This window comes from Rhodococcus sp. NPDC076796 (assembly GCF_040702765.1).
Taxonomy (GTDB): Bacteria; Actinomycetota; Actinomycetes; order Mycobacteriales; family Mycobacteriaceae; genus Rhodococcoides.
The window spans coordinates 170,369-285,711 of record NZ_JBFBMS010000001.1 but is presented as its reverse complement, the minus strand read 5'-3'; the positions used below and the strand labels follow the sequence as shown (position 1 = coordinate 285,711).

Below are 115,343 nucleotides of genomic sequence, written 5' to 3'. Positions count from 1 at the left end.
TTTCAGACTCGAAAGGAATCGGTGTGAGCGCCGAACAACTCAGGAGCAGGATCGAAACGGTCCTCACTCGCAGTCGTGCCCGCAGCGCAGCACTCACCGACTGCGTGGACGAGACCGAACTGATGGCGCAGCATTCGCCGTTGATGAGTCCGCTGGTCTGGGATCTCGCACACATCGGTAGCCAGGAAGAACTCTGGCTCGTGCGCGACGTCGGTGGCCGTGACCCCGTCCGTCCCGACATCGACGAGCTGTACGACGCGTTCAAGCACTCGCGTTCTTCACGTACGTCGCTTCCGCTGCTCACTCCGGACGAGGCGCGCGTCTACGTCCAGACCGTCCGCGACAAGGCCTGGGATGTGCTCGACCGCAGCACTTTCGAGGGTAGGCCGGTGGAGAAGCACGGTTTCGCGTTCGGCATGATCGCCCAGCACGAGCAGCAGCACGACGAGACCATGCTCGCCACTCATCAATTGCGTTCGGGGCCTGCGGTTCTGACGGCTCCTGCTCCGCCGGCCTCGGTGGTACCGGTGTCGGGTGAGGCCGTCATTGCGGGTGGCCCGTTCTCGATGGGGACCTCGCTCGACCCGTGGGCACTGGACAACGAGCGACCGGCTCATGCCGTGCACGTGCCCACCTTCGCCATAGACCGAGCCCCGATCACCAACGCGCAGTTCATGGACTTCATGGCCGACGGCGGTTACGAACGCCGTGAACTGTGGACCGAGAAGGGGTGGCAGCATCGCGTCGACGCGAACCTGACCGCACCGCAGTTCTGGGAGTCCGACTCCGATGGCACCTGGTGGCGCCGCAGCTTCGGCGCGAGTAAGCCGGTGCGCCCGCATCAGCCCGTGGTGCACGTGTGCTGGTTCGAGGCCGACGCCTACGCCCGCTGGGCAGGCAAGCGTCTGCCGACGGAGGCCGAGTGGGAGAAGGCCGCGCGCTTCGACGCCGACACTCGCACCAGCAACGCGTACCCGTGGGGCGACGCCGAACCCACTGCCGCACATGCCAATCTGAATCAGCGGCACCTCGAACCGGCGGACGTGGGCGCGTATCCCGACGGTGCCTCCTCGGCCGGTGTGCATCACCTGATCGGTGACGTGTGGGAGTGGACCTCCTCGGATTTCGAGCCGTACCCCGGGTTCGAGGCCTTCCCCTACGCCGAATACTCCGAGGTGTTCCTCCGCGGCGACTACAAAGTGTTGCGCGGCGGTTCGTTCGGCACCGACGAGGTGGCGTGTCGAGGCACGTTCCGCAACTGGGACCACCCGATCCGCCGCCAGATCTTCAGCGGATTCCGGTTGGCCCGCGACGTCGAGCCCAGCTGAATGTGCCGTCATCTGGGGTATCTGGGCGCAGCCACCTCTGTCGGATCGCTGCTGACGCAGGGTGATCATTCTCTGCGCACCCAGTCCTTCGCACCGAACGACATGCGCGGTGGAGGGACCATCAACGCCGACGGCTTCGGCGTCGCATGGTGGCAGGACGGTTCGGTGCGCAGCTACCGCAATCCGATGCCCATCTGGACCGACCCGGCGGTGGACGATGTTCTGCCGCAGGTGCGCTCGACATCGGTGATCGCGGCAGTGCGATCGGCAACTGTCGGCATGCCGGTGGAACGCAGTGCCTGCGCCCCGTTCACCGACGACCGATGGGCGTTCAGTCACAACGGTGTGGTGTTCGGCTGGCCGCAGTCGATGGTCGAATTATGGTCGGAGGTACCGCCGATCGACGCGCTCGCGTTGCCCGCGCCCACCGATGCCGCCGGCCTGTGGGTCGTACTGCGGAACCTGTTGCGCACCCACGATCCCGAGACGGCACTGTGCGTGCTGGTCCGTAGGGTCCTCGCCACCTCGCCCAAGGCTCGCCTGAATTTTCTGCTGTCGGACGGCGAGAGCATGTACGCCACGGCGGTGCATCATTCGCTTTCGGTTCTGCGGACCGAGGATTCGGTGACGATCGCCTCAGAACCCCTCGACGATCGACCCGACTGGATTTCCATCGACGACCGACGCATGGTCGTCGCCACGACAACCGATCTCACCATTTCCAGCCTGGAATCGTAAAGGAGCGTCATGAGCACAGTGGACGTACATCTGGCCGACACAGCATTGCTCGACGAGTTGCGCAAGGACGTGCGGGACGGTCTCACTGCCGACTCGAAGTGGCTCTCGCCCAAATACTTCTACGACGCTCTGGGCAGCGAGCTGTTCGAGCAGATCACCGCTCTGCCCGAGTACTACCCGACGCGGACCGAGCGCGCCCTCCTCGAGGAGCATGCTCTGGACATCGCGGAGACAACCGAATCCGCCATGTTGATCGAGCTCGGTTCGGGCTCGTCGGAGAAGACGAAGCTGCTGCTCTCCGCCGGAGTCAAGCACGGATCACTGAAAACATATGTGCCACAGGATGTATCCATCTCGGCGCTCGAAGGTGCCATCGGCCAGATCGCGCAGGAATTCCCCGCGCTCGAGGTGCACGGCATCGTCAGCGATTTCACCGACACTCTGCACAATCTGCCGGGCGGCGACGGCCGGACGATCGCATTTCTCGGCGGTACCCTGGGCAACCTCATTCCCGAGGAGCGCGAGGAATTTTTGAAAGCAGTAGCCGACGCGCTCGATCCGGGCGAGTATCTGTTGCTCGGTGTCGGTTTGGTCATCGACCCGGACGTGCTCGTTCCGGCGTACGACGACGCTGCCGGGGTGACTGCGAAGTTCAATCGAAACGTGTTGTCGGTGATCAACTCTCGCCTGGGTGGCAACTTCGATCCCGATGCGTTCGAGCATGTCGCGCTGTGGAATGCCGAGCAGGAGTGGATCGAGATGCGACTGCGGGCCACATCGTCGCAGGAGGTGTACCTCGCCGACCTCGATCTGCACGTGCATTTCGAGGCAGGCGAAGAACTCCGCACCGAGATCTCGGCGAAGTTCCGACCGGACGGCATCACCGAAGAACTGGCGGCAGCGGGATTCGGCGTCGAGCATCTGTGGTCCGACGCCGATTCCCGATTTGCGCTCATTCTTGCTCGGAAGGGCGAGTAGCGACCCACTCGGCCTTACAGAGTGGGCATCATCGGCGCCATTGCGGGGGTGTTCGATGCCAACGCTCGACCGATTTCGACGTCGGCCGTGACCGTCTCATTCTGACCGAAGAACGAGAAGAATTACGAGCAGGGCGACGAAGAGCACCAGGCCACCGCCTGCCAGGGCGAGCGTTCGCGCGTTGGTAACAGTGAAAACCCCCTCGCCCGCTGGGGTGGCGCTGTTTTCGGTGACGGTGAAGGTGACACCGAGCAGGACGAAGAACTGAATAACCCATGCCCACCAAGGCAGGTCGAGTCTTGCCATCGTCAACGCGGAACCCGAGGTGATGGCCAGCGACACTACTGCTGCATACACCCCTGACGGTAGGGTCAACCCCAGCGGAGTCCGGACGCTCTTCATTTCCCCATCCCAATCTTCAGGTCGATGCTCGAGCAATTGTGTGCTGCTCAGCCCGCTGCCGCTCATCGAACCGATAGCGAAGTTGGTCGCACAACCGGACCACACGGTCTTTCATTAGCGAGGGTATTAAGTCTTGGGCTCCCCAGTCAAGAGTTGCGTCTGCTGATCCAGACACAGCATCCACGTCGTCAACCCACGGCGATGGCGTCGATTTCGATCATCTGACCAGGAACTGCCAACCGGGTCACTTCCAGCATCGTGGTGGCCGGTGCAACTCCTGCTGCTCCCAGTCTCGCCATGAGTACGCCGTAGTGCTGGAACAGGAGGTCGACGTCGGTGGTGTACACGCCCAGCCTCACCACGTTCGAAAGCGACATCTCGGCCCCCGCCAGTACTGCGGCCAGATTGTCGAGACTCAGCCTCAGCTGCGCTTCCATGTCTCCCTCGTGCACGGGCGCGCCGTCGCTGTTCGTGGCGGTCTGCCCGGAGCAGTAGAGAGTCCTGGTGTGTCCGGTGACCAGTTCGCCCTGGTGAAAGCCCAGACCGACTGACCAGTTCACCGGGTCGACTGCAGTTCTTTCCATATTTCGTCTCCGTCTCGTTCGTTTGCCGTTCGGTACGAAGCAAGAGTGACAGCAATACACGACACCCTCTGTCGTGTATTTCGATACCGTCTTCGCATGCGTGCGGACAGGTTGGTCTCGCTGGTGCTTCTGTTGCGCCAGCGCGGCCGAATGACGGCCGACGCCCTCGCCGCCGAACTGGAAGTGTCGACCCGCACCGTGCTCCGCGACATCGACGCTCTCTCGACGGCGGGCGTGCCCGTCTACGCCGAACGGGGACGACTGGGAGGATTCGCGCTGCTGCCCGGCTTCAGAGCCGAGTTTCCTGGCCTCAACCACGACGAGGCCCTGGCACTGTTGGCCGCCGTCGGATCGAGCGGAGGAGACCATGCGCTCGGCCTCGGGTCCGCCGTCGCGTCGGCGCTTCGAAAGGTGATGGACGCGTTGCCGGATGGACATCACGACACCGCGCGTACTGCTGCTCGGCGGCTCCTCATCGAGCCCGAGGCGGATCTCCTGTCTCGACGCACCGCCGCCGAGCAGATTCCCACCGCTGTCATGGACCCCGTGCGCAGAGCTGTGCTCGACGGCAGGAAGCTGCGGATTCTCTACGCGCCGGTGGGCGGAGACGAACAGTGGCGCGTCGTGGATCCGGTCGGACTGGTCACGGTACGTCACCGCGGTTATCTTCTCGCCACCCGAGACGGCGAAGACCGCACCTACCGCCTTTCGAGGGTGGCTGAGGCAGTGGTGCTTTCCGACCCGGCGCAACGCTCGGACAACGTCAGTCTCGATCGGTTGTGGCACGAGCGCAGCACCCGATTCAGGAACGGAGACGCGCGGACGACAGTGTCGGCGTGCATACATCCGGCACGCCGGGAAGAACTCGCAGACACAGCGTTGACCGTCACCGACGAGAAACTCGACGGTGACGGTCGGTTGCACTTGGAACTTACGTTCCAGGATGCGCGGCATGCGGAGTGGGCACTGTGGCAACTCGGGACGGATGCGGAAGTGCTTGCACCGCAGTCGTTACGCGATGGTCTGTATCGCCGTGCTCTCGACATTGCGGAGCACTACCGACCTCGCGATCAGGCATCCGCCAACGCGACCACTGGCGAAATTTGATTCGCTCGTCGTGCCGGAGTCAGTGAGGCACCAAGCGCGAGGAGTCCGCCGCACAGCACGGTTCCGGCGATCACAGCCCACGGAAGAGTGGGGGCAGTGAGCCCGCGAGAATCCAGTGAGCCGAGCAGTGATTGTGCTGCGGCCCAGCCGTATCCGATGCCGAGAATCAGACCGAAGCCCATCGACGCGACCACCATCTGGCTGCTCTCCGAGACGATCATCGCCCGAATCTGCTTGCGGGTGAATCCGAGTGCCCGCAACAGGCCGATCTCTCGGGTGCGCTGCAGAATGCTCAGCAGGAGGTTGTTCACCATCCCGACCGCCGCGATCACAGCCGAGAACCCGATCAGTCCGGTCATGATTCCCACCGTCACGGTGAGTACTTGGTCGACGGAGGCTTCGTCGTACTCGTTGACGAGCATCGACCGGTAGCTGTACATCGCGACGGCGAACGTGGTCACCAACGTGACCCCGATCAGCAATCCCACCGCGGTGCGGGTACTGCGATCCGGATAGCGAATTGCGTTGGCCGAGGCCAATCTCGCCGCAGGTCCGCGGCCGAACAGTCTCCCGACCATCCTCAGCGTCGCGGGCAGAATTCGATAGGCACCGACCATGATGCCGGTGAACGATGCGACACCGCCGAGGAACGCGACCAGAACGCCGGTCGGGTTCACCATCCCGATCAGGATCCCGAGCCCGAGGAGCGCCACTCCGCCTGCGATCAGCACGATCGACAGCACCGTCCTGACACGACGCGACCGCGGAGCCTCCACGCCCGTGTCCACTGCGCCTCCCGTCGCCTGAACAGGCGTCACGTCCAACACCTTTCGAGACCCGACGTACGACGCGAGGGTCGTCGTCAACACCACGATGACGACCGGCAGGATCACCAGCGGTTGAACGGTCGTGTACGCCACATCCGGCAGTTGACCGGCCGAGACCGCGACCGCCCGCGCGAGGTGACTGGCGCCGATTCCGAGAACCGAACCGACTGCACCACCGAACAATCCGACGAGGAAGCCTTCCCTGGCCACCGATCGTCGTAGGTCACGCGCCCGGGCACCCAGTAGTCGAAGAAGGGCAATGGTGCGGGTGCGTCCGGCGACGATCGTCGCGAACGTGTTCGAGGTGACCACCGCCGCGACATACAGTGCGAGACCGATGAACACCAGGGCCACGCTGTACAAGGCAGTGATGGCAGCACCGCCCTCCCCGCCGCAGAAAATATCGACCAGGAACGCCGTCGCCTGAATCAACACCACACCGAAGAACGACGCCAACGAGGTCACCAGAATGCTGGCACCGTGCTCCTTCGACGCCTGAGCAGAAGTCAACGCACTCATCGGACGCTCTCCATTCCCAGCATGTAACTCGAAATCTGTTCTGCCGTCGAACGACCCAGTTCGTTGACGATGCGCCCGTCGGCGAGGAAGACGATGCGATCGGCGTAGCTGGCCGCAATGGGGTCGTGCGTAACCATCACGATCGACTGGCCGTACTCGCGCACCGCTGCGGCGAGTAGGCCGAGAACCTCACGGCCGGTGCGAGAATCGAGGTTGCCGGTGGGTTCGTCGGCAAAGATGAGATGCGGCCGCGTACCCAGTGCCCGGGCGATCGCGACACGCTGCTGCTGCCCACCCGAGAGCTGATGCGGGCGGTGGTTCACCCGTCCCTGCAATCCCAGAGTGTCGATCAGCTGCTCTATCCATGCCGCCTCCTCGGCGGTGGGTGCGCGGCCGTCGAGCTCGAACGGCAGCAGTATGTTGCCCCGAACATCGAGGGTGGGAACAAGATTGAACGACTGGAAGATGAAGCCGACCTGCGTGCGGCGCAGCGTTGTCAGTGCGTCGTCGTTGGCCGCTGTGATGTCGGCACCGGCCAGCATCAGATGCCCGGAGCTGGCGTTGTCCAGTCCGGCCATCACATGCATCAGGGTCGATTTGCCGGAGCCGGACGGTCCCATGATGGCGGTGAACTGGCCGCCGTGAATGTCGAGAGAGACGTTGTCGAGGGCGCTCACCGGATTGGACGAGTCGCCGAAATGTTTGCTGACCTGAAATGCCCGGGCAACGGGGCCTGCTGTGATCGTCATGCCCACAACGCTATGAATTCGGCGGATCGGAGTAATCAGGCGCGAGTCTTCGCCTCGTACATCTACAGGATGACTTCGGTGTCAGTCTCCGGTGAGTCCGTGCTCGAATGCATAGACCACCAGCTGCACCCGATCTCGCAGCGCAAGCTTGGCGAAGATGCGACTGATGTGCGTCTTCACGGTTGCCTCGCTCAAGAACTCGATGGCCGCAATCTCCGAGTTGCTCAAGCCCCGCGCGGTGAGCCGGAAGAGCTCCTTCTCCCGTGCGGTGAGGGTGGCGAACTCGGCAGGGACCTTCGGCACCACCGGCGTCGGCGTGAAGTGCGCCAGCAGCCCCGTCGTCGCCGACGCGGCAATCACCGAGTTGCCCGCATGAACCGTCCGGATCGCCGCGAGCAGAAATTCCGGGTCGGCGTCCTTGAGCACGAATCCACTCGCTCCCGAACGAATCGCTCGCGCCGCGCTCTCGTCGAGATCGAATGTCGTGAGCACCAGAATCCGCGGTGGAGTATCGGACGCGGCCACGATCTGCTCGGTCGCGGCGATACCGTCGAGCACCGGCATCCGGACGTCCATGAGCATCACGTCGGGCCCTGCCGACGCGGCGAGCTCCACGGCTTCCTTGCCGTTGCCCGCCTCGCCGACGAACTCCAGATCGGGCTGCGAGGAGATGAGCATGCGAATGCCCGCTCGGAACAGCTGCTGATCGTCGACCAGAGCCACCTTGATTCGATCGGCCATCAGTTGATTCCCTTCGTGGACGAGCCGGCAGCAGGAAGCCAGGCAGTCACGGTCCACGACGAGCCGTCGCCGGACGCGGTGCACATGCCACCGGTGAGGCTGGCGCGTTCCTTCATGCCGGCGATTCCGTGGCCGCCCGATTCCGATGTCGAACGCACCGAGGACACACTGTTGCGCACCGTCAGTTCGATGCCGGCGGAGTCGGATTCGATGGTGACGGTGACGGGCTTGTCGGGATCGCCGTGACGTAGGGCATTGGTCAGCGATTCCTGCGCAATCCGGTAGAGCGCCAGGTGCGCACCGGCACCCAACGACACCGATGTGGTGTCGATCGAGGAGTCGATGGTCAGTCCGGTCGCGCGCACTTGGTCGAACAGGCGCTCGAGATCGTCGGGTGTCGGGTTCGGCAGATCGCCCTGACTGTGCCGAAGCTGTCCGAGCAACACCCGAACGTCGGAGAGTGCCTCGCGCGCGGTGTCGGAGATGGTCGTCAGCGCAGTGTCGACGGCAGCGGGATCGACGGCGCGCACGTAGCGGGCACCGTCGGCTTGCGCGATCACCACGGCGAGCGAATGCGCCACGATGTCGTGCATGTCGCGAGCAATTCTGTTGCGCTCCTGCTCGATTGCCACTTCGTGTTCGGCGCGTGCCTGATGTACCTCGGCGAGCTCGCGCGCGTGTGCGGATTCGATGGCGGTGCGCCGGGCGTAGGCGAGGCGGCCCAGTGCCCAGGACAACCCGAGCATCGCCCACAGGCCGGCGAGGAGTAGGGCGAACTGCGCGAGTCGGGGTTCCTGGTAGCCCTCTTCCGTCGGCGGGCCGAACGGATTGCCGTCCACGTACGCCAGGTACAGCGCCGCGATCACTCCGCCGCCGACGGCCGACGCGAGCCCGAAGCGTCGAACGACGCTGTCGCCGTACGCGGCCGAGCAGTACAGAATCGCGAAGATTGCGGTGTCCGCCGACAGAGGGAGCACCCCGCCGACCATCTGTACGACGGCGAGCAGCCAGGCGAGAGCCAACGACCATCGTGGCGACCGGCGACGAACTGCCAGTGCGACGCCGAACCCGATCAGGACACCCACGCCGGCGGAACCGTAAGGACCGTTCAGCGTGGACGGCAGCAGAAGCAGAACGAAGACGACGGCGTAGGTGACATCGAGCACCTGCCGTGAGATCGAACGCTTGCGCAGCACTCGATCAGACTACGTGGATCAGTTGGTGCGGCGACGAGCCTTCTCGAGCGCGGCCAGAGTCGACAGGACGGTGGTGCGCTGCCGTTCGAGATCCTTCATGCGAGCACGTGCCGGCAGGCCCTGCACGCCGTCGAGCGCGCTGATTTGCTCGTCGACGGAGGTGAGCTGGCCGAGCAACTTCTGCACACGGGACTGCAGTTCGATCGCGTCGATCCCGGTGACACCGGCCTGCGACTTCTTCGTCGGTGCCTTCGCAGGCGCTCCGGATGTCGTCGGGGCCGGTGCGTTCCCCGCAGCAGCGGCCCTGGGACGCAACGCTTTGCGGACGGCGGCCGGATCGGGCAGCTTCTCGAGGCGAATACGGTTGAGTACCTCACGCGCGTCCCGAGCGGTGACGCGGTACTCGCGCTCCTCCTCGTCCTCGGACGCCAGCGTGCCGCCCAGGGGTCGCAGACCGTACATTCCGATGAAGTGCTTGGCCTCGTCGATGACGGCTTCCTTCTCGCGGCACAGACCGCAGCGCGGCTCGTTTCGGAAGTCCTCGACGCTGTCGGTGCTACCGCACCAGACGCACCCGCCCGGCGTCCATCGGGCAATTCTGACCGTAGTAGTTCCAGCCGGGCCGTGGGGAGAGTCTGCGTCGATCACGACGAGTCATCTTAGGTGACAACGAAACCCGCCCCGCACACCCCCGTCTCGCGAGCTGCATGTTCCGGTCACGGACGTGACGTAGTTCATGCGGCGCGGACGGAGAGTGGGCGGGGCGGGTGAAACAGACTGACTGTTATGCGCTGCCGTTGAAAAGGCTGGTGACGGAACCGTTTTCGAAGACCTCGCGGATGGTGCGAGCCAGCAGCGGTGCGATCGAGAGCTCGGTCAGCGTTGCGAAGCGCTTCTCGTCGCTGATCGGCAGGGTGTTGGTGACGACGACTTCCTTGGCACCGCAGTTCGCGAGACGCTCGGCGGCCGGGTTGGACAGAACGCCGTGGGTGGCGGCGATGACGACGTCACCGGCTCCGGCTTCCTTGAGCACCTTCACCGCTCCGGCGATGGTGCCGCCGGTGTCGATCATGTCGTCGATGAGGATGCAAGTGCGGCCTTCGACGTCACCGACGACGCGGTTGGACTTGACCTGGTTGGGCACCAACGGGTCACGCGTCTTGTGGATGAACGCCAGTGGTGCGCCGTCGAACGAGTCGGCCCACTTCTCGGCGACGCGCACGCGGCCGGAGTCGGGGGAGACGACGGTGATGTGCTCGAGGCTGTAGGTCGCCCGGATGTGATCGGCGAGCTGGCTGTGTGCGTGCATGTGATCGACGGGGCCGTCGAAGAAGCCCTGGATCTGATCGGTGTGCAGGTCGACGGTGATGATGCGGTCGGCACCGGCGGTCTTGAGCAGATCCGCGACCAGACGAGCGGAGATGGGCTCGCGGCCCCGGTGCTTCTTGTCCTGGCGGGCGTACGGGTAGAACGGCAGGATCGCAGTGATGCGCTTGGCCGATCCGCGCTTGAGCGCGTCGATCATGATGAGCTGTTCCATCAGCCACGTGTTGAGCGGGAACGGGTGCGACTGCAGCACGAAGGCGTCCGATCCGCGGACCGACTCCTCGAAGCGAACGAAGATCTCGCCGTTGGCGAAGTCACGCGCGGTCTGCGGGGTGACGTCGATCCCGAGCTCCTTGGCGACCTGCTCGGCCAACTCCGGATGTGCTCGACCAGAAAACAACATCAGGTTCTTCTGGTTGTCGATCCAATTAGGGGTGGTCACTGCTCTTCGCCGTCCTTTTGTTCTTGCCGATCACGATCTGCGAGCGCCGCTGCTTTCGCAGCTTCGGTTCCGGGCCTGTTGTTCATGACCCAGCCTTCGATATTGCGTTGCTTGCCACCGGAGACGGCCAGCGCGCCGGGAGGAACATCGTCCCGAACCACTGTTCCTGCACCGGTGTAAGCGCCGTCGCCCACATGTACGGGAGCGACGAACGTCGAGTCGGAACCGGTCCGTACGTGGGATCCGATTTCCGTGCGGCTCTTGTTGACGCCGTCGTAGTTGGCGAAGACGTTGGAGCAACCGATGTTGCTGTGGTCGCCGATCGTGGCATCGCCGACGTAGGTGAGGTGCGGGACCTTGGTGTGACGGCCGATCGTCGCGTTCTTGGTCTCGACGTAGGCGCCGAGTTTGCCGCCCTCGCCCAGCACTGTGCCGGGTCGCAGGTAGGTGAACGGTCCGACGGTGGCATCGGGTCCGATCACGGCCTGCTCGGCGTGGGTGCGCACGACCGACGCGCGCTCGCCGATCTCGACGTCACGCAGCGTCGAGTCGGGCCCCACGATCGCGTCGTCGGCGATGTGGGTCTTGCCGTGCAGCTGGACGCCGGGTTCGAGGCGGACGTCCGCGCCGAGGGTGACGTCGATGTCGATCCAGGTGGTCGACGGATCCACGACGGTGACGCCGGCCCGCATGTGTCGTTCGACGATGTGCCGGTTCAACACGGAGGTGACGTGCGCCAGCTGGACGCGGTCGTTGACGCCCACCACCAGATCGGGATCGGCGAGCTGGGTGCCGTAGACGGCTTTGCCGTCGGCCTTGCTGATCTTGACGACGTCGGTCAGATACAGCTCGTGCTGAGCGTTGGCGGTGCTGAGTTTGCCCAGAGCGGTACGCAGCGCAACGGCGTCGAATGCGTAGACGCCGGAGTTGACCTCACCGATCAGCACCTGAGCGGGGGTGGCGTCGGCGTGCTCGACGATCTCGGCCACCTCGCCGTCGTCGGTGCGGACGATGCGGCCGTAGCCGTTGGCATCGTCGGGGAGAAAGGTCAGCACTGTCGCGGCCGCGGGCCGGGGGGCGCTCAGATGCTCGTCGAGCAGGGCTTTGAGGGTGTGGCCGTCGAGCAGGGGAACGTCGGCTGCGGTGACGAGGATCGTGCCCTCGAAATCGTCGGGGAGGGCAGCCAGGCCGCACTGGACGGCGTGCCCGGTGCCGAGCTGGCGATCCTGGACGGCGGTGTGAATCGTGCGACCGAAGGTGGCCGCAAGGTCCTGGACGGCCTCGGTCACTCGTTCACGATCGTGTCCGACGACGGTCACGAGGTGGTCGGGGCCCAGGTCGGCGGCCGCGTGGAGGGCGTGCGCGAGCATGGTGCGTCCGGCCAGGGGATGCAGAACTTTCGGAGTCTTCGACCGCATTCGGGTACCTGCACCCGCAGCGAGAACGACCACGGCGGTCTGCACAGGCATTGAGCTCCTCAGGCGGTAACGCGAATGACGGCATGCGTGAATGATGTTGCTCGCTCCGCCGCCAGGACTCGAACCTGAACTATCTGAACCAAAATCAGAGGTGCTGCCATTACACCACGGCGGATAAACGGCCAGCGGTTTCACCAGTGGCCGACGAATCGAACGACTCATTCGTTTGCCGCTGCGCTCCCACTGAGCGCAACGATCCTCGCACGCGAGGTGGTGGTGAGTCGAACCGCGATGCAGATTGGCGAGTACAAACGGATGGATCGGACATCGCTAGTGTGGAGGAGGCGTCGATTCCGGCGTCGGGAAATGCAGGGTCGGTAACGGGAGCGGTTTTCCATGACAGGCGCAGCCTCCGAGCAGGAACGCTCACCTCGGGTCCGAATGACCGGGACGCAACGGCGTGAGCAGTTGATCGAGGTGGGCCGCACGCTGTTCGCCGAACGCGGGTACGAGGCCGCCTCGGTCGAGGAGATCGCCGGACGCGCGAACGTGTCCAAGCCGGTCGTCTACGAGCACTTCGGCGGCAAGGAAGGGCTCTACGCCGTCATCGTCGACCGGGAGATGTCGACGCTTCTCGGCATGATCACCAAGTCCCTCGACCTCAATCGCTCGCGGATTCGCGTCGAACGTGTCGCACTTGCACTGTTGACCTACATCGAGGACCGGACCGACGGATTCCGCATTCTCGTGCGCGATTCCCCAGCGGCTGCCGAGGACGGCAAGTACTCGTCGTTGCTCAACGAGGCCATCGGGCGCGTCGGCCACATGCTGGCCGGGGACTTCTCGCGTCGCGGACTCGATCCCGAGTTCGCGCCGATGTACGCCCAGGCCCTGGTCGGAATGGTGTCGATGACGGCGCAGTGGTGGCTCGACGTACGAACACCGTCGAAAGAAGTGGTTGCGGCGCACGTGGTCAACCTGTGCTGGAACGGACTGACGAATCTGGAGGCCGACCCTCGATTGACCGAGGAATGAAACTCGGTTTCGTCTCTTCGGGTCCAAAGAGGGGGTATCGTCCCCTTTGTCGGCCCTGAGACCTCCGTCACTCACGACGGGGTTCTCAACCGGACCGATGCATGTTGGCAGGAGACGTAAAGCCACTCAGTGGTACCGTTCGGGCGTAATTTGCGCAGTGGCAGTTCAGAATTGCGAAGGCGGATCCCATGGTCAGGCAGGCCCGCGCTGAAATTACTCGCGACACCGTGCTTGCTGGCGCAGCGAATGTATTTCTGCGCCTCGGGTACGCGAATGCGAGCCTCAGCGAAATCATCTCTCAGTCCCAGGTCACCAAGGGCGCTCTGTACTTCCATTTCGGTTCCAAGGAAGAACTCGCACGTGCGGTCATCGACGAGGGCAACACTCGGCTGACTACTGCATGCATGCAGTTCAACGACGGCCGTATCCCGGCGCTCGAAGCGGCGATCGGTATCTCCTACATCGTCGTCGACCTTTCGGTCAGCGACCCCATGGTCTCGGCCATGCTTCGGCTGAGCCATCAGATCGGCGATTACCGCGGCACCGAGGGCAATGTCATGGCCGGGTGGAGCGAGTCGTTCGACAAGCTCGCCGCCAAGGCCATCGCACAGGGCGACATCGACCCCAACTCCGATTCGCGCACCATCGGATCTCTCGTGCTCGAGATTCTCACGGGCGTGCACATGGTTGCGGTCGCCACCTCCACCACCGAGGAACTGCCGTCGCGCATGGAGCGCCTCTGGTACTACCTTCTCCCGGCTCTGGTTCCCGCCAACAAGCTCGACTACTTCCGCGAGTTCGCGGCGCGTCGAGTCATCCGCTTCGGCCCGTAACTACGGGTACTGCATCACGAAGCTTGCGATGTCCTCGCGCAGTCGTTCCGGGTACTCACCGTTGACGGCATGTGAGGCGTCCGGATAGAGCCGGACGGTCCCGTCGGGCAGTGTCTTCTCTGCCGTGGCGACGGCTTCCTGAGCGTCGTGCATCACCGACCTGCCCGCGATGATCGCCAGGACGGGCACGTCGAGCGTGGCGAGTCGCTCGTCGGTGATGCGCGTGGGCTGTGGCAGCTTCAGCGAATAGCCCTGCATCCCGGCTTCGATCATGTTCGCGACGGGAACGTCCTCGACCTCCGCGCCGCCTGCCGTGTAGGAGTTGAAGCTGTCTCGCCAGGATTTCGGAAGCCACGGCACGGCGGCAGGGAGGGCCCGAATCGCGGTGCCCCAGGGAATGTCGGCGAAGGTCTGGGCCGGGTCGATCAGCGTGAGCGTGGCGAGGTGCGTGCTGTCGTGCAGCGCCAGGTTCGCTGCGGTCCACCCACCGATCGACAGTCCGACGAGATGCACCTTGTCGGTCGGCAGAGCGTCGAGTGTCTGATCGAGCCACACGGCCTGGTCCTCGTCGCTGGTGATCGGCCGCTCCTGGATGCTGCGTCCCGGCTCGCCGAGCAGGTCGACCGTGTAGACGTCGCCGATCGTCAGCAAGCCGGGCAGGTTGGCCGCCCACACCGGCGTGGCCGAGGAACGGCCCGGCAGCAAGAGCAGAGGGTGCGCGGAGGTTCCGGTGCCCTCGAATCGATAGACGCGGACGACGCCGTAGTCGGTTCTGATGTCGAGCGTCTCCGCCGGATCGGGCAGATCCTCGAACGCGCGGTCGTAGGCGGCGAGAAAGCGGTCCTCGCTCGCCGCGCTGTTCCAATGGCCGACCGGTGAAGGAGTCCGGAGCGCGAACGCGAGGGCGAGCGCGCCGACGGTCATCGCCCCAGCGGCGATTTTCAGGTATCGACGCCGATTGTTCGGTGCGGGAACGTCCATCTCGAATCTCCTAACCGATCGGTAAGTAATTCAACCGTACGGTAGGCTGGCGATCGTGGCAACGAGAGAACCGAGTTTCGTCGAGCGCGCGCGACGCGCTCAGTTGATCGAGGTCACGATCGACTCGGTCGCCCAGCACGGGTACGCGAAGGTTTCGCTCGCACGCATCGCGGACAGTGCTGGGATCACCAAAGCTGCTGTGCTGTATCACTTCCGAACCAAGGATGCAGTGATCGACGCCGCGTATCGGTTCGTTCTCGCGGCGCTGGTGGAGGACGTGGCAGCCGCGGTCGAGGCCGTCGACGCTCGGGAAGGTCCCCGGGCGTACGTGCGTGCGATGGTCGGCCACCTCCGTGATCACCCGACACACACCCGCATGTTGGTCGAGGCGCTCGGCAACTCGGCTCTGGGGCACAGCCCGGAGGATCGATGGCGTCCGCTGGCCGACATCATCGACGCATCCGTCCGGACTCGCGGGACGGCCGGCGTCGATTCACGCACCCTGGCCATCATCGTCGGCGGTGGGATCGATGCGATCGTCACCGAACGCCTGCACGACCCGGAGTACGACTCGGCTGCTGCAGCCGAGGCTCTCGCAGCGATGCTCGATGCAGCTCTGACGTAGCCCGTCGTCGTCTCCCGCCTGCCGGGCTGTCGGTGTGCTCCCATAGACTCGCCCATGACTGTGCGTATGCAGCCGTCGCCTCGAATCGCTTGTAGGAGCATTGCTGTTGTCTTCCGATTCTCTGCCAGCCATTTCTCCATCCGGGCCGGCCCCGATCGTTCCCGACGCAGCGCTGCAACTCTCGGGTCTGGCCAGCGTCGCGCTGACCGATTCGTCCATGGTGGCCGTCGCCGACGCGATCGGAACCGCCGAGCACACGCTCATCGGACCGCACTCGGTTCGCCCGTTCGTCGCGGCCGCGATCGCACAGCACACCCAGCTGTTGATCGTCACCGCCACCGGGCGTGAAGCGGACGATCTCACCGACGAGCTCCGCCAGATCCTCGGCGGCGGCGTCGTGATGTTCCCGTCGTGGGAGACGCTGCCGCACGAGCGACTCTCGCCGAGCGCCGACACCGTCGGCAAGCGACTGGACGTACTCCGCCGGCTCGCTCGCCCCGGCGACACCGATTACGGCGATCCTCTGCGCGTCATCGTCACCACCGTCCGCTCGTTGGTGCAGCCCATGGCGCCCGGTCTCGGCGAGATCGAACCCGTGACCTTGAAGGTCGGTCTGGACATCGACTTCGACGGCTTGATCCACCGACTCGTCGAGTTCGGCTACCTGCGCGTGGACATGGTCGGCAAGCGTGGCGAGTTCGCCGTCCGCGGCGGCATCCTCGACCTCTTCTCGCCGACGGCAGATCACCCGGTCCGCGTGGAATTCTGGGGCGACGAGATCACCGAACTCCGCGCGTTCGCGGTCTCCGATCAGCGTTCGCTGCCCGATCACGAGGTCGATCTCGTCATCGCTCCACCGTGCCGCGAACTGCTTCTCACCCAGGACGTCCGCGACCGCGCCGCGGTTCTTGCAGCCGACAATGCCGGCGACACCGCGTTGGTCGAGATGCTCGACAAGCTGTCCGCCGGCGTCCCGGTGGAGGGCATGGAGGCGCTGCTGCCCTTGCTGCAGCCGGGTGAGTTGCAGTTGCTCGCCGATACCCTCCCCGCAGGAACACACGTGTTGCTCTGTGACCCCGAGCGAATCCGCACGCGCGCAACAGATCTGGTGCGTACGGGCCAGGAGTTCCTCGAAGCGTCCTGGACGGCGGCATCGATCGGTGGAGCTGCGCCGCTCGATACCTCCACCCTCGATACGTCCAGCCTCGAAGGTGCTTCTCTCGATCTCGGTGCTTCGGCGTACAGGTCGCTTCGACAGGTTCGCGAATCGGCCCAGGTGCACGGCCGTCCGTGGTGGACCATCAGTCCGCTCGCCTCCGGCAACGGCGAAGAAGTCGAACTCGCCGTCGATGCGGTCCCGGAGGTCAGGGGGTCCGAGGAAGCACTGACGGCCCTGTTCGCGACCTTGCGAGCGCATATCGCCACCGGTGGTCGTGCGGTCATCTCCGTCGCCGGTGCCGGTACCGCCACTCGCATCATCGAACGTCTTGCCGAGGCCGAAGTGCCTGCCGCACATCTCGATTCCGGTGCAGTCCCGGTCGCCGACGTCGTGAACGTCCTCTGCGGATCGTTGCACGACGGCCTGGTGTTTCCCGACGCGAAACTCGTGGTCGTCACCGAGAGCGATCTGACCGGCAACCGCGTCGCCGCAGCGGGCGAGGGACGCAAGCTCCCGGCGAAGCGTCGCAATCAGGTCGACCCACTCGCCCTCGTCGCCGGCGACAGCGTCGTGCACGATCAGCACGGCATCGGTCGATTCGTCGAGATGGTCGAACGCACCATCGGCGGTGCCCGACGCGAATACCTCGTCGTCGAGTACGCCCCCAGCAAGCGTGGCCATCCCGGAGACCGACTGTTCGTCCCGATGGACTCGCTCGATCAGCTCTCGCGCTACGTCGGTGGTGAGCTTCCGTCTCTGAGCAAGCTCGGCGGATCCGACTGGGCCAACACCAAACGCAAGGCGCGCAAGGCAGTTCGCGAGATCGCCGGCGAACTCGTGCAGCTGTACGCCGCTCGTCAGGCCGCTCCCGGGCACGCTTTCGGACCCGACACCCCGTGGCAGCTCGAAATGGAAGATGCGTTCGGCTTCACCGAGACAGTCGACCAGATGACGGCCATCACCGACGTCAAGGCCGACATGGAGAAGGCGGTTCCGATGGACCGCGTCATTCTCGGTGACGTCGGCTACGGCAAGACCGAGATCGCGGTTCGCGCCGCGTTCAAGGCGGTCCAGGACGGCAAGCAGGTCGCCGTGCTGGTTCCGACAACGCTTCTGGCGCAACAGCATCTGCAGACCTTCACCGCGCGGATGGCGTCGTTCCCGGTGACGGTCAGGGGGCTCTCCCGCTTCACTCACGGCTCCGAATCCAAGGAGGTCATGGCCGGGCTGGCCGACGGAACGGTCGACATCGTCGTCGGTACGCACCGCTTGCTGCAGACCGGCGTCGCCTGGAAGGACCTCGGGTTGGTCATCGTCGACGAGGAGCAGCGCTTCGGCGTCGAGCACAAGGAGCACATCAAGTCGCTCCGAACTCACGTCGACGTCCTGACGATGTCTGCGACTCCGATTCCGCGAACGCTCGAGATGAGCCTCGCCGGAATCCGTGAGATGTCGACCATCCTCACTCCGCCCGAGGAGCGGCACCCGGTGCTCACCTACGTGGGTGCGTACAACGACAAGCAGGTCGCCGCAGCCATCAGGCGTGAGTTGCTGCGCGACGGCCAGGTGTTCTTCGTGCACAACCGGGTCAGCTCGATCGACAAGGCCGCCAAGAAGATTCGCGATCTGGTCCCCGAGGCTCGGGTGGCGACGGCGCACGGTCAGATGAACGAGGAAACACTCGAACGCACCGTTCAAGGGTTCTGGCAACGTGAGACCGATGTGCTGGTGTGTACCACCATCATCGAGACCGGCCTCGACATCTCCAACGCCAACACGCTCATCGTGGAGCGGTCCGATTCGCTCGGCCTGTCGCAGTTGCACCAGCTCCGTGGCCGAGTGGGTCGCAGCCGCGAGCGTGGTTACGCGTACTTCCTGTACCCGCCGGAGAAGCCGCTCACCGAGACCGCCTACGACCGGCTGGCGACCATCTCGCAGAACTCCGACCTCGGTGCCGGTATGGCCGTGGCGATGAAGGACCTCGAAATCCGTGGTGCCGGAAACGTTCTGGGTGCAGAGCAGTCCGGCCACGTCGCAGGCGTCGGATTCGACCTGTACGTGCGGCTCGTCGGTGAAGCGGTCGAGGCGTACCGCGCGGCCGCCGACGGAAAGCCGATCACCACCGACGAGGCACCCAAGGAAGTCCGCATCGACCTCCCCGTCGACGCCAACATCCCACCCGATTACGTCACCAGTGATCGGTTGCGTCTCGAGGGCTATCGAAAGCTCGCTGCTGCAGCCGATTCCGAGGGAATCGACGCCGTCATCGAAGAACTCGTCGACCGGTACGGCCCGCTGCCCGAGGAGGTCGGCCGCCTGGTCTCGATCGCCAAGCTGCGCCTGATCGCCAAGGAATACGGCCTGACCGACGTCAACGTCGCCGGAACACAGGTGAAGCTGGCTCCCATGGATCTACCCGATTCCAAGCAGATCCGCCTCAAGCGGCTCTATCCGAGTGCTGCCTACCGGGCCACGACCGGGGTGGTGCAGTTGCCGCTGCCGCGCGTCGAAGGTGGCGGCGTGGGGGCGGCGCGCGTACGCGACGTCGAATTGGTCCAGTTCATCGCCGATCTCATCCTATCCTTGGACGGGAAGCCATCTCGGTCGGTGTTGCTGGAGCAAACAGTGGGGGTGTAGCGGTGACGGTAGTTCTGCTCGACCCTGTTCGACCCACACAAGTGCCGGTGGATGCTGTCGAATTTCTCGGCGGTGCAGTGCAATTCACCGAAGAAGTTCCGGTGCGAGTGCGGTGGCTGTTCTCGGGAACCGCTGCGCCCGACGCCGTCGACGCAGTGCTGGTGAGCACCGATCCCGCCAACCCCGAGGTTCAGGACCGGCTCGCGCGCGGCGAACGAGTCATCACTGCCGAGAAGCTTCCCGGTGACGACCTCATCGCGGCCGTCCGGTTGATGGATCGGCTGCGCACCCTCGGCGGATGGGAAGCACAGCAGACCCACGAGTCGTTGCGCGGGTACCTGCTGGAAGAAACGTACGAGCTGCTCGACGCCATCGCCGCAGGTAACCTGAACGATCTTCGCGAGGAACTCGGAGATCTGTTGCTGCAGGTACTTTTTCACTCCAGAATTGCGCAGGATGCCGCCGAGAACGCATTCGATGTCGACGACGTCGCCGCGGGACTCGTCGCCAAACTCACCCACCGCAGCCCGCACCTCGGTCGAACGGGCAACGGTCCCATCGACATCGCGGAACAAGAGCGAGCCTGGGAAGAGAAGAAGGCATCGGAGAAGGCACGCGGATCCTGCGTCGACGGAATTGCCCTGTCGCAGCCGTCACTCGCACTGGCGCAGAAAGTGATCGGACGGGCCACCAAGGCAGGTCTGCCCGACGAGCTGATTCCTGACGGCCTTCGCGTCATACACCTCGGGGTCGATCACTCGCACGGCGGAGACAGTGCCGAGGACCTGCTGAGGCGTCGGGTACTGGATTTCGCGTCCCTGATCCGCAACGCCGAGGCGTCCGCCCGCAATGCGGGCATCGCACCGGGGGAGATGTCTGCCCTCGACTGGATCGAGCACTGGGGTCTGCGGGGCTGACACACCCCCGCGAACGCGTCAATGGACCACTGCACCGCTCAGACGTATGCAGTGCGCCATCCACGCGGCGGGGGATTGCTCAGTTCCCTCGAGTAGCGCTACTCATGTGCGCGTGGTGTCCGGTCGGCCAGGCTATCGGTCATGACAGCGAACGCGCGCTTTCAGTGCGTGATTCGCGTGCCGAATTGTCCACCGAAGGTGGGAGAAACTGCGGCCCATCGCTCGTCGCCAAAGTTGTCCCTCGTCCCTCGGTTGGGATCAATGTGAGTTTCAGTCGCTCAGAATGCAACAAAGCCGCATTGATCCGGACCGGCTACCTGCGCCAGAACAGGTGATGAGTGACGCCGCTGCTGCTGGGGACTACCTCGTGCGCGAATCTGTCGTTCAGCTCGTCGGGGGAGTCCCACAGCTCTAGGCCCGAGCCGAATTCGATGGGCGCGACGGCGATGTGCATGGTGTCGACGAGATCGGCGTCGAGAAACTCCCGAATGCTGGTGACGCCACCGCCGAGTCGCACGTCCTTACCGTCGGCCGCCTCCTTTGCCTGCTTCAGTACCTCGGCGGGCTCGCCGTCGACGAAGTGAAACGTGGTGTCGGAGAGCGTGATCGATGGTCGTTCGTGGTGGGTGAGGACGAAGACGGGGGTGTGGAACGGCGGCTCGTCACCCCACCAGCCCTGCCATTCGTGGTCGGCCCACGGTCCGCGTTGAGGTCCGAACTTGTTTCGGCCCATGATCTCGGCACCGATGTTGTTGCTGAAGTCGCGGGCGAAGTAGTCGTCCAGACCACGGCTGCCGCCGGGATCGGTGCGGTTCGGCCAGCTTGCGGTGGCCGCACACCACTCCATCAGACTTGCATGGTCGAGACCGAACGGACTCTCGAAACTTTGGTCTGGCCCCGCAGCGATGCCATCGCGCGAGATGGTGAAATTCTGTACCCGAACCAGCTGTCCCATGTGTGCTCCCGAAGTCGATGACGAAGACGTACGACGTATGGACCGAACCAAACGTACGAACTCACCGCCCGACCGCGTCAATAGACCCTTGCAGCGGTCAGACGTATGCAGTGCGCCATCCACGCGGACCGGGTTCCTGCGTGAATGAACCCTTGCAGCGGTCAGACGTATGCAGTGAACCATTGACGCGGACGGGGGAGGTCTACTCGAACAGCGTCGAACCCCAGTATTCCGATTCTTCGACGCCGGGTGGGCAGGCGAATACCGCGGATCCCACGTGTTGGATGTATTCGTTCAATGCGTCCTTGCGGGAGAGTGCCAGTTGCATCGGGACGAATTGGGTCAGTGGATCGCGGCAGTAGGCGATGAAGAACAGTCCGGCGTCGAGGTGGCCGAAGCCGTCGGATCCGTCGGTGAAGTTGTATCCACGACGCAGGAGTTGGACGCCGCCGAGGTTCTCTTTCGACGCCAGACGCACGTGGGCGGCTTTGTCGATGAAGGTGCCCTCGGGGCCCTGGGACTCGAAGTCGAGTGCGTCGAATTCGTCCTTCTGGCCCAGCGGCGCACCGGTTCCCTTGCTGCGCCCGATCACTCGCTCTTGTTCCTTCAAAGTGGTGCGGTCCCAGGATTCGATGAGCATGCGGATTCGACGCGCCACGAGGTAGGAGCCGCCGGCCATCCATTCCTGATCGTCGTCGGCGGAGACCCACACGTTGTCGTTCAGCAGTGTCGGGTCCTCGGCTTTGAGGTTGGCCGTTCCGTCCTTGAACCCGAACAGGTTTCGCGGAGTCGCCTGCGTGGTCGAGGTGGACGAGGTGCGACCGAAGCCGAGTTGCGACCATTTGACCGACACGGTGCCGAAGCCGACGCGGGCGAGGTTGCGGATGGCGTGGACAGCAACCTGGGGGTCGTCGGCGCAGGCCTGGATGCACAGGTCTCCGCCCGAGCGTGCCGGGTCGAGGTTGTCGGCCGGAAAATGCTGCAGATCGGCAAGAGACGCAGGCCTTTTCGATGCCAGGTCGAAGCGATCGAACATGCTCGGACCGAACCCGATGGTCAACGTCAGCGACGACGCCGTCAGACCGAGCGCTTCGCCGGTATCGGACGGCACGTTGTACTCGCCACCGTCGACCGCGCCGCCGTCGAACGTCTCCTCACCCTTGGTGAGGCGTTCGGCCATCAGCGTCCACTTCTTCAGCAGCGCAACGAATTCGTCACGAGAATCGGTGGTGATGTCGAAGGCGACGAAGTGCATGCGATCTTGCGCCGGGGTTACGATTCCGGCCTGGTGGTCTCCGCGAAAGTCGACCACATCCGACGGCACCTCGGCTCCCGAGGCCGTCGCGTGTCCCGCGATGGCCCCGACTCCGACGAGCGCAGCACCGGTCCCGACGGCACCGAAGAGTCGCCGCCGGGAGAACTGCCCGGTCTTATTGTCCGGCAACGACACCCTGCACCTGGCTCACTTCGGCGGACAATGCGTCGATCTTGTTGGACAGTTCCTGGCGCTGCGGTTCGGTCACGGTGTCGTAGAAGACGAAGCCGTCGCCGCTGCGGTACTTGGCGAGTTCGGCATCGAGTTCGGCGAAGCGCGCGTCGATGGCAGTGCCCAGTTCGGCGTTGCGCTCGTCGAGGATCGGACGGACGGCGGCGATAGCGGCCTGCGAGCCGTCGACGTTGGCCTGGAAGTCCCACAGGTCGGTGTGCGAGAAGAAGTCCTCTTCGCCGCTGATCTTGGTCTTGGCGACCTCGTCGAGCAATCCCTGTGCGCCGCCGGCCACCTGGATCGGGTCGATGGTGAAGTCGTCGGCCTTGATCTTGTCTGCGAGCTCGGTGATGTCGGCCTCGAGCTGATCGGCCATCGCGTTCGTGTCGGGCTGCAGACCCTGCGTCCACAGGTCCTTCTCGATGCGGTGGAAGCCGGTCCATTCGGCTCCGGGCTCCACGTCGGGCTCACGCAGGTCGATGCGTGGGTCGAGGTCGTCGGGGAAGCTCTCGGCGACGGGCTCGATGCGCTCGTAATAGCTACGCGCAATGGGGAATTGAGCCTTGGCCGCGTCGACGTCTCCGCTCTTGACGGCGGCGACGAACGAGGACGTGGTGTCCTGCAGTGCGTCGATCTGGCTGACGACGTAGCGCTTGTAGCCGGATGCGGCCTCGGCGAGGAGTCCGTCCTCGTCGGCGGTGCGCACCGAGTCTCCGGTGACGACGTAATCGGCGCGGATGCCGTCGCCCACCATGCCTGCCTTGCAGGCGGTTTGGTACGTGCCGGGATCGGGCAGGGCGACGATGAGCTGACGCGTCAGGCCGGGTCCGATGTTCTCCACCTCACCCATGACGCGGTCGCCTTCGCCGTAGACGTAGAACTCGGTGACCTTGCTGCCGTTGTTGGTGATCTGGAATGTCGAGTTGCCGGTGGTGCCCTCGGACGCACTGACGTCGCAGGAGGAGTCGGTTGCGGTGACGGTGATATCGCCCGACGCGGCCTCGGTGGAGGACTTCTCGGTGCATCCGGCCAGAGCCATCGGCAGAACCGCGACGGCGGCCAGAGCGTAGGTGGTTCGACGCATTGTGGTGGTGCCTTTCAGGTGGATTGCAGAGCAGGCTCGGGAGTCGCGGGAACGCGGACCGGGCGGAGGAAGAGGTAGAGGACGATCACGATGTAGAGCACCCACGCGATCGCTTGGAACACAGTGGGTTCGGGCCGGAAGTTGAAGATGCCGGCGAGCACGGTGCCGTACCAGCTCGAGGCGTCGAAGTGTGCGGTGATGTCGAAGGCGACTGCGCTGCCGCCAGGCAGGATGCCGCCGATCTGCAGTGCGCGGATGCCGTAGGCGAGGATTCCGGCGGCGACCACGATGAGGAATATGCCGGTGTACTTGAAGAACACGGCGAAGTTGATGCGGACGGCACCGAAGTACAGGAACACCGTCAGCACGGCGGCAACGACGATGCCGAGCAGGAGTCCGAGCAGTGGCCACAGGCTGCCGTTGGTGTTCTCTGCGTAGCCGACCATGAGCAATGCGGTTTCGACGCCTTCGCGGCCGACGGCGAAGAACGCCAAAGCCAGTACTGCGGCCGGCCCGACGGTCAGCGCCCTCTCCATGTTCGCCCGCAGTTCGCCGGAGATGTTCTTCGCGGCGGTGCGCATCCAGAGCACCATGGCGGTCACGATGACGACGGCCACGAGCGATGCTGCTCCGGCGATGATTTCGGCGGTCAGTCCGGTGACGGTGGACGTGCCGTAGTGGATCACGAAGAAGATGGCGGCGACCATGGCGACGGCAATGCCGACTCCGAGCCAGACCCACTTGAGCGCGTCGCGTCGATCGGCTTTGACGAGGAACGCGACGAGGATCATCACGACGATGCCGGTCTCGAGCCCTTCGCGCAGGCCGATCAGGCCACTGCCGAACATCTGGGTGGCGATCGACGGCGCAGAACCGGCGGCGAGAACGACTGTGGACACGGGTGGTGCTCCTGTGGGGCGTCGAACATTGGTACGCCTGCCCTCGCAAAGGGTAGGCGACCCTCATGTGTGAAGGCTGACCAAAACATACACCCTGCAACCCGGCCCGAATACGCGTTGACCAGGGGTTATCTCGGTCTTTAGCTTTCTATTACCTTGCGTGTGCAGGATGGAGTGGTGATCTCCCGTATCTGCGTGCTCGCCACAGCGTCGGTCCTCCTCGCGTTGACGGCGTGCGGTACCGGCGAACCGAAGCGCGAGATTCCCGAGGGCATCCCGCCCGGGCCCGGCACCGAAGTGCCGGCCATCGACTTCAACGCGCCCGGACGGACAGCCGACCTGTTGCTCGCCTGGGCCGAACCGCAGACCGACGCGCTGGGCATATCGGTGACCGCCCTTGCGTCGTACGGGCACGCTGCGGCGATCATGACCGAGACGGATGCCGACTGCGGAATCGCATGGACAACCCTCGCCGGCATCGGATACATCGAGAGTCGCCACGGCACCTACCAGGGTTCGTCGGTGGCACCCGACGGTCTCGTTGCGCCGCCGATCCGCGGCATCCCACTCGACGGCGGACCGGGCGTCGCCGAGATTCCCGACACCGACGGCGGTGTCATGGACGGGGACACCGAGTTCGATCGGGCGATGGGCCCCATGCAGTTCATTCCCGAGACGTGGAAGAAATGGGGCGTCGACGCCAACGGCGATGGCGTCGCCGATCCCGACAACATCGACGACGCGGCGCTCACCGCGGCGCGATACCTGTGCGCGCGCGGCGGTGATCTGCGGACCGCGCAGGGCTGGGAGACGGCGTTGATGGCCTACAACTTGTCGGGTCAGTATCTGCGGGATGTGCGCGATCGTGCGGCCGCGTACTCGGTGGGCACCAGGCCGTAGGACCTCCATGCATCGCGGGCAGGACAGGGGAGCGGCTAGTCTTGCACCCGGCACAGTCCGTCGGTACCCGTTTATAGGAGAAGCATTCGTGGCCATCATTGAGCAGGTCGGAGCGCGCGAAATCCTCGATTCTCGTGGCAACCCCACGATCGAGGTCGAGGTCGCATTGGACGACGGGACGCTGAGTCGCGCCGCCGTTCCCTCCGGTGCATCCACCGGTGAGCACGAGGCCGTCGAGCTTCGTGACGGCGGAGACCGCTACGGCGGCAAGGGTGTCGAGAAGGCCGTCAATGCTGTGCTGGACGAGATCGCGCCTGCCGTCATCGGTCTGGACGCCATCGAGCAGCGCACCGTCGACCAGGCCCTGCTGGATCTGGACGGCACTCCGGACAAGTCTCGCCTCGGCGCGAACGCCCTGCTCGGTGTCTCGCTTGCCGTCGCCAAGTCCGCTGCCGAGTCCACTGGACTCGAACTCTTCCGTTACCTCGGTGGCCCCAACGCACACATCCTCCCCGTTCCGATGATGAACATCATCAACGGTGGCGCGCACGCCGACAGTGGCGTCGACGTGCAGGAATTCATGATCGCCCCCATCGGCGCACCCACGTTCAAGGAATCGCTGCGCTGGGGTGCGGAGGTCTACCACGCACTCAAGTCCGTGCTCAAGGCCAAGGGCCTGGGCACCGGCCTCGGCGACGAGGGCGGCTTCGCTCCCGACCTCGCCGGCACCAAGGCTGCCCTCGATCTCATCCTCGAGGCCATCGGCAAGACCGGCCTCAAGCCGGGGCAGGACGTGGCGCTCGCTCTCGACGTGGCGGCCACCGAGTTCTACACCGCGGGCACCGGCTACGCCTTCGAGCGTGAGACCAAGTCCGCCGAGCAGATGTCGGCGTTCTACGGCGAGCTCGTCGACGCCTACCCGCTGGTCTCCATCGAGGATCCGCTCGACGAGAACGACTGGGACGGCTGGGTTGCGCTCACCGAGGCCATCGGCGACAAGGTGCAGATCGTCGGCGACGACCTGTTCGTCACCAACCCCGAGCGTCTCGAAGACGGCATCGTCAAGGGTGCGGCCAACGCGCTGCTGGTCAAGGTCAACCAGATCGGCACGCTCACCGAGACCCTCGACGCCGTGGATCTGGCGCACCGCAACGGCTACAAGACGATGATGAGCCACCGGTCCGGCGAGACCGAGGACACCACCATCGCTGACCTGGCAGTTGCCGTCGGCAGCGGCCAGATCAAGACCGGTGCTCCGGCTCGAAGCGAGCGCGTGGCCAAGTACAACCAGTTGCTGCGTATCGAAGAAGCTCTCGGCGACGCGGCGCGTTACGCCGGCGAGTTGTCTTTCCCCCGGTTCAATTACGAGGGATAGCGAACAGGCTCGTATGACACGAAGTGGAGAGTGATGATGGCACGGCGCGGCAGGTCCGGGACCAGTCCAGGTGGACGTGATCCCCGACCCCGTGGCCGTTCCTCCTCTTCGAGTCGGTCCAAGGCCGGGGGCGTCTCTCGCGACGAGAACGCCTCCGGCCGGCAGGCCACCCCACCGGAACCCTCGGACCAGGTGCGCGACGCGGTGGTCGGCGGCAAGGCTGCGCCCCGGCGCGTCGGAGTTCGTCGACCCAAGATGCCCGAGCGGACGTTCTTCGGACTGTCCACCGGTCGAGCCGTCGTCCTCGGTGTCGTGGTGTGTGCGCTGGCGTTGACGCTGGCGGTGCCGCTGCGCACCTACTTCTCGCAACGCAGCGAGCTCGAGTCCGTGCTGGCCGAACGGCAGGCGCTGGAAGACGACGTAAGCCGCCTGCAGGTTCAGAAGTCTCAACTCGACGAGCCGTCCCGCATTGCGGCCGACGCTCGCGAACGACTGCGTTTCGTCATGCCGGGGGAGACGCCGTATCAGGTGCAGTTGCCCGGCGACTACTCGCCGAGCTCCGAGGACCTCGCGGTGGACGACACTCCGACGGGACCGTGGTTCACCGAATTGTGGAACACCGCGGTCCAGCCGCAGGGCTCGGATGAGCCCCCCGAGCCGACGTCCGCACCGATGCCTCTCGTACAGCCAGAACCCGCACCGGCCCCGCCGCCGGTGCCAGAACCAGAAGGAGGACCGGTCGGGTGAATTCCTCGGCAGTCTCGCAGGAAGATCTCGATGCGGTCGCATCGCAGCTCGGACGTGAACCGCGTGGCGTACTCGAGATCGCGTACCGATCTCCGGACGGCAGGCCGGGTGTGGTGAAAACCGCCCCGAAGCTGCCCGACGGCACGCCTTTTCCCACCCTGTTCTATCTGACGGATCCGCGGCTGACGGCCGAGGCCAGTCGCCAGGAATCGGCCGGGGTGATGCGGGAGATGACCGAGCGTCTCGGTACGGATCCCGAATTGGCTGCGGCATACCTGCGCGCCCATCAGTCGTATCTGGCCGAGCGTGACGAGATCGAATCTCTCGGAACGGATTTCACCGGCGGCGGTATGCCCGATCGCGTCAAGTGCCTGCACGTGCTCATCGCGCATTCGTTGGCCAAGGGGCCGGGAGTCAACCCGCTGGGTGACGAGTCGGTTGCGTTGGCAGCCGAGAACTCGTTGCGCGGCAAGGCAATTCCGGCCGATTGGCCGACCATCGAAGAACTACGTGCGGAGAAACAATGACCAGGGTTGCAGCAATAGATTGCGGCACCAACTCGATCCGCCTGCTCGTCGCCGACAACAACGGTAAGTCGCTCGCCGACGTCTCGCGCGAGATGCGAGTGGTGCGGCTCGGGCAAGGCGTCGACGCAACCGGAGCATTCGTGCCCGAGGCGATCGAGCGCACCCGGGTGGCATTGGTGGAGTACGCGGAGATCATTCGCAAGACCGGGGCCACCGCGGTGCGGATGGTCGCCACCTCGGCCACCCGAGATGCGTCCAATCGGGAGGACTTCTTCTCGATGGTGCGCGAGGTACTCGGTAAAGTCATCCCCGGTGCCGAGGCCGAGGTGATCACCGGTGACGAAGAGGCGCGGTTGTCCTTCGCTGGTGCCGTCGGTGAACTCGACGCTGCCGCAGGACCTTTCGTCGTCGTCGATCTGGGCGGCGGCTCCACCGAACTGGTACTGGGCGACGCCAAGGGCGTCAAGTCTGCGTTCTCGGCGAACATCGGCTGTGTGCGCCTGACCGAACGATTCCTGCATTCGGACCCGCCCACCGCCGACGAAATCAACGGTGCACGTGAGTACGCCCGCGAGAAGTTGGCCGAGGCATTCGAGGAAGTGTCGATCGGCGACGCGTCGAGCTGGGTGGGGGTGGCCGGCACGATGACCACCATCGCGGCTATTGCCAAGGAACTGCCCGAGTACGACGCCGACGAAGTGCACCTCTCGCGAGTGCCGTTCGATCAGCTCTTCGAGGTGTGCCAGCGACTGATCGGCATGACGCATACACAGCGAAGTGCGTTGGGCCCCATGCATCCCGGTCGGGTCGACGTCATCGGCGGCGGAGCAATTGTGTGCAGCGTGTTGGCCGAGGAATTCGAGCGACGCGGTGCCGTAAGCTCTTTGACCGTCAGTGAGCACGACATCCTCGACGGAATCGCGATGTCGATCAAGATCTGACTGCAGTACGGCCCCTATAGCCCAATTGGCAGAGGCAGCGGACTTAAAATCCGCACAGTGTCGGTTCGAGTCCGACTGGGGGCACCTTGTTTTCGCAGGTCAGAGTCGGAATTTTCAGGTTAGGTTCGCTTCCCAACTCTCGTAGGGCCGTGAAAAGGCCGTGAGGTGCGGGCTGATCGACCGAAACCGGGTTTGTGTCGGTGCCGGTCGGTATGGTTCCGGGATGGCATTTGACGCGCACGTACTTGAAGTAATGATCTCGACTCCCGGCGACACAGCCGAGGAGGTGGCTACCGTTAAGGACGCCTCGCACGGCTGGAATGCGAGCCGTGCTCCTGGTGCCCAAACCATTCTGCTGCCGAGATTCTGGAAGACGGATTCAGTCCCTCAGATCAGCGCGAGCGGTGGGCAAAGCGTCATCAACTCGCAGTTGGTTGACAAGGCCGACGTGGTGATTGCTTTATTTGACAGCCGCCTCGGGCAGGAGACCGACTCTGCAGTGTCGGGAACGGCAGAGGAAATCGAGCGGGCTGCCGATGCGGGCAAGCCGGTACACGTCTACTTCTCGGACGAACCGATCGATCGCAGCAAGTTTGACGCGACAGAGTTTGCGCGGCTCGAAAAGTTTCGAGCCGAAATGCAATCCAAGGGCTTGTTGGGCGTCTACACCGACCTAAATGACTTAGCTTTCAAAGTCCGAAACGCTCTTGAGGATGACGTAACCGAGATGGGGCTTGGCGCGCCGTCTGTCGTGAGGAAGGGAGAACATGCCGTTCCCCGCCTGACGATAGAGAAGAGACGCGAACAGACAGGCATCGACAAGAAGGGTGCGCCGAAGTTCACGACCCGTGCATCGGTTGTCGTCGAGAACAAGTCTCAGACAGTAACCGCGGAGGCGCTCACTATTGATTTTGGAGATGGTCTACGCGAACACGTCTATCGTCAGGACGACTCGCCAGTCGATCTGCCACCGCTTGCTTCCCTAAACTGGTTGATGGGATTGCGAATGGGCATGGCGGAACAGTCGATCGTTGTATTTACTTGGACAGAGAATGGTAAGGAGCACTCGGAGCGTCAGCCAGTCACCCTGTGACGGGTGACTCTCGTCAAAGGTTCTTGAATGCAGTCGAACCTGGCGGCTCCGATGAAGCTCAACCTAGTCGCGTCGGAGAAATATCGGTGTCGGTCGGTATGATTGCACTGTGAGTGACGACAACGGGGAACAGCCCCAAGCTGAGCGTATCCCGCGGTGGTCGATTCGCTTAGCGACGGTCATTACGTTGGCAGCGGTAGGAACCTTCGTAGCAGGATTGCTCTTGAGTTCTGGCGATGGACAGACTCCGAAAGAAAGCTACACGCTTACGGTCCTGCTGACGTTACTTTCCGTCGCTGCAGGTTGGATAATTTCGCTTCTCATGCAACAGCATCAGGCCGCTCGCCGCGCTGTAGATGAACGGCATAGGGAAGATATGACCGAGACTATCGCCAGATCGGCGGCTGTGCGTATCTTTAGGTCTCTGGATGGGCTAGGCCGCATCCAGGAGACAGCGATGGAGAGGGATGGGACCGCTGCGGATTTGCGTTCTCGGTTGCATCGGGTTCAGGAGACGGCGAAGTTGGTCTTCGACAACACTGGTGACTCAATCACGGACTGGCGTCGGTTCGCTCCAGTTGCCGTTGACGACGAGCTGAGCAAGGTGCATCAATCGGTCAGAAGCTATAACGACAGTAGGAATGCGGGTGCGTCTTGAGTGAAAAGATTGATTCACAAGGTCTGATTATTGGATCTGTGGCGAAAGTGACGTCAACGAGAAGTGTAGTGATCAACCGCGGACAAGACGATGACGTTGAGTTGGGAATGCGATTTCAGATCTTATCCAGAGAGGGAGAGGAGATTCTGGATCCAGAGACCGGCGAAGTGATCGAGGAAATTCCGTACGAGAAGACTCGCGTCGAAGTTGAAGAATTATATTCGCGAGCCGCAATAGCCAAGACATACGAGACTCACTTCGTCGGCGGTCAGGGTGGCTTTGGTTCGACCACACTCTCTGAGGTGTTCGGGCCGCGTCGAGAAATGTATGAGACGTTCCCAGCGGACCTTGACGACGATGGCTCTCAGCCGCGCGACATGACGGTTCGGGCCGGAGATCGTATTCGGCAGATACCTGAGAAATCAGACTAGCCCGACCTCTTGCCGAATAGCGGTACGTCGTTCGACGGCTGGGCATTGGGTTCCGTCGGGACGGTGGTTGGCTCGGGAAGGTGATGCCCGCGCCGCCGTCCTCCTCGGGGATCCAATCGCCGTACGTGTCGAGGGTCAGCGTGAATGTACTGTGTCCCAGCCACTTTGATACCTGCATGAAATGGGTCCCGGCCATCAACTGCATCGTGGCGAACGTGTGGCGGAGGTCGTGGAGTCGGACCCCGCGAGTGGCCGGGGTCGCGCCGTTTGCTGGGGCGCTCGCCGGTAGGCCGACGGCCACCAACGCCGGTCGGAAGATCGTGTCGTAGAACGCTCCCATCGCCAACGGCTGCGATCAGTCCAGCGGTACCGCGTAGCGTTCGCGGCGCGCGGTATCCACCCCCGTTCTTCCGCGACGGCCACAGCGGTGCGGTCGGTTCGTTGGCTCTCGGGTGGTGTTCCGTGAGGTACGCCCGCATCCGTTCCGCGAGCCAGGTCGGCAGCGGCACCGTACGTCGAGACTTTCGGGACTTAGGGGTGCTCGATACCCACTGCCCGTTCTTGCGGTCCTTGGTTCGGCGTATGTGGATCGTGCATCGCACGGCAGGGGAGCCGTCGGTTCTGGCGGGGCCGGTCGTGAAGCCAGGTCTCCGACCTCCAGCCCCGCGTTCTCGGCGGCGCGGATGCCGCTGTACGCGGACTACCTTCTCGCGGTCCCAATAGTTCTCGTCTGCGGGTTGAGGCTGCCGTAGATGACCCGGTTAATGGCAAGTTGCGGATCGAGTTTCGCCTTGTTTTCCGCCATGATCGCTTCGAATTCAGGGTTCGATGCCATGCCGCAAGACGCTACAGAAGTCATCCGTTCGATCGACACCCGCGAAGCCGGTCAATACACCAGCTTCGCGCCTTTCAGAATGGACGCTCCTCGCCGTCGACGTCAATCACGAGGGGCAGCTTCGGCGTCGCCGGCGGGAACGCCCTGTCGAACATCGACTCGAACTGATGCTTGTCGTCGGAGATACGCATCAGCGTGGTCACAGTCGAGATCTGTCGGTCGAGGTGGAGGTTTCCGGTCCCCTCCGTGAGGTACTGGTGGTGCTTGTGGGAGCGGTTGCCCTTGTCGTTGGAGGGGTTCATCCGCTGGATCTCTTCGAGCACACCTTCAGGCAACTGCTCATAGATGTACTTGTTGATCAGCATGCCGACATAGCCGGGGCGTTTAGAGTTCCCTTCTTTGAACTCCCATCCCTGCATTCGGTAGATCTGCTTGAAGAATTCGTCGGGAAAACGTTTCATCCACGGCCGTAGCTCTTCCGCGACATAGGCCCGAAGGATCTGCGCGAGTTCGTTTTTGGCGCGGGTCTCCTGGTAGCCGGTTGCTTCGTCTACGAGTGCGACGATGCCGACTCGGGCGAGGCCTCGCATCAGGATCTCTGCGGCCAGAGCCGCGGGCTCCTGATTTTTTTGCAGAATGCCCTCGTTTCGGGCGTCGAGATACACGTCGCAAATCTGAGGCAAAAGTTCAGCCGGATAGCCGAGGGCCCTGCTGCCAAATGCTCGGCCGCCGGTCGGTCGGGTACGGTACGCAACTGGATTCTGCATCTGGGCGTTTAGATCTGGCGAAATGAATGGCCTAAGGTTTGCGGCCAGCAGGACAGTCACACCTTGGTCGGACTTGGCGCTTCGGCTCCGGCCGAGAGCTTCCAGCAGTGTCGATTGACTGATCAGGCGCGTCCCGTTTTCGAGGACAGCGCACAGCAACTTGGTTTCGCCGATCACCAACTCGCCGACGTGTGGAGCCAGTGGTGTATCGGCATTCCATCTTGCCTGAGCAGCATCGCGTGCAATTTTGCTGCGCTCGGTCGACGTCAGCTTGGTAGCCCGGGCACGTCCGCCCTTGCTGCCCTTGTCTGCCATTTCTTCGTTCGTGGCCATTTCTTTCCCCTGCTTCTGTCTTGTGCTTAGCGGTAAGCATACAGGGAAAGTGTCAATCCTGAATGAGGTCGTCGGTCGGCCTTCTCTGGGTCTTATGCAGCGACGATGTGCCGACTGGGACGCCGAAATCCGCCACTCGTCGGAACGTGCTTACCGGGATGCATCGGCGACTACCCTACCGAGCCCGGACGTCTGAGCTGCTGTCGGTGCAGTCGGCAATCATCGGTGGCGTGTAGACCACCGCGTCGCAGCGTCGACGCGCATGAGTCCGGTGATGGTGCACCTCGCACGAGCAGACCGGCGACCCGACGAGCACGCGGCCTGCGCCTAATTCGTGCCCAACTGGGCAAGGACTAGGCTCTGGCTCGGCCCATCGGGTTCCGATTTGGTACAACTCCACGACGCTTCCCGAACGTAAGCGCGGGGCTTGATTCGGCTTCCTCCTGAACTTCGCCCCGCTGCCCTTAACCAACTCCCGGACGGCGACCTCGCCGCGGCGCATAGAGTATTCATCGCCATGATCGACGCGATGCAGTCCTATCACGCCGAACTCGGCGGGCGGGGAGCTAACCCGAACCGTTGATCGCGAATTGCTTCGCAGTCCATCGCAACACGAACGGAAGTCCAGTCATGGCACCGATGAAGTGGTCGCCAGCCACGGGCTCGTAGTGCACGTCGGCACCCTTGCTGCGCCACTGCTCGATCAGGGCAGTCACGCCGGCTTCGGGGATGAAGCGATCGCCGATCATCTTGCTCGCGGAACCGTGGAAGAACGCGACCGGTGCCGAGGGCGCGTCCGCACCCGGACGGTTCGCGGCGATCACCCGCCGCGCGATGTCGGAGTCGAACGGGTCGGGCTCGGACGCCAAGTCCTCGATTCGCATGCGTGCCAACCCGCCCAAGGCCAGGGGGAGGACGGACATGTCCTTCACCCAGGACGCCAACAGCAGCGCCTTCGGGCCGAACAATTCCACCATCTCGGGGTGCTCACGCGCGAGGCCCATGGTCGCCGCACCCAGCAGACCGGCCGCGATGGTGCCGTTCATGGTGTCCAGCAGCATCGAGAAGTCGGTGGGCGTTCCACCGGCGATGGCACCCGCCAACCTCACGTCCGGCGCGTACCTCGGCTGCAGCTGCGCCGTCCACGTGGTGGCGATCGCGCCGCCGCTGTAGCCGTAGGCCACCACTGGGCTGTCGGCGAGCTCCGGGACGACGACCGTCATTCCGCGTAGCGAGTCCAGGACGGCATGCCCGGCCATCGTGCCTTCGGAGTACGACATCCGCGGGCCTTGGTGATCGGCGACGAGGACGGCGTATCCGCGGGCGAGCCAGAGCGGCATCACCGGCGGGAGGTCGGCACCGACACCGTGCACGAGCCGGTACGACGGCGTGCTCTTGGCTCCGAGTGAATCGATGGCCACGTTGTGGGCGACGACGGGCCGCGGTCCGCGTCCGGTCCACGGCCGTTTCGGGATCAGCAGCGAGGCGGTGACGCCGGCGGGAAGACCCCGCGCGTCGGTCGATCGAACCATGAACTGATGCAGGGCGGTTCGCGGCCGGGGTACCAGACCGCGGTTCGTGCGCTGCCGGATCACCGAACCGGGTGCGAGGTCCTCGATGCCGGGAGGGGTGAGGAAGAATGCGTCGTTGTCGATCGGGGTCGGAAGGATCGCGGCATAGGGATCGTCCGGAGGCTCCAGGGGCAGTCGTTGAGTCAATACGCGATCGAGCACACCGAACAAAGTCATGATCCCCCGATATTCTTTTCGAGCCGCACCGATCCCCGCGGTCACCGTACCGCGCGAGGCGGTCGGTGAACGCAATAATGGAGACGTCTCCGCGGGCCACCCCGGCGGCCATTGTTTCCCATGTCGAGCAGGTTCTGTGACTGCGTCCTGTCGTCGAGAGCGCCCCGAACGCCTCCAGCCGAGTGATGTCGACAGGGGAGCGGAGGGGTGCGAACCGCGGCCCGGTCCGCGCGGTGATGAGAGGGGCGTAGGGGTCGAACGCGGCGACCGCCTCCGGACTCTGCAGCAGCGCAAGGATGTCGAGCTCGAGCACATCGGTCTCCCTCAGGACCGCCTCACTGTGTTTGCCGCACTTGGCTGGCAGTCTTCCGTCATGCCTTTGCGCGGCTTTCGGTCCTGCAGTACTCGACAATGGAGGATGCGGCCAGCTTGGCAGTCGAGATCAGTGCGTGCCGCGGCACCGCGTTTCGGGATTGGACAGAGAGCCCGTGCCAGACCGCTTGGACATATCCGACGATTGCGTGAGCCGATGTCTCGACTGGTAGTTCCCCCGCGTCGATGGCGTGTTCGATTCGCGTAAGTAGCGTGCGTTCGTTCCCGCGGTGCAGTTCGGAGATGTATTGCGCGGCGTCCAACGTGTCAGCGCTGTCGTTCGTGACCGCACTGCTCACGAAACACCCGGGATGAGTCTCGGACGGGGCGGTGAACTCGAGAACCGAGTCCGTCAGAATCGACTCGATCACCGCAGCGATCGAGTCGAGACCGACTGCACGGGTGTAGATGTCGCGATAGGGGGCGGTGTAAGTGCGGACGGTTTCCTCGAACAATCCTGCCTTGCTGCCGAAGGCTGCGTACAGGCTCGACGTCGATAGGCCGGTTGCATCGGTGAGTGCGCGTGTGGATGTACCGGAAAATCCGTGTCGCCAAAATAGCCGCGCAGCAGCCAGGAGTACGAGATCGCGGTCGAACGCCGAGGGCCTGCCACGTGACGGTGTTGCCATCGTTGCATTTTAGAGCGATTGCTTCATAATTGCCATATGGAGCGAACGATGCAGAAATCGGTGCCCGTGTCCGGCGGTAGCTGGGTCAATGTCGATGTCTACGGGAACCCGGACCTGCCAGGCCTTCTCATCCTCCCCGGGGTGATGAGCGATGCTCAATCCTGGTCCTCGGTGGCGCGATCGGTGAAGGCGTGGCCCTCAGTTTCCGTCGTCAATCGACGAGGCCGACGGCCTTCGGGGCCACTAACCGCTGACTACTCGATCGGCGTCGAGGTAGACGATCTTCTGCGGGTGCTGGGCACGATTCCCGAGCCGGTCAGCATCTTCGGGTGGAGTTACGGCGGACTGATCGCGTTGCTCGCCGCAGACGAACATCCGGTCGAGCACCTCATCGCATACGAACCTGTCATCCCGCCTTTTGCTCGACACGCATTGTCTGACTTGAAAGACGCAGCAGCACAGAGCAATCGGGGGAGGAGTGTCGAAATTGTCAACGTCGACATCTCCGGCTTCTCCGCCGAACACGTCGATGTCCTGCGGGCCGACAAGGGGCAGTGGAAGGCGCTGTGCGAGCTCGCTGAACCGCTGCACGCAGAGTTGAGTGCGCTCGACGCATCGCATCCGCCCGATGTTCTGGCCGGAAAAGTCGAGCGAGTCGACCTGATCATCGGCCAACACAACCGTTCGATCGAACCGTACGGCACATCATTCGATCGGATCAGTAGCCGAATCCCGACCGCGCGCATTCATCAGCTCGACGGCAACGGTCATCTCGCTCACATCGAAGCACCCCTCCAGCTCGGACGGGTCATCGACGCAACCGCGGCGTCGGTATGACGCGTCGATCATTGTGGTCGCAGTTGTTTGAGCCGGAAAGCTCTGCGCTGCTGGTGGTTTCGTCGGAAGAGCTGTCGTTGCGAGAAGTGACGATCACTACACCGCCGATCAACAGCGCCGCACACCACCAGAATCGACGACAGCACGAGGACGACGCCGAACACGCCACCGGTGTAGAGCTACGTATTCGCCGGCTACGAGTGCGAGAAGTCCGACACCGTCAAACGCGCAGGAGCGCAGTCGAACCGAGCATTCCGCCCCGATTGAGACGCGGTCCAGCCGTTGGTCCGTGTGGCTCTGCCCCTGTAGGCCGCGGTTCACGACCGTCCGCTCGGATCGGGTCAGGTGAAGTTCGGTGTCACGAAAGCATTGCAAGTCCGTACGATCGTGCGGGGACCGGAGTTCACATGAATCCAGTGTTGTAAACGAGAACAGCGGGTTCCCGCCTTCTCGATCACTGCTTCGGATACAGCTCGCGGCAATCAGACGATAGGTGTCAGCTCAGGGCACTCATCAGCACGGCATCGAGTTCTCCGGCCGGCAGCATCGGCAACATGTGGTGGCTGCAGCCTGTCAGGACGACGGTGTGTGCGTTCGGGAGAACCTTCCCGACAGCGTCGGCAACGCGAAAACTGTTGTGCACCTTACTCTCGCCGGCAAAAACGATGGTGACGTCCGCGGACAGCGTCGCCCATCGATTCCCTGTGGGGCGGCGTGGAACCACTGGTTTCGCAGACGGGAAGTCGGCGCCTCGCTCGGTGAGATCGAGCCAGTCGGCGTCGAGCGGCGCGTTCTGCGTTTCCCACCGGATCAGAGAACGCATTCGTTCGCGAGTCGGTCGCACCAGAATAGGCACCGCGTGCAGAAGATACGCCAGGCGCATGCCGGCGAAACGCGAAGGGGGATCCAGTAGGGCGAGTGTGCCGACTCGCTCCGGCCGTTGCAGCGCGTACTCAAGTGCCACCGTTGCCCCGTACCCATGTCCGACGACCGAGGTCCGCGTGACCTCGAGGGTTTCGAGAACCTGATCGAGCCAGCACATCAGGTCATCGACTGTGCGGATCGGTTTGCGACCGACCACGCTTCGCCCGGGCTCACCCATCGGGTCGATTGCGAAGACCCGGTTGCCGCGGGCCAGGGCCGCGACGTTGGCGAACCAGACGGTCGAGGTCGCTCCGCCGCCGGGCAGCAGTACCACCGGAGGTTCGTCGAGGGGGCCGGAGGCGTTGACTCGGGTTGTGCCGTAGTCGGATTCGACGTCGATGGTGTCGATGAGTAGCGGCCACTTCGCCAGCACACGGTCGTAGGCCGAAAAGAATTCCTCAGCTGCGGGGCTGTCACCGATCCGACTCACTGAACCTCCCAAGTATCTCGACAATCGAGATATTAGATGATCGTGATTGTTTTGGGCAACACTGCTCGGCCACCTCGAACACGACCACTACTGCTGTGGGCACAATCGATCATCCCGCTGTGCGGTCGCGGACGTGGCACCGCGAGAGCCGTAGACCCGACCTGGACACACGGGTATGACATATCGGGCATCGATTTGACCATGCCCCAGGGGCGCAGTTTCAAATGTGCTGAGAGGGACCAGCCAGTTGACGACCAACGCGGCAACCCGGCCTGCCCTCGACCGCCGCCGACGAGAGGATTTCGATGAACGCTACTGCCGCGTCAGGCCACGAGCTACGCCCGCTCGGTGCGTTCGAGCGAATCATCGATCTGTACATCCATCGAAACCCCGTGCAGTTCTCGCTCGCTGTCGAGTGCGGCCGCGTACTACGCGAGCGCGAGGTCGACGAGGCACTACGTCGTCTTCAGAAAGTGCATCCGTTGCTTGCGTCAATGATCGACCGGAGTGGATCGAGACCGCTCTTTCGGTTCTCGAACAACGCAATCCCGCTGCGTACAGCGTCCGCATCCACGTGGCACGCGCAGGCGGCCATCGAACAGACGCGGCCGATTCCGCCGTCGCCGGGGCCACTTGCGCGAGCGGTACTAGTTCCTGATGCTCCTTCGCCGGGACGTACCACCATCGTGCTCACGTTCTCGCACCAGATTGCAGACGGGCGTGGTGCTCTGGGCGCGGCGCATGATCTCCTTGCGATCCTGGATGGTCACGATATTCGTACGCGCGAGGTGCCGATCTGCCAAGAAGACCTGATGCAGCTGGTCGAACCGGAACCGATTCCTTCGGTCCAGGACGAGGTGCCCGGCAGCGAATACATGGTGCAGACAGCTCCAGCATCGCTTCGGCCGTTCGATGAGACTGCTCCGCCTGTCGTGGGACACGCCGAACTCGACGAGGTCAGCGTCGACCGGATCCGACGGAGCGCTCACTTGCATTCCTGCACTGTGCAATCGATGCTGTGCGCAGCCGCAGCGACGTCCCTGTTCGAGGCCTCGAACAGGGACAGAGTGCGAATCAATGTGCCGATCGATCTGCGCGGCGCAGCCGGACTCGAAGACGATGTAGTCATTCGCTTCACAGCGACCTCCGTCGTTCTCTCCCGTCCGTCACGAACAGCGTTCTGGGAACTCGCCCACGCCGCCACAACTCAGTTGGCGACTGCGCGGACGTTGGAGGCGACACGTAGGTCGGTCTTGGCGCTGGCCGCGCTGAATCCGGTTGATTCCGGGGGAGCCGAGCAGGCCATGCTCGCCGCCACGAACGCGGACATCGAGATCACAAACCTCGGTGTATCCAGCGGCATCGGCACTGACGCTTCGGCGCAGGCGATCTGGGGACCGGTGATGAGCACCCAGGTCGAGAACGAGTTGATCCTCGGGGTAGTCACTCACGGTGACAGGTTGCGCATGACCATGACCAGTCAGGGGTCGGTCAGCGGGCTGCTTTCAGGCATAGTTGCCCAACTCACCGCAGCCACCTCATGAAAAGCGGGGCGCGAATCTGGCAGCGACCAGGTCGATCGCCACGACTCGAGAACACATAGTGACGGTGGTCCAAGGTGCCACACCCTGCTGTCCGCCATTGTGTAGTCCCGTCTTTCGCGCCTCGGCATCGCAGGACCCCACGGCCGTCGGATCGCCGTTCTCGAGTCAGCACATCACTTTTACAACACTGAATATGACCGTTCCGGCTGGAGCGGTCATATTCCGAGGAAAGGACCACTGTGGATACCGCACGCGAACCGAATCTCGAAAACTTCGCCCGAGACGCCACCGGCTTCGCCGTACTCACGCCAGAGGACCCGGCCTACGACGGGTCGACTGAAATCTGGAACGGATCCGTCACCGCCCGTCCCCGTGTTCTCGTCAGAGCGACCCGAGCGGAGCACGTGCAGGAGGCCCTGAGGATTGCGGCGCAGAGCAACATGCCCGTCTCGGTGAAGAGCGGGGGGCACGACTGGGCCGGCCGGGCGCTCGCGGCCGGTGGACTGACTGTCGACCTGTCGGCCATGCGTGAGGTGCGGATCGACGTCGACCGCCGGCTGGCGCGACTGGGCGGTGGTGCCCGTCTCGCCGATGTCGTGGATGCGGCCGGTGCCCATGGACTGGCCGCCGCTACCGGTACCTACAGTGACGTGGGGTACACCGGATGGGCAATCGGAGGCGGCTATGGGCCTCTCGGTGGAATCGTGGGATTGGGCGCGGACACCATCGTCGAGGCGCAACTCGTGACGGCCGACGGATCGATCGTGACCGCCTCGCAGCAGCAGGATGCCGACCTGCTCTGGGCCATCAGGGGCGGAGGCGGCAACTTCGGTGTCGTCACCGAGCTCACCGTGCGCCTGCACCCATTGCCGGAGGTCGCCGTGGGTGCGGTCATGTTCGGGGCGGATCAGATGCAGGCGGCGCTCGCTCGGCTCGACTCGGTGCTGGATGCCGCCCCCGGCGAACTCTCCGTTCAGCCGGCGATCATGGCAGGCGACGACGGGTCGCCGTCGCTCACGCTGTCCCTGACCTGGGCGGGCACCTTCGGCGGCGAGGCCGATCACTGGTTCGGCCGGCTCGCCGGGCTCGGCACCCCTGCCACCCGCTTCGACGTCACGACACCGTCGGGGGCGCTGCATGCTCTCGACGGGCAATTCCCCAACGGACTGCACTACGTCATCCGTACAGCTGATGTGGCGGCGATCACCCCGGCCGTGGCTGCCGCGCTGACCACTGCGGCGCATTCGTCCTCCACGGGAGCCATCTCGCTACATCGCCTGCATGGAGCGGCCACCCGGGTGGCCGCGCACGACACGCCATTCGCACTCCGCGACAAGCACTACATGGTCGAGATCATCGGTATCGCCGAGTCCGCCGAAGGGCTCCAGGCGCAGAGAAGCTGGGCCGACTCCGTCCTGGATGATCTGCAACCACACATCCTCCCGGCCGGCTATGTCAATCTGTTGGCGCCCGAAGAGACCGCACGGGCCGCGGCGGCCTACGACGGCAACCTGGAACGTCTCCTCGCGGTGAAGCGACGGCTCGACCCAAACGGTCTCTTCCAGGCCACGCCGTTCCCCCTGCACCGATAGCGGCACCGGGCCCGGCGGTCGTGTGCACTTCGGTCGTCACCTTGTTGCCGGCCATTTCGAGCACGCGTCCGAGCGCTGTTGTGGCGGACTCATGACATTTGTCTCGGCCGATCGGTGACGGTGTAACTGCAATCGGTGTTCGTGTGCACTGTTTTCCGGCGTTCATCGCGACGACTCTGACGGCTGTGACAAACCGACGTGACCAAGGATCGAGCGAGGAGGACGTGATGACGACGTCGGTAGATCGAGACGCCGAAGACATCACCGATCTCGCGGCTCGATGCCGTCGAAGCACCCTTGCTGATTGCCCAGTGGGCCAACGACGCACGCGTCACCCGGGCCGAATCCGACAACGTCGTCGACACACTCCGGTCGCGAGGCGTCGACGTCGACTACCTCGTCTTCGACGACGAAGGATACTGATTCGTCAACCCCGAGAACAACATCACCTTCGCTACCACTGGCTTCTCGACGGCGCGGGCAACTGACATTACCTACGGAAGGAAAGCCTTGAGCTTCAGAGTGTTTCGTCCAACGATCATCGCGCTCGCGATGGCGGGCGTGCTCGTGACCGGATGCACCCAGTCCTCGACGCAGTCGAGTGACCAGCCTCAGCTCGAACCCCCGCTGCAGTGGACCGCCTGTCCCGAGGGCGTGGAGAACCCGGACGACGGACCGCCCCGATTGCAGTGCGCGACAGTGCCGGTACCGCTCGACTACGAAAATCCGGACGGCACCCGGATCGACGTCACGATCTCGCGATTGCCATCCGAGAACCCTGATACACGACGGGGAGTGCTTCTCCTGAACCCGGGTGGTCCGGGAGGAACCGGTCTGGACCAACCGAAGTTCCTCGAGTCGCTGGGAATGCCCAAGAGCGTCCTCGACACCTACGACCTGATCGGAATGGACACCCGCGGTGTCGGACACTCCTCGCCGATCAGTTGTGGTTTCACCGAGGATCTCGAGTACTACGGCGCCGTCCCTCCCTATGCAGTCGACGAGGCGGCGTTCGCCGAGCAGATGGCGACGTCGAAAGAGGTGGCCGAACGCTGTGCCGCCAGCGATGAGGACGGGACTCTGCGCCACGTGAGTACCGCGAACATGGCACGCGATCTGGACCGTATTCGGTTGGCGCTCGGCGAAGAACAGGCAAGCTTCCTCGGGTACTCGTACGGGACCGCGCTCGGTGCCGCCTACGCCTCGATGTTTCCCGACACGACCGATCGAATCGTGTTGGACAGCAACATAGGTGACACCCATCTCGATCGGGACGGTCTGCGCAGGTACGCGCAAGGAATGGAGGAGACGTTCCCCGACTTCGCCGAATGGGCCGCAAACGAGCATGATCGGTACGGCTTGGGCGCAACGGCTGAAGACGTCCGCGAAACCTACTTCAGGATTGCCGACGAACTCGACAAGGCTCCGGTGGACGGAATCAACGGCCGCCTGTTCCGGTTGTCGACCTTCGCAACGCTGTACAACCCGTTGTCGTACGAGGCTGCGGCGGAGAGCTGGAAGTACTTCACGGATCGAGCCGGCGGAGTGTCCTCGGGGGACTCTGCGGTCGGCGATCAGGCACCTGCAATGGACAACAACTGGTCGGTGTTCTTGGCCGTGACCTGCAACGACATCGAATGGCCGAATGACGTTGCAACATACCGGCAGGCGGTCGAAGACGACCGCACGACGTACCCGCTCTTCGGTGCAGCCGCCGCGAACATCATGCCGTGTGCATTCTGGAAAACTACACCGTCCGAACCCGCGGTGAGCATCGACGACGAAGGCGCGGCCGACATCCTCATCGCGCAGCACCAGCGGGACCCGGTTACCCCACTGGCCGGAGGGCAGCTGCTCGACGACAAGTTCGGTGATCGCTCCACCCTGCTGACCGTCGACGGAAGCGGTCACGGTGTCTTCGTCCTCGGCAAGAACGCATGCGCCCAGGATGTCGTGGCCGGATATCTGGTCGACGGCGTGATGCCGAGCGACGACCTCACCTGTCGGTAGTCCTCGAACAGCCTGCAGCGGAACCGGATCGGCCGCGGTCTTGACTCTGCCCCAGGGGCACGGTTCACACTTTTCATGGAACGACGACGCGGCGGACCGTACGGGAGACAGCATGGGATGGAGCACTCGGGAGCTCGCCGAACTGGCAGGCGCGACGGTGAAGTCGGTGCGGCACTACCACGATATCGGCATTCTCGAACAACCTGCGAGAGCCTCGAACGGGTACAAGCAATACGGCGTCGTGCACCTTCTTCGGGTACTACAGATCAAGCGTCTGACCGCCCTGGGTTTTTCACTCTCGCAGGTCGCGGCCATGGGCGACGAGGTCGACCACCCCGAGCATTCACTGCGCGCTCTGGACGCCGAACTGGCGGCCACCATCGAGCGACTGCAGCGTGCACGGATGGAGTTGGGATTGATTCTGCGGCACTCTGCGCGACCCGATCTACCGCCGGAGCTCGACTTGGCGGGCCACGATGGTGAGTTATCCGATGAGGATCGTTCTTTCGCGACCTACATGAGCAGGGTGCTGAGCCCGCCGGAACTCGATTCCTACGCCGAGCTTCTTCGATCGCCCGCAACCCGAGCCACCGTGGACTTCGACGAGTTGCCCAGCGACGCAGACGAATCGACCAGAGCCGACCTCGCCCGCCGGATGATCCCGGAGGTCGAGGCACTGGCCGTCGAACATCCTGGTGCGTTCGAGCACCCGAACGCTCAGGACACCCGCACCAGGGAAGACGTGAAAGCGGTGATGTCCGAGTTGTACAACCCGGCCCAGCTCGACGTGTTGCGTCGGATCGGCCTCGGCCGGGCGCAATAGTCGAACCAGTCGCTAATCGACTGGAGTTCGACGCTCCTGCCCCTCGGCGCAGGCAGCTCCGATGGGACGAACTCGGATGAACAACGAGCGTCGACAGAGTTGCACCCGCCAAGGAACGTCGACGTTCACGGAGTCTCGACTATTCGCCTCGGTATGTCCCCAAGCTCCAGTACACGCCCTCGGGGTCGCGGCAGACGAAACCGCTCCCGCCATAGTCTTCGGTCCGCAACTCACGCGGCACGACGGTGTCCGCCGCGCGAACTCGGTCGTAGATCCGGGAAAGTTCGTCGTCGGTATCGATCACGAGGTAGATGGACCCGACACCTGCGGGCACCGATATGGGGCCGTCGTCTCGGACACTGCCGAGCATCACTCCACCTCCGCCCGGCCGATTGAGCTGCGCGTGATCCACTCGGTCGCCCTCGCCATAGACTGCGGTCTCCTCGAAACCGAGCATGTCGACGAGCCATAGAATGGCAGCGCGTGCATCGTTGTAGCGGAGGGTGGGCCAGATCAAAGGATTCGTCGTCATGGGGTTCATTGTTCGGTCGGCACCGGCGACGTGTCTTGTACGAATGCGAACTCCTCGTTCGCTCGCCATACCGTTGGAGCGGCCCCCGCGAACTCACGCCACTCGCGGGCCATGTGTGCCTGATCGTAGTACCCGCACCGCACGGAGATGTCGGCCATCGATTGCGGTAGGGCACTTCTGAGCAATCGATACGATCGATCGAACCGCGCCACTCGGGCTGCATCTTTCGGTGCGATTCCGAACTCCGCCCTGAACTTGGTGATCAGGTGGCGACGGCTCCAGCCGATCTCGTCGGCCACGGCTTGGATGCGAGGGCAGTCCGATTCGGTGAGGAGTTGCCACGCCGACGTCAGGTGTCGGTCCGGTTCCAACTTGCGTTGAATCGTTTTCGTACGGACCAGCCGCGTCAACACCTCGTTCAGAACGGCGAACCTCGCGGTCCATGCCTCCTCGGATGCCATGCGCTGCTCGAGCTCTGGCGCGGCGGTACCGAGTAGATCGGTCAGCGAGACGACGATGTTTCCGATCTCGGAGGCGGGCACTCCCAGCAGAACGCGCGCACCCACGGGTGTCAGGGTGAGCTGGACGCCATGTTGGCAACCGTCGTGAAAGATTGAGATCGGCTCGGTTCCGAGTCCGCTGGCCAGTGACCCGAAACGCGACGGTAGCTCACCCCTCCACGCCAACTCGATCGGGTCGTCGAAGGGAATGATCACAGTGATGGTCGGCGAGGGCACGCCCACGTGGATCCCGGCGTCGTACCCGCTGATGCGGTAACCGACATAGGACGTGACGAAGCGTCGTAGGGGCGGCGACGGTTGCACCTCAACGTAGGTCGACTTTCCGCCCATGCCAACAGGTTACGCCCATCGCGGGACCAGGCAGTGTCTCGCCAACCGACGACCCTGTGGACCTCTCTGAGCGACTGAGGGCATTCGGAGTCGACTACGCCGAGTCGATCTTTCGGGCAGGCGCGGCTGTCTCAGGGTCGCTTGCCGTAGGCGATCAGTGACAACGGGGCGAAGACGATTACGAATGCCGCCATCCACATGAGGGTGAACAGCAGAGGTTGACCGACGGGGCCTCCCATCATCAGAGCCCGTACCGCGTCCACCAGGTGTCCGACGGGATTCCACGAGGCGAATGTCTGCATCCAGCCGGGCATCGTCTCGATCGGCACGAAGATGTTGCTGGCGAAGGCGAGCGGGATGATGATCACTGCGCCGAGCCCCTGAACTGCCTGCGGCTCTTCGATCGCGAGGGCCAGAAGTATCAGTGCCCACGCGACCGAGAGAGCAAATGCGAGTGCGAACGCACACCCCGCGAGCACCGACCACACGCTGGTCTCGAATCGAACGCCGAGCAGCAGACCGAAGCCGACAAGAGCGGTCAGCGACACTAGCTGTCGCACGATGTCGCTACCGATCGCTCCCATGAGCGGTGCGATGCGCGCAATGGGGAGAGAGCCGAAGCGATCGAAGATGCCCTCGGAGAGGTCGCTGCTCAGTGACACTCCGACGCCCATCGTGGCAAGGAGTGTCATCATTCCGAGGATCCCGGGGAACACGTACTGCAGATATTCGCTCGTGTCACCCGAGATGGCACCGCCGAACACGTAGCCGAAGAGCACGAGGAAGATTGCGGGGCCGATGATGACGTCGGCGAGCCCCGCTGGGTTGCGGCGAATCTTTACGATGCCACGCCAGGAGAGTGACGCCGACTGCATCACGGTCTGCCCGAAACCGACATGGTTGCTCAGTGGTGTGTGCGCGGCGCGGAGCGTTGTGGTGGTCATGGTGCGGTCTCCTTCTCGATGGTGCTCGCGCGGTGCCCGGTGAGTGTGAGGAACACGTCGTCGAGGCTGGGAAGGCGAAGGGAGAGTTCGCTGATTTCGATGGCCGATTCGTCGAGGCTTCGCACGATCGAAGGCATGACATGCCCGCCGGTGACGGCCGCACTGAGCTGCCCGGTCTGCGCATTCACTACCGGGGCGGCGTTCAGGATGCTTTCCACTAGTGTGGTGGCTTCTTCGAGTCGTCGGGGATCGCTCAGGACTACGTCGAGTGTCTGGCCGCCGATACGCCGTTTGAGGCTCGCGGGTGTACCGCGTGCGGCGACTTTGCCGGAGTCGATGACGACGATGTCGTTCGCCAGCTGGTCTGCCTCTTCGAGGTATTGGGTGGTGAGAAGCACGGTGGAACCTTGTGCGGCGAGCCTGCGCACCATCGCCCATGTCTCGGCCCTGCGGGCTGGATCGAGGCCTGTGGTCGGCTCGTCGAGAAAGACGACTGCCGCCTCGCCCATGATGCTCGCGGCGAGGTCGAGGCGGCGACGCATGCCCCCGGAGTAGGTTTTCGCGGGTTTCGATGCGGCGTCTCCAAGCCCGGCCTCGTCCAGGAGTTCGGATGCGCGCGTCTTGGCCTGGGCGCGAGACATGCCGAGAAGTCGGCCGATCATGGTGAGGTTCTGGTAGCCGCTGAGGTCCTTGTCCACCGAGGCGTACTGGCCGGTGAGCCCGATGAGTTGTCGTACCTGATGGGCCTCGCGGACGGCGTCGTAGCCGCAGATGCGGGCGGTACCTTCGTCGGGTTTCATCAGGGTAGCGAGGATGCGCACTGTCGTGGTCTTGCCCGACCCGTTCGGGCCGAGCAGTCCGAGCACCGATCCGGATTCTGCCGTGAGATCGATGCCGTCGAGAGCGGTCGTGTCACCGAATCTTTTGACCAGACCACTCACCTCGATGGTCGGCCTGTTGCGGTACTGGGACATTCGCCCTCTCCGTTCCTCGTCCTGGACAACCCGAGCGTGTGTATTCCTGTGTGCGACAGCATCCGCTGCAACTCCGATGTGCTCTCGGGCCGCAGCAAGAAGGTCATCGGGAGCGTCTGCCCAGAGGTAGATGCGGTCGATGGTGTGTGCGCCGCCTTTCGGCGGCAGGCCGGGGAGGGTGATCGTTGTCGGCCGTTCCAGGACGATCTCGATGTTGGTTCGGTCGCTGATGGCCACCACGAGCGATCGGCCCTCGTGTCGATCGACCACGCTGGGAGTCTTGGGTATGTGGTTGCGGGCCTTCACTCCCACCGAGTGAACGTCGTCCCACGTGACGTGCGCGTTCATGTCGAGCCCGTCTCGAACCCGGATCCCCTCGCGTCCGATCGTGTGGGGTCGCATGAGGTGCGCACATACAAGGCCGGTCATCCAGACCAGTCCCCAGACGCCGATGGCGAGCAGTGGGATACGTAGCCAGATCCATTGACGTACAACGAGATCGATCACGACGATCTCCACCGCAGAGAGTGCGACGAAGGCAATGAGCAGGGGCAGGCTCTGGGAGTGATAGTGGAAACCACGTGCATCCCGCGCTTTCCAGGGCCTGCGCACGATCGCACGGGCGATGCTGGCGTAGATGATTTTTTCGATGCCCGCACCCCTGGCCAACAGGGCCCGGGCGCGGGCCGGCTTCGCGGGCTGGTCTGGGGTGGTACTCATCGCTCACCCTTCTCGTCATCCGCTCGGCCCGGACCCGTCAACTCGGTCAGCCGGGTGACGATCGCGTCGATTCCGCTTTCGAGACCGGCCCAATCTCCGGGGTCGACAGCGTCGCGTAGTTCGGTTTCGAGCTGTGCGTGTTCGGTCTGCATCCGCGTCATCACCGCCTCTCCGTTCGAGGTGAGGGTCACCAGCACCGCGCGGCGATCGGACGGGTGTGCAACGCGTTCGATGTACCCGTGCGTCTCCAACGCGTCCACGAGACCGGAAATATTGCGGGGCGTGACTGCCAGTGCCTCCGCCAACGACTGCTGCGTCGACGGCCCGCGGAACGACAGCGTCCACAGAACCGCAACCCGAGACTCGGTGAGAGGTGTACCGGCGAACGCACGGGCCATGTCTCGTTGAAACATGTCGGTGATGGCCAAGAGCTTGTCGACAATCGAAGTCCGCATACAGTTACCTTAATACATTGAGAAGCAAGGTAACAATTGTTCAGCGTCAACTGTCGCTTCGACCGAGTGGGTCGCCGTGGGCAAGTGCCCTCGCCCCACGGATCGGTCGACAAAGCAGACGTCTCAGTTGAGGCAGGGTTGTTTCGGCAATTCAGGACCGTTGCTGTCCGCGATGCGTTGCACGATCAGTTCATGACAATCACCGCGCCTCCCGTCCCATTCGTCATCGATGTCCCGCAGTCCGAGCTCGACGACCTGACCCGTCGTGTTCGCGACGCACGTCTGCCCGAACCCATCGGTGCCGACGACTGGACTTCCGGAGTCCCGATATCCGTCCTGCGGTCTATGGCGACCACTTGGATCGACGATTTCAGTTGGCGGGAGGTGGAGAAGCAGCTCGCGTCGTTCCCTCAGTACCTGGTGGAGATCGACGGGCAGCGCATCCACTATCTGCACGTGCGGTCGTCGCGTGCCGACTCGACTCCCGTGCTGCTGTGTCACGGGTGGCCGGGGTCGTACCTCGAGTTCCTCGACATCGTTCCACTGCTGACCGAGCCGGACGACGCCGAAGTCCAGGCCTTCGACGTGATCGTGCCATCGGTCCCCGGATTCGCCTTCTCCACACCGCTGGTCGACGACGGGTGGAGTACCGATCGCGTCGCGCAGGCGTTCGTCGAGCTGATGAGTTACCTCGGATACGGCTCCTACGTGGTGCAGGGCGGTGATTACGGTGCCGGACTAGCGCCGGCGATGGGCCGTCTCGATCCGGAGCACTGCACGGCCATTCATGTCAACGGGTCCATCGGTGCACCCTTTCAGGAACCCGACGAGGCGGAGCAGAAGCGTTGCACCGAAACCGAATTGGACCGCTACCGTCGGGTGGGCGAGTTCATGGAATCGGAGTTCGGGTACATCTCCATCCAGTCGACGCGTCCGCAATTGATCGGTGCTGCCCTGACCGACAGTCCGATCGGTCAGCTGTCATGGATGCTGGACAAATTTCGCGCCTGGACCTACCCGTTCGACGAGGAACCGGATGGCACCCTCGGCCGCAATCGGATACTCGCCCACGTCACCCTGTACTGGCTGACGCGGAGCGCCGGGAGTGCCGCCTACACGGTGTACGCGGCCGAGGGAGGGGCTTGGGCCGGTCCGCAGGCAAAGCCGTCGCAACCGGTCGGTGCCATCATGTTCGCGCACGACATCGGAATCAGGCATCTTGCGGAACGCGAGTTCGACATCGTTCACTGGACCGAGGTGCCGGATCACGGTGGTCACTTTGCGGCGATGGAGGAGCCGGCGCGTCTTGCCGCGGATCTGCGCTTGTTTCTGTCCGCGCTACCGTCGGGTCGCTGATTAGTGTCTCGGACCGACTCGTGTTGGGCGTTTTTCGGATCTCGATGTGGTTGTGTATCAACCGATTCGGCCGGCGAACGCGCGTCCAGTGGACACAGCGAGCCCGAGCAATCCGCGCAACCCCGGCAACGATCCCGCCAGTGACCACACGGTGTTCGTCGACGATTCGTCGGTCGGCTTGCCCGCGAAGCGATCCGAGAGCCAGTCCAGAGTGACGGGGGCCGCGATCGGGTGCAGCGACAGGTGTTCGCTGAGGCGATCACGGATGTACGTGACATTCGCTCCTGCAGCACGATACCGGCGCACTTGCCCGTCGACGTCGTCCACGTCGATCATCGGATCATGCACCGCCTGCACTACGAGAAGCGGAAACTTGGGTGCCGACTTCCCGGGCTGAATATCCTGAAAAACCTGCACCATCTCGGGTGTCGCCAAGAGATCTGCCATCGGGATATCGAGGTGCCGCTCCAGATCGTGCATCACCATGGACGCGACGGCGTGCACTGTCGTCTTGCGGTGCAGGGATGAGAGGGCCTCGAGCCCCGAAGCGGCGACGTGTTCGCGAACGAGGCGGTCGAGTTCGGGGTAGGTGCGGCGTAAGCCCTCCACCACCATTGCGGGCAACGCCGCGAAGATCGTGCCGTTGAGGCGGGAGAATGCAGACCCGGGATCGCCGACGGGTGATCCGAGTGCAGCGCCGACGATATCGAGTTCGGGGGCGTAGTCGGCCGCAACCTCGGCGGCCCATGACGTCGCCAATCCGCCGCCCGAGTACCCCCACAGCGCGACAGGGGTGGTGTCGGCGAGGTCGAGCGGCTCGAAAGACAGTGCCGCGCGGACTCCGTCGAGTGTGCAGTAGCCGGGCTCGATGGGTGCTCCCCACTGCCCGTTCATGCCCTCGTGATCGGGAAGGGACAGAACCCATCCGCGGCGCAGTGCGTACAGGATGATCATGAACTCGAACTGCGGTACGGAGCCGACGGCTCGAGCGCCCGCCCGCAGGACATAGGACGGGAAGCATCGATCCGACACGGCGTCGATCGCGCACTGGTAGGACAGCAGAGCGCGTTGCGGTCGCGCTCGGCCCCCGACCGGAAGAACCACCGTCGTGACCGCGACACGCGCTGCCCCGTCGAGGCTGGTGGTCCGGTACAGAAGTTGCCACGCCGACACCTTCTGTCGAATGACACCGAACAACGCGAGGGTCACCTCGCGGGACCGCAACACGGTCCCCGGCTTCGCGCGCTCGAAACCGGCAGGGGCCCGATAGAACGGGTCAACGCTGGGAATCGCGATGATCGATTCCGAGTCGGCATGGTCGGCCGAGGCTCGCGGACGACCGGTCGACGCGGTATCGGGTTCGGTACTCATAGTGGATTACTTCCTGGTGCGGGTGTGATGGTGTCGACGAGTTGGTCGATGACAGCTCGGGAGACTTCAGGTGATGCTGCGTGAGTCAGCAATCCTTCGACGACGAACGTACCGATGCGGAGCATGGCGTCGGCCGCCTCCCCGGACAGGCCTGCAGCTTCGATATCGGCGGCGAACAGCGATTCCGCGAAGGCATGAAACCCGTTGTGCCATTGATCGATGGCCTCGGACTCGGTCACCCGATCGTGCACGGTGGAGACCAACGGACCAACTCTTCGCAGTCGCTCCACCAGCCAGAACAGCCGGTCGGCCAGTGGTAGATCGACGATTTCGAAGAAGTCTTTGGCATCCTCGGCGGCGATGGCCGTCAGAACAGCGACCAGGATGTCGTCCTTGTCGCCGAAGTACCAATACAACGTATTCGCGGTGACGCCTGCTGCTTTCGCAAGACGGCTGATCGAGGTGCGATCGAAGCCGTCGGACACGAACATCTCGCGGGCGGCGATCACGATGTCCTCTCGCTTGCTCTCCCGGTCGTGGAGTCCGCGATTCCTGGGCATACGACCGACTATATCTTGAATGGTCTTCAAGAGCCTGCTACCGTCCCTTGGATACCGTTCAAGAGTGGAGGCCAGTTCGATGTCGAAGACCGGAAGAACCGCGCTGATCACCGGCGCGTCAGCGGGCATAGGCGCGGCTTTTGCCCGACACCTCGCGGCCGAGGGGCACAACCTCGTTCTCGTCGCGCGACGCGAGGACCGACTCATCGCGCTGGCCGACGAGCTGTCGTCCCAGCACGATGTGCGATGCGACGTCGTACCCGCGGATCTCGCCGATCGTTCCGCGCCCCGGGCCATCCTCGAGAAAACGAAATCCCTCGGCGTCGACGTCGATATCCTCGTCAACAACGCGGGCATGTCGGGGAACTCCACGTTCGCAGATGCGCCGTTCGACGCGCTCGCTGCGGAGATACAGGTGATGATCACTGCCGTCACCGAACTCACTCATCTCACGGTGCCCGGCATGAAAGAACGCGGATACGGCCGGGTCGTGAATCTGTCGTCGCTGGCTGCGTTGCTTCCACCTGGTGCAAGTCTGCTGTACACCGGAATCAAGTCCTATGTGCTCGACATGTCGCAAGCACTCGACATGGAGTTGCGGCCGCACGGCATCCACGTCACTGCGCTCTGCCCTGGTTTCACCCACAGTGAGTTCCACGACGTCATGGGAACCCGGGATGCAGCGACCTCCAAGCTGCCCTCTGTTCTGTGGCAGACCCCCGAGGATGTCGTCCGCGAAGGATGGCGGGCAGTGAACAACGGCACGCCGGTGTGTGTGCCCGGGATGGTCAACAAGGTGACTGCTGCTGCCGCGAAGCCGATTCCGACTCGCATCGGGTACTACCTCGGCAAAACGCTCAACCCTTTCAAGCTGTGAGATCCGATCGCCACCCTGCTGCAGAACAGAGAGACAAACGCATGACCGCCGAAGAACACACCGGCTTCACCCGTACCGAAACCTCGTTCGTGTCGGACGGAGTTCGTTGCGCGGCAACGGTCTTTCGTCCCGCTGTAACCGCCGCCAGGCCACGGCCGGCAATCGTGATGGCACACGGATTCGGCTCACCCAGGGCGATGCGCCTGTACGCGTACGCCGAGCGTTTCGTCGAGGCCGGCTACGTGGTCTGCGTCTTCGACTATCGGTACTTCGGCGACAGTGAGGGCGAACCGCGCCAACTGTTGGACGTGGGTTCGCAGCTTGCCGATTGGCGACACGCAGTTGACTTCGCTCGCTCGCTCGACGGCGTCGACGAGAACCGAATCGTCGGATGGGGCACGTCCTTCGCCGGCGGCCACGTACTCACGTTGGCGGGCACCGGCGTTCGCTTTGCAGCGGTCATCGCGCAGGTGCCCCACATCGACGGCATCGCCGCTGTTCGCGCGACCGGGTTCAGGCAGGCGTTGAGGCTGGCTCCGGCCGCCATCACCGACAGCATCCGCGCCGCCCTCGGGCGATCGCCGCACTACGTCGACAGTGTCGGGCTACCTGGCACCCGCGCTGTGATGGTCTCACCCGACGCGATGAAAGGGCGTGACCGCTTGGTCCTCGAGTCGGGTCTGACCGACGGCGACTACCCCGAGACCGTGGCGGCGCGGATACTGCTGAAAATCTGGCGGTATTCCCCGGGCCGCACGATGTCTGCGATCGACTGCCCAACGCTGGTGCAGATCGCGTCCGAGGATTCCGTCACCCCGGCGTCCGTCGCGGAACGCGCCGCGGCGAAAGTTCGCAAAGCCACGGTACGCACCTATTCAGGCGGTCATTTCGATCCGTACGTCGAACCCCTGTTCTCCTCGGTGATCGGTGATCAACTCGCATTCCTCGCCGACAACGTGCCTTTGAAATTGCGGACGGTTTCTTCCATCTGATCGTGCGGTTCGCTGCACCCGTCGTTCTCGGATTGGATCACCATGCCCGACGGCACGAACAACTCTGAACTTTGGCTGTTGCGAACATATTTCGGTGGTGACGACGATTCCGCGTGGACCAGCCTGACGGAGCAGGCCCGCCACACGCGATCTTCGGTGTCAGGTGCCGCGTTGGTCGTGTCCTCGGACCGAACGCAGTGTCAGCAACGTATTCGTCGGGTCCTCACGCGACTGGCCACGCGTGCCGAGGCGAACGACGGCTTGTACGTTGTCATTGCAGACAAGCAGACGTTCGTGCGCCACGATCGAATGCTGCTCACCATCGATTGTTCTGCAGTGACACGAAACGCCGAACGCCTTCCCACAATCCGTATGGCCCCGCCCAGTGCCTTTCGGTTGGGGATCGATGGCCGATCACCGAATACCGGGCGCTCGAGCGAGCCGGTTCGCCGACCGACAACGGAAGTCGAACCTGCACAGATCGATTCCGAGCGAACGGTCGCCGAACTCACGGCAAGCGTCGGCGACGCGATCCGAGCCAGTCTGCGGTGGCGAACGGAGATGACGCGAGACGGTTCCTGTGGGTAGACACCGGGAATCGCCGGGAAGGACGACGGCAACCGACATTCCGGCGGACGCTCGGACGTACCAGGAATCTCCCGACCCGCTGCTGCGAATAGGCGTCGTCGTTCAAACATTGCTGTTCGGGCTCGTCGGCATCGGCACCACCTTCACGCAGGACGGCCCCACCGACGGTCTCGGCACCGTGCTCACCTACGCCGTGTGCATCAGCACGATTCCCGTTGCATGGATCATGAGCAAAGCCGACTACCGGATGGACTTGTGGTCACGCCGGGCACCGGTCAACAACTGGTTCGTCGTGTACTGCGAACTCGGTGTCACCGTCGTGACCGCAACGTATTCCGACCCGTTGGCGGCGCTTCACGGCGCGATGCTGCTGGCGCTGGTCGGTGCGTACGCTGCCCACTTCGCCCGACCGAAAGTGATCTGGTTTCACGTCGTGTGGAGTACCGTCTTCGTGCTCGGACTCGGAGCCCGGGCGTTGGCAAGTGCCTCGACCGACACCGTATCGATCGTCCTGCGAATGTTGGTGGCCGTCATCGTGATCAACGGCGCTGTCACACTGCTGTCGGCGTACTCGCGGGCGGTGTTGAAGTCCTCTCGGGTACACCTGTCCGATGCGATGACGGATCCGTTGACCGGAGTGCTGAACCGGAGGGGCCTCGAGGCCAGAGCGCTCGACACCGGCGACGGCGCTGTCCACCCCGCGATCTTGCTGATCGACATCGACCATTTCAAAGCGGTCAACGACCACCATGGCCATTCAGCCGGTGATGTGGCATTGAGACTGACCGCGATGCGTCTGACCATGTCTGCCGGCCGGGACGCCGTCGTCGCAAGACTGGGCGGCGACGAATTCGTCGTCCTCGTTCCGGACCCGACGCCGACCCTCGGCGAGTTCGCAGACAGGTTGCGTCGTGCCGTACACAACGTCGACGACGACATCGCGATCACGGTCAGCATCGGCGGTTCGTTGCCGCACATGGACCGCAGCACTTCCCGGGAGATATTCGACGGGACACTGGCCGCCGCCGACGCTGCTCTCTTCACTGCAAAACGCAACGGCCGCAACCGTATCGCTCTGGATCGTCCACACATCGCGGCGAGTTCGGATCGAGAGTCCGAGACCGATCGCGGTGGAGGCGCTGGTCGTTGACGTGACTGGAAGAGTGGAGGGCTCGCTTCTGGGTTGCAATGCCGAGGTTGACCGGGCTCCACTGCTTCCGTACAGCAGTGTGGGTGCTGAGATCGGACGGTGCAGGGAACCATCGGTCGGCGCGTTGCCAAGTGCAGAAAGAAGGAGCCTGCCGCAGGGATGAAAATGTCCAGGGTTGCGGTTGAATCATCCGTCAGCACGACCCGAAAAGTGAAAGGCATGCACCGTGTCCGAACGCGTCGTCCTCGAACCCAACGCCGAGCACCCGATCACCGTCGAGCCCACCGAAGGGCGGGTGACCGTCCACATCAACGGGCAACAGGTGGCGGACAGTAGAAACGCCCTGACCCTGATCGAATCGAGCTACCCTGCAGTTCAGTACATCCCGATGCGTGACGTCGATACACGTCTGCTTCGCAAGAGCGCCACAACCAGCTACTGTCCGTTCAAGGGCGATGCCGAGTATTTCAGCGTCGCCGCCGAATCCGAAACTGTCGCCGACGTCGTCTGGACCTACAACGCACCCTTCCCTGCGGTGGCAATGATCGGACGTCACGTGGCCTTCTATACCGACCGAGCCGACGTCGTGATCAGCGACGTCGACGCGGAACCCGTCAACGTCCCCTGACAATTCGGTAACCGTTGTCCCAGTGTTATCTCTTGGATGCCAACGCCACCGTGGCGGCGACGAAGGGGGAGGATCTCAGCGAACCGCCTCGTTGGAATTCGATAGGCAAGAGACCGTGTGGTCGGGTACTTTTCCATCATGGCTCCGACGTGGGAACAGATCCGAGGCGCAAACTACGGCACTATGGGACGCACCGTAGGAGGGACCGTCCACCATTCCGACGGATCCCGGCAAACGGTGATGCACATACCGGACGAGACGTGGCGACACGAAAACGCCTCCGGAGAGCCCACATTCATCGAAAATGCCACCGACAGGTGGTCCCGTGACGCCGACGGGACGATGATTCACGCCGTCAAGTCTCCCCACACCGTTTATGCCGTCATGGGGGTCGGCCTCCCGTCCCAACTGCTGCGCGCATACGACACATTCCCGCCCAAATCCTCGCACGGGTTCGACCATCAGCGGTTCGTCGCTCCCGGTGCGCCCAGAGAAGTGACCGTCCGCGGTCGCGCTGGATGGGAAGTCACCGCGCTCGACCAACATGCGAACGATCAGGCTGTCTACGTGTTCGATGCCGAACTCGGTGTCGCACTTCGATGGCAGAGAGGCGAAGACTGGATCGAACTCGAGCACCCCACCCTCGACGAGCCATTCGATCCGAATCTGTTCGAGTGGACAGGCCCCTCACGCCCAGCCGAAGACGAGATGGAGAAGCTGCGCCGCGAGCACGAAGAACGGCAGCGTGCGCTGGATGGTATTCCGAAAGCGATCCCGACATGGCTGCCGTTGCAGACGTATGTTCAGGTGCAGTCGGGCAATCCGCGTACCGGCGAGCTCAGTCTGTCGATCGGCGGGAACGCGCCTCAGTTCACCCTGCGCCGCTGGACAAACGCTATCGGCGAGCCGACCCTCGAGTGGCCGAACGACTCGACACCTGAACGCTACCGGCAGTCCATCGGTGATTGGACCTATGAGATTCGTAGCTACCAGGACATGGACGAGGGCGACTGCATCCGAATCGTCGAGTCGATCGTTGCCGTCGACCCGCCCGAGCGTGAGGCGGCAGAGATCGTTGCCGAGCTCGCCGCGGAGGAGCACGACCGTCGTGAAGCAGAGGTGCTCGCCACCCTCGGAACCGGGCGGGTCCTTGCTGATCATCTGGAACACCAATCGCTGCTGATCCGGACAGATTTCAGCGACGACGACGCCTGGCGCGCAGTCGCGGTCGCCGCTATGGCCCCGATACCGCAGGGTGACGGCTCCGAATTCGCCGCCTACCTCACCTGCATCGACAACTCGGAGAACGACGGCATGACCGTCGAGGGATTGCTCGAAACCATCGGCGAGCCACCGCCTTACTATGCATTTCTCGTCGACGCCGAAACTGTGACCAATCCTGAAATGCCGATTGTTGCCGTCTACACCGGCCCCGACTATTCAGAGCGACCCCGCGGCAGGGCTTTCCGTGTCATCCCATCGGAGATGTGGTCGGTGGAGAACAATCTGTCCATCGCGAACATGGACTTCGAGTCATTCGCAGACAGCGCTGACCACGATGGAATCTTTCGGGGATTCCCCGAACCCGCGCGCCCAGTCGAGGAAGTGACCACACGGGAGATTGCAGAGTGGATCGCGGGCGACCTGCACACCGATGCGCTGAAAGAATTTCACGCGGTCATCGCAGGGAGGAAGTACCGCTACCCGGTGCAACTGTTCGAGGCCGACTTGGCAGAGGTTCACGCGCGTACTCGCGACGCGCACGGCGGCACCGCGGATATGCTCGGTTACGACGAGTTCTTGGAAGCGACTGCACCCGGTGGCTCGGCGTTGAGCGGTAGCGTCCCGGCGCACCAGTCGTACTGGTGGTTCGTCCTCGAACAAGACTCCCACCGTCCGATCGCCGCGTATCGGATCGTGTACCAGCCGTACACCCCGCCACCGCCCGAAGATGGTGTGCCGCAGACGTTGAGGTTCGAGGTTCCGTTCGTCAACACCGAGCCAGTCTCGGAGTTGCTTCTGACGGACGATGACGACCTGGTCGACCGCGGTGTAGTCCAGCGCGCCGTCTTGGCCGAGGCCGCGCGTTTACACGAGGGGGTCGAAATCGCCGGCGGAGAGCCTGTCATGCAGCGCATCCCACGCCTCGAAGGCCTCAGCATTGGTTGTCACCTTCGGATCGACGGTCAGCATGTGTTTTACGTCGCCATTGTGACCGACGTCCACGACGAATTCATTGTGAAAGAAGTGCCGCCCACAGGCATGCGGATCGTCGGACCGGGAGAGCCGTAGCCGGACCGACGCGACCCCAGAATCAGGCCGATGGCCACCCGAACCTGCGCGGGGCCAAGGCCCACGTCGTCGTGCGAGATCGAGTAGTCGGAATTGCGGACAATCCCTGTCTGTATATGCTGTGAGCATGTCCATCAGTGCGCAACGAGTCCCAGTCATCGTGGGTGTGGGTGACCTGAAGTTCGCAGGCGTCGGGCCTGCACAGAGCGCCATTGAACCTCTCGAGCTCGTTCTGCGCGCTGTGGACGCAGCGATCGATGACGCTGGGGCACACGGCCTGAAGCACAAGCTCGACGCTGTGCACGCTGTTCGCACCACGAGCTGGAATTACGACGACCTTCCATCCCTGGTTGCCGAGCGGCTGGGCGTCACCCTCACTTCCCGGTCGACCAGCACCATCGGCGGGCACCACCCTGCGCGTCTCCTCGACCAGGTAGGCCGAGACATCGCCGAAGGGCTCACTACTGCAGCACTGGTGGTGGGCGGCGAGGCGCAGGCCTCGGTCCGCGCCCTGATGAAGGCGGGTGTGGACCCCGGTGAGTCGGGTTGGACCACCGCACCGGGAGGCCCTCCGTCGTTCTCGCCCGAGGACCTCGGCAGCGCCGAAATGCAACGAGCAGGAATCCTGGCACCGGTACAGATCTACCCGCTCTTCGAGAACGCCCGTGCTCACAGCCGTGGACTGACCCCCGAACAGGCACTGCGCGAATCGGCCGACATGTACTCCCGCTTCTCGGCAATCGCGGCCGAACATCCTGTTGCGTGGAGTCCTGTCTTTCGCACGCCGGAGGACATCGGCACTGTCACGTCGTCGAACCGGCCTGTGTCCGATTGCTATCCATTGTCGATGAACGCCATGCCGTTCGTCGATCAAGCAGCTGCGGTCCTGGTCTGTTCGTTGGCGACCGCTCGCGAAGCCGGTGTGGCAGAGGATCGGATGGTGTACCTGTGGGGTGGTGCGGGTGCCGTCGACAATCCGGATGTGTTGGCGCGCCGGGTTTTCGACGACAGCTCGGCTCTCCGTGCAGCCGTGCAACGCGCCTTGTCGAGAGCCGATGTCACCAGTGCGAACCTTGCATTCGTCGACGCGTACAGCTGCTTCCCGATCGTGCCGGAGCTATTGGCCGACGAGCTGGGCCTGGCCGAGGGCGCGACTCCCACTGTCCTGGGCGGACATTCGTTCTTCGGCGGACCGTTGAGCAGCTATTCGCTCCACGCTGTAGCGGAGTCGACGCGGCTGCTGCGAAAGAACTCAGGAGTCGCGTTGGTTCATGCGAACGGCGGCTACCTGACGTATCAGCATGTGGTGCTGCTGGCCACGACAGCTCATCGCGACGGATACATCGGCGACCCGGAGCCGGTGGACTCCTCGGGCACGCCGGCACATGTCGCGCATGGCTACTCGGGGAAGGCGACGATCGAGACCGCCACGGTCACGTACGACCGCAGCGGCCTGCCGGAGCAAGCGTTCGTCGTTGCAGCAACAGGCGACGGGGCGCGGGTGGCGGGCCGAGCCGGACGTGAATTCGCAGCGACGCTTCACGACCTCGTGTCCGGGCGGAACGAGTCGGCCGTCGGACGCCGAATCGACCTGGTGGACAACGAAGGGAACCTTGCCGTCGACCTCTGCACGTAACCGTGGAGTCCGGTAGGCAGACGGGTGAGAGGATGCAGTCATGTCTCAGGAGTCTCCGCGCGGACCGGGACGTCCCCGTGACGCGGACATGGAGGACCGCGTGTATGCCGCTGTGCTCGAGGTGTATTGGGAAACCAGTTGGCGAGGCTTCACCTTCGACGCAGTCGCGCGGCGGGCCAAGGTCGGCAGAGCCGCGCTCTATCGCCGCTGGGCCGACAAGGAAGAGCTCTTGGTTCAAGCGCTCGAAGCCCGGTCGCCGCTGTCCACGCCGATCGACACCGGATCGGTCCGCGGTGACCTCGTCGAACTCGCGGAGCAATTGGCCGTCGGCTACGGAGAGCTCTCCGGCTTGGTCTCATTGCGGGTGACTCTCGACGCGAGGGTGAATCCGGACCTGTTGTCGCATCTCACCGAGACTCTCAATCAGAGCCGCTTGGTCACTACCCGGCGCATCGTCCGCCGCGCGATTGCGCGAGGAGAGCTACCGGAGGGCACGTCGACGACGTTGCTGCTCGAACTCGTGACGGGTGCGGTATTGGCACGTGCGCTGTTCTCGCAAGCGCACGCAGGCGCGAGAAGTCGCGCCGCCGTGAGCCACTCGAAACTGATCGTCGACACCGTCCTGCGAGCGTTGAGCTAGCCGATGAACGACCGAACCATTGCAGACAGTGACTGTCTGAATTAGTGTTTTCAGGTCTCACGGCCCGAAGAAATGAGGATCGACGTGTCCCAAGTGGTACTCACCGAAGTGCGGGGACACACCCTCGTCGTCACCATCGATCGGCCGGAGGCGGCCAACAGCATCAACGCCGATGTGCATCGCGGTTTGGGCGCGGCGTGGGAGCGTGCGCAGAAGACCGACGACATCCGCGTCGTGGTGTTGACGGGTGCAGGCGACAAAGTCTTCTGTGCCGGAGCCGATCTGAAAGCCCTGGGAACGGCCGGACCCGCCGGAGTGACTCCACCGGACACCGCGCACTGGGGCTTCGCCGGAATCGTCAAGCACCATATCACGAAGCCGGTGATCTGCGCGGTGAACGGTAGTGCACTCGGTGGTGGGACCGAACTTGCATTGGCCGGCGATCTCGTTGTCGCTGCGGATACTTCGAGCTTCGGACTGCCCGAGGTCAAACGCGGTCTCATCGCCGGTGCGGGCGGAGTATTCAGATTGACCACGGCCCTGCCGCGTGCCGTCGCGCTGGAGCTACTGCTGACGGGGGCCGCCATGAGCGCCCAGGACGCGCTCCGGTGGGGATTGGTCAACCGGGTCGTTCCGCAGGCCGATGTGCTGAGCACTGCTCTTGCCCTCGCAGACGTCATCTCCGCGAACGCACCGCTCGCGGTTCAGGCGAGCAAGCGCGTCGCTCGCGGAATCAGTGACGGCGTGATCGAGACGGAAGCCCGCAGCTGGGAGCTCAGTGAACAAGCCCTGGAGTCACTGAGCCGGTCGGCGGACACAGTAGAGGGAATCATGGCGTTCATGCAGAAGCGCGATCCGATCTGGACCGGCAAGTGAACCCCATCATCAGCGGAATCATCTTGCGTCAGGTGCATGCAGTTGACCTTCCGACGTAGACGCCTGGCCGCTACGCAGCTTTCGTCCCGTCGGAATCAGGATCGTCACCCCGGCTCCGATGATTGCAGGCAAGGCGAAAGCCAGAAGCTGAGTGCTGGTTCCGGCACCGGCGGCCACGAACAGTCCACCATAAGTGGGACCGACGATCGCGCCGAGTCGGCCCACCGCGAGTGCGACGCCCAGTCCTGTGGTCCGGCACGACACGGGGTAGTAGCCACCGATGAAGGTGTTCAGCAGGATCTGCGTCCCGGTCGTTCCCATTCCTGCGATCAGCACCAGAACGTACACGATCCCGATCGGGGGAGTGGTTGCGATCAGTGCCAACGACACCGCTGCACAAAGGAATCCGAGGGTAGTCACCGGTTTGATGCCGAACCGGTCGGCCAGATAAGCACCGCCGAGAGCTCCCACTGCACCGCCCACGTTGAGCACCAGCAGGAATGACAGCGCCGCGCCGAGCGGGTACCCGGCCGATCGCATCACAGCGGGCAACCAGGTCGCGACGCCGAACAACACGAGGAGGCACAGCAGGGTCATCACCCAGAAGGACAATGTCACTCGCGCGCGGTTCGCGGTGAACAGTGCACCGATTCCGCGATCGGTCGATTTCGGGTCACCATCGGAATTCTCCACTGCTTCCTTGAGTCCGTAGCGAGACGAGATAGACTGTGCTGCAGCGCTCCTGCCTCGCGAGGTCAGGAAGGCCGGAGATTCGGGGAGATATCTGACCATCATCGGCAGAATCAACAACGCCGGGATCATTCCTGCTGCGAACATTGCTCGGAAGCCGAACGCCGGGACGAGCCACAGCGACAGGATCCCCGCCGCGATACCGCCGACACTGGTGCCCACGAATCCCAGTGCGACCGTTCGTGCTCTCGTGTCCAGGCGGGAGAATTCGATCAGCATCGACGCTGCGGTCGGCATCAGAACTCCCGCCCCGACGCCGACGACGAACCGCGCTGCTCCGAACATCTCGGGCGAGGGCGCGATTGCGCAGCAGCCCATTGCGGCCGAGAACATTGCGACCGCGGCGATCAAGGCGCGTCGCCTACCCCAGCGATCCGCGATGCTGCCTGCGGCCAGGGCTCCGATCAGCATCCCGACTCCCACCACGGACCCCAGGACACCGACCGTGGCCGGATCCAGATCCCACGGCTCGTATGCCAGGAGTGACGGAACCACCGTTCCGTACATCAGAAGGTCGTACCCCTCCAACGTCAACGCCGCCAGGCAGAGTGCAACCACGGGAGAAAAAGTGTTACGTGACATGTGTTTCCGCTCGCAGGAGGGTCAGGTGAAGTGTTCGGACAACCATGCATCGATATCGACGGCGGCCAGAGAAGCACCGGTAGGCGCGCCATCGTGAATGGGACCACCGAAGTGGGTGCCCTCGATCGCCACGCGGGTCTTGTGCACCGAGCCCAGAGCCTCGGCCATCCTCGACGCGTCCTCCGGGAAGCACGCCTGATCGCCGGTCAATTCGACGAACAGCGACGGGACGGTCACCGACGGGGCGCACCGGACGAAGTCGGCGTTGGAGCTCAGACCGGACCACGTCGACAACCAGGCATCCGGGGTGGACAAGCGCGCGAAGCCGACGAGTCCGTAGTTCGTCAGATCCGGACGCCGCCCGAACAGCGAACCGTAGGGTCGGGCGTTGGGGCTGAGTGAAAGATCGGTGAATCGGAGGTCCGCGTCGGTGCGATAGACGGTCAATATGCGAGGTGCCAAAGCATCTCGACCATCGATGGCCTCGCCGCTGACCTTGAAACGCCGTCGGGCCTCGGATGCTTCGGCGACCCGTGACCGCGCGAGTGCGTCCAGCCGAGCGACGCGCTCGCGCTGAGCGACGCGATATCGGCCCACGAAATCCTCCGAATACGAGGAGGGTTCGGGTGCATCGGCGAATCCGTTGGCCGCATCGAAGGGATCGAGTGCCGGGTCGATGGACATGGGGTCCGATTCGTCGACGACGGATGGGTCGATCAGTCGCAGCAGCAGCGCACCCTGTCCGGGGTGCGGGGCCATGAACATCGCACCGTCCGGCACCGGCATCTGTGCGGACGCGAGGTCGATCGGCCGTCCGGAAGGTGTTGCCGTCAGCCGATTCTCCGGGGCGAGACCGGCCTGCTCGTGGTAGAACGCGAACAAGGTGCCGCCACCGGAGTGCCCCAATGTCACAACGTGATCGAACGATCGTGAGCGTAGGAACACCTGCCCGGCGGCCGCGTCGAGCAATGCTTGCTCGTGCACCAGGGAGATGTCGTTGTTCACCGAACGCGTCCCCTGGGTCCACACCGCGTATCCCCGGGCAAGCAACTCGGGCACGAGAACGTGATGCGTCAGATCCTGGCGCGGGTGCATCAACGCAACGACGACGTCGGCACCGGGAACCGTTCTCAGCACTCCGCTGACCTTGGCACCGTCGGCAGTGGTCAGCTCATGCGTCGAGGTGACGGTGTTCGCCGGTGCCTCGGCGGCCTCGAGGTAGCGACCGGCACCGAGACGGGTCATGACCGCTCGACGCGCAAAGCGTCCTTGTCCCACTGCGTGATTCGAGACTCGGACAGGCCCGAGATGCTGCTGTACCAGACCGCATGCCTGCATCCGGTGGCCCGGCGATCGATGACGATGTCCCCATCCGAAACTATGCGGAAGTACGGGCCGACGTGGTCGACGCGTACGGCTGGATCGATGTCCGCGACCGAAGCGATCGTTGTGTTCTCGGGAATGTCGAGTACGTAGAGAGTCGTCACGACACCCCCACCTCGTTCTCGGCCGACCAGTCGGCCGCACGCTCGACGATCAACTCGGCCTTGCGGGTCAACAGATTCGCCATGCTGGGGTCGGGTCCGCGAACGACGTCGATCAGGGCGTCGATCGTCAGGTTCGCGTCGAGATCTTCCTGTGGTGTGACCGGACGCATCGCGCGGGTGAGCTCGATCATGAAGCCGTTGGGATCGTGTGTGTAGATGGACTCGATCGTCTCGTGTTGGATCTGCATCTCCACGGGCCAGTCGCTGCCGTCGAGCCGCCGCCGGTACTCCATCAGGTCCGCTTCGCTGTCGACGTGAATCGCCAGATGACGCGAGCGGATGAAGAAGATCGGTACGTCCTCGGCGAAACGTGAATACGAATCACCCTGTGGTCCACCGTCGAACGGTTCGAGACCGAAGTAGTAGAAGAAGGCGAGTCGGTCGTCGTTGCCGATGTCGAAGAAGAAGTGGATGAAATCGGGATGCTTCTCCGGGCCCCACCCTGCTGCGCAGATGGAATGGACGACAGGGAAGCCGAGAACGTCGCGATAGAACTCGACCGTCGCCGCCGGATCGAAAGTGGGGTAGGCGACGTGGTCGACGCCCCGAACCTTGTGTGGCAAGTCGGACATGGAGATTTTCCTCTCTACGAAGTGACGATCTACGAGGTGACGACGGCGTCGGCCCGGAGCAGTGAGCCGGCGTCCGGTAGATCGACGGGTAGGCCCAGCGCACGGAGCAGGCTGTAGGCACCTGCCGTCGCGGCCGACAGAACGGGGAGGCCGAACTCCTCCTCGGCAGCCTGAACGAGCGGTAGGGATGGCATCTGTACGCACGCGGAGATCACCAGCGCGTCGGCGCCGGCGAGATCCAACGACCGCGCCGCGTCCATGACTCGTTCGCCTGGGATGCAGCCCACCTCGGCGTTGTCGGACACCTCCAGTGCACGCCAATCGAGTACGCGAATGCCCTCGGCCTCGATGTACTCGACGACCTTCTCTGCGAGCGGTCGCATGTACGGCGTCACGAGAACGATGTTCTTCGCGTCCAGAGCGCGCAGGCCTTCCACGAGAGCGCCCGCGCTCGACCTGACGGCTGCATCGGATCCGCCGGTCGCGAGTTGCTCCGCGATGAGCCCCTCGACGCGTTGGTGTTCCCCGGGCCCGGCGACCATGAGGGCGACGAGGCATGCGTAGAGAACGGCGTCGATTCCGGCATCGCCCAACTCGAGGATGCACCGTTCGCGCTGGGCATTCATCGCTCGCAGTTGCTCCGGTGACACGGCCTGCATGCGCATCCGCGAGGAGTGGAACGAGAACCGGGCATCTCGATGTCGCGCCAACAATGCGGGCATCTCCGTCTCGACGGTGACGTTGGAGCTCGGGACGACCAAGCCGACACGATGAATACTCATGAACTGCCTTTCGTTAATTGACGCTGATGACGAGTATTCGACGTAAGCGACGATTCGTCAAGCGGCTTCGACCAGGGGAATCGAATCGGGGAGTCGAGTCGGGCAGTATCAGGGGAGGTGACAGCACTCACATTCCTGCTTGACATGTCGTCGGTCACGTCGAATACTCGACGTAGACGTAAGCAGTGTTCGAGGGTGTTTCGCTCTCACACGCCAGAACGTCTTCGACTCGGACCTAAGGAGCACACCGGCATGACCTATGTGATCGGAGTGGACGTCGGCGGAACGTTCACGGACGCAGTACTCGACGACAGTTCCGGCACGGTGGTCGCTGCAAAAGCGCCCTCGACTCCACCCGACTATTCCCAGGGCGTCATCGACGTTCTCGAAGCGTTGGCCGAGCAACTCGGATGCTCGGTGCAGGAAATGCTCGCGAACACCCACCACATCGCACACGGCACCACGTCCTCGCTCAATGCTCTGGTGATGGGCAACGTCCCGCCGGTCGGGTTCCTGACCACCAAGGGGCATCGGGATTCGATCTACATCATGAACGTCGAAGGCCGTTATCTCGGTGGTTCACCCGAGCAACTGCAGAACGTGTTGGGACAGAGCAAGTCCCACGGTCTCGTTCCGAAGCGACATGCGCTCGAGGTCACCGAACGGCTCGATCGAGACGGCAACGTCGTCGTTGCCCTCGACGAGGAGTCCGCACGTGTCGCCATCCGCAGCCTCGTCGATGACGGTGTCTCCGGCATCGCGGTCTCGCTGCTCTGGTCGTTCCGTAATCCAGTGCACGAGCTGCGTATTCGCGAACTCGTCCGAGAGATCGCGCCCGACATGTTCGTCTCGCTGTCCTCCGAGGTCAGCCCGCGCATCCGTGAGTTCGCCCGTAATGCGACGACGATCATGAGTACTCAGATCGGCCCGAGATTGCGCGATTATCTCGGCTCGTTGGAAAGCAAGCTGCGTGCCCTCGACCTCGCCGGCCCACTCCTGGTGATGCAGAGCAACGGTGGCGCCGTTGCCGCAGCCGAGGCCCCGAAGAACGCCATCAGCACAGTCGGGTCCGTGTTGACCGGTGGCGTGGTCGGAGCCGTGTCACTCGGAAAGCAGCTCGGTCACGAGAACATCATCGCCACCGACGTCGGCGGAACCACCTTCCTCGTCGGCCTGGTCGTCGACGGTGAACCCGTACGCGCATCGAGCACCATCATCAATCACCACCCGATCAACGTCCCCACCCTGCAGGTGCACGCCATCGGTTCCGGCGGCGGTGCCATTGCGTGGGTGGATGCGGGTGGCAACCTCCAGATCGGGCCGCACAGCGCCCAGGCGGTACCCGGTCCTGCCTGCTACGGGCAGGGCGGCACCGAACCCACCAATGCCGACGCCAATCTCGTCCTCGGCATTCTCCCCGAACGCGGGTTGCTCGGCGGTCGTAAACCACTAGACAAAGAGCTTGCGCGCGAGGCTATTCGACGCCGTATCGCCGAGCCGCTCGGTCTGTCGATCGAGGACGCAGCGGCCGCGATCTACGCCGTGCAGAACGCTCAGACCGGTGACCTTCTGCGCAAGACCGTCGTCGAAGCCGGGCACGATCCGCGCAATTTCGTTCTCTACGCATTCGGCGGTGCCGGTCCATCGCATTGCGCTGCCTATGCAGCAGAAGTCGGCGTCAAGGAAGTCATCGTTCCGCTCGGGCAGGTGGCATCGGCGTTCTCGGCCTACGGTCTTGCCTCGTCGAACATCGTGCTCGCGGCCGAGTTGTCCGACCCGGCAGCGATGCCGCTCGACCCCGCCCGCGCCGAAGCGAACTTCGAGGGCCTCGAGAAACGCGTCCGCGAAGCCCTCGGTCGACAGGGGCTGTCGTTCACCAGCATCGAGGTCGAACGTGAGATCGACATGCGCTACACGATGCAGTTGGCAGAGGTGGCGACGACCGTTCCCGAGGGCTCGCTGGACTCGGCAAGCGTCGCACATGCCTCCGATCTCTTCGAGCAGCGATACGCAGATCTGTACGGCAAGGACAGCGGATTCCGCGAAGCCGGTATTCAGGCGATCACCTATCGCGTCCGAGCGACGGGCGTCCTGCCGTTCTCGCCCACCCTGCCCGAACTGAAGTCCGCAGACTCCGCCGACGCCTCGGTCGCACGCATCGGCTCTCGAAAAGTCAACCTGGACGGTCGAATCGGCTACGTCGACACCGACATCTACGACTACAGCAAGCTCGCCGCCGGGCATGTCCTCGCCGGCCCCGCGATCGTCGAAGTCCCGACGACCACAGTCGTCGTCCCGCACGGCACCACCGGAACTGTCGACCGCCTCGGCAACCTCAACATCGTCGCCGGCTGAGACCACAGGAGAACCGCACCATGACATCCGCAATTCCCGGGTCCGAGATCTTCTCGTCCCGCCCCGTCGACCCCGACGCCCTCGCCCGCACCCTGCCGCCGACTCTGCCGGTGCACACCGTCACCCAACAGCAGATCGACGACCTCGACCCGTTGACCTACGAGGTCATCCGGCACCGACTCTGGTCGGTCACCGACGAGATGGGTGAGGCACTCAAACGAATGTCGGGCTCGCCCATCGTCACCGATGCGAACGATTTCGACTTCGCGATCAGTGACGAACTGGGACAGGAGGTTCAGGTCGGCCTCTACAACACCATGCTCGTCGGAGCCGTCGACCTCGCGATCTACTGGACGTTGCAACACCGCGCCACCAACCCGGGAATCGCGGAGGGCGACATGTTCCTCTGCAACGACCCTTGGGTCGGCGGGGGCCTGCACCAGAGCGACGTCATCGTCTACCAACCCATCTTCCACGAGGGCAAACTGTTCGCCTGGACCAGCGCGATCTGCCACGAACCCGACCTCGGTGGCTCCGGCCTCGGATCGTTCGATCCGTCGGCGAAAGACGTGTTCTCCGAATCGCTCCCGACGCCACCGGTCAAGGTGGTCCGCGACTACGAGCTACAGCGCGACGTCGCCGATCTCTGGGTACGACGCTCCCGTGTTCCCATGTTGGTCGGGCTCGACCTCCGTGCCAAGATCGGCGCAAACACCGTCGGCCGCAACCGCATGCTGGCCGTCATCGAGCAGTACGGTGCCGACACCGTCAAAGCCGTCATGAAGCGCATGATGACCGACGCCGAAGGGCGTCTGCGCAGCAAGCTCTCCTCGCTACCCGACGGGACCTGGAAGGCCACCGGCTACCAGGACCAGTCGCACACCGGTGACCGCGAGGTTCACAAGATCACCGTCGCGATGAGCAAGACCGACGACCATCTCACGTTCGACTTCACCGGCACCGACAAGCAGACGGGCGTCATCAACTGCACGTACGCAGGAATGCGCGGCGGCGTCATGCTCGCGTTGCTTCCGATCCTCGCGGGTGACATTCCCTGGTCTGCAGGCGGATTGATGCGATGCTTCGACCTGGTGTCCGAGGAGGGCACCATCAACAACGCGAGCTTCCCGGCGGCGGTCAGCCGTGGTCCGATCGGACCCGCGTGGCTGACGGGAACACTCATTGCCGAATGCCTGTCGCAGATGCTCGACCGATCGGTCGACCTCGGCAAGAGCGTGCAAGCTGCGTGTTGCGGCACCTGGGACACAGCGGTGATCGCGGGTCTCGACGAGCGAGGCGAACAACCCGTTCCGTTCCTCAACATCATGATGGAACCGATGGCAGGCGGCTACGGTGCGCGCCCGACCGCAGACGGTATGGATACCGGCGGACTCTTCTGTATTCCGATGGGCCGCATCCCCGACACGGAAATGACCGAGTTCCTCTATCCGCTGCTCACACTGTGGCGTCGCGAGGAGCCCGACTCCGGTGGACCCGGTCGCCAACGTGGTGGCGTCAGTGCATCGCTCGCCGTCACCCCCTACGGCACGTCGCTACCGATGGGCCTCGTGCTGGCATCTGCGGGCAAAGCGGTGTCGCAGAACAACGGTCTCGCCGGCGGATACCCGGGTAACACCGGACTCGAAATCCTGGCTCGCAGTACCGACGTCATCGAGCAGTTCGCGGCGGGGAAGATCCCCGGGGCCCTCGACGAACTCGGAGGTGGAAAGGAGTTCGGAGCGTGCTACGCCGAAAGCTATGTGGCTCCCGGTGAGGTGCTGTACATGCACTGGCAAGGAGGTGGCGGTTACGGAGATCCGTTGCACCGCGATCCCGCGGCCGTGGTCGTGGACCTACGCGAGGGCATGGTCACTGCGGAGGGGGCGAACGTCGTCTACGGCGTGGTGATCGACGCCGGAAAGGTCGACGAGGCAGCAACTGCACGGCGACGTCGAGACATGATCGACGACCGGCGCACGCGTTCCACCCAGCACTCCGACGCTCCCATCATGGATCTCTCGCTGGCCAGGCGGCTCGACGACAACCTGTCCGAGGTGACCGTCGGGGACGTTCGGGTCATCGCCTGCGCACAGTGCGGACGGCTCCTCGGTGACGAGAAGAGCAGCGGCGTATTGGATCTGGCTCGCTACGAGGGACCGTCCTCGGCGGCGGGGCCGCAGGTGACCTCGGACCCGGCCGAGTACGTCGACACGCCCATTGTGTTCCGTCAACTCTGCTGCCCCGGATGCTGGACGGCCGTCTACTCGGGGATCGTCCCGGCCGACCACCCCGATCATTCGCTGGAGATCTCCCGATTGCTGCCCGCGGTGGCCCAGCGATGACGGTGACCACCGACGCGACCCACTCGGACTGGGACGGCCGGCTGGTGAGATACCCGGAGGACCGGGCACAGCACTACCGCCGGAGTGGTTCGTGGAGTTCGGTTCCCACGAGTCGACGGTTCCGCGACGTCGCACTTCGGTATCCCGACAGGCTCGCGATCATCAGCGCCGAGGGGGCGATGACCTTCACCGAACTCGACCGTCGCACCGACGCCATCGCTGCCGGATTGGTTCGACTCGGCCTGACGCGCCTGGATCCTGTGCTTTTCCAGCTGACGAACCGGCTGGAGACGGTGCTGGCCTGGTACGGCTGCGTCAAGGCCGGACTGGTTCCGGTCGCCACACTGGCCGCGCATCGAATGCACGAGATCGCTCACGTCGGTGCCGCGGTGGGCGCGGTCGCGCATATCGTCGAGGCCGGCCTGCCGTCTTTCGATCTGGTCTCGTTCGCCCACGAACATGCCGCAGGCAGCGAGACCGTTCGCTACGTGCTGACCGTCGGGGCGGCGGAGAACGGCGAACTGCGTCTGGAGAACCTCGGCCGCGACATCGATCCCCGCGATGCCCGAGCCGTCGTCGAGGCCATCGAGGCCGAGACGGATCCCGAGGATGTGGTTGCATTCCAATTGTCCGGCGGTACAACAGGAGTGCCCAAGGTCATCCCGCGGATCCACGCCGAGTACTGGAACAACGCACTCATGTACGCCCAACGGCTCGAATGGACCTCGGCCAGCCGCGTCGCCCATTTGATCCCCATCGTGCACAACGCCGGGATTACCTGCGGTCTGCACTCTTCGCACTCTGTCGGCGCGTGTCTCGTACTCGCGACCGCCGACGTCGGATCGGCGTTCGACCTCATGGAGCGCGCGGAGGCCACCGAGGTGCTGATCGGCCACGGTCACTACCAGGCGGTACTCAGCCCCGAGTTCGATCGGGTGCGTGAACGTCTGCGCCACGTGATCCTGTCCGGAGCCAAAGTGTCACCGGCTCTGATGGACCGCGTCGACGACGGCGAAAGGCACTGGGCCGGTCAGCTGTTCGGGATGTCCGAGGGCTTGCTCACCGTCACCCCGGTCGCCGCCCCGCGCGACGCCCGAATCACCACTGTCGGCACCCCCGTCTGCGCCGAGGACGAGATCCGCATCCTCGACCCCGGCACGGAAATCGAGTTACCCGACGGGGAAGTCGGTGAACTGTGTTGCCGAGGCCCGTACACGATCACCGGGTATTTCTCTGCCCCCGAACACAATCGGACTGCCTTCACCTCCGACGGCTTCTACCGGACCGGCGACCTGGCGTCGATCTCGGTCATCGACGGTGAGCGGTACGTCTGCATCGAGGGTCGCATCAAGGACCTCATCAACCGCGGCGGTGAGAAGATCAACGCCGAGGAGGTCGAACTTCTCCTCCTCGACCATCCAGTCATCGTGGGAGCAGCCGTGGTCGCGATGCCCGACCCTCGACTGGGCGAGAAGACGTGCGCGTATCTCGTCTCCGACGGAGCTCCATTGACGATGGCCGACGTGCAGAAACACCTCACCGGACTCGGAGTGGCCAAGTTCAAGTGGCCCGAGCGCCTCGAATGGGTCGACGCCCTTCCCCGAACCAACGTCAACAAGATCGACAAGAAGCGTTTGCGGCTCGACATCGCCGCGAAACTCGAGAGGCAACCATGAAACTCGACCGCGTCGCAGTCATCGGTGGAGGCCCGGGCGGGCTCTACGCCGCACGACTGTTGAAACTGTCCAACCCCAACGCGGAGATCACGGTGTACGAACAGAGTTCGCCGGACACCACGTTCGGCTTCGGAGTCGGTCTGGCGTCACGGACGCAACGCAATCTTCGGCAGGCCGATGCCAGATCGCTCGATGCAATTGTCGCCGAATCCTATTCGCACGAAATGTCCATGCAGGTCGGCGACAGAACGGCCCGCTTGGCTCATGGTGATCTCCTCGCGATAGCGCGGACGTCTCTGCTGTCCGTGTTGCAGGAGCAAGCCCGCGACGCCGGAGTTCGGCTCGAATTCGGTGAACGCCGCGAACCCGCCGAACTCGAGGTGGACCTCGTGATCGCATCGGACGGAATCAACAGCGCGACTCGCACGGCCGACGACCGATTCGGTGCCGACATCACCACCGGAACCGGCCTCTACCTTTGGTGCGGAACGGATTTCGCGCTGCCGAGCGCCATATTCTTACCCGTCACCACCGAGCACGGTACGTTCGTCGCACACGCGTATCCCTATGCGGCAGATCGCAGTACGTTTCTGATTGAGACCGATCTCGACACATGGCACCGGGCGGGCTTCGACGTCACGACAGCTGCCACGGGCCAGGCCGACAGTGACGAGGTGTCGTTGCGCTACCTCGAGAGAGCGTTCTCCGACACTCTTGAGGATCACAGCCTCATCGGAAACCGGACCCGGTGGATGCAGTTCCGAACCGTCAAGTGTCGAAAATGGGCGGTGAACAACCTAGTTCTTCTCGGGGACGCCGCCCATACCGCGCACTACTCCATCGGATCGGGAACGAAACTTGCCATGGAGGACGCCATCGCGCTCGATGCCGCATTGGCGTCGGCGGCGACCGTGGGCGATGCTCTCACCGAGTACGAACGGGTTCGTCGCCCCGCGGTGGAGCACCTCCAGCAGATTGCGGTGCGAAGTGAACAGTGGTGGGAGTCCTTCCCACAGCGGATGGATCTACCCGTGGACCAACTGATGGTGGCGTACATGACGCGCGCCGGGAAGGTCGGCCTCGAGCGGTTTCTCGAATCGGCCCCCGATGTCGCGTGGAAAGGAATCGCGACCTATGCGCAGGTCCGTGCAGACTCGGAAGTTCCGATCGATGTGTCTCGGTGGATCCTCGCCCGACCCATCGAACACGGTGGGCGATCGTTCTCCGACCGATTCGCCCCGTCGGATCTTCGCGACGACCCGACGACGACGGTGGTCTCCGTGGACGTCGAATCTGCGTGGAACGAGAAGGCGACAGCCATCGTCGACGAGGCCAGGGCAAGCTCCACGGTATGGCTGACCGGGTCCAGCGAGCGTGATCACGTCCTCACCCGTCTCGATGTCGCGGAGCGAATGATGCGCAGCACCGGCGCACTCGTCGTCGTCGACGTACCGGAGGAGTGCATGCCCGACGCGGTGGCAGGTCTCGTCAGTGCGCGTACCCACCTCGTGTTTGTCGGTTCTTGACGACGGTGACGGTTATTCTTCGTTCATGACACGCGAGGACTCACCACGAGGATCGGCGCGCAATCCGCGTCGGGAGCTGGTCGAGAAGCAAATTCTCGACCAGGCCACGCGGCTGTTCGCCGAGAAGGGTTTCGCCAGCACCACACTGCAGGACATCGCCGACGCGACCGGCCTCACCCGGCCGGCGCTGTACCACTACGTCGCGAACAAGGACGAGCTACTCTCGCGCCTCATCAGCGAGAGCACCGAGACCCCGGCGGCAGTTCTGCACGAGATCAACGAGCGAGCCGACCTCGGTCCCACCGAGAAGTTGCGCAAGATGGCCACCGCGATCGCCCTGAACCAGGCCGAAACCGCCGACCGCTTCAAGCTCATCATCAGGTCGGAAGCCGATCTCCCCGAGGAGATGTCGCGGACCTACCAGCAGAGTCGCCGTCACGTGCTCAAGGAGTTCGTGACGGTCGTCGAAAGTGGTGTCAAGGCAGGGGAGTTCAGGCCCGTCGACCCGCGCACAGCAGCACTCGGCATCATCGGCATGCTCAACTGGGTCGCCTGGTGGCATCAGAGCGGTGACCCGGATGCCGATCGGAGCGTGGCTACGCAACTTGCCGACATGGCACTGCGGACCGTCGTCCAGGACAGCGGAACGCCCGTCGTACCCGAGGGGCCCGAGCGTGCCATCTCGATGCTTCGGGAGGACCTCGATTATCTCGAACGCATCCTGGCTCGGGATCGATCACAGTCCTGATCGACATGATTGTCACCAGGTTCGTGCCGCACCACGTCAGCGGCGCAGATCTTTTCGCATGATCACCCGTGGGAAGCCGCCCGACACCGACGTCGTCTCGGCAGCGAACTCGAAGCCCGCCGACTCGAACAGCCCGCGTGTGCCGACATAGGCCATCGTAAGATCGACCTTCGCGCCCTTGTTGTCCACCGGGTATCCCTCGATCGCCGGGGCACCGTGATCGGCCGCGAACCGAACGGCACCGTCCAACAACTCGTGCGCAATCCCGCGTCTGCGATGTCCGGCCTTGACGCGGAAGCACCAGGCCGTCCAGACCGGCAGATCGTCGACGTGCGGAATCTTGTTCGACCGCGCGAACGGCAACTCCGAGCGTGGTGCAACCGCAGCCCAGCCGACCACCTCGTCCCCGTCGTAGGCCAGCACGCCCGGCGCGACCTTTCGACGGGTCAGCTTCTCCACGTATTCGGCGCGCTGAGGGCCGACGAGCGCTTTGTTCGTGGCGGAATCGACACGGTGGCTCAGACACCAACAGACCGACGACGTCGGGTTCTTCGGGCCGAGAATCGTCCGCAGATCTGCGAACGACGAGGCAGGCCGTATCGAGAAGCTCACCCGCCGACCATACCGAGCATCTGTGCCGCACCACTGGTCCAGCAGGCGGTGAGTTTCGAGGCGGTACGGTCGAGGGCGTGAAAACTTCGATCGTCGGCACCGGTGCGATGTGAGTATCTCCTCGAGCGACCGTGCATTCCTGGCCCGCGCTGTGGATTTGGCGTCGGAGGCGGCGCGCACGGGCAACGATCCGTTCGGCTCGGTGCTGGTCTCGGACAGCGGCGAGCTGTTGGCCGAGGACAGGAACAGGGTCGGCGACCTGAACGATCCCACCCAGCACCCCGAGATCGCACTGTCGCGGTGGGCTGCGACCAACCTGAATCCCGCTCAGCGGCGAACGGCGACGGTCTACACCTCCGGTGAGCATTGCGTGATGTGCTCTGCGAGCCACGGAATAGTCGGACTCGGCCGCATCGTCTACGCCACGTCGACGGCTCAATTGCTCACGTGGCTCGAAGAATTCGGTGCTGCACCACTGGCGATCACGCCGTCGCCCATCGAACAGATCGTGCCGGGCATCGTGGTGGACGGTCCGGTGGCCGAGTTCAGCGATGCCGTTCGTGAACTGCACAGGCAACGACACGCGTCTGCTCGGTAGCGCACTCGAGAACGAAGAGGGGAAGACCGTGCCGGACGGCATCGAGGTCGGAGCAGGGCGCCGTACGAGAGCGATGACGACCGCGCTCGCGATGACCGGCGGCGTCTGCGTGGTACTCGCATGGCTCGAGTTCCTCCTCATCCGTCAGCAACTCGCGGTGGGATTGTGGGTCATCGCCGCGGCAGTCGTGGCGACATGTCTCGTCTCGGCCGATGCTCGAAAGCATGTAGCCGTAGGAACGTCGCTCGGGTCCGTCACCGTCGTCGCTCAGGCCGCATGGCTGGTGACAGGCATCCACGCACTGTGGGTCACGACCTTGACCGCGACAATTGCGCTCGGTTTCTTTCTGCTCGCGACGGCGTGGGCAGGCCGTTCGGAAGCCTCGACGCGTAGGGCGGCCACCGCCATCCCGGCCGGCTTCGCCGCAGTGGTTGCACTGGTGGTCTCCGCCGTGGTGGTCAGCACGGCGGCCAGTCCGGCACCGCTGGTTCGATCGCTGCATGCACTGGGGCAGAGCAATTCCTTCGAGCCCGACGCGCAGTCAGCGACGACGATGGTCGACGGTGCGCGCCTCACCAACGACATCGAATACGGCTCGACGCTTCCGAATTCGTTCCTCGACATCTACATCGCCGACGACGATCCATCGGTCGGCCGGCCCACGTACATCACGGTTCACGGTGGTGGCTGGATCGTCGGGGACAAAACGGATGGTGCTCCCAGCACAGATTCCCGCGGTGCGTCATGGGCCGGCCCCATGCTCGACGCCGGCTACAACGTGGTGTCGGTGAACTACGCGTTCGCGCCCAGTTACCGATTCCCCACGCAGACAATTCAACTGGGCCAGGCCATGCAGTTCCTGGAAACGAACGCCGACCGCTACGGACTCGACATGAGTCGCGTCGTGCTCGCCGGAACCAGTGCAGGTGGCCACATCGTGGGCAACTACGCCACCGTCCAGACCAACTCCGATTACGCGCGAGCGCTGGGTATCGAACCCACCATGGACCGAAATGCGCTGAAGGCGACCGTGTTCGAGAGTGCTGCCCTCGATGTCGGCAGAGCGGGCGCGCCGCAATCACCGAGCCCGTCGAACGGTTTCTTCTTCGACGTCGCCGCCCGAAACTACCTCGATACCACCGACGCAGCACTGGTGGCGCAGGCGAACGTCATCGACAATGTCACCACCGACTTTCCACCGAGTTTCATCTCCGACGGCAACACCGGTACCTTCCCCGATCAGGCAGCCGAACTGAGCGCCGAGCTGGACAGAGTGGGCGTCGCCAATCGCCTGAACCTGTACAGCAAGAACGAGGCGAGACTCGACCATTCGTTCATGTCGGTGGATTCACAGTGGACCGATGAATACAGCCGCCTCAAGATCGAGTTCCTCCGCGGCATCGTCTGATTCATTGCGTCTCAGCTCGGTCCGAAACGCTCCGTTCGGATGTTCGCTGCCGAGTGACCCCTGTCCACCAACATGTCGGCCACCGTGTCGACGAAGCTCGTGGGACCGCAGATGTAGCATCGCGGCTCGAACTCCGCCGGCCATCCGTGAGCATCGATGTCGTCCAACGTAATCCGACCGAGTGGCCGCGCGTTGCCGGCAGGTGCACGCCGCGTGTGGATCATGGTGACGTCCACGCCGGCCGGAGGGCGAGCCCACTCGTCCGCGAAGTAGACCTCCGCGGGTTCGCGCACGGAGTACAGGACTCGGAAGGGCACTCGTCCGCCCGTCGCGGACGCCTGCGCCCGAACCATCGCGCGGAGCGGGACGATTCCGGAACCGCCGCCCACCAGCAGAATCGGGGGAGACGGGGTCTCGGAGGGCTGGGACGGCCGCCAGACGAACCATCGACCCACCGGACCGCGGATTTCGATGCGATCGCCGACCTCTACGGCCTCGACCAGGTACGGCGACACCTCGCCGTCGGCGACGTTCTGCACCGTGATCTCGATGCGCGACGTGTCGTCGGGTGCGGACGCCAAGGAGTAGCTTCGCTGTGCGCTGTAGCCGTCCTCGGCGGTGAGCTTGACGTCGACGTGCTGCCCGGCAAGGTGGCCGGGCCAACCGTCGACGTCGAGAACGAGGGTGGATGCGGTGGGTGTCTCACGCCGCACGGTCTGCACCGTTGCAACGAGCCAGGGTTTCGCCCCGGCCGCCGATGTCACGTCAGTCGCCCTGGTATCGCTGCTCGCGCCACGGATCTCCGTAGTCGTGGTACCCACCGCGCTCCCAGAAGCCTTGCTCGTTCTCGAGGGTGAGCTCGATGCGTGAGATCCACTTCGCCGATTTCCAGAAGTACAGATGCGGAACGAGAAGCCGTGCGGGACCACCGTGTTCGCGTGTCAGGGGAGCGCCGTCGAACTCGGTGACGAGCCAGGCCTTCCCGTCCCTGAGGTCCTCGAGGGGGAGATTGGTGGTGTAGCCATCGAAGCCGTGCACCACGACGTACCCGGCATCGGTATCGAGACCGTCCAGCAGAATGTCCAGGCTCACGCCCTTCCACGTGGTGTCGAGCTTCGACCATTTGGTGACGCAGTGGATGTCGACGGTCGGGGATTCGTGCGGCAGTGCCGCGAATTCGTCCCAGGTCCAGCTACGCGTGTCGCCTCGTTCGGTGGTGATCGAGAACGACCATGTGTCGGTCGCGACCACTGGCGCGGGGCCGATCGCGAGGACGGGAAAATCCTTGGTCAGATACTGACCGGGGGGAGTGCGCCCGTCGTCGCCGCGTCGACGACCCACGAAGCCCTTCGAGATCAATGCCATGGTGGCAAATTGTGCGCTCGTGATCGGGAGTCTGACAAGTCGGAGGCGCGTGCTCTAAGGCGGTCTGCGAAGACATCGACGATTCGACGACGGAGGGAGAATGCGAATTCGACCGCCTGCCAGTACAGAATCCCTACGACGATCGACAGGGCGAATGCCAACCACGGGTGGTCGTCGCGCAGCGGCAGGTAGACCTGGAAGTGGGTCAGATAGATGAAGAGGGAGGCGCTCGCCAACACTCCTGCCACCCGGCTCATCACTGCGGGGAACGGAATCGACGACAGCCACACCAACATGCACAGGCCGATGGTGACGATGACTTCTCGTTGCGTGTCGCCGAAGAAGAACCCGGGGACCGTACCCACGATGGCCGCCGTCACATACAGCCGCTGCCGGACCGTGTTCGCCTGCGCCGCAGCCCAACCCAATGCGAACAACCAGAAGACGACCGACGCGGTCAGGATGCGGTTGGGGCTGTCGTCGATGTCGATCAGTCCGTAGCGGGTGACGAGTCCGAGGCCCACGAGTCCCATCGGGAACCAGAACGAATGGCCACGCTCGAGACGGTCGAGGAATGGAATGGCCAGTGCCGCAGCAGCGGCGAGAACGATGTACACGATCGCCTCGACAAACCAGTACCGCCATTCCGCAGACCACCCGTCGGGGCCGAAGATCCCATTGACCAGAAAGGCACTGGTGATTCGATAGTCCCCGGTGAGGGCGATGACGAATCCGATCCACACCATGCTGGGGACGGCTATCCGGGCAACGCTTCGGAGTACACGTCGAGTCCGTTCGTTTCGATCTGCGGCCCCGAGGTGAAAGCGGGCGAAGTTGTAGCCGGCTATCCCGAGGAGAATGTGTGCCCCGCCGAGTACCGAGAACAGGTGAATGTGCGAGCCCACGATCGCAACGATCGCGAGGGCGCGCAGCAGAACGTTCGTCTCCGTTCGGTGCCAGCCGCGGCGTGAGCGCGGACCTCGATCGAACTCTCGCACCGGTGTGGTGTGCCAGTTCTCGGGCAGATGGCCGAGCAACGCCTCCAGCCGTATGGACATACGGACATACGACAGCGAGTCACCGCCCAAACTCACGAACGTACTGTCGTCCTCCACCTGTGAGCAGTGCAGGATTTCGGCGAACAGCGCCTTCACATCGGCGGTCGTCGGGACGGTGTCCGACGGGTCGAGATCGTGCCGGGCAGCGATGTCCGCCACCGCTCGCAGATCGGGTTTTCCGGTTGGTGTTCGCGGCAGTTGATCGACGAGACACACCCGAACCGCTGCCGCGGGAAGACCACTGGCCTGCGCGGCAGTGCGGCGGGCTGCGTCGATGTCTCCGCCCTCCGAGACGACGACCAACTCGTCGACACCACCGGTGCAGCACGCCGTCAGCCCGCTCTGCGCGAGCGCGGATTCGACGCGCTGAAGGTCTATACGCAGTCCGAACACCTTCGCGAATCGACTTCGACGGCCCACCACCTCGTAGAGTCCGTCGTCCGTGAGCCGGGCTAGGTCGCCGGTGTGCAGTTCTCCGTCGAGGGTGTCACCGAGGCGAAGGTCGTCGGGACTCTCGGCGTAGCCGAGCATGACGTTCGGCCCCGAGTAGACGAGTTCGCCTGTCCCACTGGGGCAGTCGTCGGCTACCTCTAGGCGGAAGGAACCCCCGGGGATCGGACGGCCGATGGTGTGCGGGTGAGTGGCGGCCAGATCGGATGGCAGATAGGCCATTCGGGCCGTTGCCTCGGTCTGCCCGTACATGACGAACAGGTCCCATCCCCGACGTCGACCCAGCTCGGCGTACTTCCGGACGCGGTCCGGCGGCATCTTGCCGCCGGCCTGCGTGATGTAGCGCAGATCGGGCAGATCCAGCTCCTCGAACCCCATCCGGTCGAGTAGATCGAAGGTGTACGGCACACCCGCGAACGTAGTTCCGCGCTGCGTCCGCGCGAGGGTCCAGAAGTCGGGATCGGTGACGGAAGAATCGGTCAGAATCAACGCGGCACCGCGCAGAAGGTGGCTGTGCACGACCGACAGTCCGTAGCAGTAGTGCATGGGCAGCGTCGTCACTGCTCGGTCGGTGGCCCGGATGCCGAGATAGTCGGCGATCGACTCGGCGTTGGACTGCACGTTTCGGTGGGAGAGTCGGACGAGCTTGGGTGAACCGGTCGAGCCGGATGTGCTCAGAAGCAACGCGAGGTCGGGGTGCAGGTGATGCCCGGGTCGTCGGTCGTCCTTCTCGATGACACTGCAGCCGTCGACGGCGCGCACCACCACATCGGGCCGGTAGGCGTCGATCAGGCCGTCGAAGTGGCCTGAACTGTCGCCCGGAGCCATCAGCACCGGATGCCCGGCCCGCAGCGCCGCCAGATACGTGACGATCACATCGACGTCGTTGGACCCGGCGATCAGCACGAGGCGACGCGTCGTCCCGAGTTCCGATGCCCGACGCTCGACCCGTTCGTCGAGGTCACGGTAGGTGAGTGTCTCGTGGGACGTGATCAGGGCAGGTTCGTCACCGAAGCGGCCGAGATCGCGCGCGAAGCGCACACCGGGGCGGTCGAGGTAGGTCATCTCGCTGAGCACCGACGGAGTCTATATAAGGGATGCCGAACCTAACTAGACGGCTCTGCGCTGCATGCCTCCTCAGGCATCTGATCCGCCGACCGGTCCTGGGTCGTCAGGTGGGGATCCCAACGCGTCGGCGAGCATATGCATTGCTGCGGTGGTGGACAGTGCACGAACGCTTGCCCGGTCGCCGGGGAGATGAAGGGTGCGTGTGACGGTCGGTCGGCCGGTGGAGGCGATGGCAAAACAGACGGTGCCGACCGGCTTGGCCTCGGTGCCACCACCCGGGCCCGCGACGCCACTGGTCGATACCGCGATGTCGACGTTCAGTCGGTTCAGCGCGCCTTCGGCCATCAGCGCGGCCACTGGCTCACTCACGGCTCCGTGTCGATCGATGACCTCGGCGGGGACGTCGAGAAGGCCGGTCTTCGCCTCGTTGGCGTAGGAAACCACGGCCCCGATGACATACGCCGACGATCCTGCGCGATCGGTGAGACGTGCGGCGATCATGCCGCCGGTGCACGATTCTGCCGTAGCGATGCGATGCCCGGACAGACGGTTCGCGACGATGTCGTCGATGGTGGAACCGTCGGTCGAAAAGACCTGTGTGCCATGTTCTTTGTCGATGAGACGTTCGAGATCCGTGTATGCCGTTCGCGCTGATTCGGCGTAGCGGGTCACCATCTCGAGCTCGCCGCGACTCAGACAGGTGGTGATCTCGAGATCGCCGAAGCCAGTGATCTCGCTTTCGGCCGTGCGCAGGGTTGCGGCGAGGTCGGCCTCGGACAGTCGATACCCGCGAATGGTGTCCTGACGCATCTGCGTGCGGCGGGCGAGAACCTCGGCGATGGGTGCGCTGTCGAGGGCCTCCGGCCACATCGCCTGCAGTTCGCGAGGAGGGCCGGGCAGGATGAGGACGGCGGGCAGTGACCGGGAATCGTCAGCAGATATCGCGACTCCGGGTGCGGTTCCGGTCGGTGAAATGGACTGCGCGCCTGCCGGAACCATCGCCTGCTTTCGGATGCCGGCCCGTAGCGGCTCGGAGTCGGCTGCCGAGCTCATTCGGCTTCGCCACCGTTGCACGATCGCGTGGATACGTTCTTCGAGCTCGGCGTCCAGCGTCAATTCAAGGCCGTACAGCGCGGCGACGGTCGGAACGGTGAGGTCGTCCGCGGTCGGACCCAAACCGCCGGTGGTGACGATCAGGTCGACGCGTTGGTCGGCCAGAAACCGAACCTGCGCAGTCAGATCGTCCGGCCGATCACCGCAGACGGTGATGTGGGCAACGTCGACCCCCATCTCGAGAAGTCGCTGAGCAACCCACGGGCCGTTCCGGTCGGTGACGCGACCGGCCAGAACCTCGGTTCCCGTGACCACCACACCTGCTCGCACAGTCATCCTTCGACCTTACTGACTGGCGTGTGCCGGTGACTTCTGCGGTTGGCCCGGGTCCAAGAAGTGACATCGACCGCTACCGAGGAGACAGCCATGACCACCACCCACACCCCGGCGTCGGGGAAGATCGCCCCGCGGATCGGCCTCGTTCTACAGATCCTCGTGATCGTCTTCCTCCTGTTCGACGCGATCAGCCACATTCTGAATTTGCAGGTGGTGAAGGATGCATCGGTCGACCTAGGCCTGCGCGACGAGATGGCGCCGATCACCGGCATCGTCATGCTGGTCATCCTGGTTCTCTACGCAGTTCCCGCGACGTCGATCCTGGGTGCCATCGTGCTCACCGGCTACCTCGGCGGTGCGGTGCTGACCAATTGGCGCGTCGAGAAGCCGCTGCTGAGTACGGTGTTCTTTGCGATCTATGTGGGTATCGCAGCGTGGGGAGCGCTGTACCTACGGGACGAGCGAGTTCGCAGCATCATTTCGTTGCGACGAACATAGATTTCCGAGTTCCTTCAGGTCGCCGCTGGACGACCGTTGAGTGCTGCTTCAGAGCGGCCGATTGTCGATGTGCGCGAAGTTGATTCGCCTCGGTGCGTTGGGGTCGCGTGGGGGTGGCTTCTGCCGTTCGGCCGCTGCGGCGAACCAACCGCCTTGTGGAATGTCGATCTCGGGAATTTCGCGGTTGTCCATGTCGATCAGCGCCGCAGTTTCGGGATCGGGATCGTTCCACAAAGTTGTCACATCCGCCGCTGCAGCGGCGAATTCGCCGGCATCGATGATGTACTGCGTTTCGTCTATTCCGAAGTACGGCCACGCGAAGTGAACGCTCAGCGGGCCGGGAGCAGGCAATGCGGTGAGCACGAGTCCGATCCGCCCGTGAATGCCGCTTCCGTTGCCGCCGTTCGCTTGTAGGCCTCTGGGTCGGCCGGGAAGGTTGGTGGAAACAGTGCCCTGCGCATCCTCGAAGCCGATCAGCATGGGCGGGGTATGGCCGGATTCAGGCTTTCCGAAGCCGTACATACCGAGGAAGCGATCGGTTCTCGGGACCGCGGCCTCGACCGACAACGTCACGCAACGGCTGTAAATGTGTGCGCCGGTGAGCCATACCGCGATGGTGTCGGTGTGCGCGAGTACGAGTCGCAGGGGCACCACGGCCGGAATCTCGTTGACCGGTACGCCTAGAAAGCGGACTGGTGGCGGGGTCGAGCCGGGTTCATTGCTCACTCCAGCCACCTTGCACCAACGGGTGCGGGCTCGCAAGCAGAGGGATTTGCACTTGGTTCTCGCTCGACCTGGGCAACGGTCAGGTCGGCTCTCGTCGACGGCCATCGTGCACGAACAGGCTGTCGTCCATACGAATGTCGACGGCAAGGATCGTCATGTCCACATCGGGTTCTTCAGTGCCATCATCGATGGCTGGTCCGACGTAGACGCAGATGCCGGTCTGGAGGTCCAGCCGAACGGTGACCGGTGGTCCCGGGACCCAATGGCGTGTCTCGGAGTCGTAGTGCCCGCTCAACAGTGCGCAGCATTCGCAGCGGGCGTCGTATCGGTCCGTCGTGACGACAGTCGCCTGCCAGGCCGATCGGCCGTGATGCTCGACGGCCCTCACCCCGGATAGTTCCGTGACTGTCTCGGTGGACGAATGATCGTGTGCGGAGCGGGCGACCTCGATCGGGTTGAGCATCGCGATCCACTGGTAGTTCTCGTAGAACGGGTCGTCATAGTCCACGAGAAATGAATCAGTGATGGACGGTAGCGCAGAGACCAGGCCGTCGGAATCGATCGTCGGAGTCGTGTCCGACGGCCATCGCGCTTCCGGCGGGCGGGTTGTACCGTCCGAGTACTGAACCACAGTCCCCGCGAATGGCACTCCGGCGCGGACTCTTTCGACGACCTTGCCGTTGGCGTCCTCCACGCGCATATTTCCGGGACGACGGATCCATGCGTGCACCGCAAGTGTGTGGTGAGGAGGCAGTAGTTCGAACTCGACGGTCTTCCACCGCCACGGTGACGATTGCGCCAACCGGCGGAACTGTTCGACGGACGGGGTGGTGATCATCTACCGATCATGCCGTCGACTTGCGGTTCAGTTCTGCACGTACCCGTTTTCCGGCGGGTGTGGCACGTTCTCGTCGTCCACGTGCGCGCCCTCGATCGCGTCGGTTTCGGCGGTGTTCTCTCGGGGGCCGTCGTTGCTGCCGTGGGACGGAACTGCATCGCTTGCATCGGTCGGCATCGTCATTGAATCTCCACAGGGTCGAGGCGATAAGGTCGCCAACAGCTGGACCTCATGGGTGTGCCCCGCTGAGCTCAGAATTACACCCCGCGAAGACTTCATTCCCTGAAGGACGAGGACCGCATGAAATCGACAGGCGCACGAGGCTCGGTATGGTCGACGGTTGCGGTGATCGTCGGGATTGTTGCTGTCGGCACGGTTGTGGCCGGCCTGCTGCACGAACCGCAGCCTGAACCGATCGCGATTCCAGGTTGCGCGGAGGTCATTCAGCCAGAGGACTTGGTGCGAGTGAACTATGCATTCGTCATCGAGGGCGACGCCGACGTTTCCGAGGTGCCGTGGAGATTCGAGGCCAAAGCACAATCGATGACCGATGCCCTGATCGCGGCACTACCCACCGGAGCGACCGTCGATCCCGATCCGTTCGCACCGGCCTTCGGCTTCGACGCACTCGCAGTACGGCAGTCACTGGACGGATACGCCGACGCGTTCGGAACCGTCACCGTCGGCGATCGGACCGGCACGCTGACAGTCACTGTCTGGCTGTCCTCCGAGCCGGTCGGTCCGTGCTTCGCGGGCGTCGTCGACGAGCGCTCGACGCAGGCCGACGGAACAGTGCTCGACATTCAGGACAGCAAAGACGCGAGTCGCGTCATTGCGCGTGCGACCGACGGCACCCGAATCGATGTGAGCGCCAACGGCGTACTGACGCTCGAGCACGTCATCGATATCGCACTGGCACCCGGCCTTCGTGCGAGCGCGCCCGCCTGACGGGTTCGGTGCTCACTCGGGCTGCACCTGAGCGTTCACTACCGTCGCCAACCGGCGGCATCCCGCGCACGACACCCGATCGTGAACAGTCACGTCCGCGCGCGTCCAGTGGCCTATCTTGAGTTCGATGCGAATAGCTGTGGTGGAGGACGACGACGGACTCGGTGATGCGTTGGTGGACGCGTTGACCGAGGTGGGGCACACGCCTGTCCGCATGCGCCGCGGTGCCGATGCCCTGCTCGGCTACCACGAGATGGACGTCGTGCTGCTCGATCTCGGACTACCAGACATGGATGGCCTCGAAGTTCTCCGAAAGCTCAGGACCCTGAGTTCGGTTCCGGTGGTGGTGCTGACGGCACGGGACGACGAGCGCTCGGTGGTCCGGGCACTGCGCGGCGGCGCCGACGACTACGTCGTCAAGCCGGCTCGTTTGGGTGAATTGCACGCGAGACTCGAGGTGGCCGCGCATCGTCGAAGCGCGGCGACCGAACCCACGGCGGACAGGCTGACACTCGGTGACGTCGTCGTCGATCTCTCCGGCCGTGCCGTCGAAGTCGGCGGACGCTCAGTTGCGCTGACCACCAAGGAGTTCGACCTGTTGGCCCATCTCGTGACGCGACGCGGCGAAGCAGTGAGCCGGGAACAGTTGATGGACGCAATCTGGGGCGACGCCTATGTCGCGATCTCACGAACGCTCGACGTACACATGACGGCGTTGCGTTCCAAGCTTGCTCGCCCGGGTGCCATCGTCACCATCCGCGGCTTCGGCTACCGCTGGGATACCTGACGTGCGGCGGCGAGTCCTGTTGGTGTTGATGATCTACTCCACCGTCGTCGTGCTTGCTCTGTCGGTTCCCCTCGCGCTGTTGGTCGGCCGCGAACGGGCTCAACGATTCGGCGAGAATCGGGCCGCCGCAGCATCGTTCTTTGCAGAACTCAGCTCGCGAGAAGACGAATCCGGTGTAGCCCGTATCCGAGAATCGTTGCAGCGCTACAACAGTCTGTACGACGAGGGAGTTGCCGTCGTCGATCGCACCGGAGGGGTGCGGGCGACGTCCGGCCTGGACGTACAGCGTGCCGACATCCAGCAGGCGGTGGCAGGAGCGTTGCGCAATCAGCGCGGCGACTTACCGTCGAGTCTGACGCCGTGGTCGGATTCCTCGGTGCTGATTGCCGCCCCGGTCGGTGGGGGAACGCAAGTGGACGGCGCAGTGGTTCTCGAGGCGTCCACCGATTCTGCGCGTCGGGACGTCGCAATTGCCTGGGTGGTCATCGCTGTCGGTGCCATGCTGATCCTCGCGACGGTCGCGGTGATCGCTGTTGCGTTGTCGCGCTGGGTCGTTCGTCCGCTGAGCGCATTGTCCTCGCGAGTCCATTCGTTCGGCGACAAGTTCCACGATCAGGTGTCGGTCGAGGGATCGCATCGTCTCGAGCCGGTGCCGTACGTCGGGCCACCGGAGGTGCGTGAGCTGTCCAGTGCCTTCGAGGCCATGGCCGACGACGTCGAGGCCGCCACCGCTGCGCAACGTCGATTGGTGGCCGACACCGCCCATGCTCTCCGGAACCCGCTGGCAGCGTTGCGAATTCGGATGGACGTTCTGGGAATGCGGGTGCCGGATTCGGCAACCGATGCACACCTGCGGACCACACTCGAGGTGGATCGCTTGAGCTCCGTGGTGGAAGATCTGCTCGTTCTCGCAGCTGCCGAGACCCCGGCGAGCACCCGGTCTCCCGGCTGCGATCTCGGTGCGGTTGTCGCAGATCGAGTCGAATTCTGGTCGAGCACGATATTCGTGGCGGGAATGACCGTTCACGTCTCGGAGCCGGATGCCGATGCGGAGTGTCGCGTTGCGATGTCCGAGGACGACCTGACTCGAATTCTCGACGCTCTGCTGAGCAACGCAACCAAGTACGCCGGCTCCGGCTCCGGCATCGAGATCGACTACCGAAGCAGTGACGCGGACGTCACGATGTGGTTGTCCGACAACGGACCTGGCGTGCCCGCAGACGAACTCGGCAAGGTCGTCGATCGGTTCTACCGAGCCTCCGGTTCGCACGGCGACGGCACTGGTCTGGGTCTGTCGATCGTCCACGCTCTGACCGAGCGAGCCGGCGGATCCCTTCGGGTCATGGAGCGTCGACCAGTGGGACTGCGGATCGAACTGCGCCTTCCGAAAGTCGTTTCCTAAGGGAGTGTTAGGAAATCCGAAACGGCTTGGTTCCGGCCTGTGCTTGCCGTCACAGTAGGGAGGCTTCGGTTGCCGATCGTCGACCGGCAGCCCAAATGCCCGACTGTGGAAGGACCAAACCATGGCCAACGAGGCCACCTCGATCGCCGGTACGACGCTCCCGAGTCCACCCGTTTCCTCTCGCGCTGCCACCCGCCGTGCTGTCTTCAACACGCTGCGGGGGTCGTCCGGAAATCTGGTCGAGTGGTACGACGTGTACGTCTACACCGTCTTCGCAACGTATTTCGAGAATCAGTTCTTCGACTCCGCCGACAAGAATTCCACGATCTACGTGTACGGGATCTTTGCCGTCACCTTCTTGATGCGACCAGTGGGATCGTGGTTCTTCGGCCGGTATGCCGATCGCAACGGGCGCAGGGCTGCGCTGACGTTCAGCGTCTCGATGATGGCTGCGTGCTCGCTGGTCATCGCGCTCACTCCGGGCCGGGAGAGCATCGGCGTATGGGCCGCCGTAATCCTGATCCTGTGCCGCCTGGTTCAGGGCTTCGCCACCGGCGGTGAGTACGGTGCGTCGGCGACATACATGTCCGAGGCCGCCACGCGCGAGCGTCGGGGATTCTTCTCCTCGTTCCAATACGTCACCCTCGTCGGTGGACATGTGCTGGCACAGGTGACTCTGTTGCTGATGCAGGTGTTCCTCGAGCGCGAACAGATCGAGGACTTCGGTTGGCGCATAGCCTTTTTCATCGGCGGAGTGGCGGCAGTGGTGGTCTTCTGGCTGCGCCGCAGCATGGACGAATCCTTGACGAAGGATCAACTCGACGCCGTTCGCAGCGGTGCGGACAAAGCCTCCGGTTCTTTGAAGGAGTTGGTCGCCAACCACTGGCGCGCGTTGCTGATCTGCTTCATGGTGACCGCCGGTGGCACCATCGCGTTCTACACCTACAGCGTCAACGCACCCTCGATGGTCAAGACCGCGTACGAGGACCGGGGGATGACCGGTACCTGGATCAACCTCGCCGGACTGGTCTTCCTCATGCTGCTGCAGCCCATCGGCGGAATGATCAGCGACAAGGTGGGTCGCAAGCCGCTGCTCGTCTTCTTCGGCATCGGCGGCGTGCTGTACACCTACGTGCTCATCACGTACCTGCCGACGGCGACTTCGGTGGTGCAGTCGCTCGCACTGGTGTGCGTCGGTTACGTCATCCTCACCGGCTACACCTCCATCAATGCGATCGTCAAAGCGGAGCTGTTCCCCTCGCACGTCCGGGCACTCGGCGTCGGCCTGGGATACGCACTCGCCAACTCGGCCTTCGGTGGCACAGCACCACTGATCTATCAAGCCGCGAAGAACGGCGGGCACGTGGGTTGGTTCATCCTCTACGTGACGGTCGTGATCGCTATCTCGCTGCTGGTGTACATCTTCGTAATGCGCAACAAGTCCGAGACCGTGCTCGACCGAGAGCAGGGTCGAGCGTTCCAGTGACCTGTCACGCCTTACAGTGACTGACATGCCCGAGCCCGCAGCGTCGTTCTCACGTAGAACGGCGCTGCAGGCAGGTCTGTTGGCACTGAGCGCTGCCGTCGTGGGCGCCTGCACCTCGGACCCGCCGATGCAGCTGCGGCTCGCGGCGGGCGAGGTCGGCGGCTTCTTCTGGGAGTTCGCCGGACTGTTGTCCGACGCTGCCGCCGACACCGATGCCGCCGAGATAGTTCCGCTCACGACGGCCGGCTCGGTCGACAACCTCGAGGCGTTGGGATCTCGGCGGGCCGAGCTGGCCTTGACACTCATGGACGCCGCCTACAGTCATCCGAGCGGAGAGCTGACGGCGGTCGGGTGCGTCTACGAGAACTACTTTCAAGTGGCCGTGCGAGCAGACTCGGCTATCGAGTCCATGGACGATCTGCGAGGGCGAAACGTGAGTATCGGTGCCCCGGGATCCGGTGCTACCGAAGTGTCTCAGCGAGTCCTCCGCGCAGCGGGTGTGGCGGAAGGCGCTGCTGTCGAACAGGTTCAGCTGTCGATGAGCTCGGCGGCAGATGCTTTGACGGCCAACGAAGTCGACGCCGTGATGTGGGCGGGCGGGTTGCCGACTCCGGCATTTGCCCAGCCGCGAGCCGCGATCCGTCTACTCGATCTGGGCACCGTCGTCACCGATCTGAGACGCGAATTCGGTACCGCGTACGAGGCGGTGCGGGTTCCGGCGAACGTGTACGGCGAACACCCGGAGGTCACCACCGTCGGGATTCCGAATCTTCTGCTGGCACATCCGGAGGTGCCGGACCGTGTTGTCGCCGCACTGGTGAGTGTGCTTCTCGATCAGTCGTCCGGCCTCGTTCCCGGTCAGGCGATCGGCAGCCAATTTCTCGACGCGCGGTCGCTCGTCATGACCGGCAGCATTCCCCTTCACCCCGGAGCCGAGCGGGAATATCGACGACGGCACGGATGATCGACCACCTCACAATTTCGCTGCGAGTCGGTGGTAGGCCGCGTTCCATCGCAGTGTCTGCTGGAATCCTCGTGTCGTGGTGTCGGAATCGATGGTGAGCAGCTCGACCCCGATCATGTCCGAGAATGCCTCCAGCACAGGCAAGCCGATCGCGGTACTCAGAACCGTGTGGTGGGGCGCACCGGCCGTCAGCCAGGATTCCGCCGACACGGCGAGTGAGGGCTGCGGTTCCCATACCGCGCAGGCGACCGGCAGCTTCGGCAGAGCCTCGTCGGGCTCGACGACGTCGATCACGTTGGCAGTCAATCGGAATCGTTCACCGACGTCCGAGAGGCCGACGACTACGCCGTGGCCGGGGTCCGCCGTGAAGCGCAGGCGCACTGGGTCTTCGCGGCCACCGATGGACAATGGATGGATCTCCAGGGTGGGCCGCGAGTCGGTGATCGAGGGACACACTTCGAGCATGTGCGCGCCGAGGATCTTCTCTGCCCCCGGGACGAGATTGTAGGTGTAGTCCTCCATGAACGATGTTCCACCGTCGAGACCCTCGGCCATCACCTTCATGGCGCGCAACAACATCGAGGTCTTCCAGTCGCCCTCACCACCGAACCCGTATCCGTCGGCCATGAGGCGCTGCACCGCGAGTCCCGGCAATTGGCGGAGCCCACCGAGATCCTCGAAGTTGGTGGTGAAGGCCTTGAAGCCACCCTCGGTGAGGAACTGCCGTAGGCCGGCCTCGACGCGGGCGCCGTACCGCAGTGATTCGTGGCGGTCGCCGTCTTTGTCGAGGCTCGGTGCGATGTCGTACAGCGACCGGTATTCGTCGATGAGGTCGGACACGGACGAGTCGCTCACGCCGTCCACGACCTCGACCAGATCGTTGACGCCGTAGGTGTTGACGGAGACTCCGAATCGCAACTGCGCTTCGACCTTGTCGCCCTCCGTCACTGCGACGTCGCGCATGTTGTCGCCGAAACGTGCCAGGCACAGTGACCTCAACTCCGCGCGGCCGAGAGCTGCTCGCACCCACTGTTCCGCCCGCTCGATCACCGCGGGATTGTCGACGTGGCCTGCCACGATCGTGCGTAGAACACCCACCCGAGACTCGACGTGCCCGAACTCGCGGTCGCCGTGCGCGGCTTGGTTGAGATTCATGAACTCCATGTCGATCGTCGACCACGGCAACGACATTCCGGCCTGCGTGTGCAGGTGCAGCAGCGGCACGTCCAACGCGTCGAGCCCGGCGATCCACATCTTGGCGGGGGAGAAGGTGTGCATCCAGGTCACGACGCCCACGCATTCGTCGGCGGCGTTCGCCTCGCGCATGCAGCGCAGGATGGACGACGCGTCGAGCAGCACTGGCTTCCAGACCACCGAGACTGGTAGTGCTGCATCGAGTTTGTCCGCGATCTCGCGGGACTGGACGGCTACCTGATCGAGTGTCTCGGGACCGTAGAGGCTTTGACTGCCGGTGAGAAACCATACTTCGGACATGGGGGTACCTCCGTGGAGAGAAGATTCGGCGCGCCGGTCAGCGCTGGCCGTAGACGTTCTGGTAGCGGTCGTAGAGTGCGTCGACCTTCGAGCTCGGTATGGGAAGTGGTTGTCCCAGTTGGTAGGACAGGTGTACCGACCTCGCGACGTCCTCACACATGACAGCTGCTTTGACGGCAGCCCTGGCCGTCGGCCCCACCGCGAACACGCCGTGGTTCTGCATCAGGACTGCCGGAGATCGACTGTCTGCGAGGGTGTCGACGATGCCGCGGCCGATCGAGTCGTCGCCGATCGTGGCGAAGGGCCCGACCGGAATGTCGCCGCCGAACTCGTCCGCGCACATCGTGGTGACCACGGGGATCGGTTCTCCTCGGGCCGCCCACGCCACCGCATAGGGCGAATGTGTATGCACCACACCGCCGATGTGTTCGAGGTGTCGGTAGACATAGGCCTGCGCCTCGGTGTCCGAGGACGGTGCATGGTCGCCCTCGACGACCCTGCCGTACAGATCGCACACCACCATGTTGCCGGGCGTCAGGTCGTCGTAGGAGACGCCACTGGGCTTGATGACCATCAGGTCCCGGCCGGGGACCCGCGCCGAGACGTTGCCTGCCGTCCACACGACCAGTCCGTACCGCACCAGCTCGGCGTGCAGGGTGCATACGTCGCGGCGGACCTCCTCGATGACCTCACGCACGTCGTCGACAACGGTCATCATGCATCCACCTTTCGGGTCAGTGCGTCGCGTCGGAGTGCTCGCAGACGGCGCATGATCGGCACGTCCCGGCCGAACCGGTCGTGCAATTCCAGATAGATCTCGAAGAGAGCGTCGTACGCCTGAGATCGCGATTCGTCGGGCACGAATGCGGCGCGACGAACCTTGCCCATCGACTTCGATGCAACGGGCACATCGGAGTAGCACCCGGCCGCCACTGCGGCATGAATGGCGGATCCCAGGGCCGGTCCCTGGGCAGAGTCGATGACCGACAACGGCATTCGTAACACGTCGGCGTAGATCTGCATGAGCAGGGGGTTACGGGCCAGCCCACCCGCCACCACGAACTCCTCGACCGGAACGCCGCTGTCGCGGAACGTCTCCACGATGACGCGGGTTCCGAACGCCGTAGCTTCGAGCAGCGCACGGTAGGTGTCCTCGGGACGCGTGGCCAGCGTGGTCCCGACGACCAGCCCGGAGAGCTCGTGATCCACCAGAACCGACCGGTTCCCGCTGTGCCAGTCGAGCGCGACGAGCCCGTGCTCACCCACGTCCTGCGTCTGCGCGAGCCGCGTCAGGTGTTCGTGGACCGACTCACCTGCCGCGGCCGCCGCCTCGCTGTACGACGCGGGAACCGAAGTGCGCGTGAACCATCCGAAGATGTCGCCGACGCCGCTCTGTCCTGCCTCGTAGCCGAACGATCCGGCGACGATTCCGCCGTCCACCACCCCGCACATGCCGGGAACTTCCTTCAGCACGGTCGAACTCATCACGTGGCAGGTCGATGTTCCCATGATGGCGACCATCCGGCCCGGTTCCACCGCTCCGGCCGCGGGTGCCGTCACGTGCGCATCGACGTTGCCGACAGCAACGGCGATACCCTCGGGCAGCCCGGTCCATTGCGCGGCCTCGGCGGTCAACGTACCTGCTCGAGAACCCAACTCGCCCAACGGCTGATCGAGCTTGTCGGCGACGAAGGAACCGAAGCCCGGTGCCAGTTCGGTGAGGAAGTCGACGGACGGGTAGTGCCCGTCCTGATAGATGCCCTTGTATCCGGCGGTGCACGCGTTGCGTACGTAGTGTCCGCAGAGCTGCCAGACGATCCAATCGGCCGCTTCGACCCATCGGTCCATCGCGTCGTAGATCTCGGAATCTTCCTCGTGAATCTGCAGCGCCTTGGCGAACTCCCATTCCGAGGAGATCAGTCCGCCGTAGCGAGGGAGCCAACTCTCGCCGCGACGCGCAGCGAGATCGTTGATGCGGTCCGCCTGCCCCTGTGCTGCATGGTGTTTCCACAGTTTGACGTACGAGTGCGGTCGATCGGCGAAGCGTGGATCCTCGCACAGCGGAGTGCCGTCGGCGTAGGTGGGCACCATGGTGCAGGCGGTGAAGTCGGTACCGATGCCGACCACCTGCTCGGGTGCGATGCCTGCGGCGGCCAGCGCAGCCGGAACCGCACGACGCAGGACATCGCGATAGTCGTCGGGCACCTGCAGTGCCCACGCGTCGGGCAATCGCACCGTGCCGTCGGGCAGCGTCTGCTCGAGCACTGCGTGTCGGTAATCGTGTACTGCCGAGGCGATTTCGGCACCGTCGGACACTCGAACGACGACGGCGCGTCCGGACAGGGTGCCGTAGTCGACTCCCACCGTGTATCGGTCAGCGTTCATGCGAACTCCCTGGTGTGTTGCGGTATTGGTCGTGGTCATCTACGTCTCGCCGTCATCAGTCGCTGGGCCACGACGAACAGAAGCAGCAGTACTCCGATAGTGATTCGCGTCCACCAGGAACTCAGTGTTCCGTCGAACGCGATGAATGTCTGGATCGCACCGAGAATGAGCACGCCGACAAGCGAACCCAGCACGTATCCGCGTCCACCGGTGAGCAACGTTCCGCCGATGACCACCGCCGCGATCGCGTCGAGTTCCATTCCGACGGCGTTGAGGCTGTAGCCGGACAGGGCGTAGAAGGAGAAAAGGAGTCCGGCGAGTGCAGCGCAGAATCCACTGATCGCGTAGACGCCCACCTTCACCGCGGCAACTTTGAGCCCCATCAGCAGTGCGGACGCTTCGTTGCCGCCGATGCCGTACACCGAGCGACCGAAGCGGGTGCAGGCCAGGACGTACATGGCGACCGCCACTACGACGAGTGCGATCACCACGCTCCACGTGATCGTGTAACCCCCGGGGAGTTCGATCACGGCGAAGGCGATGGACGAGAAGGTGTCGTCGGTGATCGGAATGGACTCGACGCCGATCATGTAGCACAGGCCGCGGGCGAGGAACATGCCGGCGAGTGTGGCGACGAACGGCTGAATCTGCAGGTAGTGAATCAACGCTCCCATGATCGTGCCGAGCACCGTTCCGCACAGCAGCACCACCGCCATGACGACGAACGGCGACCAGCCCAATTGCAGTGTGCGAGCAGCGATCATGGTCGATAGTGCCACTACGGATCCGACGGACAGATCGATGCCCCCGGTGAGGATCACGAACGTCATTCCGACCGCGAGAACGATCAGGAAGGAGTTGTCGATCAGCAACGACAGGAACACCTGTGGGTCGGCGAATCCGCTGTAGCGGAATTCGCCGAGTCCGAAGAGGCCGATGAACAGCGCGAATGTTGCGATGACGGGCAGGAATCGGGTCGGCGGAGAGTAGCGCCGGATGCGGTCCCACGTCGACGGCGACGGGACCGGTGCACTCGTGGAGGTGGTGGGGGGAGCAGTCAGCAGATCACTCACGGTCGTACCGCCTTGGTCGAGTCGGGTCGCACGAAGGACCGCAGCGTGGCGCGGATTCGCGGTGATTGCAGGAGGCAGACCACGATGATGACGACTGCCTTGAACAGGTAGTTGGCCTCGGATGGAATGCCGACGTTGGTGATGGTGCGAGTGAGAGTGCCGATCAGCAGTGCGCCGACCACGGTGCCCGCGATGGAGAATCGGCCACCGGTGAGCGCGGTGCCGCCGATGACGACGGCCAGAATGGCGTCCAGCTCGATCCATTGGCCGAGGCTGTTGGCGTTCACCGAGTTGGTGTTGGCGGCAATGATCAGGCCGGCCGTTCCCGAGCACACCGCGGCGAACACGTAGACGGTCCAGACGATCGTGCGCGAGCGCACACCGGCCAATCTGCTTGCCTCCGGATTGATTCCGACTGCCTCGACGAGCATTCCCAGAGCGGTGCGACGCGTCAGCACCGCGGTACCCGCAACCACCACGAGCGCGATGATGAGGGCGAGCGGCAGACCGAGAAAGGTGCCGGACGCGAGTTCGCTGAACGCAGCGTTGTTGACGGTCGTGATGTTTCCGTCGGTGATCAACATGGCGAGCCCACGGCCGGCGACCATCAGAATCAACGTCGCGATGATGGGCTGAATGCCGAAGACGGACACGAGAAGTCCGTTCCACAGACCGAGCAGCAAGCACGCGCCCAGCGCCCAGACGACGGCCATGATCATGGTCGTCGTGGCACCCTCGTCCGGTGCGGCGGCGATTCGGGTGCAGGCGACCGCGGCGGCGATCACTGCGACCGCGCCGACGGAGAGGTCGATACCGCGAGTGGCCACCACCAGCGTCATGCCGACGGCGACGAGGATGAGGGGCGCGGAGTTGCGCGCGATGTCGACGACGTTACCGAACAGTCCGCCGTTCTCGATGCGAATATCGAGGAAGTCCGGTGTGACAACGACATTGACGACGATCAGTGCGATCAATGCCAGCAGCGGCCAGACCACGGGCTGGGTGAAAGCGGAGCGGACGCGCGCAGGCGCGGCGGTCTTCGGTTCGAGAGTTCGAGTCATGGTGCGACAGTCCTGTCGATGTTCGAGGCGGTGACCGCGGTGGGTTCGTCGGTACGAACGCCCGCTGCGATGGTGGCCAGCACGTCGCCCACCGACACTCCGTCGTTGATGCGTTCGTCGATCTTGCGGCGATCGCGCATGATCACGATGCGGTCGCTCAGGCGCAGAATCTCTTCGAGTTCGGCGGAGATGAATACCACCGACATTCCACGGGCCGCGAGATCGGCGACCAGAGTTTGAATCTGAGCTTTCGCGCCGATGTCGATGCCACGCGTGGGTTCGTCGAGGATCAGAAGTTCCGGTTCGGTGATGAGCCAGCGGGCGAGCAGAACCTTCTGCTGGTTGCCACCGGACAGGTTGCGCATCGAGGCATTCGAATCTGCGGGTCGGATGTCGAGTGCAGTGATGTAGTTCTGCACGAGCTTGTGTCTCGTCGCTCGGGGAATGGGTCGTAGCCATCCCCGCTTCGCCTGCAGTGCGAGCATCATGTTGTCTGCCACCGACAGGTCGCCGACGACGCCGTCTGCCTTGCGATCCTCGCTGGTGAGCGCGATGCGTCGGTCCGCGGCCTGCCGAGGACTGCGAATGCGATGTTTGGTGGAGTGCACCTCGATGGATCCGGAATCCGCCCTGTCGGCCCCGGCGAGCAGTCGGGCCAATTCGGTGCGACCTGAGCCGAGCAGGCCTGCGACGCCGACGACTTGGCCTGCGTGAAGGCGAAGATCCGTTGCCTCGAGAGCGCCCTTGCGGCCGATGCCGAGTACCTCCACGACGGGAGCGTCTCCTGGCACCACCACTACCGGTTCGCGGCTGTCGAGTTCGCGCAGAGTGTCGAGTTCGCGTCCGATCATCAGCTCGACCAACTCGAACTGCGGGGTGTCGGCAACCAGTCGCTCGGAGACGAACTTGCCGTTTCGCAGGATCGTCATCCGATCGGAGATGCGATAGATCTGGTCGAGGAAGTGCGAGACGAACACGATCGACGTCCCGTTGCCCCGAAGACGCTCGATCACCGAATACAGAGTCTCGACCTCGTCCTTGTCCAGACTCGACGTCGGTTCGTCGAGGATCAGAACCCGAGCATCGACGTCGACCGCGCGGGCGATCGCGACGAGTTGCTGCACGGCGATCGGGTGATCACCGAGGATCGACGACGGTTCGATGTCGAGACCGAGGCGGTCCAGAGTGGTGCGTGCACGACGGTTCATCGTGCGTCTGTCGATTCCGCCGATGGCTCCCAACACTTTTCCGGGGAGCCGACGGGGTTCGCGGCCCAGGAGCATGTTCTCGGCAACCGTCAGATTGGGAAGCAGATTCACTTCCTGGTAGACGGTGCTGATGCCTGCAGCCTGGGCCGCGCTCGGAGTGGCGAACTCGTGCTCGGTCCCGTCGATGGTGACGGTTCCGTTGTCGATCGAATAGACGCCGGTCAGAGCTTTGATCAACGTCGACTTACCGGCACCGTTCTCACCCATCAGTGAGTGCACTTCACCGGGAAAGAGTCGGAGCGAGACCCCGTCGAGGGCTCGAACGGCACCGAAGGTGATCGAGATGTTCTTCATCTCCACGATGGGAACCGGCTCCGCAGCGGGAACGGTATCGGTGGTCATGAAGACGTACCTCAGTACTGGCGGTCGGCGAGTACGGCGGCCGCCTGATCGGACGTGAAGGTGGTCTCCTCGGTGACGACCCGCTTGGGTACGTCCTCACCCTTGACGACTTTGTCGGTCAGCTCCATCAGTTGAGGTCCGAGAAGGGGATTGCACTCGACGATGAAGTCGATCTTGCCGTCGGCGAGGGCCTGCATTCCGTCCTTGACAGCGTCGACCGTGATGATCTTGATGTCCTTGCCCGGCACCAGTCCGGCGGCCTCGATGGCTTGGATTGCGCCGAGGCCCATGTCGTCGTTCTGAGCGAAGACGACGTCGATCTGGCCGCGGTTGGAGTTCAGGAACGACTCCATGACCTGCTTGCCGCCGTCGCGGGTGAAGTCGCCGGTCTGCGACGCCGTGATGGCGATGTTCGGCTCGCTGCCGATCGCCTGGCGGAATCCCTCGGCGCGGTCGATGGCCGGAGCGGCACCGGTGGTGCCTTCGAGTTCGACCACGTTGATCTTGCCGTCTCCGGTGGTATCGGCGATCGCGCTGTTCTGCACCAACCAGTCACCGGCCTTGACGCCTTCTTCGACGAAGTCCGACCCGAGGAATGTCGCGTAGAGCGAATCGTCGGTGGTGTCGACCGCACGGTCGGTGAGAATCACAGGGATGTCGGCTCGCTTCGCTTCCTGCAGAACAGGTTCCCACCCGGTCTCGACAACCGGGCTGAACGCGATGACGTCGACCTTCTGCTGGATGTAGGTGCGAATCGCCTTGATCTGGTTCTCCTGTTTCTGCTGTGCGTCGGAGAACTTCAGATCGACGCCGGCTTCGGTGGCTGCCTCTTGAATCGATGTCGTGTTCGCGGTCCGCCAGCCGCTTTCGGCACCGACCTGGGAAAAGCCCAGGACGGTACCGCCTTCGCTGCCGCCGCCGGACGCGTCGTCGCCTCCGCTGCTGCACGCGCTCAGGACGATCGCGCCACTCAGGACGAGCGCGCTTGCCGCAAAAAATGTTTTGGACGCCATGGTGATCTCCTCGATGTCGCCACTCCGCTGTGACGTATGCAACATAGTGTGAGCGTTAACATCGGCAGTCGTCAATAGTTCGGCCAAGATCGATCGAAGAATTGTTAACGCTCACCCACGGTGGTCGACAGAGAACTTCCACTCGATGAGGGACCGGTACGTCTCGCCGGTGTTCAGTTCGGCCGACGGGAAGTTCGGATGATTCGGCCCGTCGGGAAACAGCTGAGGTTCGAGCGCTATGCCGTCTCCCTGGCGCAGCATGGTTCCGCGGCGCGAGACATCGCTACCGTCCAGGAAGTTGCCGGTGTACACCTGCAGCCCGGGCTGATCGGTCCACACCTCGAGTGCGGTACGGCTGCGCGCCGAGGAGAGCCTTGCCGCGCACCGCAACCCGTCGCCGTCGACGACGAAGTTGTGGTCGATTCCCCTGGCCGCCGACAATTGCGGGTGGCTGGCGCGGGCGAGATTGCCGACGCGACCCGGCTCTCGGAGATCGAGCGCACTGCCTGCGACGTCGTCGATGCTCCCGGTGGGAATGCCGTCCGGATTCACGGGAGAGAACGACGACGCGAAGACCTGGAGCACGTGGTCGTCGATGCCGTGACCGTCGAGGTCGAAGTATGCATGCGAGGTCAGGTTCACCACGGTCGTCGCGGTCGTGGTGGCGGTCAACTCCAAGCGCACGGTGTCGTCCGTGACCGAGAACCGTGCCCGCGCACGAACCTCGCCCGGGTAGCCCTGATCCCCGTCCGGGCTGATCAGCTCGAGTTCGACCGAGTCCGCCGATCGCTCGACGACGGTCCAGTGTCGCGAGTCGAAGCCGTCGGTGCCGCCGTGAAGGTGATTGACGCCGTCGTTGATCGTCAGCTGCACCGGCCGTCCGTCGATGTCGAGCCGTCCATCCGCGATGCGGTTGGCGTACCGACCCACTGTGGAGCCGAAATAAGCTGTGGACGAGCGCAATTCATTCTCTCCGGCTAGGCCCACGAGAACGTCGCGTCGCTGTCCGTCGCCGCAGGTGACCGACATGCGCTGCAGGGTGGCACCGTAGGTGAGCACGTCCACCTCGACGCCGGGCGCGGAGCCGATCGTGACGGTCTGGCTGGAATTCTCATCGGATGGCACGGCTCGACGATAGCGCCGGCCAGTGGGATCGGTGCTGTGATCGTTGCGTGCGGCGGGCGGCGCGGCCCGCATTCGCACGTGCGCATACTATGGTGTGATGCAGGCCACATCGTCTCGCGTTCACTGACGAAGGTGCACGAAAACTGTGAGCGCCCAATCGATCTCGGTCTGTCGATCGCACCAGGAATCCGCCGAACAGGAGAAATCGTGGCAGACAACAGAGCAGTGACGTACGCCGGACCGGGCAAGGTAGAGGTTCAGGACATCGCATTTCCGGGCCTGGAGTTGACCGACGGCCCCGGAGTGAATCCGGCCAACGTCGGACGCAAATGCGAACACGGGGTGATTTTGAAGGTCGTGTCGACCAACATCTGCGGCAGCGACCAGCACATGGTTCGCGGGCGTACGACCGCGCCCGAGGGGCTGGTGCTCGGCCACGAGATCACCGGCGAAATCGTCGAGGTCGGACGCGACGTCGAGTTCCTGAAGGTGGGAGACATCTGCTCGGTTCCGTTCAACATCGCCTGCGGACGGTGTCGAAACTGCAAGGAGCGCAAGACGGGAATCTGTCTCAATGTGAACCCCGATCGACCGGGCTCGGCATTCGGCTACGTCGACATGGGCGGGTGGGTCGGCGGCCAGGCCGAGTACGTCATGGCGCCCTACGCAGACTTCAACCTGCTGAAGTTCCCCGATCGCGACCAGGCTCTGGAGAAAATACTTGACCTGACCATGCTCTCGGATATCTTCCCCACCGGATTCCACGGAGCGGTCACCGCAGGTGTCAAACCCGGTGCGACGGTGTACATCGCGGGCGCGGGACCGGTCGGCCTCGCCGCCGCAGTCGGTGCGCAATTGCTGGGAGCATCGGTGGTGATCGTCGGCGACATGAACGCCGAGAGGCTGGCCCAGGCGCGAACGTTCGGCTGCGAGACCGTCGACGTGGGCAAGGGCGCACCGCAAGATCAGATCGAACAGATTCTCGGTGTGCCCGAGGTCGACGCCGCGGTGGATGCGGTGGGCTTCGAGGCCCGCGGTCACGGTGGAGATTCGTCCAGGGAGGCCCCGGCCACGGTTCTCAACTCGTTGATGGACATCACCACAGCGGGAGGCGGAATCGGCATCCCGGGGCTGTACGTGACCGGCGATCCCGGCGGCGTCGACGAGGCTGCTCAGCGTGGTGCTCTGTCGCTCAGCCTCGGCACCGGTTGGGCAAAATCGCTGTCGTTCGCCACCGGGCAGTGCCCGGTGATGAGCTACCACCGCGAACTGATGAATGCGATTCTCTCGGAGCGGGTCTCGATCGCGAAAGCTGTCAATGCAACTGTGATCTCGCTCGACGACGCTCCGCGGGGCTACCGCGAATTCGACAGTGGAGTCGCACAGAAGTTCGTCATCGATCCACACGGCATGATCGCCAGCTGACGCCACCGCGCGACGACGGCCGCCCTCGCTACCCAGTGTGAGAGGGCGGCCTTTCCGTGTGTGCAACGGACGCAACCCGAACCGACTGGCCACGCGAGGCGAATCCCGCCGACGACCCCGCTTCGGATGTCCTGGTGCAGTGTGAGCGGTGTCACTGGTGTGTACTTCAACTGTTCCGATGCCCCGAGGCAAGTAACAGGTATGACGATGATGCGTTTCGGCCCGACCCGGATCCGTCCCGGGCGGCACCCGAACACGGTGATGCCACCTTCGGACGAGGCAGGTGAATTCGCAGGAGTCTACGAGGATCATGCCCGCACGATCCACCGGTACCTGGCTCGTCGAGTGGGAGTCGACCTCGCCGACGACCTGACGGCGGACACGTTCTCCGTGGCGTTCTCGGGATGGGCGAGCTACGACCCGACCAGGGGCGGCGTGCTGCCTTGGCTGTACGGCATTGCGGGACATCAGCTCTCACGGCACCGCCGCCGCGAGGTCTCGGGCTACCGTGCGTTGGCGCGACACGGCATCGATCCGGTCGCGGAGACGGGCTTCGAGTCCGCTGTCGTCGACCGAGACAGTGCACATCGTCGGACCCAGGCACTAGCAGGCGCGTTGGCCGCCCTGTCCTCGTTCGACCGGGACGTCCTGCTGTTGGTCGCCTGGGAAGACCTGACGTACGAGCAGGTCGCGTCGGCGCTCGACGTGCCCGTGGCGCGCGTTCGATCTCGATTGCACCAGGCCCGCAAAACTTTACGATCGTTCGAGGAGAAATCATGAACCTGCACGAGACCGACATGAGCACCTTCGAGCGAAGCGGCAGCCTGCGCGAGTTTCGCAGCGGCATCGCACCGATGTCCGATCGGGCCTATGCCGAGGGGCTCGCTGCGGCCACCGAACCGGCACCGGCCGAAAAGGCGGGCCCGGCATTCGGTCGATGGACCGCTGCCGCCGCAGCCGTCGTCGCAGTGATGGTCCTCGGCCTGCAACTCAGCGGAGGCGGTACGCCGAGCGAGGCAGTGGCGGCCACCGTTCTCGACAGAGCGGCCGTCGCCGCGTCCTCGGCACCGCCCTTGGATCTGCCATCCCAGGGGTGGGTGTACCGGGAGATCCTGCGGCAGAACGGGCCGAGTTGGGTGACTGTTCAGGTATGGGAATCCGTCGACGGCAGTGCTCCGGGCTTGATGACCTCGACCGAGAACGGTGCGTCGCAGTCGACGACGCTTCCGGTGGGCGACCAGTCGATCCTCGCGTCTCGTTCGCTGTCCGCACTCGAGCAATTGCCCGACGACCCGGCGGAGGTTCTCGAGGACTTGAGGAAAGACCCGGCCACCGCAGCCGACATGTCGCTGAACGACGTCGACGAAGACGTCGCGGTGTGGGAGCAGATTCGAGCACTGACTGAGCGGGTGCCCGTGCAGAAGCAATCGGTCCTGTTTCGAGCGGCCCGGGACATCGACGGTCTCGATGTCGAATCCGGAGTCACCGATGCCGCCGGCCGTAGTGGCACCGCACTGGGTCTCGACGATCCTCGGCTGGGAATCATCCAGCTGGTGTTCAGCGACGACGACGGCCGGTTGCTCGGAGAACGAATTCTGCAGCGCGACAACCGATCGACTCAGTTCTCGAGTTCGGTGACCAACATCGCAGTTGTGCCGGCCATCGGGGACGTCCCAGCGCCGCGATGACGAGGGACGCACCTATGCTGGCGTCATGTTCCTTCTCTTCGGCTTCGGCAGCAAGCGCAAACACATCGGCTCGGGTGCCACGCGAACCTGCCCACGCTGCCACAACGTCACGCAGTGGGCGCGCATGAAGCAGTACCAGCAGTTCACGCTGTTCTTCGTGCCGGTCGCACGCTGGAAGCGGGTCGAGTTCGAGGAATGCGGAATCTGCGGCGAGGCAGTGTCGGTGTGAGTGCCTGCAGAATTCTCGTCTCATGAGAATCGCCGAGGACTACGCGGCGTGGAAAGCGCTCGGCCCCGGTGGGCTACCCGCCAACGTGGTGGGGTGGGCCGTCACCAAGATCCTCACCCCGCTCGGTCGGGATCCGCTGACCGTCCGTGACGCCGTCGCCGACGCTGCCTCGCCGACGTGGGAACTGCCGGCCCGGCCCGGGCCCCGTCCCTCGGTTGCCCCTTATCCGATTCCGCATCGCCAGCTGAACGGCATCGCGCCGGGCGGCCCGGTGTCGGTGTTCGACGTTCTCGAGTCCCACGCGCGAACCGACTCCGATCGCCTGTACCTGGGCACGAGTCATTTCGAGAAGCGCGGGCAGGCCCTGTACGTGGTCGCCGAGAACCGGCGACCCGGTGTGGTGACTCGAGCAGGCGGGGAGATCGCTCACGTCCACCCCAGCGACGGGTCGCTGCACGTCGTCGCGCAGCACGGCGATGCCCAGCGCATCATCGATGCCGGTTGGGGAGAACTGCATCCGTTGGCCGGCCGCCCACCGATCGGACTTCCTGAGCCCTACGTGTTGTTGTACTCGCCCCGAGACCGCTACGACGTAGAGCAGATCACCAGGATCCTCGATCGTGTTGTCGAAACCGCCTTGCGCACCGGCTGATTGCAGCAGTACCGCTCGGGGGCTCGGCAGCCAACGCGGGCTGCCGAGCCCCCGCGAGCGACTCATGCCGGTGCCAGCACCACCACCGAGTTGTGTCCGCCCATTCCCAGGGACGATTTGACGGTCAATCCGGGCTCCGCCGCGGTGAAACCGTCGAGCAGCAGGGGGTGAGCATCCGAGACCTGCGGGGCAGCCGGCACGAGTCCGCGCTCGAATCCCATGACCGCAGAGATGGTTTCGATCGCCGACGCGGCTCCTTGGCAATGTCCCGTCAACGGCTTCACCGAGTACACCTGAGCGTGGGAGTCCAGCACTGTCTCCAAAATGGTGGCTTCTGCCGCATCGCACTGAGCGGTGCCGGGGCCGTGGGCATTGAGATACCGCACCTGCTGGGCAGTGACGTCGGCGTCGACCAACGCCTGCTCGAAGCAGGCCCGCACCTGGGTGAGCGCAGGGTCGATCGAGGTGGCATGAAACGCGTCGTGTGTCATCGAACCGCCGAGTACCCGTGCATACGAGGCCGAGCTGCGCGTCGACAGAACGAAGGCCGTTGCGGCCTCACCCATTCCGAACCCGCGGCTGCCCTCTTGGAACGGCCGGCAGCCTTGCTGTGGCTCGACGTCGACCACACCGACGCCGAGCTTCACGAAGTGGTCGATGTTCTCCGGCGTCAGGGACAGATCCGTGGCGACGAACACCACGTCGTCGACGAATCCGGTATCGAGCCACATCTTGGCGGTGAGCAGACCTGCATTGCCCGACGCGCACATCGCCGAGACGTTCATGGCCGGGCCGTGAAAGCCGTATTCCTGCATCAGGAGGGACACCGGGGTCGACGGCATCAGCGTCAGATAGTCACGAACTCGGCGTTCTCCGCCGTCGCGTAGATAGAAGTTGCGCCACTCGTCCACTTCACCCAGAACGACGGCATGGATCAGACCCACCCGTCGACCCGGCTGCCAGCCCCGCGCCATCGCGTCGTCGACGGCCTCGCGTGCCGCCCCGCGAAGCGCCCGTCCGAATCGGCTGGTGCTGTCGCTCCGATCCCCGCCCTCGGGGACTTTCGCCAGCCAGACCGGATTTTGTCCCGGCCGGGTGAGGTCGTGGTGCAGCGTCGCCGCCGCCTTGCCCGTGGACAGGCCGTCCCACAGGGCGGATGCGCCCCAGCCGTAGCCGGACACTGCGCCGATCCCGGTGATGTCGATGCCGTGAGAGCTCATCGTCGAAATCCGTTTCTTTTCGAGGTACGCGAACCGGATTCGGTTCGCTCCTCGATTTAGCCCCGCAAACCGGCATCAGGTCCAGTCGAGAAAAGGGACATACAGTCCGAAACGGACGTGAGTCGCCAACGGCACGTTGGTAAGTGGTTCAATCGGGTGTTGACCGTCCGCCTACGATCGCGAGGACCGAGCATGGCTCCAGGGGAGCGTGATGGCGTCGGCGACCCTCGATCGCTTCCCGCGTCGCCCGGACTCGCCGATCGTTACCGAGTTCTCGTCGAGCATTCACCGGACGCGATCGGTGTCCATCGTCAAGGCATCCTCGTCTACCTCAACCCAGCCGGGATGCGGTATCTGCGCGCCGAGGATCCTGCGGACGTCGTCGGGCATCCGATCACGGAGTTCATCGCCACCGAATCGGTGGGACCCATGCTCGAGCGGATCTCTGCCCTCGACGCACACGGCACTGCCAGCGCCGCGTCGGAGGCAACGGTGCTGGCCCTCGACGGTACGACGCTGACGATGGAAGCGGTGTCGGTGCGCACCGTCTGGAACGGTGAGGCGGCGTTTCAGGTCATTCTTCGGGATCTCACCGAACACAAGGCTGCGCAGAAGGCGCTGCAGAAGCAAGCCGCGCTGGTCGAGCACGTCAGCGACGCCATCATCGGTGTGTCAGTCGACGGTCTGGTCTCGAGTTGGAACCCTGCTGCGGAGTCGGTCTACGGGAGACCGGCAGCGGAGGTGCTCGGTCGTGACGTCTCGACGGCCGTCGGGGTGCCCTGCGATCCGGCCGCGATTCTCGCTGTCGGCGGCCGACTGTGCGATTCCCATCGGCGTGCGGACGGGTCGGCGCTCGCGGTTATCGTATCGGCCGCCCAGATGCCCGACGGCTACGTGTTGGTCTGTGCCGACCAGAGTGCCGTACGCAGAGTCGAGGAACATTTCACCGCGGTCGTGGAATCCCTGGAGGCGGGTGTCGTCGTTCTCGATCACACCGGCCGAATCGAATCGGCGAACCTTGCTGCGAAGACCATTCTCGACATTCAGGTCGGATTGGCGACTGCAGGGCAGGCGTCGGTGCTTCCGTTCCGGGTGTACGGCACCGACGAAGCGCCGATTCACCCGTTCGAGCATCCCGTCGCCGTCACCAGGAAGACCGGCGAGCCCTGCCAGGCGGTGATCGGGATCGAACGTCGCCGAGACGGCCGGAACTTCTGGCTGTCCTTGACGGCGACGATGCTCACCGCGGGCGACCCGACCCCCTCGGTCGTCGCGACGTTCGTCGACATCACCGACGCCTATCGGATGAGCATGAAGCTCGAGCATGCGGCGACACACGACGATCTGACCGGTCTGCCGAACAGGCCGTTGATCCTGGCTCGTCTGGACGAACAGCTGGCGGAGCCCGATCGCGAGGACTCCATGGCCGTGCTGTTCATCGACCTCGACAACTTCAAGACCATCAACGATCTGCACGGACATACCGTCGGCGACGCCGTTCTGGGGGTGGTCGCAGACCGTCTGACGCGAGCTCTTCCGGCCGACGCCTTCGTGGGTCGGATCGGGGGCGACGAGTTCGTGGCAGTCGTGTCGCGTTGTGTGGGTACCGAGGCCGACGATGTTCGCGCCGAACTCGCCACACCCATCACTACCGCGGGGCGGGTGTTGACAGTGACGGCGAGCATCGGTGGTGTCACCGTCGACCGCGACGACACCCGAAGTGCTTTGGACATACTCGACGATGCCGATCACGAGATGTACCAGGCCAAGCCTATTTCGCAGTACATTTCTCATTCATAACAACATCGGTAACGATCTGTTGTATCTGTTACCAAAGGTACGCATGGTGCGTATGGGTCGGACATACTTCTTCGGTGATATCGACCGTACGTAAGTTCCTGTTCGTCGTACCGATGGTGATCCTGGCGATCGCCGGGCTGATGTTCTCCACTGCGGGAACCGGTGCCGCTGCACCCTCTGCGTGGCGCTACACGATGGTGGCGTTCAGCAACGACAGCGATCGAGACATGGATGTCTACGAATCCAGCGACGGCACCGACTTCACCGCACTGCAGACATCGGCGTACCGACCTCCGTCCGGTGTGGTGCGCGATGCGAGCATATTCCGGCACACCGACGGTATGTACTACGTGACGTACACGACGGGCGGCGGGGCGAACATCGGCTTCGCGCGCAGCAGCGACCGCGTGAATTGGACGTTCCTGCAGAACTTCCCGATCCCGTTCTGCTGCGCTTTCCTGCCGGGCACCGGAGCCGGTACCGGATCGGCCAGCCCGCCCGGATTCAGCGGATCGGCCGGCTTCTCGGACGGACCGTCACTGTCTCCGTTCACCACGAAGGCATGGGCACCGGAGTGGTTCGTCGAGGGCGACCGCGTCAGCGTCATCGTGTCGCTGTCGACCGGCGGCGGGTTCGTCCCGTATCTGATGACGGCCATGGATCCGGGTCTGAGGATGTGGAGCTTCCCGGTTCCGTTCGTCGGCATCGGTGCGGACCACATCGACACCACGGTGGTCAAAGTAGGGCCGACCTACCACGCACTCACCAAGAACGAGACCCACAAGGTCATCGAACACTGGACGGCACCGTCGTTGATCGGTCCGTACACCCTCGTCCCCATCCGCGATTTCGGACCACTGAAAGAAGGTCCGGCCGTCATCGAATTGCCCGACGGCACATGGCGGTTGTACTACGACGACTACACCAACCGGAAGTACTTCTACTCCGACAGCACCGACGGGTTGAACACCTGGTCCGAGCCTCGGGAACTCCCGGGTGTGTCGGACACCGTCCGCCACATCGGTGTGATGAGAGAGCCCGCCTGACAGTGGTTTTCGTGTCAGTCGGTGGCTCCTGCGAGTGCTCGTAACCCGGCCGCGATGAACTCCCCGGTAGCCTCCGCGGCCTTGCCTGCACCGTCCCCGGTGTCGGAGCCCGACAGCGCGCGGTGGGTGATTCCCTCGCCGATCACTCCGAGCTTGAAATTGGCGAGGGCGAGGTAGAAGCCCCAATCGTGAAGTTCTCGACCGGATTCCACTGCGTAGTGTTGCGCCAGGTCTGCCGCCGAGGGGTACCGATCGCTCGTCCACGCAGCGTCAGCGCCGAGGACTGCATCGAAGACCGGTTGACGATAGATGCACATCAACGCAACGTCGGTCAGGGGATCGCCGAGTGTCGACATCTCCCAGTCCACCACCGCGGCAACGGAACCGACGTCGTCGGCGTCCAGAATGGTGTTGTCGACCCGATAGTCGCCGTGCACGATGGACGACGCAGATCCTGCCGGTACTGCCGCTTCGAGCGCGCGATGCAGCCGTTCGACATCGGGTAGGTCGCGAGTCTTGACTCGTTCCCACTGCCGAGCCCACGTGGCGACCTGCCGCAAGACGAACCCGTCGGGTCGGCCGAAGGTGTCCAGGCCGACGGCAGCTGGATCAACTGCGTGTAGTCGCGCGAGAACTCGAACCAGCTCCGCGGCATTGGCAGTGACCTGCTCGTCCGTCAGATCGTCGAGATCCTCGCGCGTGCGGATCACCCGACCCGGGACGAACTTCACGACGGTCATGGGTGCACCCAACGCAGAACCGTCTCGGTCGAACGCGACGGTTCGAGCGACCGGTACATCGGTGCCCGCCAGCGCCTCGGTGACGGCCCACTCTCGGGCCATGTCGTGCGCGGAGGGCGTGAGCCCGCTGGTGGGAGGTCGACGGACGACCCAGGTCGACGTGTCGTCGTACGCCCGGTAGGTGAGGTTGGACCGACCACCACTGATCATCTCGACCGACAGTGCGCCGGCGACGTCGATTCCCTGTCCTCGTAGGAACCGTTCCAGCGCATCGCGATTCATGCCCGGCAGTTCGCTCACGACTGTGCCTCCCGCGCTGCGCGCTTGGCCGCACCGATCGTCCGTTTGGCGATGGCCCACCGGTGTACCTCGGACGGGCCGTCGTAGACGCGGAACGGGCGCACTTCGCGCGAGAGCCTGGCCAACGGAAGGTCGTCGGACACCCCGAGGCCTCCACACATCTGGATGCTGCGATCGACGATGCGGAAGATGGCCTCGGCTGCGAACGTCTTCGCGATCGACGTCTCGTTGCCCGCGTGCCCTCCTCGATCCAACTCGAAGCCCGCCACCGTCAGCAGTGCCCGGGTGGCCGCGATGTCGATCTCGTTGTCCGCGACCATCTTCTGCACCATGCCGAGGTCTCCGAGCTTCCCGCCGAACCCTTCCCGCCGGGCCACCTGAGCGACGGCGATGTCGTGCGCACGGCGGGAGGCCCCGAGCCAGCGCATCACGTGTGTCATGCGGGCAGGCCCCAACCGCACCTGGGCGTAGGCGAATCCCTCGTCCACGGCACCGAGAACGTTCTCGTCGGGCACGAACGCGTTCTCGAAGAACACCTCGCAGTGACCGCCGATCATCGCTTTGTCCAGGGTGCCGATGTGTCGGCCGACCCTGATGCCCGCGGTGTCGGCGGGTGCCAGGAACATCGTGGCCCCGCCGCGATCACCGGGCGCGCCCGAGGTGCGGGCCATGATGATGAAGAAGCCTGCGCCGTCGGCGCCGGTGATGAACCATTTGTGCCCGTTGATCTTCCAGCCCCCCTCGACCCGTTCGGCGGCGGTGGTGAGTGCCGCGGGATCGGAACCTGCCCCCGGCGCGGGTTCGGTCATCGCGAAAGCCGACCGCACGTCACCGCGAGCGAGCGGAGCGAGAAACTGCTCTTTCTGCGCTGCCGACGCGATGTGAGCGAGCATGTGGACGTTGCCCTCGTCGGGGGCGCCGAGGTTGAGGGCGATCGGACCGAACAACGAGTAGCCGGCTTCTTCGAACACCGGCGCGCGGTCGCTCATCGACAGCCCGTGGCCGCCGTATTCGACCGGCGCGTGCGGTGCGAACACGCCGGCGTCCTTCGCGGCCGCTTGCATTTCGACGCGCAGCTCGTCGCCCCCGGCGTCGGAGATGTTGCCCAGGAATCGGTCTTCGATGGGAAGCACATGCTGGCGGGTGAACGTGCGCGTCCGATCGATCAGCTTCTCGATGTCGGGGTCGTACGTCAGATCGATGGCCACGATGCGCTCCCATTCCGGTACCGACCGAACACTCGCTCGGTCACTGGAAGGTTGGCACAGTCGCTCGGTCGGGTCAAGGATTTCCGGGTAGCTGTTCGTGCCCGCCGGTAGCCGCACCGACCGTACGACGGGCAATGTCGAGATAGACCGCCACCAGCTCGCTCGGAGACAACGGCCCGTCCGGTCGGTACCACGTTGCCACGCCGACACACATCGTCGTGACGGCTCGGCTGGCGTCCCTCGGGTGCGGAGTGTCGAACAGGCCTGCATCGACACCGGCGGCGACGATCGCGTCGAGCAGCCGTTGTTCCTCATCGCGTTTGGAAATGTAGGCGGCGCGATTCGCGGGATCGAGGCTGCGAATCTCCGTCGAGCACACGAAGGCGGCGTCGCGCCGGTGAATGTGGAACAGCAGCAGCGATTCGACGACGGCGTCGAAACGGTCACTCGGCGACGAACCGGCACCGGCCTCTGCCGATCGAGTTCGTTCCAAGAGCTCGTCCATCGACGCGTCCATGATGCCGACGAGCAGAGCCTGCTTCGACGGAAAGTGGTGGTAGAGGCCGGGAACGGACAGGCCCGCCCCTGCGGCGATCTGCCGGACCGACGTCCCGTGATAGCCCTGCTCCACGAACGTGTTCAACGCCGACGACAAGGCAGGGGAGAGGTTCGAGCCCTCGTACGTTCGCCAGGTGCGCGTCGCGGTCATGCGCCCACCGTAGATGGCGAAGCGACGCGGGTGGTCCCGGAAGCACCCGGTTGACACCTCTTCTGTGATCCGCAACACTACGGAGAACTGACCGAGCGAGTGTTCGGTCGGTACGGCCGGCCAGACCGACGCCCAATCGAAAGAGTCCTCGATGACCCTCACCATTCTCGACGCGTGGCGCGCCCGAGTGTCCCGGTCGCCCGGTCGGCCTGCGCTGGCGTACTTCGATGCCGTTCTCACCGTCCGCGAGGTCGACGAGGCCTCCGACGCGGTCGCCGCCGCGTTCGCGGATCGCGGAGTCACCCCCGGCGACCGTGTCGGCATCTACCTGCAGAACGTTCCGCACTACGCACTGACCTTCTTGGCGCTGTGGAAGATCGGTGCCGTCGCTCTGATCCTGAATCCGATGTACCGCAACAGAGAACTGCGACACCTGATCGACGACGCGAAGCCCGTCGCGCTCGTGTGCGACGAATCGGATCTCGACGTGCTCGAAGAATCGTTGCAGGGCAGTACGATTCGGTTCTTCGTGAGCACCAGCGGACTGGATCTGCAGACTCGCAACGATCCGCGTGTGTTCACCACGACGACGCGTGTCACGCCGACGCCCGAGAACGACCTGCTCGGCCTCGTCGAGTCCTACCGCGGTCACGCGATGGGTGCATTCACACCGCAGCCCGACGATCTTGCGTTGTTGGCCTACACCTCCGGAACCACCGGACCGCCCAAGGGCGCTCGGATCTCGCACGCCAATGCGTGTGCGACGGCTACGGACTTCGGTGAGCGTGCGGGACTGGAGGATGGCGATGTCGTGTTCGCTGTCGCACCGCTGTTCCATATCACCGGTGCCATGCTCGATGCTGCGGTGGCTCTGGTGCGCGACTGCGTGCTCGTGTTCGCCCACCGCTTCCATGCCGGCGTCACGTTGGACGCTTTCGTCGAGCATCGGGTCACCTACACCATCGGGTCCATCACCGTCTTCAACGCGATCTCCGAGAGCCCGGGCGTCGACCGCAGGCATTTCGCCTCGGTCAAGTCGCTGTACTCGGGCGGCGCACCCATTCCTCCAGCCACCGTCTCGGCGTTCGAGGCGAAGTTCGGGTGCTACATCCACAATGCGTACGGAATGACCGAGACCACAGCCGGTGTGATCGCAGTGCCGCCTGGGCTTCGGGCACCGGTGGACGCGTCGAGCGGATCGCTGTCCGTTGGACTGGCGCTTCCTCGCGTGCAGCTGCGCACACTCGATCTCGCCGGGCGACCCACCGAACCGGGAGTTGCAGGCGAGTTGGAAGTGTCCGGGCCACAGGTGGTCTCGGGCTACTGGCAGAACCCGGAGGCGTCGGCGTCGACCATGCCCGAAGGTCGCCTGCACACCGGTGACGTAGCGATCATCGACGAACAGGGATGGGTCTATCTCGTCGACCGGCTGAAAGACCAGATCAACGTCTCGGGATACAAGGTTTGGCCCCGAGAGGTCGAGGACGCCCTCTACGAACACTCGATGGTGTTCGAGGCAGCCGTGGTCGGTCGTCCCGACACCTATCAAGGGGAATCAGTTGTCGCGTACGTGTCGGTCCGCAATGGTTCGGCCGTGACCACGGACGAGCTGATTGCCTTCGCGCGCGATCGGCTCGCTGCCTACAAGCGTCCGAAAGAAATACACATCATCGACGAGCTGCCCAAGACGCAGACCGGGAAAATTCGTCGCGCAGCACTGAATCCTGTTTCAGCACAGACTCACTCGAGCGAAAGTGACACCCCATGACCGTCGGATCAACCCGCGAAACCCGCTCGACACCGGACATCGCCTCGCGGAAGAAGTCGTTGTTCGCCAGCACGATCGGCAACGTACTCGAATGGTACGAGTGGAGCGCCTACGCAGTGTTCGCACCGTTCATCGCCGCGGCGATGTTCAGCCAGAGCGATCCGGTCTCGGCCCTACTGTCCACGTTGGCGGTGTTCGCCGTCGGGTTCCTGATGCGGCCGCTCGGCGGCATCGTGTTCGGCCGGATCGCAGACAAGAAGGGGCGCAAGTTCGTTCTCGTCACCACCATGCTGATGATGGCGGCCGGAAGCCTGCTGATCGGCATCATGCCCACCTACGGTGCGATCGGGGCCTGGGCATCGGTACTGCTGCTGCTCGCACGCGTCATGCAGGGTTTCGCGCACGGCGGCGAGTCCGCAACGGCCTACTCCTACGTCGGCGAGATCGCGCCACCGAACCGGCGTGGAATGTGGGGAAGCGTCGCGTTCGTCGCGATCTTCGGTGGTTCGGCACTGGCATACACGGTCGGTGGCGTCATCACCTCGACGCTGTCCGAATCTGCTGTCGGTCAATGGGGTTGGCGCATCCCGTTCCTGCTGGGTGCAGTCCTCGCGCTGTTCGCTCTGTACCTACGCAAGAACATGGACGAGAGCGACGTCTTCGATTCGGAGCAGAACAAGGTGACGCAGGCTCCGATCGCACGCAAGACGGTTGTGAAGGCAATCGTGTTGATGATCGGAATGACCTCGGGAATCACAGCGGCGCACTACACCTGGACCTCGTACGTGTCGACGTTCGCCATCACGCAGCGTGGGATGAATCCCGACACCGCGTACTGGATGCTCGTCGTCGCTCAGTTGATCGCGTTGGTGTCGCTGCCGTTCTTCGGTCGTCTCTCGGACTCGATCGGTCGCCGGCCGATGCTGGCCGCCTTCGCCGTGTCGATGTTCGTTCTTCAGATCCCGCTGACGATGATGATCTCGACTCAGTGGTGGACGTTGCTGCTCCCGTCGACGGTGGCGCTGCTTGTCATCGCCGTCCCGGCCTCGATTCTGTCGTCGACACTGTCGGAGAGTTTTCCCACCCGACTCCGCACGCAGGCAATCGGATTCGCATATTCGTTTTCGGTAGCGGTGTTCGGTGGAACTGCGCCGTATTTCAACCAGCTGTTCCTCGGGTTGGATCTGGGCTGGGTCTTCGGCGTGTACATCATGTTCCTGGCCGCGATGACGGGGGTCGCGTGCTTCTTCATGAGGGAGACGAAGGGAATTCGACTCGAGGACGTTTGAGCGGAGGGTGCTCCTGACGTGGCGTGAGGTTCTACCGTTGCTTTCATGAACAGCACCGATTCGATCACCCGGAGAATCCAGCCTGCACTCGCCGAAACGGTGGGGCCGTGAACTCACTGACTCCCTACCTGTGCGTTGCAGACTGCCGCGCCGCGATCGATTGGTATGTCGCGGCAATGGGTGCCGAGATCACGTACGAGCCCATCGTCATGGATGACGGCCGAATAGGTCACTGCGAGTTGGCCATCGGTGACGGTCGGTGGATGATCTCCGACGAATTCGACTCTGCAGGCGTTGCGGCTCCGGATGCGAATCGGGGCGCTGCGGTGTCGCTGCACATCGTCGTCGACGACGTCGATGGACTGGCTGAGCGTGTGTCGGCTGCGGGAACTGCGATGGTGCGTGGTCCCGAGGACAGCCCACCCGCAGGCCGGGTCGCAGTTTTCGTCGACCCGTTCGGGCACCGATGGTTTCTGAATCAGCCGATCGACGAGTGAGTTCAGGCCCTCAGGGCGTCGGTGACTTCCTCTGCGATGGCGGCCTCCCCTAGAGCGTTGGGGTGCAGCGGCACGAACTGGTCTGCGAACAGGAGCGGTTCCACCCATCGCACTCCGACGGGTTGGCAGGCGTCGTGCCCCTCCGACACCACGGACATGTCAACGAATGTCGTGTCGGTATCGGCCGCCGCCTGCCGGACCGCCTCGTTCAGAGTGGCCTGGAGGTTGCGAAGATACGGCACATCTCCGAGCGCAACGGGAACCAGAGGTTCGCAGGTGCTCTCGGCGGGAATGAGCCACGGGTAGCCGACGATGATCACCTTCGCGTCCGGGGCGCGAGTGTGAATGTCACGCAATGCCTGCCGAATCGACGGCAACGTGATGTCGACGATCTTGTCGTCGAAGGTGCTTCCGTTCTGCTGCTCGCACGGGTTCGCCACACCGGGATTGGTTACCAGTGCGCCGACGCACGCGGCAATCGCACCCGAGAAGACGCTGTTGTCGTTTCCCCCGATCATCAAGGTCACCACGTCGGTAAACGGCGACAACGCATCGAATTGCGCACGAGTACCACTGGATTGAGGAGCGTAGAAGTCCTCGGTTGCTGCAC

Annotated in this window: 106 protein-coding genes, 2 tRNA genes and 2 pseudogenes (2 of these 110 running past the window's edge); 57 read left to right on the top strand and 53 right to left on the bottom strand. The window is 64.0% G+C overall.

All coding sequences use genetic code 11. From position 1 onward, the window contains the following. The 4 genes in view from egtA to egtD are tightly spaced (at most 9 nt apart) and all read left to right on the top strand, a layout consistent with a single transcriptional unit that may run on beyond the window. Nucleotides 1-27, top strand: the final stretch of a protein-coding gene (gene egtA, locus AB0366_RS01345) for an ergothioneine biosynthesis glutamate--cysteine ligase EgtA (protein ID WP_366242415.1). 1,230 nt of this gene lie to the left of the window's left edge; the window shows 27 of its 1,257 coding nt (coding positions 1,231-1,257); its start codon lies beyond the left edge, outside the window; it ends in the stop codon at nt 25-27. Then, nucleotides 24-1,328, top strand: coding sequence for an ergothioneine biosynthesis protein EgtB (gene egtB, locus AB0366_RS01340; protein WP_366242414.1), 1,305 nt, complete (start codon nt 24-26; stop codon nt 1,326-1,328). Before egtA ends, egtB begins: the two co-directional genes overlap by 4 nt. After that, nucleotides 1,329-2,066, top strand: coding sequence for an ergothioneine biosynthesis protein EgtC (gene egtC / locus AB0366_RS01335; RefSeq protein ID WP_366242413.1), 738 nt, complete (start codon nt 1,329-1,331; stop codon nt 2,064-2,066). It abuts the gene before it with no gap. 9 nt (nt 2,067-2,075) lie between these two features. Then, nucleotides 2,076-3,044 carry an L-histidine N(alpha)-methyltransferase gene (gene egtD, locus AB0366_RS01330; RefSeq protein WP_366242412.1) on the top strand — a complete coding sequence of 323 codons (969 nt, stop codon included), beginning with the start codon at nt 2,076-2,078 and terminating at the stop codon, nt 3,042-3,044. Between the two features lie 96 nt (nt 3,045-3,140). Here egtD and AB0366_RS01325 read toward each other — a convergent pair whose 3' ends face one another. After that, nucleotides 3,141-3,401 carry a hypothetical protein gene (locus tag AB0366_RS01325; RefSeq protein WP_366242411.1) on the bottom strand — a complete coding sequence of 87 codons (261 nt, stop codon included), beginning with the start codon at nt 3,399-3,401 and terminating at the stop codon, nt 3,141-3,143. Nucleotides 3,402-3,634: 233 nt separating this feature from the next. Beyond that, entirely contained in the window at nt 3,635-4,030 is a 396-nt protein-coding gene (locus tag AB0366_RS01320; RefSeq protein ID WP_347874039.1) for a RidA family protein, read from the bottom strand. Nucleotides 4,031-4,126: 96 nt separating this feature from the next. Between AB0366_RS01320 and AB0366_RS01315 the strand changes: the two genes are divergently transcribed. Further along, nucleotides 4,127-5,137 carry a WYL domain-containing protein gene (locus AB0366_RS01315; protein WP_366242410.1) on the top strand — a complete coding sequence of 337 codons (1,011 nt, stop codon included), beginning with the start codon at nt 4,127-4,129 and terminating at the stop codon, nt 5,135-5,137. On the opposite strand, the gene AB0366_RS01310 is transcribed toward AB0366_RS01315, so the two are convergent. The 8 genes from AB0366_RS01310 to AB0366_RS01275 all read right to left on the bottom strand — a co-directional run bounded on the left by AB0366_RS01310 (nt 5,101) and on the right by AB0366_RS01275 (nt 12,530). Further along, nucleotides 5,101-6,483 (bottom strand): FtsX-like permease family protein, encoded by a 1,383-nt coding sequence (locus AB0366_RS01310; protein ID WP_366242409.1) that lies wholly within the window; start codon nt 6,481-6,483, stop codon nt 5,101-5,103. The two genes, AB0366_RS01315 and AB0366_RS01310, sit on opposite strands and share 37 nt — an antisense overlap. Continuing rightward, a complete protein-coding gene (locus AB0366_RS01305) occupies nt 6,480-7,232 on the bottom strand; it encodes an ABC transporter ATP-binding protein (protein WP_128646098.1) in 753 nt (250 codons plus the stop codon). Before AB0366_RS01305 ends, AB0366_RS01310 begins: the two co-directional genes overlap by 4 nt. An 81-nt stretch (nt 7,233-7,313) precedes the next feature. Then, the gene (locus tag AB0366_RS01300) at nt 7,314-7,973 is read right to left on the bottom strand and encodes a response regulator transcription factor (RefSeq protein ID WP_121870613.1); all 660 of its coding nucleotides are present in this window, start codon (nt 7,971-7,973) and stop codon (nt 7,314-7,316) included. Next, nucleotides 7,973-9,169, bottom strand: coding sequence for a sensor histidine kinase (locus AB0366_RS01295; RefSeq protein WP_366242408.1), 1,197 nt, complete (start codon nt 9,167-9,169; stop codon nt 7,973-7,975). The genes AB0366_RS01300 and AB0366_RS01295 overlap by 1 nt, the downstream gene beginning before the upstream one ends. A gap of 18 nt (nt 9,170-9,187) precedes the next feature. Beyond that, the gene (locus tag AB0366_RS01290) at nt 9,188-9,817 is read right to left on the bottom strand and encodes a hypothetical protein (RefSeq protein ID WP_366242407.1); all 630 of its coding nucleotides are present in this window, start codon (nt 9,815-9,817) and stop codon (nt 9,188-9,190) included. Nucleotides 9,818-9,953: 136 nt separating this feature from the next. Next, nucleotides 9,954-10,937: a ribose-phosphate diphosphokinase gene (locus AB0366_RS01285; protein WP_032395699.1), complete on the bottom strand. Its 984-nt coding sequence runs from the start codon at nt 10,935-10,937 to the stop codon at nt 9,954-9,956. Continuing rightward, a complete protein-coding gene (glmU, locus tag AB0366_RS01280; RefSeq protein ID WP_366242406.1) occupies nt 10,934-12,406 on the bottom strand; it encodes a bifunctional UDP-N-acetylglucosamine diphosphorylase/glucosamine-1-phosphate N-acetyltransferase GlmU in 1,473 nt (490 codons plus the stop codon). Before glmU ends, AB0366_RS01285 begins: the two co-directional genes overlap by 4 nt. 53 nt (nt 12,407-12,459) lie before the next feature. Then, nucleotides 12,460-12,530, bottom strand: a tRNA-Gln gene (locus AB0366_RS01275). A gap of 221 nt (nt 12,531-12,751) precedes the next feature. Here AB0366_RS01275 and AB0366_RS01270 point away from each other — a divergent pair. After that, nucleotides 12,752-13,390: a TetR/AcrR family transcriptional regulator gene (locus AB0366_RS01270; RefSeq protein WP_094613864.1), complete on the top strand. Its 639-nt coding sequence runs from the start codon at nt 12,752-12,754 to the stop codon at nt 13,388-13,390. A gap of 188 nt (nt 13,391-13,578) precedes the next feature. Then, entirely contained in the window at nt 13,579-14,223 is a 645-nt protein-coding gene (locus tag AB0366_RS01265) for a ScbR family autoregulator-binding transcription factor (RefSeq protein WP_094613865.1), read from the top strand. On the opposite strand, the gene AB0366_RS01260 is transcribed toward AB0366_RS01265, so the two are convergent. Next, complete coding sequence (locus tag AB0366_RS01260; protein ID WP_366242405.1) at nt 14,224-15,204, bottom strand: alpha/beta hydrolase; 981 nt, start codon at nt 15,202-15,204, stop codon at nt 14,224-14,226. Between the two features lie 55 nt (nt 15,205-15,259). Here AB0366_RS01260 and AB0366_RS01255 point away from each other — a divergent pair, with 55 nt between their 5' ends. From AB0366_RS01255 to AB0366_RS01245, 3 genes are all read left to right on the top strand, one after another. Further along, on the top strand, nt 15,260-15,829 hold the full coding sequence (locus AB0366_RS01255; protein ID WP_366242404.1) for a TetR/AcrR family transcriptional regulator: 570 nt from the start codon (nt 15,260-15,262) through the stop codon (nt 15,827-15,829). Between the two features lie 217 nt (nt 15,830-16,046). After that, nucleotides 16,047-19,625 carry a transcription-repair coupling factor gene (gene mfd, locus AB0366_RS01250; RefSeq protein ID WP_366242956.1) on the top strand — a complete coding sequence of 1,193 codons (3,579 nt, stop codon included), beginning with the start codon at nt 16,047-16,049 and terminating at the stop codon, nt 19,623-19,625. 2 nt (nt 19,626-19,627) lie between these two features. Next, nucleotides 19,628-20,542, top strand: coding sequence for a MazG family protein (locus AB0366_RS01245; protein ID WP_366242403.1), 915 nt, complete (start codon nt 19,628-19,630; stop codon nt 20,540-20,542). A gap of 313 nt (nt 20,543-20,855) precedes the next feature. On the opposite strand, the gene AB0366_RS01240 is transcribed toward AB0366_RS01245, so the two are convergent. The 4 genes from AB0366_RS01240 to efeU form a co-directional block, all read right to left on the bottom strand. Then, nucleotides 20,856-21,497, bottom strand: a complete 642-nt coding sequence (locus tag AB0366_RS01240) for a dihydrofolate reductase family protein (protein WP_366242402.1) — start codon at nt 21,495-21,497, stop codon at nt 20,856-20,858. Nucleotides 21,498-21,699: 202 nt separating this feature from the next. Continuing rightward, nucleotides 21,700-22,947, bottom strand: a complete 1,248-nt coding sequence (gene efeB / locus AB0366_RS01235) for an iron uptake transporter deferrochelatase/peroxidase subunit (RefSeq protein WP_366242401.1) — start codon at nt 22,945-22,947, stop codon at nt 21,700-21,702. Then, a complete protein-coding gene (gene efeO, locus AB0366_RS01230; protein WP_366242400.1) occupies nt 22,928-24,067 on the bottom strand; it encodes an iron uptake system protein EfeO in 1,140 nt (379 codons plus the stop codon). The genes efeB and efeO overlap by 20 nt, the downstream gene beginning before the upstream one ends. A gap of 14 nt (nt 24,068-24,081) precedes the next feature. After that, nucleotides 24,082-24,915, bottom strand: a complete 834-nt coding sequence (gene efeU / locus AB0366_RS01225; RefSeq protein ID WP_366242955.1) for an iron uptake transporter permease EfeU — start codon at nt 24,913-24,915, stop codon at nt 24,082-24,084. A gap of 228 nt (nt 24,916-25,143) precedes the next feature. Here efeU and AB0366_RS01220 point away from each other — a divergent pair, with 228 nt between their 5' ends. From AB0366_RS01220 to AB0366_RS01185, 8 genes are all read left to right on the top strand, one after another. Further along, nucleotides 25,144-25,866: a lytic murein transglycosylase gene (locus AB0366_RS01220; RefSeq protein ID WP_128645303.1), complete on the top strand. Its 723-nt coding sequence runs from the start codon at nt 25,144-25,146 to the stop codon at nt 25,864-25,866. A gap of 88 nt (nt 25,867-25,954) precedes the next feature. Then, entirely contained in the window at nt 25,955-27,241 is a 1,287-nt protein-coding gene (eno, locus tag AB0366_RS01215; protein WP_037192069.1) for a phosphopyruvate hydratase, read from the top strand. A 192-nt stretch (nt 27,242-27,433) separates the two neighbouring features. After that, a complete protein-coding gene (locus AB0366_RS01210) occupies nt 27,434-27,988 on the top strand; it encodes a cell division protein FtsL (protein ID WP_366242399.1) in 555 nt (184 codons plus the stop codon). Continuing rightward, a complete protein-coding gene (locus AB0366_RS01205) occupies nt 27,985-28,515 on the top strand; it encodes a DUF501 domain-containing protein (protein WP_032377244.1) in 531 nt (176 codons plus the stop codon). Before AB0366_RS01210 ends, AB0366_RS01205 begins: the two co-directional genes overlap by 4 nt. After that, nucleotides 28,512-29,456 carry a Ppx/GppA phosphatase family protein gene (locus AB0366_RS01200; RefSeq protein WP_366242398.1) on the top strand — a complete coding sequence of 315 codons (945 nt, stop codon included), beginning with the start codon at nt 28,512-28,514 and terminating at the stop codon, nt 29,454-29,456. The genes AB0366_RS01205 and AB0366_RS01200 overlap by 4 nt, the downstream gene beginning before the upstream one ends. Nucleotides 29,457-29,466: 10 nt before the next feature. Beyond that, nucleotides 29,467-29,540, top strand: a tRNA-Leu gene (locus AB0366_RS01195). A gap of 139 nt (nt 29,541-29,679) precedes the next feature. Next, nucleotides 29,680-30,549 (top strand): hypothetical protein, encoded by an 870-nt coding sequence (locus tag AB0366_RS01190; RefSeq protein WP_366242397.1) that lies wholly within the window; start codon nt 29,680-29,682, stop codon nt 30,547-30,549. Between the two features lie 654 nt (nt 30,550-31,203). Then, complete coding sequence (locus tag AB0366_RS01185; protein WP_366242396.1) at nt 31,204-31,638, top strand: hypothetical protein; 435 nt, start codon at nt 31,204-31,206, stop codon at nt 31,636-31,638. Between the two features lie 700 nt (nt 31,639-32,338). On the opposite strand, the gene AB0366_RS01180 is transcribed toward AB0366_RS01185, so the two are convergent. Both AB0366_RS01180 and AB0366_RS01175 read right to left on the bottom strand, forming a co-directional pair. Continuing rightward, nucleotides 32,339-32,473, bottom strand: coding sequence for a hypothetical protein (locus AB0366_RS01180; RefSeq protein WP_366242395.1), 135 nt, complete (start codon nt 32,471-32,473; stop codon nt 32,339-32,341). Between the two features lie 74 nt (nt 32,474-32,547). Next, nucleotides 32,548-33,573 (bottom strand): P63C domain-containing protein, encoded by a 1,026-nt coding sequence (locus AB0366_RS01175; protein ID WP_366242394.1) that lies wholly within the window; start codon nt 33,571-33,573, stop codon nt 32,548-32,550. Between the two features lie 445 nt (nt 33,574-34,018). Here AB0366_RS01175 and AB0366_RS01170 point away from each other — a divergent pair. Continuing rightward, nucleotides 34,019-34,156 (top strand): annotated as a pseudogene (locus AB0366_RS01170) (MarR family transcriptional regulator); the annotation flags it as partial. Here AB0366_RS01170 and AB0366_RS01165 read toward each other — a convergent pair. Further along, nucleotides 34,140-35,321, bottom strand: coding sequence for a lipase family protein (locus AB0366_RS01165; protein ID WP_366242393.1), 1,182 nt, complete (start codon nt 35,319-35,321; stop codon nt 34,140-34,142). The pseudogene AB0366_RS01170 and the gene AB0366_RS01165 sit on opposite strands and share 17 nt — an antisense overlap. Before the next feature lie 371 nt (nt 35,322-35,692). Continuing rightward, entirely contained in the window at nt 35,693-36,322 is a 630-nt protein-coding gene (locus tag AB0366_RS01160) for a TetR/AcrR family transcriptional regulator (RefSeq protein WP_366242392.1), read from the bottom strand. Between the two features lie 48 nt (nt 36,323-36,370). On the opposite strand from AB0366_RS01160, the gene AB0366_RS01155 reads away from it, so the two are divergent. Next, nucleotides 36,371-37,159: an alpha/beta hydrolase gene (locus tag AB0366_RS01155; protein WP_366242391.1), complete on the top strand. Its 789-nt coding sequence runs from the start codon at nt 36,371-36,373 to the stop codon at nt 37,157-37,159. A 496-nt stretch (nt 37,160-37,655) separates the two neighbouring features. Here the strand turns inward: AB0366_RS01155 and AB0366_RS01150 are convergent, their stop codons facing one another. Continuing rightward, nucleotides 37,656-38,513: an alpha/beta hydrolase gene (locus AB0366_RS01150; protein ID WP_366242390.1), complete on the bottom strand. Its 858-nt coding sequence runs from the start codon at nt 38,511-38,513 to the stop codon at nt 37,656-37,658. Between the two features lie 305 nt (nt 38,514-38,818). On the opposite strand from AB0366_RS01150, the gene AB0366_RS01145 reads away from it, so the two are divergent. The 5 genes and pseudogenes from AB0366_RS01145 (at nt 38,819) to AB0366_RS01125 (ending at nt 44,482) form a co-directional block, all read left to right on the top strand. Beyond that, on the top strand, nt 38,819-40,057 hold the full coding sequence (locus AB0366_RS01145; RefSeq protein WP_366242389.1) for a hypothetical protein: 1,239 nt from the start codon (nt 38,819-38,821) through the stop codon (nt 40,055-40,057). Nucleotides 40,058-40,296: 239 nt separating this feature from the next. Then, a complete protein-coding gene (locus tag AB0366_RS01140; protein ID WP_366242388.1) occupies nt 40,297-41,649 on the top strand; it encodes an FAD-binding oxidoreductase in 1,353 nt (450 codons plus the stop codon). Between the two features lie 261 nt (nt 41,650-41,910). Next, nucleotides 41,911-42,069: pseudogene (locus AB0366_RS01135) on the top strand (prolyl oligopeptidase family serine peptidase); the annotation flags it as partial. Between the two features lie 90 nt (nt 42,070-42,159). Further along, nucleotides 42,160-43,659: an alpha/beta fold hydrolase gene (locus AB0366_RS01130; protein ID WP_366242387.1), complete on the top strand. Its 1,500-nt coding sequence runs from the start codon at nt 42,160-42,162 to the stop codon at nt 43,657-43,659. A 112-nt stretch (nt 43,660-43,771) separates the two neighbouring features. Then, entirely contained in the window at nt 43,772-44,482 is a 711-nt protein-coding gene (locus AB0366_RS01125; protein WP_366242386.1) for a MerR family transcriptional regulator, read from the top strand. Nucleotides 44,483-44,621: 139 nt separating this feature from the next. Here the strand turns inward: AB0366_RS01125 and AB0366_RS01120 are convergent, their stop codons facing one another. From AB0366_RS01120 to AB0366_RS01100, 5 genes are all read right to left on the bottom strand, one after another. After that, complete coding sequence (locus tag AB0366_RS01120; protein WP_366242385.1) at nt 44,622-45,014, bottom strand: VOC family protein; 393 nt, start codon at nt 45,012-45,014, stop codon at nt 44,622-44,624. 5 nt (nt 45,015-45,019) lie between these two features. Then, nucleotides 45,020-45,865, bottom strand: coding sequence for a helix-turn-helix domain-containing protein (locus tag AB0366_RS01115; RefSeq protein WP_366242384.1), 846 nt, complete (start codon nt 45,863-45,865; stop codon nt 45,020-45,022). Between the two features lie 131 nt (nt 45,866-45,996). Next, nucleotides 45,997-46,809 carry an ABC transporter permease gene (locus AB0366_RS01110; protein WP_366242383.1) on the bottom strand — a complete coding sequence of 271 codons (813 nt, stop codon included), beginning with the start codon at nt 46,807-46,809 and terminating at the stop codon, nt 45,997-45,999. Then, nucleotides 46,806-48,503 (bottom strand): ATP-binding cassette domain-containing protein, encoded by a 1,698-nt coding sequence (locus AB0366_RS01105; protein WP_366242382.1) that lies wholly within the window; start codon nt 48,501-48,503, stop codon nt 46,806-46,808. The genes AB0366_RS01110 and AB0366_RS01105 overlap by 4 nt, the downstream gene beginning before the upstream one ends. Continuing rightward, complete coding sequence (locus AB0366_RS01100; RefSeq protein ID WP_366242381.1) at nt 48,500-48,958, bottom strand: MarR family transcriptional regulator; 459 nt, start codon at nt 48,956-48,958, stop codon at nt 48,500-48,502. Before AB0366_RS01100 ends, AB0366_RS01105 begins: the two co-directional genes overlap by 4 nt. A 192-nt stretch (nt 48,959-49,150) precedes the next feature. Here AB0366_RS01100 and AB0366_RS01095 point away from each other — a divergent pair, with 192 nt between their 5' ends. After that, nucleotides 49,151-50,314: an epoxide hydrolase family protein gene (locus AB0366_RS01095; RefSeq protein ID WP_366242380.1), complete on the top strand. Its 1,164-nt coding sequence runs from the start codon at nt 49,151-49,153 to the stop codon at nt 50,312-50,314. 57 nt (nt 50,315-50,371) lie between these two features. On the opposite strand, the gene AB0366_RS01090 is transcribed toward AB0366_RS01095, so the two are convergent. Together AB0366_RS01090 and AB0366_RS01085 are read right to left on the bottom strand one after the other, a co-directional pair. Further along, complete coding sequence (locus tag AB0366_RS01090) at nt 50,372-51,685, bottom strand: lipase family protein (RefSeq protein WP_366242379.1); 1,314 nt, start codon at nt 51,683-51,685, stop codon at nt 50,372-50,374. Further along, entirely contained in the window at nt 51,682-52,245 is a 564-nt protein-coding gene (locus tag AB0366_RS01085; protein ID WP_366242378.1) for a TetR/AcrR family transcriptional regulator, read from the bottom strand. The genes AB0366_RS01090 and AB0366_RS01085 overlap by 4 nt, the downstream gene beginning before the upstream one ends. Nucleotides 52,246-52,324: 79 nt before the next feature. Between AB0366_RS01085 and AB0366_RS01080 the strand changes: the two genes are divergently transcribed. The 8 genes from AB0366_RS01080 to AB0366_RS01045 all read left to right on the top strand — a co-directional run bounded on the left by AB0366_RS01080 (nt 52,325) and on the right by AB0366_RS01045 (nt 61,924). Beyond that, nucleotides 52,325-53,122, top strand: a complete 798-nt coding sequence (locus AB0366_RS01080; RefSeq protein ID WP_121872601.1) for an SDR family oxidoreductase — start codon at nt 52,325-52,327, stop codon at nt 53,120-53,122. Nucleotides 53,123-53,163: 41 nt separating this feature from the next. Then, nucleotides 53,164-54,114 (top strand): alpha/beta fold hydrolase, encoded by a 951-nt coding sequence (locus AB0366_RS01075; RefSeq protein WP_366242377.1) that lies wholly within the window; start codon nt 53,164-53,166, stop codon nt 54,112-54,114. A gap of 580 nt (nt 54,115-54,694) precedes the next feature. Continuing rightward, a complete protein-coding gene (locus AB0366_RS01070) occupies nt 54,695-55,852 on the top strand; it encodes a GGDEF domain-containing protein (RefSeq protein WP_366242376.1) in 1,158 nt (385 codons plus the stop codon). Nucleotides 55,853-56,078: 226 nt separating this feature from the next. Next, nucleotides 56,079-56,480 carry a DUF427 domain-containing protein gene (locus tag AB0366_RS01065; protein WP_366242375.1) on the top strand — a complete coding sequence of 134 codons (402 nt, stop codon included), beginning with the start codon at nt 56,079-56,081 and terminating at the stop codon, nt 56,478-56,480. A gap of 183 nt (nt 56,481-56,663) precedes the next feature. Next, the gene (locus AB0366_RS01060; RefSeq protein WP_366242374.1) at nt 56,664-58,772 is read left to right on the top strand and encodes a hypothetical protein; all 2,109 of its coding nucleotides are present in this window, start codon (nt 56,664-56,666) and stop codon (nt 58,770-58,772) included. Between the two features lie 127 nt (nt 58,773-58,899). Beyond that, a complete protein-coding gene (locus AB0366_RS01055; protein ID WP_366242373.1) occupies nt 58,900-60,408 on the top strand; it encodes an acetyl-CoA acetyltransferase in 1,509 nt (502 codons plus the stop codon). Between the two features lie 40 nt (nt 60,409-60,448). Then, a complete protein-coding gene (locus tag AB0366_RS01050; RefSeq protein WP_121870590.1) occupies nt 60,449-61,048 on the top strand; it encodes a TetR/AcrR family transcriptional regulator in 600 nt (199 codons plus the stop codon). Nucleotides 61,049-61,132: 84 nt separating this feature from the next. After that, on the top strand, nt 61,133-61,924 hold the full coding sequence (locus AB0366_RS01045; protein WP_366242372.1) for an enoyl-CoA hydratase-related protein: 792 nt from the start codon (nt 61,133-61,135) through the stop codon (nt 61,922-61,924). A gap of 18 nt (nt 61,925-61,942) precedes the next feature. Here the strand turns inward: AB0366_RS01045 and AB0366_RS01040 are convergent, their stop codons facing one another. Genes AB0366_RS01040 through AB0366_RS01020 form a run of 5 tightly spaced genes read right to left on the bottom strand, consistent with a single transcriptional unit; the run spans nt 61,943 to nt 66,157 of the window. Further along, a complete protein-coding gene (locus tag AB0366_RS01040; protein WP_366242371.1) occupies nt 61,943-63,232 on the bottom strand; it encodes an MFS transporter in 1,290 nt (429 codons plus the stop codon). 45 nt (nt 63,233-63,277) lie between these two features. Continuing rightward, the gene (locus AB0366_RS01035; protein WP_366242370.1) at nt 63,278-64,501 is read right to left on the bottom strand and encodes an alpha/beta hydrolase; all 1,224 of its coding nucleotides are present in this window, start codon (nt 64,499-64,501) and stop codon (nt 63,278-63,280) included. Next, nucleotides 64,498-64,743: a hypothetical protein gene (locus AB0366_RS01030; RefSeq protein WP_366242369.1), complete on the bottom strand. Its 246-nt coding sequence runs from the start codon at nt 64,741-64,743 to the stop codon at nt 64,498-64,500. Before AB0366_RS01030 ends, AB0366_RS01035 begins: the two co-directional genes overlap by 4 nt. Then, nucleotides 64,740-65,375, bottom strand: coding sequence for a VOC family protein (locus AB0366_RS01025; RefSeq protein ID WP_366242368.1), 636 nt, complete (start codon nt 65,373-65,375; stop codon nt 64,740-64,742). The genes AB0366_RS01030 and AB0366_RS01025 overlap by 4 nt, the downstream gene beginning before the upstream one ends. 29 nt (nt 65,376-65,404) lie before the next feature. Further along, a complete protein-coding gene (locus AB0366_RS01020; RefSeq protein ID WP_366242367.1) occupies nt 65,405-66,157 on the bottom strand; it encodes a maleate cis-trans isomerase in 753 nt (250 codons plus the stop codon). 252 nt (nt 66,158-66,409) lie between these two features. Here AB0366_RS01020 and AB0366_RS01015 point away from each other — a divergent pair, with 252 nt between their 5' ends. From AB0366_RS01015 to AB0366_RS00995, 5 genes are read left to right on the top strand one after another with little or no spacing between them, the layout of a single operon-like run. Further along, the gene (locus tag AB0366_RS01015) at nt 66,410-68,512 is read left to right on the top strand and encodes a hydantoinase/oxoprolinase family protein (RefSeq protein ID WP_366242366.1); all 2,103 of its coding nucleotides are present in this window, start codon (nt 66,410-66,412) and stop codon (nt 68,510-68,512) included. 20 nt (nt 68,513-68,532) lie between these two features. Continuing rightward, the gene (locus AB0366_RS01010; protein ID WP_366242365.1) at nt 68,533-70,854 is read left to right on the top strand and encodes a hydantoinase B/oxoprolinase family protein; all 2,322 of its coding nucleotides are present in this window, start codon (nt 68,533-68,535) and stop codon (nt 70,852-70,854) included. Beyond that, complete coding sequence (locus AB0366_RS01005; protein ID WP_366242364.1) at nt 70,851-72,530, top strand: AMP-binding protein; 1,680 nt, start codon at nt 70,851-70,853, stop codon at nt 72,528-72,530. Before AB0366_RS01010 ends, AB0366_RS01005 begins: the two co-directional genes overlap by 4 nt. Next, nucleotides 72,527-74,056 carry an FAD-dependent monooxygenase gene (locus AB0366_RS01000; protein WP_366242363.1) on the top strand — a complete coding sequence of 510 codons (1,530 nt, stop codon included), beginning with the start codon at nt 72,527-72,529 and terminating at the stop codon, nt 74,054-74,056. Before AB0366_RS01005 ends, AB0366_RS01000 begins: the two co-directional genes overlap by 4 nt. A gap of 25 nt (nt 74,057-74,081) precedes the next feature. Beyond that, a complete protein-coding gene (locus AB0366_RS00995; protein WP_366242362.1) occupies nt 74,082-74,804 on the top strand; it encodes a TetR/AcrR family transcriptional regulator in 723 nt (240 codons plus the stop codon). Nucleotides 74,805-74,840: 36 nt separating this feature from the next. Here AB0366_RS00995 and AB0366_RS00990 read toward each other — a convergent pair whose 3' ends face one another. Next, the gene (locus AB0366_RS00990; protein WP_366242361.1) at nt 74,841-75,416 is read right to left on the bottom strand and encodes a GNAT family N-acetyltransferase; all 576 of its coding nucleotides are present in this window, start codon (nt 75,414-75,416) and stop codon (nt 74,841-74,843) included. 109 nt (nt 75,417-75,525) lie between these two features. On the opposite strand from AB0366_RS00990, the gene AB0366_RS00985 reads away from it, so the two are divergent. Then, complete coding sequence (locus tag AB0366_RS00985) at nt 75,526-76,014, top strand: nucleoside deaminase (protein ID WP_366242360.1); 489 nt, start codon at nt 75,526-75,528, stop codon at nt 76,012-76,014. After that, nucleotides 75,968-77,422, top strand: a complete 1,455-nt coding sequence (locus AB0366_RS00980) for an alpha/beta hydrolase (RefSeq protein ID WP_366242359.1) — start codon at nt 75,968-75,970, stop codon at nt 77,420-77,422. The genes AB0366_RS00985 and AB0366_RS00980 overlap by 47 nt, the downstream gene beginning before the upstream one ends. 11 nt (nt 77,423-77,433) lie before the next feature. Here the strand turns inward: AB0366_RS00980 and AB0366_RS00975 are convergent, their stop codons facing one another. The 4 genes from AB0366_RS00975 to AB0366_RS00960 all read right to left on the bottom strand — a co-directional run bounded on the left by AB0366_RS00975 (nt 77,434) and on the right by AB0366_RS00960 (nt 82,752). After that, complete coding sequence (locus AB0366_RS00975; RefSeq protein ID WP_366242358.1) at nt 77,434-78,186, bottom strand: ferredoxin reductase; 753 nt, start codon at nt 78,184-78,186, stop codon at nt 77,434-77,436. 1 nt (nt 78,187) lies between these two features. Continuing rightward, a complete protein-coding gene (locus AB0366_RS00970) occupies nt 78,188-78,787 on the bottom strand; it encodes a sulfite oxidase-like oxidoreductase (protein WP_366242357.1) in 600 nt (199 codons plus the stop codon). Next, nucleotides 78,778-81,360, bottom strand: coding sequence for an AMP-binding protein (locus AB0366_RS00965; protein WP_366242954.1), 2,583 nt, complete (start codon nt 81,358-81,360; stop codon nt 78,778-78,780). Before AB0366_RS00965 ends, AB0366_RS00970 begins: the two co-directional genes overlap by 10 nt. A gap of 72 nt (nt 81,361-81,432) precedes the next feature. Then, nucleotides 81,433-82,752: a competence/damage-inducible protein A gene (locus AB0366_RS00960; protein ID WP_366242356.1), complete on the bottom strand. Its 1,320-nt coding sequence runs from the start codon at nt 82,750-82,752 to the stop codon at nt 81,433-81,435. Between the two features lie 90 nt (nt 82,753-82,842). On the opposite strand from AB0366_RS00960, the gene AB0366_RS00955 reads away from it, so the two are divergent. After that, a complete protein-coding gene (locus AB0366_RS00955; RefSeq protein WP_366242355.1) occupies nt 82,843-83,250 on the top strand; it encodes a DoxX family protein in 408 nt (135 codons plus the stop codon). Nucleotides 83,251-83,298: 48 nt separating this feature from the next. On the opposite strand, the gene AB0366_RS00950 is transcribed toward AB0366_RS00955, so the two are convergent. From AB0366_RS00950 to AB0366_RS00940, 3 genes are all read right to left on the bottom strand, one after another. Further along, nucleotides 83,299-83,976, bottom strand: a complete 678-nt coding sequence (locus AB0366_RS00950; protein ID WP_366242354.1) for a hypothetical protein — start codon at nt 83,974-83,976, stop codon at nt 83,299-83,301. A 79-nt stretch (nt 83,977-84,055) separates the two neighbouring features. Next, complete coding sequence (locus tag AB0366_RS00945; RefSeq protein WP_366242353.1) at nt 84,056-84,814, bottom strand: hypothetical protein; 759 nt, start codon at nt 84,812-84,814, stop codon at nt 84,056-84,058. Nucleotides 84,815-84,841: 27 nt separating this feature from the next. Beyond that, the gene (locus AB0366_RS00940) at nt 84,842-84,997 is read right to left on the bottom strand and encodes a hypothetical protein (protein WP_366242352.1); all 156 of its coding nucleotides are present in this window, start codon (nt 84,995-84,997) and stop codon (nt 84,842-84,844) included. 117 nt (nt 84,998-85,114) lie between these two features. Between AB0366_RS00940 and AB0366_RS00935 the strand changes: the two genes are divergently transcribed. From AB0366_RS00935 to AB0366_RS00915, 5 genes are all read left to right on the top strand, one after another. After that, entirely contained in the window at nt 85,115-85,762 is a 648-nt protein-coding gene (locus tag AB0366_RS00935) for a hypothetical protein (protein ID WP_366242351.1), read from the top strand. Between the two features lie 127 nt (nt 85,763-85,889). After that, nucleotides 85,890-86,549, top strand: coding sequence for a response regulator transcription factor (locus AB0366_RS00930; RefSeq protein WP_121870578.1), 660 nt, complete (start codon nt 85,890-85,892; stop codon nt 86,547-86,549). Nucleotide 86,550: 1 nt separating this feature from the next. After that, nucleotides 86,551-87,951, top strand: a complete 1,401-nt coding sequence (locus AB0366_RS00925) for a HAMP domain-containing sensor histidine kinase (protein WP_366242350.1) — start codon at nt 86,551-86,553, stop codon at nt 87,949-87,951. A 121-nt stretch (nt 87,952-88,072) separates the two neighbouring features. Continuing rightward, the gene (locus AB0366_RS00920; RefSeq protein WP_366242349.1) at nt 88,073-89,437 is read left to right on the top strand and encodes an MFS transporter; all 1,365 of its coding nucleotides are present in this window, start codon (nt 88,073-88,075) and stop codon (nt 89,435-89,437) included. 25 nt (nt 89,438-89,462) lie between these two features. Then, a complete protein-coding gene (locus tag AB0366_RS00915; RefSeq protein ID WP_366242348.1) occupies nt 89,463-90,401 on the top strand; it encodes a TAXI family TRAP transporter solute-binding subunit in 939 nt (312 codons plus the stop codon). Nucleotides 90,402-90,410: 9 nt separating this feature from the next. On the opposite strand, the gene araA is transcribed toward AB0366_RS00915, so the two are convergent. The 8 genes from araA to AB0366_RS00875 form a co-directional block, all read right to left on the bottom strand. After that, on the bottom strand, nt 90,411-91,895 hold the full coding sequence (araA, locus tag AB0366_RS00910) for an L-arabinose isomerase (protein WP_366242347.1): 1,485 nt from the start codon (nt 91,893-91,895) through the stop codon (nt 90,411-90,413). A 37-nt stretch (nt 91,896-91,932) separates the two neighbouring features. Continuing rightward, on the bottom strand, nt 91,933-92,610 hold the full coding sequence (locus AB0366_RS00905) for an L-ribulose-5-phosphate 4-epimerase (RefSeq protein ID WP_121870575.1): 678 nt from the start codon (nt 92,608-92,610) through the stop codon (nt 91,933-91,935). Continuing rightward, a complete protein-coding gene (araB, locus tag AB0366_RS00900; protein WP_366242346.1) occupies nt 92,610-94,280 on the bottom strand; it encodes a ribulokinase in 1,671 nt (556 codons plus the stop codon). The genes AB0366_RS00905 and araB overlap by 1 nt, the downstream gene beginning before the upstream one ends. Nucleotides 94,281-94,315: 35 nt before the next feature. Continuing rightward, nucleotides 94,316-95,353: a galactofuranose ABC transporter, permease protein YjfF gene (gene yjfF, locus AB0366_RS00895; RefSeq protein WP_259467984.1), complete on the bottom strand. Its 1,038-nt coding sequence runs from the start codon at nt 95,351-95,353 to the stop codon at nt 94,316-94,318. Further along, nucleotides 95,350-96,414 carry an ABC transporter permease gene (locus AB0366_RS00890; protein ID WP_366242345.1) on the bottom strand — a complete coding sequence of 355 codons (1,065 nt, stop codon included), beginning with the start codon at nt 96,412-96,414 and terminating at the stop codon, nt 95,350-95,352. Before AB0366_RS00890 ends, yjfF begins: the two co-directional genes overlap by 4 nt. Next, on the bottom strand, nt 96,411-98,024 hold the full coding sequence (locus tag AB0366_RS00885) for a sugar ABC transporter ATP-binding protein (RefSeq protein WP_366242344.1): 1,614 nt from the start codon (nt 98,022-98,024) through the stop codon (nt 96,411-96,413). The genes AB0366_RS00890 and AB0366_RS00885 overlap by 4 nt, the downstream gene beginning before the upstream one ends. A gap of 11 nt (nt 98,025-98,035) precedes the next feature. Next, on the bottom strand, nt 98,036-99,037 hold the full coding sequence (locus AB0366_RS00880; RefSeq protein ID WP_366242343.1) for an ABC transporter substrate-binding protein: 1,002 nt from the start codon (nt 99,035-99,037) through the stop codon (nt 98,036-98,038). A 111-nt stretch (nt 99,038-99,148) separates the two neighbouring features. Continuing rightward, nucleotides 99,149-100,162, bottom strand: a complete 1,014-nt coding sequence (locus tag AB0366_RS00875) for an aldose epimerase family protein (RefSeq protein ID WP_366242342.1) — start codon at nt 100,160-100,162, stop codon at nt 99,149-99,151. A gap of 207 nt (nt 100,163-100,369) precedes the next feature. On the opposite strand from AB0366_RS00875, the gene fdhA reads away from it, so the two are divergent. From fdhA to AB0366_RS00850, 5 genes are all read left to right on the top strand, one after another. Next, on the top strand, nt 100,370-101,587 hold the full coding sequence (fdhA, locus tag AB0366_RS00870) for a formaldehyde dehydrogenase, glutathione-independent (RefSeq protein ID WP_366242341.1): 1,218 nt from the start codon (nt 100,370-100,372) through the stop codon (nt 101,585-101,587). 201 nt (nt 101,588-101,788) lie between these two features. After that, entirely contained in the window at nt 101,789-102,367 is a 579-nt protein-coding gene (locus tag AB0366_RS00865; RefSeq protein ID WP_183130216.1) for a sigma-70 family RNA polymerase sigma factor, read from the top strand. Continuing rightward, nucleotides 102,364-103,275 carry a hypothetical protein gene (locus tag AB0366_RS00860; RefSeq protein ID WP_366242340.1) on the top strand — a complete coding sequence of 304 codons (912 nt, stop codon included), beginning with the start codon at nt 102,364-102,366 and terminating at the stop codon, nt 103,273-103,275. Before AB0366_RS00865 ends, AB0366_RS00860 begins: the two co-directional genes overlap by 4 nt. Before the next feature lie 25 nt (nt 103,276-103,300). Further along, on the top strand, nt 103,301-103,504 hold the full coding sequence (locus tag AB0366_RS00855) for a zinc-ribbon domain-containing protein (protein ID WP_121872593.1): 204 nt from the start codon (nt 103,301-103,303) through the stop codon (nt 103,502-103,504). Between the two features lie 22 nt (nt 103,505-103,526). Further along, entirely contained in the window at nt 103,527-104,156 is a 630-nt protein-coding gene (locus tag AB0366_RS00850; protein ID WP_366242339.1) for a hypothetical protein, read from the top strand. A 62-nt stretch (nt 104,157-104,218) separates the two neighbouring features. Here the strand turns inward: AB0366_RS00850 and AB0366_RS00845 are convergent, their stop codons facing one another. Further along, nucleotides 104,219-105,376, bottom strand: coding sequence for a beta-ketoacyl synthase N-terminal-like domain-containing protein (locus AB0366_RS00845; RefSeq protein ID WP_366242338.1), 1,158 nt, complete (start codon nt 105,374-105,376; stop codon nt 104,219-104,221). Between the two features lie 192 nt (nt 105,377-105,568). Between AB0366_RS00845 and AB0366_RS00840 the strand changes: the two genes are divergently transcribed. Together AB0366_RS00840 and AB0366_RS00835 are read left to right on the top strand one after the other, a co-directional pair. Further along, complete coding sequence (locus AB0366_RS00840; protein ID WP_366242337.1) at nt 105,569-107,176, top strand: diguanylate cyclase; 1,608 nt, start codon at nt 105,569-105,571, stop codon at nt 107,174-107,176. Nucleotides 107,177-107,289: 113 nt separating this feature from the next. Next, a complete protein-coding gene (locus tag AB0366_RS00835; protein WP_366242953.1) occupies nt 107,290-108,222 on the top strand; it encodes an arabinofuranosidase in 933 nt (310 codons plus the stop codon). A 14-nt stretch (nt 108,223-108,236) separates the two neighbouring features. Here the strand turns inward: AB0366_RS00835 and AB0366_RS00830 are convergent, their stop codons facing one another. The 3 genes from AB0366_RS00830 to AB0366_RS00820 all read right to left on the bottom strand — a co-directional run bounded on the left by AB0366_RS00830 (nt 108,237) and on the right by AB0366_RS00820 (nt 111,179). Further along, nucleotides 108,237-109,262 (bottom strand): phosphotransferase family protein, encoded by a 1,026-nt coding sequence (locus tag AB0366_RS00830; RefSeq protein WP_366242336.1) that lies wholly within the window; start codon nt 109,260-109,262, stop codon nt 108,237-108,239. Beyond that, nucleotides 109,259-110,470, bottom strand: a complete 1,212-nt coding sequence (locus AB0366_RS00825) for an acyl-CoA dehydrogenase family protein (RefSeq protein ID WP_366242335.1) — start codon at nt 110,468-110,470, stop codon at nt 109,259-109,261. Before AB0366_RS00825 ends, AB0366_RS00830 begins: the two co-directional genes overlap by 4 nt. 73 nt (nt 110,471-110,543) lie before the next feature. Continuing rightward, the gene (locus tag AB0366_RS00820) at nt 110,544-111,179 is read right to left on the bottom strand and encodes a TetR/AcrR family transcriptional regulator (RefSeq protein ID WP_366242334.1); all 636 of its coding nucleotides are present in this window, start codon (nt 111,177-111,179) and stop codon (nt 110,544-110,546) included. A gap of 151 nt (nt 111,180-111,330) precedes the next feature. Here AB0366_RS00820 and AB0366_RS00815 point away from each other — a divergent pair, with 151 nt between their 5' ends. From AB0366_RS00815 to AB0366_RS00805, 3 genes are all read left to right on the top strand, one after another. Beyond that, on the top strand, nt 111,331-112,947 hold the full coding sequence (locus tag AB0366_RS00815; protein ID WP_366242333.1) for an AMP-binding protein: 1,617 nt from the start codon (nt 111,331-111,333) through the stop codon (nt 112,945-112,947). After that, a complete protein-coding gene (locus tag AB0366_RS00810; RefSeq protein ID WP_366242332.1) occupies nt 112,944-114,236 on the top strand; it encodes an MFS transporter in 1,293 nt (430 codons plus the stop codon). Before AB0366_RS00815 ends, AB0366_RS00810 begins: the two co-directional genes overlap by 4 nt. A 107-nt stretch (nt 114,237-114,343) precedes the next feature. Next, entirely contained in the window at nt 114,344-114,733 is a 390-nt protein-coding gene (locus tag AB0366_RS00805; protein ID WP_366242331.1) for a VOC family protein, read from the top strand. A gap of 2 nt (nt 114,734-114,735) precedes the next feature. On the opposite strand, the gene AB0366_RS00800 is transcribed toward AB0366_RS00805, so the two are convergent. Next, nucleotides 114,736-115,343 carry the 3' portion of an SGNH/GDSL hydrolase family protein gene (locus tag AB0366_RS00800; RefSeq protein ID WP_366242330.1) on the bottom strand. The gene runs 250 nt beyond the window's last position, so only the last 608 of its 858 coding nucleotides appear in the window; its start codon lies off the right edge, out of view — the gene reads right to left on this strand; its stop codon occupies nt 114,736-114,738.

Coding starts and splice junctions, on each gene's coding strand:
- AB0366_RS00945 (WP_366242353.1), bottom strand. CDS start 84,814: ATGATCACCACCCCGTCCGTCGAACAGTTCCGCCGGTTGGCGCAATCG.
- AB0366_RS01115 (WP_366242384.1), bottom strand. CDS start 45,865: ATGGGCGGAAAGTCGACCTACGTTGAGGTGCAACCGTCGCCGCCCCTA.
- AB0366_RS01105 (WP_366242382.1), bottom strand. CDS start 48,503: ATGAGTACCACCCCAGACCAGCCCGCGAAGCCGGCCCGCGCCCGGGCC.
- AB0366_RS01180 (WP_366242395.1), bottom strand. CDS start 32,473: ATGGCATCGAACCCTGAATTCGAAGCGATCATGGCGGAAAACAAGGCG.
- AB0366_RS01085 (WP_366242378.1), bottom strand. CDS start 52,245: ATGCCCAGGAATCGCGGACTCCACGACCGGGAGAGCAAGCGAGAGGAC.
- egtC (WP_366242413.1), top strand. CDS start 1,329: ATGTGCCGTCATCTGGGGTATCTGGGCGCAGCCACCTCTGTCGGATCG.
- AB0366_RS01000 (WP_366242363.1), top strand. CDS start 72,527: ATGAAACTCGACCGCGTCGCAGTCATCGGTGGAGGCCCGGGCGGGCTC.
- AB0366_RS00845 (WP_366242338.1), bottom strand. CDS start 105,376: ATGAGCTCTCACGGCATCGACATCACCGGGATCGGCGCAGTGTCCGGC.
- AB0366_RS00890 (WP_366242345.1), bottom strand. CDS start 96,414: ATGACTCGAACTCTCGAACCGAAGACCGCCGCGCCTGCGCGCGTCCGC.
- mfd (WP_366242956.1), top strand. CDS start 16,047: ATGGTGGCCGTCGCCGACGCGATCGGAACCGCCGAGCACACGCTCATC.
- egtD (WP_366242412.1), top strand. CDS start 2,076: ATGAGCACAGTGGACGTACATCTGGCCGACACAGCATTGCTCGACGAG.
- AB0366_RS00940 (WP_366242352.1), bottom strand. CDS start 84,997: ATGACGATGCCGACCGATGCAAGCGATGCAGTTCCGTCCCACGGCAGC.
- AB0366_RS00995 (WP_366242362.1), top strand. CDS start 74,082: ATGACACGCGAGGACTCACCACGAGGATCGGCGCGCAATCCGCGTCGG.
- AB0366_RS01200 (WP_366242398.1), top strand. CDS start 28,512: ATGACCAGGGTTGCAGCAATAGATTGCGGCACCAACTCGATCCGCCTG.
- AB0366_RS01155 (WP_366242391.1), top strand. CDS start 36,371: ATGCAGAAATCGGTGCCCGTGTCCGGCGGTAGCTGGGTCAATGTCGAT.
- AB0366_RS01315 (WP_366242410.1), top strand. CDS start 4,127: ATGCGTGCGGACAGGTTGGTCTCGCTGGTGCTTCTGTTGCGCCAGCGC.
- AB0366_RS01265 (WP_094613865.1), top strand. CDS start 13,579: ATGGTCAGGCAGGCCCGCGCTGAAATTACTCGCGACACCGTGCTTGCT.
- AB0366_RS00860 (WP_366242340.1), top strand. CDS start 102,364: ATGAACCTGCACGAGACCGACATGAGCACCTTCGAGCGAAGCGGCAGC.
- AB0366_RS00930 (WP_121870578.1), top strand. CDS start 85,890: ATGCGAATAGCTGTGGTGGAGGACGACGACGGACTCGGTGATGCGTTG.
- AB0366_RS01095 (WP_366242380.1), top strand. CDS start 49,151: ATGACAATCACCGCGCCTCCCGTCCCATTCGTCATCGATGTCCCGCAG.
- araA (WP_366242347.1), bottom strand. CDS start 91,895: ATGTCCGAAGTATGGTTTCTCACCGGCAGTCAAAGCCTCTACGGTCCC.
- efeU (WP_366242955.1), bottom strand. CDS start 24,915: ATGTTCGGCAGTGGCCTGATCGGCCTGCGCGAAGGGCTCGAGACCGGC.
- AB0366_RS01270 (WP_094613864.1), top strand. CDS start 12,752: ATGACAGGCGCAGCCTCCGAGCAGGAACGCTCACCTCGGGTCCGAATG.
- AB0366_RS01165 (WP_366242393.1), bottom strand. CDS start 35,321: ATGACTTTGTTCGGTGTGCTCGATCGCGTATTGACTCAACGACTGCCC.
- AB0366_RS00835 (WP_366242953.1), top strand. CDS start 107,290: ATGGTGATCCTGGCGATCGCCGGGCTGATGTTCTCCACTGCGGGAACC.
- araB (WP_366242346.1), bottom strand. CDS start 94,280: ATGAACGCTGACCGATACACGGTGGGAGTCGACTACGGCACCCTGTCC.
- AB0366_RS01240 (WP_366242402.1), bottom strand. CDS start 21,497: ATGGGACAGCTGGTTCGGGTACAGAATTTCACCATCTCGCGCGATGGC.
- AB0366_RS00955 (WP_366242355.1), top strand. CDS start 82,843: ATGACCACCACCCACACCCCGGCGTCGGGGAAGATCGCCCCGCGGATC.
- AB0366_RS00885 (WP_366242344.1), bottom strand. CDS start 98,024: ATGACCACCGATACCGTTCCCGCTGCGGAGCCGGTTCCCATCGTGGAG.
- AB0366_RS01110 (WP_366242383.1), bottom strand. CDS start 46,809: ATGACCACCACAACGCTCCGCGCCGCGCACACACCACTGAGCAACCAT.
- AB0366_RS00960 (WP_366242356.1), bottom strand. CDS start 82,752: ATGACTGTGCGAGCAGGTGTGGTGGTCACGGGAACCGAGGTTCTGGCC.
- AB0366_RS00920 (WP_366242349.1), top strand. CDS start 88,073: ATGGCCAACGAGGCCACCTCGATCGCCGGTACGACGCTCCCGAGTCCA.
- AB0366_RS01035 (WP_366242370.1), bottom strand. CDS start 64,501: ATGACCCGTCTCGGTGCCGGTCGCTACCTCGAGGCCGCCGAGGCACCG.
- AB0366_RS01120 (WP_366242385.1), bottom strand. CDS start 45,014: ATGACGACGAATCCTTTGATCTGGCCCACCCTCCGCTACAACGATGCA.
- AB0366_RS01010 (WP_366242365.1), top strand. CDS start 68,533: ATGACATCCGCAATTCCCGGGTCCGAGATCTTCTCGTCCCGCCCCGTC.
- AB0366_RS00905 (WP_121870575.1), bottom strand. CDS start 92,610: ATGACCGTTGTCGACGACGTGCGTGAGGTCATCGAGGAGGTCCGCCGC.
- AB0366_RS01175 (WP_366242394.1), bottom strand. CDS start 33,573: ATGGCCACGAACGAAGAAATGGCAGACAAGGGCAGCAAGGGCGGACGT.
- AB0366_RS00840 (WP_366242337.1), top strand. CDS start 105,569: ATGGCTCCAGGGGAGCGTGATGGCGTCGGCGACCCTCGATCGCTTCCC.
- AB0366_RS01060 (WP_366242374.1), top strand. CDS start 56,664: ATGGGACGCACCGTAGGAGGGACCGTCCACCATTCCGACGGATCCCGG.
- AB0366_RS00850 (WP_366242339.1), top strand. CDS start 103,527: ATGAGAATCGCCGAGGACTACGCGGCGTGGAAAGCGCTCGGCCCCGGT.
- AB0366_RS01300 (WP_121870613.1), bottom strand. CDS start 7,973: ATGGCCGATCGAATCAAGGTGGCTCTGGTCGACGATCAGCAGCTGTTC.
- AB0366_RS01320 (WP_347874039.1), bottom strand. CDS start 4,030: ATGGAAAGAACTGCAGTCGACCCGGTGAACTGGTCAGTCGGTCTGGGC.
- AB0366_RS00935 (WP_366242351.1), top strand. CDS start 85,115: ATGAAATCGACAGGCGCACGAGGCTCGGTATGGTCGACGGTTGCGGTG.
- AB0366_RS00915 (WP_366242348.1), top strand. CDS start 89,463: ATGCCCGAGCCCGCAGCGTCGTTCTCACGTAGAACGGCGCTGCAGGCA.
- AB0366_RS01020 (WP_366242367.1), bottom strand. CDS start 66,157: ATGAGTATTCATCGTGTCGGCTTGGTCGTCCCGAGCTCCAACGTCACC.
- AB0366_RS01305 (WP_128646098.1), bottom strand. CDS start 7,232: ATGACGATCACAGCAGGCCCCGTTGCCCGGGCATTTCAGGTCAGCAAA.
- AB0366_RS01075 (WP_366242377.1), top strand. CDS start 53,164: ATGACCGCCGAAGAACACACCGGCTTCACCCGTACCGAAACCTCGTTC.
- AB0366_RS00880 (WP_366242343.1), bottom strand. CDS start 99,037: ATGGCGTCCAAAACATTTTTTGCGGCAAGCGCGCTCGTCCTGAGTGGC.
- AB0366_RS01005 (WP_366242364.1), top strand. CDS start 70,851: ATGACGGTGACCACCGACGCGACCCACTCGGACTGGGACGGCCGGCTG.
- efeO (WP_366242400.1), bottom strand. CDS start 24,067: ATGCGTCGAACCACCTACGCTCTGGCCGCCGTCGCGGTTCTGCCGATG.
- AB0366_RS00820 (WP_366242334.1), bottom strand. CDS start 111,179: ATGACCGCGACGCGCACCTGGCGAACGTACGAGGGCTCGAACCTCTCC.
- AB0366_RS01015 (WP_366242366.1), top strand. CDS start 66,410: ATGACCTATGTGATCGGAGTGGACGTCGGCGGAACGTTCACGGACGCA.
- AB0366_RS01190 (WP_366242397.1), top strand. CDS start 29,680: ATGGCATTTGACGCGCACGTACTTGAAGTAATGATCTCGACTCCCGGC.
- AB0366_RS01260 (WP_366242405.1), bottom strand. CDS start 15,204: ATGGACGTTCCCGCACCGAACAATCGGCGTCGATACCTGAAAATCGCC.
- AB0366_RS01025 (WP_366242368.1), bottom strand. CDS start 65,375: ATGTCCGACTTGCCACACAAGGTTCGGGGCGTCGACCACGTCGCCTAC.
- AB0366_RS01090 (WP_366242379.1), bottom strand. CDS start 51,685: ATGAGTACCGAACCCGATACCGCGTCGACCGGTCGTCCGCGAGCCTCG.
- AB0366_RS01125 (WP_366242386.1), top strand. CDS start 43,772: ATGGGATGGAGCACTCGGGAGCTCGCCGAACTGGCAGGCGCGACGGTG.
- AB0366_RS01080 (WP_121872601.1), top strand. CDS start 52,325: ATGTCGAAGACCGGAAGAACCGCGCTGATCACCGGCGCGTCAGCGGGC.
- AB0366_RS00865 (WP_183130216.1), top strand. CDS start 101,789: ATGACGATGATGCGTTTCGGCCCGACCCGGATCCGTCCCGGGCGGCAC.
- AB0366_RS00810 (WP_366242332.1), top strand. CDS start 112,944: ATGACCGTCGGATCAACCCGCGAAACCCGCTCGACACCGGACATCGCC.
- AB0366_RS01050 (WP_121870590.1), top strand. CDS start 60,449: ATGTCTCAGGAGTCTCCGCGCGGACCGGGACGTCCCCGTGACGCGGAC.
- AB0366_RS00970 (WP_366242357.1), bottom strand. CDS start 78,787: ATGGCATTGATCTCGAAGGGCTTCGTGGGTCGTCGACGCGGCGACGAC.
- AB0366_RS01055 (WP_366242373.1), top strand. CDS start 58,900: ATGTCCATCAGTGCGCAACGAGTCCCAGTCATCGTGGGTGTGGGTGAC.
- AB0366_RS00980 (WP_366242359.1), top strand. CDS start 75,968: ATGCCGTTCGTGAACTGCACAGGCAACGACACGCGTCTGCTCGGTAGC.
- AB0366_RS01310 (WP_366242409.1), bottom strand. CDS start 6,483: ATGAGTGCGTTGACTTCTGCTCAGGCGTCGAAGGAGCACGGTGCCAGC.
- AB0366_RS01145 (WP_366242389.1), top strand. CDS start 38,819: ATGAACGCTACTGCCGCGTCAGGCCACGAGCTACGCCCGCTCGGTGCG.
- AB0366_RS00855 (WP_121872593.1), top strand. CDS start 103,301: ATGTTCCTTCTCTTCGGCTTCGGCAGCAAGCGCAAACACATCGGCTCG.
- AB0366_RS01100 (WP_366242381.1), bottom strand. CDS start 48,958: ATGCGGACTTCGATTGTCGACAAGCTCTTGGCCATCACCGACATGTTT.
- AB0366_RS01160 (WP_366242392.1), bottom strand. CDS start 36,322: ATGGCAACACCGTCACGTGGCAGGCCCTCGGCGTTCGACCGCGATCTC.
- AB0366_RS00815 (WP_366242333.1), top strand. CDS start 111,331: ATGACCCTCACCATTCTCGACGCGTGGCGCGCCCGAGTGTCCCGGTCG.
- glmU (WP_366242406.1), bottom strand. CDS start 12,406: ATGCCTGTGCAGACCGCCGTGGTCGTTCTCGCTGCGGGTGCAGGTACC.
- AB0366_RS00965 (WP_366242954.1), bottom strand. CDS start 81,360: ATGACCTACCTCGACCGCCCCGGTGTGCGCTTCGCGCGCGATCTCGGC.